This window comes from Neobacillus rhizosphaerae, from assembly GCF_937468385.1.
GTDB lineage: Bacteria > Bacillota > Bacilli > Bacillales > Cytobacillaceae > Neobacillus > Neobacillus rhizosphaerae.
In genome coordinates this window covers 230,687-346,029 of record NZ_CALBWS010000001.1, presented here as the reverse complement: position 1 = coordinate 346,029, position 115,343 = coordinate 230,687, and the positions used below count along the sequence as shown (strand labels likewise).

Genomic DNA, 115,343 nt, shown 5'->3' with positions numbered 1-115,343 from the left:
ATAGGACTGTTCCACTTTTGTCCAGAGATTTTAGTGTGGAAGTATTTGTGCTTTCAGAAAATGAAATTAAGCTATAGGGGTCATCCTCCACAACAGGGATTCCTAGTTCTTGGCTAATATCTAACACCCTTTTCCTATTCTCCAAAGATAGAATCGTTCCTGTTGGATTCTGAAAAATTGGGTTAAGAAAGACCATTTTTATTTTATGTTTTCTATACAAATACAAAATATCTTCTGGGTTTAAGCCATTCTTTCCGATTGGCAACTTGTATGTTTTTAAGCCGGCTGACCGAAAAGTCGGAAGTGAGTGTGCATACGATGGATCTTCATAGGCAATAGCATCACCATGGTTTAACAAACATTGAATAATTAGGTGGAGTGCCTGTTGGGCTCCGGATGTAATTAAGACAGACTGGCTGGAGCATTCGATGTTTCTATATTCCTTTAAATGGTTAACGATTTCATCACGAAGGCTTAGATTGCCTTGAGGGTGCTCATAACCAAGAGATTGTTGGAATTCATGTTTAGAAAGGATTTCTCGAAAAGCATCATAGGGCATCAAATCATGAGCAAGCTCACCGCTTGCAAAATTGATTATATTCTTTTCATGAACTTCACCACGTAAATGTTGAAATAGCGGAAGGTTAGGTAAAAAAGATCCTCGTTCGACATAAAGATCCCAGTTAGGAATTCTTGTACGTGATAACCCCCACACGTTTGTATTGACTTTCGTACCACTCCCCTTGATTCGCTCCACCATTCCATTTGAATATAACACATCGTAAGCTGAAATTACGGTTCCCCTATTTACTTCCAATTCTTTTGCTAGGCTTCTTTCAGAGGGAAGAATTGTGCCTGGAGGATATTCCCCGTAAGCAATTCTCTTTTGTATATAATTAGCGATTTGCTGATAAATAGGAATATCGCTTTGTTTATCTGGCTTCCATTCCACCAATTTCACTCCCATTAATTTTGACTACTATTTTATGATGTTGAATTTAAAACTGATATTTATAAATTAGTCATTCAATGAAAATTAAATCGTTATGCCTAACCATTGTCAAGTACTTGGTGTTTTTTGAAAGAAGGGTAATTCTAAAAACTTATGAACACCCTTTATTCACCCTATCAATTAAGTGGATGGTGAAAAAAATATCGGATTGGACGGTCTCAATCTTTTTCTATTTCTTTATTATATGAAGTGAAAGATTTCATTTTACTATTTGAACTTATATATCAGGGCGTGAAGGATTTTTCAGAAGAAGAGAGGAACTAGTGCCAATCCCAATCCTTATCATCAGCTGGTAGGAAAAGATAAATGGGAAACCTTACTTTCAAATAGATTTTACACTAACATAGAAAAGGAGTTGGATTGCAATGGAGCGTAATCAATTAGAAACTCCTTTATTTACGGCACTTGTTGAACATGCAAAAAAAGATCCGATTCAATTCCATATCCCAGGCCATAAAAAAGGAAAAGGAATGGATCCTGAATTTAGAGAATTTATTGGCGATAATGCTCTTTCTATCGATTTAATTAACATAGGTCCTCTAGATGATTTACATTTGCCTAAAGGAATTATTAAACGCGCACAGGATTTAGCTGCAGAAGCATTTGGAGCTGATTACACTTTTTTTTCAGTACAAGGTACAAGCGGTGCAATTATGGCTATGGTTATGTCTGTTTGTGGACCTGGAGATAAAATCCTCGTACCACGTAATGTACACAAATCAATTATGAGCGGAATCGTTTTATCAGGCGCAACGCCTATTTTTATCCATCCAGAAGTGGATCCTAATCTAGGTATATCACACGGAATTACCCCGGAATCAGTTGAAAGATCATTAGAACAGCATCCAGATTCCAAAGCTGTACTTGTCATTAATCCGACTTATTTTGGAATTTCGGGTGATTTGAAAAAAATTGTAGATATTGCTCATTCTCATGAAATCCCCGTACTAGTAGACGAAGCACATGGTGCACATATTCCATTTCATGATGAACTGCCGCTTTCTGCCATGCAGGCAGGTGCTGACATGGCTGCCACCAGTGTTCATAAACTAGGTGGTTCGCTTACTCAAAGTTCTATTTTAAATTTACGTGGGAATCTAATCTCACCTAATCGAGTTCAAGCTGTATTAAGTATGCTGACTACAACATCAACTTCTTACTTGTTACTGGCTTCATTAGATGTTGCAAGAAAATCGTTAGCGACTGAAGGACAGGCTTTATTAGAAGATACGATTCGATTGGCAGAGCTAACGCGCGCCAAAATTAATGAAATTGATCACATATATTGTGTTGGTCGTGAAGTATTGGGGACAAACGCTGCTGTCGCTATCGATCCAACTAAACTGCTGATTTCCGTAAAACAGTTGGGTATTACCGGATATGATGTAGAGAATTTACTCCGTGAGAAATTTAATATCGAGGTTGAACTGTCGGATTTGTATAACATTCTTTGTATTGTTACTACTGGAGATTCTGAAGAAGAATTGCTGAAACTTGTTCAAGCCTTACAAGAAATTTCAGCGGACTTTAAGCATCAGTCAGATCAAAATGTGGAAATTTCTGTATTATTGCCAGAAATACCTGTATTAGCACTAACTCCCCGTGATGCATTTTATGCGGAAAGTGAAGTGGTTCCGTTTGAACAAGCTGCCGGAAGAATTATTGCGGAATTTGTTATGGTCTACCCGCCTGGTATTCCAATTTTTATTCCAGGAGAAATTGTGACAGAAGAAAATCTAGTATACACACAAAAAAATATGGAAGCAGGTCTTCCTGTACAGGGTGCAGAAGATTGCGAAATGAAATCATTACGTGTAATAAAAGAACATCCGGCAATTGAATAAAAACTTTAAGAAAAAAATATTTATGTGTTTTATCTATGAAAGGGGACACCTCAGATGAACTATGCCAATTTAATTGATCACACGTTACTCAATCCCGAAACGAATAAAGAAGAAATTATTAAGTTATGTGAAGAAGCAAAACAATATGGGTTTGCTTCCGTATGTGTAAACCCAACTTGGGTTTACACCTCAGCAGAGAACTTAAAAGGTTCTAATGTAAATGTTTGTACCGTTATTGGTTTTCCATTAGGAGCCAATACTCCTGAATCTAAAGAGTTTGAAGCAAGTAATGCTATCGAAAATGGTGCAACGGAGGTTGACACGGTTATTAATATTGGAGCATTGAAAGATAAAAATGATGAACTTGTAGAACGAGATATTCGTGTCGTAGTGGATGTGGCAAAAGGAAAAGCCTTGGTTAAAGTAATTATAGAGGCCTGTTTATTAACAGAAGAAGAAAAAGTCCGCGCTTGTGAATTATCTGTAAAAGCTGGAGCTGACTACGTCAAAACATCAACTGGTTTTTCCATGTACGGGGCAACAGTTGAAGATGTAGCATTAATGAGGAAAACAGTAGGGTCAAATATAGGAGTAAAAGCTTCAGGAGGGGTAAAGGATTATGATGGCTTGAGAGCAATGGTAGAGGCAGGGGCATCAAGAATTGGTTCCAGTCGAGCTGTTTCATTATTCGAAGGGAAGGAAGAATTATCCGGCTATTAAAAAAGTAAGAGTCCGTAATTTTAAGATATTTATTCTTATCCTACATTCATGTAAAAATCAGTATTGATAAGGCCCCAATTGCTCCAACAAGGAATTGGGGCTAATAACTAGGAGTTTTAATTTCTTATCTTTTTGTTAGTATGTTAAACTAATTTGTACCGAACGGTAGGTACAAATTAGTTCAACATACTTTTTTCTCTTAGGTTAGAAAATGTATTTGATGTGGTTCGTAAACAATATAATCTTGTATAATAAGTTAACAAAGCAATTTTAGGAGGATAAATCATGAAACAAATTAATACAGAGCAAGAATATCGAGATCAAATAGCAGAGGATCAACTTTCAGTTGGAATTTTTACAACTACTTGGTGTCCAGACTGTAAACGTTTGAATATGTTTATCGATGAAATTACAGAAGAAAATCAAGACAAGAAATGGTTTAAAATCGACAAAGATGAGTTCCCTGAACTAGCTGAAGAACAAACAGTAATGGGGATTCCATCATTATTAGTATTCAAAAATGGCAAAAAGCTTGGTCATTTGCATAGTGCTAACGCCAAAACCGCAGACCAAGTAAGAGAATTCTTAAATACTTTATAAGTATCCAAAATATAATTTGGCTGGGGGAAAAGGAGGAAGTTAAATGGATGATCGACAATTTAGAAACGCTATGGGCAAATTTGCTACAGGTGTAACAGTGGTTGCAACAGAAGTGGATAGCAAGGTTCATGGCATGACTGCAAATGCCTTTATGTCTGTGTCCCTCAATCCGAAATTAGTGGTGGTCTCAATTGCCGAAAAAGCACAAATGCTTGAAAAAATATATCAAAGCGGGAAATTTTCTGTCAATATCCTTGCTGCCAATCAGCAAGAATTATCGATGATTTTTGCTGGCCAAGTGAAAAATCATCAAGACGTAGAATTTGACCAACTAGGCGGGGTTCCAGTATTGCCCGGCGCTGTGGTACAAATTACCTGTGAAGTAACAGCAAGCCATGTCGAGGGTGATCATACGCTGTTTATTGGCAAGGTAACAAATATTCAATTGGAAGATTCCGAGCCGCTCATTTATTATAGTGGAAATTATCGATTATTGGCAGAAGGCTAATAGAAGAATTCAGTCAGTTTAGTGAGTTTTTTACTATTTTAGTGCGGTTGGATTAACTATTTGGCTTTGATTTGGGCATTTAAAGTTAGTGCGCCAAAATGGGATATAGAAAGTCAAATCGTTAAAAAAATTTAATAAAAATAAAAAAATAAAGCTAAAATGATGAAGTCGAATTTCGTCATTTTAGCTTTTTTAGTTTCATTTTTCAAAGGAAACAGAGAGGAATACGTTATGGATAAAAGATTGAAGAGATTGAAAAATAAAATTCCCATTGTAATTGGTAGTTCTTAGGGTGAAGGGGACGCAACTGATTTTTTTGGTAGCAAAGAAGGAGCGTATATAATCCTTTCTTCTATTCTATTTTATATTCAAGAAATCGACTATGTGCTTTACATGATTTTCTTTTGCATAGGTTTTGTATAAATGGCTGGAAAGCCGAATGGGATCCCCAAAAAAGTATCTTTCATATTGGGTTTGTCGTGTACCAAATGAACTCATTGTTAGATCCCAAGCCAAACGAAATATTTTTACACGGTTCTCTGCAGACGTATTAGCACCTTTTAAATACTGGTCCAAATCAGTTCTTATGATAGAATCAAAGTCTTTTTCTGTCGGAATAGATATCATTCCACTGGCTCCAACGATTTGAATTATTTCGCAGAACCTTGGATAAATTTTAGGATAAATAATGCTGGCGACCTGAAGAGGTATAATGCTAGGTCTCATATATCCACATTCATCTAAATTTGCCTCTACTTCAGATTTAACTAAAAGTGCCTTCATTGTTTCAAGCCCAATGATGATTTCAGCAAGTTTTTCCTGGATATGCTGAAACTCACTGATTTGAATCGTCTCGACAAGAAGCTCTGCAACACCTAAAAGAAATTCAGTTTTTATTATCTGTCTAGTGATTACCTGATGAGTTGCAAAGTGATGAAAGGAGCTTTGGAGTAGGAAATGGTTAGCAACTTCAACATTATTGTAAAAAAATACACGATCCCATGGAACTAACACTTGATCAAAGACAAGGATTGTATCCATTTCTTCATATCGTGAACTTAAAGGATAATTAAAGGATGAGTCTCCGCCGGCAAAAGATTCCCGGCAAATAAATTTTAACCCTTTTGTATCAGATGGGATGGAAAAAGCGTACGCTTCAGACTCATTAAACACTCCCCCTGCTGAGTAAACCAGCACTTCATCCGTTAGACCGCCTTGAGTAGCTAACAGGCGGGCACCTTTAATGATGATTCCATTTTCATTTTCACCAATCACCTTTGCGGAAATCGGCTCCTTAGAAGATTCAAAATGGAGTTGTGAACGGTTCACCTGTGGCGTGATAAATGTATGGGTAAATGAAAGGTCCTCTTTTTTAGCCCTTTCATAAAGGGATTGAATATTTTCTGGGAAGCAATTTTCTTTTGCTACTAGAAGGTCAGTCGAAGAGGCAAAAGCCATGACGGCAGTGTTCATATAATCGGGACTTCTTCCCATCATTCCATTCGAGTGTTTTGCCCAAAGTTCAATCATCTTCCTTCGCATCCTTAAATCATGTTTGGTTTTGGGCTGCAAATAGGAAAGTCCGATGGTTTCTCCTGTTTCTGCTGAAAGGTAAGTCAACTTGGTCTTTAGGTTTTGATCGGCCTGCAAATCATATAGAGATGCTTTGCTCTGCATGATTCCCTTGAAGGCAGGATGTTCAGATAGGTTTCCTTCAATCTTCTTCCCGTCAAACCAAATATCTTTATTTAGCTGATTAATGCGGTCAATAAACTCTTTTCCAGTAATGATTCCCATATGACCACTCCTTAAAAACATGGGTCATTCCAAATGAATGATATTGATAAGCTAATTTTATTTTATTGGATAAGGTTCCGATTTGTTCTTTATTTTAGTGTCTAATTAATAATAGGGCTGATTTGTTCGTTGAAGACAGACTGGAAATTTTCTAGAGCGTATTTAAAACATTTCTCATTGATAGCATTTAAGGAAAATTACAGATAAGTGAAGTACTTCATAGTTTAAAAAAAGGCGGGGGCCTATAATAGATGGGACAGCTTAATCTTAATTCAAAAACTTATTGATAATATTACTGAGAGGTTGAGAGAAATGAATAGAATTGCTATCTTTATAATGAGTATTTTACTAGTGATAATTGCTGGGTGTGGTCATTCAACTAACTATAATGTGAAGCTATCTACACCCAAAACATTTACTCCAGGAAAAACAATGGCAATGCAATTAAAAATTGTAGACAAGCAGGGTAAGCCCGTAAAATTTGCTAAGTTAAAGGTTAATTTGAATATGAAAAATATGGACCACGGAACAATTCCTGTTACTGTGGAAGAAATTGGGGATGGCAAGTATATTGGAATTGTCAATTTGCCGATGCAAGGTGACTGGGTAGCAAATATAAACGTGGAGCACGATGGCGAAAAATTTGAGGTGGAAAAGGAGTTCACTGTCGAAGTAAAAACGGCTGTGAATGCCCATAAAGTAACAACTCAGACGGCATTACCGGATTTTAAGTTAATCGATGAAAATGGGAATACTGTGACAAAACAGGGGCTTTTGGGGAAAACAACAGTCATGACATTCACATATTTGAACTGCATGGATCCGAATGCATGCCCAATATTATTGGGGAATTTCAACAGCTTACAGCAGAAAATAAAAACGAAAGGGATTAATTCTGATCATCTTTTACTCGTCTCTGTTTCGCTTGATCCTGAAAATGATACTCCTGAAGTGATGAAGGAACATGCACAGAAAATGAATTTTGAAAGGTCCTACCTTAAAATGCTGACAGGGGATATGAGTGAGATTAAAAAATTGACTAATACCCTCGGTGTGCATTTTGAGAAAAAAGGTGAAGAAGTTTTGCATGATAACAAAACCTTTATTTTTGATTCGTCAGGAAATTTAACACATGAATTCACAGGCAGTTACATTGACCAGGAAGAATTATTTCAAGTTGTGACTGGAAAGGAATAAAAAAACTATAAGAATTCCATTATCAAAGGGGATTTCAGAGTGTTGACAAAAGGCATTCCGAATAAGCTTATTTGGGTGCCTTTTGTCATTTTTATGCTTAATAATTCTTTAAACAGTCCTCTCTGAGGTAGCATTATATGGCATTCCATAATAACTTTTCCACTAATAGGTAAAACCATTTACAACTAGCAACAAGAGTTTTTATTAGAAAGCATCCTAAGCGGTTGCTTTTTTTTTGACAAAAATAAATAAAGTAATCATAACGTTTCATTCGATATAAAAAGCCGCAGGTATTAATTTTGTACCACTATCATAAGGTGTAAAAAGAATAGGAAAGGTGGTAAATCGTATGAAAATACAGGTTACCGGGTTTGTTGTTCATTCAGCAGATTCAAATTTGGATTCTGAGCATTCTCATACTTTATTTCTAACTTCGTGGGACGGTAGACCAATTCATAGACATCATTTTTCAGGAGTTACCACTTTTAATGCTGGGCATGATCATCGATATGCAGGTACAACTGAACCTGCTCCCACTGGAGTGCCCCATAACCATCAATACTTTACGGTTACTTACCTTAATGATGGGCATAAACATGAAATTCGAGGCGTAACTGGTCCTGCAGTTCCAATGCCCAATGGTGGACACTATCATAATTTTCAAGGCGTAACGACAGTTAATGGCTCCCATCCTCATTCTCATAAATATAGTGGCAAAACTAGTCCTAGCGATTAGGAATACCCCTTGATAAGTCTCAGAATTATCTAAACAAGTCCATCCATTCAAATGTGTGAAAAAATAAATAAAATAACATCTCCCCGGATTGAAAAGATAGGCATAATTAGTTCAATAAATTCGTGTCAACGGGTAAAATTAGCTATGGATGTAATCTTATTAATTTAATTGGGATGTGGATATACATATCGTTAGCGAATATTCTAAGACCTGATGTCATCTAAAATGTCCATCTGTTTATTTTTAAAATTTCAGCACTTGTCCATTCCCTTTTTTTTCGATTGCATATGATATTACTACCACCGAACCAGCTCATATATTTACCTCTTAGGAAGCGTTTGCATGTATTGCAAATGCTTCTTTTCAATTTTAGAATTTTTTTCAAAAGTTTGCTGATTTTATTTTTACACTATGATGATTGTCCAATCAACCCTTGTCTTATGAAATATATATACATAGTAAAGTGTTTTCCCTCTAATATTTCAATGGGTGGTGAAAAGATATGTGTTGGGGATCATATGGTTGCGGCGGAGGTTATGGCTACGGTGGAGGCTATGGCGGAGGCAGTAGTTTTGTATTAATTGTTGTCTTGTTCATTTTGTTAATTATCGTACTTTCGAGTTTCTGTTAGTTTTTTGTGAAACCTAACGGTATGCATTTTTCCATTGAGAAAAGTATTAAATAATTTCTGGAGGTGTTATTCATGGGTGATGGAATGGGAAGTGGTTTTGCATTAATCGTTGTCTTGTTCATTTTACTGATCATTGTAGGAACTTCTTTCATGGGCTACTAAAATGAAAGGAACAAAGGGCAGGTTGAGTTAATCTGTCCTTTGTTTATATAGTAGGAACAATCCCAAATCATTTACTAAAATAAACCCAAAAATAGTGTTACCGAACGGAGCCCATCCATCCCGTTCCTGTAGCCTTGGTGTTATCTTAACTAAAAATGGATAGGGTACTTATGTGCTTTTATGTGAATTCCAGGAAAACCCAAATTACTTACATTTGTATGGAAACTTATCTAGATAAACTCGGATTCTTACAAATCAGTACATATAATGCCTAAGATACAATTTAGGGTAAAGCGTTGCCAGAATAAAGACTGGAAAATCATTTATTTCGAAAAGGCACGTAAGGTCCTAAATATGGAAAAGCACCTGGATGTCCAAAGAGGATCGGTGTCATGTGAATGATGCTATGTCCAATATGATAACTATAAGGATTATAGTGTATGATCTGACTCCAAGCTCCAAACGTGGGTGAAGGGAAACCTAAGTATATTGGTCCATCTGTCCCAGTAATAATGGTGTACATGCTATCACCAACTAATTTTTTATCATTATATGTTTTAATGAGAAAAAAAGCATGTTCTTTCTGTTTATACGCACAAGTATGTGGTTGTCTATGGATGAATTTCTAATACACATTAAGCAGTATGGATTGCGAAATGTGTACCTACGGTATATATGATTAACTATTTAGATTAAATGAAAAACCCCCGAATGGGGGCTTCTTGAAATTAATATCCGAATGGGCCTGAAGGACAACAAGGGTTATGAGGTACTCCGCACATTGTATGATGCTCACAACATTCATTTACACAGGATTCTGTGTGCGGGAAATAGTGTTGATGATTAATCATATGCTTATTGACTGTAGTGGTGTGAGAAGGGTGAATATGAGCCACGACTGTGTTGGACAAATTCGTTTTTACAAATTGTTGCGGTGGTGAAAATTGCGGTGGATCGTATTGAGTAGGCAACATTTGAGGTGGACAGTATTGAGGTGGACATGCACCATAATGTGGCAAACAACCACCACTTCCACCACCATATGGATAACCCCAATTTCTATGCATATATAAAGACCTCCTTATGAATTTGGTGTATTTCAACATTAGTCTATGTAATCAAAGGGTTTGTGGACTAGTTAAATACCTAATTATTACCAATAGTTCAGAGTTTAAAGATTTTTCGTATCTAAATATTCATTGTGTTCTTCTGAATCAAACTTCGACAGAGGGATCGAAAAATGAATGAAAACAATATAATAAAGTCTAAACGAGGCAGAATTGAAATTTGAACTAGCCGGTAATTTTTATTCTGCCATTTCGCTCCCAAAGTAGTAGCGAATTAAATTAATTGCTCAATTCTCAATATGGATTTTAATGACTCGCAGCCGACTGATCTGCCTCAGCTAGGAAGTATTCGTAGTGGCCTGGGTGCAGTCGATACGCCTGATGAAAATGGTTATGTAAAAGATGATTATCGTATAAAATATCTAAGTGAGCATATTAGTGCGATGCGAGATGCAGTAGACTACGATGGTGTGGATTTATTAGGCTATACAGTCTGGGGATCGATTGACATTGTAAGTGCTAGCACAGGAGAAATGAATAAACGGTATGGCTTTATATATGTGGATAGGGACAATGAAGGTTGTGTGACTTTAAAACGCACTAAGAAAAAATCTTTTGAATGGTTAAGAAGGTTATTACTAGTAATGGTAGGGATTTAGATTTTTAAATGATTAATAAAGGCGATTATCCGAGCATTTTCTTTAAATTGAAATACTATCTTTGACGGAAAAATTTAGTGTTAAATAGTGGCAATATGTTACGTTTGGTAAACTGGCTGTTTAATAGCTTTAACTAAAAATAGTAAAAACAGAAACCCTTGCTAGGCAAGGGTTTTTGTACGTCCCAGAGAGGATGTTTGGTGGTAAATTGGTGGCAACACTTCTAAGTAAGTCGAGTCCTAGTTATATTACAACGATACTTTGGAAACTGGTATTTGTGTATTTATTCAATAGAACTTGATGCAAGAAAAACTATTTTTTGCTTAGGTCTTGACATAATACCGCTGCTCTCTTGATTGTTTCGACATCAATGGTGATAACCATTGTCGTATTTCGTGTCATGTGGTATTGGTCCATCCAGGGAATCCAGAAATGAAACGGCTTGTTTGAAGTTCATCAAGAACAAGTGAGCCAAGTCCATGGAGAATCCATTTCGAACCACAACGCGCATAATCGTGACATCCTCCATGTCCGGGGGTAAAGGATAAGCCGGCACTTGCCAGCCAAATGTACGCAATTGGCGGGACAAGTCATAAAGATTCCAGTTTGATGTGTAACCTTCTTTCAGTCGCCATGATAATACTGGAATATCCGAGCCGTCAGTAAATAGTTCAAAAGGTCCCATGTCATGAATCGCTTTGCTGAGGAATTGCGCCACTGTCTGAGATGCCTTTTGCACCTCATAGTACCCGTCTTTGCCTAAACGCAGAAAGTTATAATATTGCAGGAGTACTTGTGCACCAGGCCGGGAGAAATTCAGGGCAAACGTCGGCATGTTGCCGCCTAAATAGGAAACCCGAAAGATGAGATCCTCTGGGAGATCCTCAGCCTCACGCCAAATGACCCATCCCAGACCAGGGTAAACTAATCCATATTTATGTCCGGAAACATTGATGGATTTCACCCTGGTCAACTGAAAATCCCAGACTAAGTCCGGCTGAAGGAACGGTGCTATAAATCCTCCTGAAGCAGCATCTACATGTATCGGAATATCAAGATCCGTTCTGGACTGAAACTCGTCCAAGGCTCTCGCAATAGCGGCGACCGGTTCGTAAAGGCCTGTGTAGGTTACCCCAAGAACCGGCACCACACCGATTGTATTTTCATCTACGACAGCGAGTACACCCTCTGGATCCAGATAAGGATGATCCGGGGTAATATTCACATAACGCGGCTCAACGTCCCAATAGTTCGCGAATTTTTCCCAAACGACCTGAACAGCGGAACTAAATACGATATTTGGCCGGTCAATCGGCTTCCCTTGTCTCTTACGCGCGTTTTGCCAGCGCCGCTTTAACGCAAGACCACCGAGCATACACGCTTCCGACGATCCCGTTGTCGAAACACCTATCGTATTTTGCGGGGAGGGCGAATGCCATAGATCGGCTAAAATTCGAACACACCGTTCCTCTATTGCCGCTGTCTGCGGGTATTCGTCCTTATCAATCATGTTCTTTTCGACTGATTTGGCATATAAGAGATCTGCACTGGGTTCCATCCAAGTGGTAACGAATGTTGCAAGGTTTAGACGTGCATTGCCATCCAGAGCAATTTCATCGTGGACAATTTGATACGCAGTTTCTGGCAACATGCCTTGTTCACGCATCCGAAAACGTGGAACGGCCTCTTCTCCTTTGCGGGAGAATAGAGGATTTACAGAAAATTCGGGAGGCAACATCCTTTGTGTGATCTGTGCGCGGCGCGGTTGCCATTGTGGCATACACAATCAACTCCTTCACGTAATTAGACTTCTTATGTTGTTTTGTGAATAAATGCCATAAAATATTCATAACGAGTGATATGTTTAAAGATGAAAGCTTAATAAAAGGGATCATAGTCCCAAACAGTCTGAAACATGTTTATACAAGTAGGGGGTGAACAGTTTGGCTAACGGGATCTATCCCGCGCGTGCGACGTTTTCCCCCGACTACCGATATGATAAGACCATATAAAAAAAGGTCAACCAGAAATCTGGCTAACCTTATATTACGAACGGGTTCTTTTTTGAAGAAAAGATAGAAAGGCTCCTTACGGGGAATTATTTTCAATGATCCCCATGTTTTTTGTCCGTCAATTCCTCCATGAAAAAAAGCAGCTAAACCTGAAGCTATGATTTGAAACCCTCGAAAACCACGAGTTGCACGATAAGGATTGGCGGTCTTGAAAATAACCGCTAATACTTTCATTAAAATAAATCCTACTATAAAGTCTAAAAATGGAGATATAATTAGAGCTTTTATAATGTCAGTGAAGCCTTCCCGGTTTATAGAATCGAAGCCAGAGCCAAAAATAACCGCTTAGCAATCAAGCATTGCATTAACATTATTAAAATGAGGATCCTGTGGTTTAAAGTTTGTTCCATTTTCGAAATCAGTAAAACCACGAAATATTTTCTATTATTTATACTATAAGTTAATAAAAATAGGCCTTTTGTTTGATTTTTCTAAATTTACATAAAATTTACGGAATATCCATAAAACCCTAATAAAACTAGATTAATATTTTAACTGTTAGAACAAGTTTATTAGGGGGAGAAGGAAAAATGAAAACTCGTTTTAAGAAGGCAATACCTTTAATCGCAACGACTGTTCTTGCAACAACTGCTCTTACCACCCAATCATTATTTAATGAGGGAGAGAATCAAAAAGCAGAAGCACAATTATTATCAAAAGAAGAAGTGAAAAAGAATAGTGCATCTTGGCTTGCAGGTGATCATCACGTACATAGTGAATGGAGTGTTGGTTGGGACAATTCTACAAATCCTCCAACTCCAATTAGGGGTGGAGATGCTATCTATCCAATCTCCAAAAATGCCGAAAATGCTAAAAAGTATGGACTTGATTGGATGATGACAACAGATCATGGAGGTCCTAACCATTCAAAGGTTAACTTAGAACAAGCATATCCTGAGTTATTAAAATCCCGTGCAGCTGTTCCTGAAGTTCTTCAATTCTACGGAATGGAGCTAGACACACCAGCAGCTGACCACAGCACTCTAATGATCCCAAAAGGTGAAAATGAATCACAGGTACTTTACGATCTTGAAAGCAAGTTTAATTCTCGTGATGCTTATCCAAGTGACCCAAGCCGTAACACTGAATCAAAAATGATTGAAGCTCTTAACTATATGAAACAAATGGATGAGCTTCCAATTTCTATCGCACATCATCCATCCCGCTCAGCTACTGGTGTTGGTGTATGGGGACTAGATACTCCGCAAGAGTTCCGTAATTGGAACGATACCGCACCTAACATTTCTATCGGTATGGAAGGTGCTCCAGGACACCAGGCGGCTTCTATTAACCCAGATGGCTCTCTTGATCCTAAAGGATCTCGTGGCTCGTATGGAAACGCAAACGCTCCAACAATGGGTGGATTTGACCAAATGACGGCTATCGTTGGTGGTTTATGGGATTCGATGTTAGGTGAAGGAAGACACTGGTGGGTTACTGCTACCTCTGACTCTCATGTTAACTGGCGTGATGGAGGAAGTGACTTCTGGCCTGGTGAATATTCTAAAACATATGTAAAAGCAGAGAAAAATTATAAAGATGTAATGGAAAACCTACGTAAAGGTAATGTATTTGTTACCACGGGTGCCCTTATCTCAGAACTTGATGTTAAACTGCAAGCAGGAGGCAAATCACCATTGCATGCTAAGGCAAAAGGAAATACAGCAACAATCGGTGAAACACTAACACTTTCAAGTAAAAAATCTGATGTAACGGTAACGATGCGCATCAAAGATCCTAACGCTGCGAACTCTCATGGAGATAAGCCAAATGTAAAACGTGTTGACTTAATCATGGGGGATGTTAAAGGAAAAGTGGAAGACCGCTCTTCTGCTTCTAATCCTACAACAAAAGTTGTGAAGCGTTTCACTGAAAACGATTGGAAACAAGACGGTGAATACATCACTATTACTTATACTTTAAAAGATGTGGATAAAGATAGCTACATTCGTTTCCGTGGTACTAACACAGACCAATTAGAACCAGTAGCAGATCCTAAAGGTGAGAACCCGTGGAATGATCTTTGGTTCTATTCAAACCCAATTTTCATGAAATCAGATAAATAATTGAGGGAAAACGGAAGTCTTGACGAGGGGCATTAAAAACTCCTCGTCTTTCCGTTATCTTTTGTCGACACATCTTTGAAAGTAAACAAAAGAAATGGACGTGGATTTTAATGAAAAAATTATGGTACTGTATCGTGCTCATCTTACTTCCATTTGGCTCTTTCCTTTCATCCCCAGCCTCTGCTCATACCAATAACAGTGAAGGTTTTTCTAACATTGAAGTCAATGAGAAAACATTAGATTATGAATTAAAGCTAGATTTAGAGGAACTGGGCCATGCTCTTAATAAGGAAACAAATCAAAAACAGTTAATTGAAAACAAAGTTGTACAAGGATATATCAATTCCCATATAAAACTTTATGCGGACAGCCAACTTATTGAAGGCCGAGTAGAAAAAAGCGAAATAGAGATGATTAAGGAAAGACCATTTGCGGTTATTAACTTAGCCTATAATATAGATCATAAACCAGAAAAATTAGTGGTCGAGTATAATATGTTTATGGATGATTCTGACCCAAGCCATGCGAATTATGCAACGGTTAAATTGAATGGGAAACAACAAGAAAAGATTTTAACATTCGAATCAAGGGAATTAGAAATTGGAGAAATAAGTTTTCTACAAAACGTAAAACAGTTTGTAGTTCTAGGATTAGAGCATATTTTTACTGGTTATGATCATATCTTGTTTGTAATTAGTTTGCTTTTTGGAGCTAGGACGATTCGTCACATTCTTTCTTTAGTGACAGCCTTTACGATTGCACATAGTATCACATTGGCTTTGGCGACTTTCAATATTGTTCAGCTGCCAAGTAGATTTGTAGAGTCAGCAATTGCATTAAGCATAATTTACGTTGCACTTATAAACATATTTAATAAGGACTCGAAACACCAACCGTGGCTTGCCTTTGGTTTTGGACTCATTCATGGATTCGGTTTTGCAGGAATCTTATCGGAAATGAGATTAGATACCAATCATATGGCTGTGTCTCTACTATCCTTTAATATAGGAATAGAAATTGGTCAGCTATTGATCGTATCCTTAGCTTTTCCATTAATTTTGTGGATAAGAAAATTAAGATATAAACCAATCAAATGGGTCATCCCTAGTACATCAGCTGCGATATTAGCTTTTGGGCTAGTATGGTTTATTCAAAGAGCTTTTTGAATGTGAATGCATTATGGATTGAACTTTGATAGCGTTAAGGATAAAGGTATAACGTTTAATAAAAACTCTACTTGGATTACAAAATTAATGGAAGAGTGCTTAGACTTGACTAATAGGTGCACTGAAAAAATTTGCTCGGCTAATTTTGGTGTTTAACAGAAAAGATTCTGAAGAAATGTACTAAAACTACTGTAAGAGTTCTACTTAAAGTAGGCAGGATAGTTTTAATAAGAAAAGGCAATTGTCTCTGTTTTTCCAGTTTCCAATTGACTTAATATCCTAAAGATACACCTAGCTGTTTAGTAAAAATATTTATTGTTATCCCTTTCTTTTCCGGAATTGTCGAATTCTTTGCCCTAAATTTTGCAGCATGCATTATTCCTCCAATCCCTTATTCTTGTGCTAAGACTTTGTTTGAAAAAATAAATAAGTATAATTGAAGGAAAAAGAGCAACAAAAAACGCTGAATATCAGCGTTTTTTTATGTTTCTGGCATTGGTGTAGGAGTGGATGGTGTTCCTGTTCCTTTATATTTTTCGTCGATCATATTTCGAATGTCTTTTAATGATGTTCCTTTTTCGTTTTCATGCTCTTCGCCATACCTCGGCTACGTTACTTATTAATCAAAACGTACACATGAAAACAATTAGTAGCCGTCTGGGCCATTCAAATATTCAAACGACAATGGATATCTATGGACATTCTTTAAAAAGTGCGGATCAGGATGCTGCTGAAAAATTGGACTTTCTATTTAAAAGTAATACAAAGAGACAGGGGAAAAGTTTCTGATCCCTGTCTTTTGAATATTTAGATAAAATGACAATTCTTTTATAGATTTAAGTGTAATTTGGATGAGTACGTAGCAAGACAAAAGGCATAATGTGCTTATTAATATTTGATAAATTCTTTTTAACTTAGAAGTCCATTGATATATCAGGCTTTCATTTGTAAGATAAACAAAAAATGCTGATCCAATTATGAAAAATAGGTAGGAATCAGCATTTTAAGTTCTTTAATTTGCTTTATTTAATTAATTTTCATTGCCAGCTTTTTAACCCAAAGTACGAGTTAAAAAGCTGGCAACCCTCAACCTATGAATTTGTATTAGAACCAGCTATTAAGCCATCTTTGTATTAGCATGAGCAAAACACCGGATAGAACACCAATGATAACACCAATTAATAGGCTACGTTTGGTGGCAAAATGGCGGCAAATCAGCTGTTTACTTTAAATAACTATAACAGATAAAACAGAAAAACCCTTGCTATGGCAAGGGTTTTTGTACGTCCCAGAGAGGATTCGAACCTCCGACCTACAGTTTAGGAAACTGTTGCTCTATCCTACTGAGCTACTGAGACACTAAAATAGGAACGTTACTTATTATAATGAGTTAATCGGAAAAGGTCAATAAAAAGTTGATTTTATTGAATCGGCAGATTTCTGGTTATTTCTGCTTTTTTCACAGCTTTTTCGCGGAAAATCAACCAAACGATTAAACTTAATGAAATTAATAAACCTTCTAACGATAAAATATACCAGGGGTAGGGGCCGAGAACATCCAATAAACTTGCGCTCCTTGGCTTGTGACTTAAGAACATATAATTTCCGCCCACCAGCTTATTAATAAACATAATAACCGGCATTAGAACATTCAAAAAGATAAACAATTTTAATACGGACCAGATGGATGGCCTGTATCCCTTTGCCCAAGTAAAATAGAGCGGCACCCAAATGATCATTAAATGAGTATAAAAGAAATGAAAGAACCGAAAATGAGGGAAGTCATAACGTAATAATGGGGTGAATAACGCCTGAGATGCGCCTAGTAATGCAGTAAATAATAGAATCTCATAAATTAATTTTTTCCTTGTCAGTAATAATATCACTGTTAAAATCAAGCTGATGCTGCACAATTCCAAAGGTATGGCATGACTAACATGCCAACTGCCATTTTGTAACATCCATAAATGATAAGTTGTTTCCATTATAATCAACGAAATTGCTACCCCGATTTCTGCATATCTCCATTCTTCTGCTTTCAGCTTACCTCTAAACAAAAATATCAAGATTGAAACAAAAATGAGGATGGAAATAATAACAAAGTGACTTAGGGAAAACATCTGAAAATCATAGTTTTTGTAACTGTGTCCAAACCACTCTACCATTTAACCACCCCATTTACGTTATTAATTCTTTTATTCAAACTTTTAGTAAAGTATATTCGATGAAATAGCTTTTACTCCTTTAATGAAATTTATTGTTAGTACAATATGAAGTAATTTTTAATAAGAAAAATTTTATTCTGTTAAGAAATAAAACGAATTGTCTATCATTAGACACTTCCTTTCAACAAAGTATGGCAAAAAAAGAAATTTACTAACAAGGATAATCGACATAATATTCCGGCAAATGAAATTATAATAATAATTGGTAGTGTATTAGCACTATTACTATTTATCCAAACTGTTAAAGGGGGAAATGTAATGAAAAAAATTTTTTCACTTGGACTTGTATTAGCAATGGTATTTTTCTCTATTGTTCCAGCATTTGCTAAATCAACTCCACTCACGAAAGAGGAATTTACACCCAAGCTTCCAGACTATCAAAAAGTTGATCCTAATCTCTCAAAAGATGTTTCAAAGAAAGGCGGCACGATTAAAGGAAAAGAACTACACGGCTATAATGGTAAATCGTATAGTAAGCCACAAGAAACTGAGAGGTTACAGCCCAAAAGAGTGGAGGATTTGAAGACAAAAGGGATTGCCATTGTGGTGGATTTTCCTTTAGCTGCAGATGGAAAAAGTGCTGTTCCAGGTGTTAAATATGACCCAATCCCAATTAATCAATTTGATGATCTTATAAATGGAGATACGTTTAATCCTTATAGATTGGATATGTTTAAACATTTAGCAACTTTCAATGGAAAGGAGGCTTCTACCAATCGCACAATGAAGAATTTCTATAAAGAAGTTAGCTATGGAAAATTCAGTATGGATATTGATGTTGCAGGATGGTATACCTTGCCGCATTCCTATGACTATTATTTAGGTCAGAACAAAGGGTACCATAATGAAAATGGAGATGCACATATTGGGGAGTTGGTAAAAGATGCTATTAATCTAGCATCAAAGGATGTAGACTTCTCCCAATATGCCGTTCCAGCACAACCAGGTGATTTCTGGCTGCATGGTGATGATGCCACATCATTTATTAAGGACGGGCAAACCATTGACAAAATTGTACCTAATCTACTAATCATCCATCGTGGAACGGGTGCAGAATTTAGCTTGGACCCAAGCCTAATATGGTCACATAAATGGGATATTACAAGTGCAAGCTATTTCGGACAATATTATCAAACTGGGGAAGAACCAGATGAGTCAACATTAGAGCACACAGTGGTTGACGGTGTAGCGGTGGATACGTATAATATCGTTCCAGAGGTGGGGCAGGATATTACAGGATATTTAAAAATATCAAATCCTGATATTGTGGGACCGGATTATAATGGAAGAGAACCATCTCCACCTAGCGTTGGGGTTTTTGCACATGAATTTGGTCATGTTCTAGGGCTGCCAGATTTATATGATTATGGTTATGATTCGGAAGGAGTGGGAATGTATAGTTTAATGGCTGGTGGTTCATACGGTCGTGACATGAATAACCGTTATTACTCAGGAAATTCACCAGTCCATCCGGATGCATGGTCAAAAACATATCTTGGCTTTGCTAAAGCGATTGAAGTGAATAAAAATCAACAACTAACTATTCATCCAGTAGAACAGCAGCCCGATATTTATAAGATTAATGTTCCTGGCTCGGACGGTCGTGAATACTTCTTATTAGAGAATCGCCAGCAAACTGGTTTTGATGCTGGATTAGAATACAACTTAGATGGTAACAAATTACATGGATTAGTCGTCTATCATGTGGTGGAGGATATTCTCTCACGTAATTTCTGGAGGCCAAATGAAGCGCAAAACTGGGATTTAAACCATCTTGGTTTAACACAGGTGCCAGTAAATCCTGCCAATGGAGAGCGGCATTATGCGGTAAGTGTTGTTCAAGCAGATGGTTCCTTTGATATGGAGCGCTATTTGAATGATGGAGATTCAGGCGATGTATTCCCTGGTAAATACAAAGTAACCTCTATAAGTCCTAAAGGTAATGTGGGTCCAAACACAACCTCATTATACAAATGGTCGAAAATGGGCACTGAAACAGGCATTCAAATAACTAATATTGTTGAAGAATCGAATGGTACTGTTACATTAAATGTAATTTTTAATAAATGATAAGATGTTGATTGTAAAGGTGCAGGAGAAGAATTCTTCTGCACCTTTATTTTTTTCATTGCTCAAACTGTAGATTTCCAATTCTTTATTTACACTGGGATATCCCTTTAATTTGGCGAATAATCGACGAGTGCCTGACACGCTCATTTTGTGTTATAATAGTTTGTCGAAGATACTCGAAATGAATATAACCGTGGAGGTCATTATGGCTGCTTATACGCCGATGATACAGCAATATTTAACCGTTAAGGCAGATTATCAAGATGCCTTTTTATTTTTTCGCCTAGGTGATTTTTATGAAATGTTTTTTGACGATGCGATTAAGGCATCACAGGAATTGGAGATAACATTAACAAGCCGAGAAGGTGGCAGTGAGGAACGAATTCCGATGTGTGGTGTACCATACCATGCAGCCGCAAACTATATTGAACAGCTAATTTCGAAAGGCTATAAAGTTGCGATTTGTGAGCAAATGGAAGACGCGAAACAAACAAAAGGAATGGTTAAACGGGAGGTAGTCCAGTTAATCACGCCAGGTACGGTGATGGATGGAAAAGGATTAACGGACAAAGAGAACAACTATATTGCCTCGATTACCGCCTTTGATGATCAAACCTATGGTATTGCCTACAACGATATTTCAACAGGTGAAAGCAGGGTTACCTTGCTCTCGAATAATTTTGATGACGTTTTGAATGAACTGGCGGTTTTGAGTGCCAAAGAGGTCGTTTTGCCCAGCAATTTTGATGGAGAGTTGCAAAAGAAAATGCGCGAACGAGATGTGCTAGCGATCTCGTTTGAGGATAATAGTTCAATAGATATGAACTTCTCTCATCTGCTTGAGAACCTTAATCAAGCTAAATTGAAGCAAACAGTAGCAAGGCTTTTTAACTATTTATTCCGTTCGCAAAAAAGAAGCCTTGACCATCTTCAGCCTGTTGCAACTTATCAAATTCACCAATACATGAAAATGGATTACTATTCTAAACGAAATCTAGAATTAACCGAGACGATTCGCTCGAAAGGAAAGAAAGGGTCCTTATTATGGCTACTAGATGAGACGATGACCGCAATGGGCGGTAGGATGTTAAAACAATGGATTGACCGGCCGTTGATTAATCAGGCAAAAATAGAGCACCGCCAAACCATTGTTGAAGTCCTGTTGAATCAATATTTTGAACGCCAAGAGCTTCGGGAAAAATTAAAGGAAGTTTATGATTTAGAGCGTTTAGCAGGGCGTGTTGCCTTTGGCAATGTTAATGCCCGTGATTTGGTGCAATTAAAACGATCCTTAATGCAGGTACCATTAGTAAAACAAATCCTGCAAAATATGCAGGATGAACAGGTGAATCAAATAGCTGAGCAGCTTGATCCATGTGAAGAGGTCACGGATTTATTAGAGCAGGCGATTGTTGAAAATCCACCGCTTTCCTTAAAAGAAGGAAATATGATTCGCGACGGTTATCATGCACAGTTGGATCAATATCGAGATGCAAGTCGAAACGGAAAAACCTGGATTGCCCAACTTGAACGGGAAGAGCGGGATAAAACCGGGATTAAGTCGTTGAAGGTTGGCTATAACCGCGTTTTTGGCTACTATATTGAAGTGACAAGAGCGAATTTGCATCTATTAGAAGAAGGGCAATATGAGCGTAAGCAAACGTTAACGAATGCGGAACGCTTTATTACCCCAGCATTAAAAGAAAAAGAAGCGTTAATTTTACAAGCGGAAGAAAAATGTGGTGAACTTGAATATGAGTTATTTACCGAAATCCGCGAGACAGTGAAGGAACAGATTCCACGCTTACAAGCATTAGCGAAAACGGTCAGTGAGCTTGATGTTCTGCAATGTTTTGCCCAGGTCAGTGAAGATAGGCGCTATGTAAAGCCGCAATTTTCTACAGATCGTCGGGTAGCAGTAAAAGATAGTCGGCACCCAGTTGTGGAAAAAGTGTTAAATGCTCAGGAATATGTGCCGAACGACTGTTATATGGACAGCGACCGTGAAGTCTTATTGATAACTGGTCCGAATATGTCTGGTAAGAGTACGTACATGCGCCAAATTGCCTTGACCGCCATTTTGGCACAGATCGGCTGCTATGTACCGGCATCTGAGGCAACGCTGCCAATTTTTGACCAGGTGTTTACACGGATTGGAGCTGCCGATGATTTGATCTCAGGTCAAAGTACCTTCATGGTCGAAATGCTAGAAGCAAAGAATGCGATTACCAATGCAACACAAAATAGCTTAATCTTGTTCGATGAAATCGGCCGTGGAACCTCAACCTACGACGGAATGGCCCTTGCCCAGGCGATGATTGAATATATTCATATGCGGATTGGTGCGAAAACATTATTTTCCACCCATTATCATGAACTGACCGTTTTAGATGAAGGACTTTCAAAATTAAAAAACATTCATGTCAGTGCAATTGAACATAATGGTAAGGTGGTTTTCCTTCATAAAATTAAAGAAGGACCAGCTGATAAGAGCTACGGCATACATGTCGCACAGCTAGCAGAACTACCTCAAGAATTAATTAACCGTGCCAATGAAATCTTAACAGCACTTGAGCAGACGGATGTCCAGCCGGAACCAAAGAGAACGAAAGCCGTTATCGAAGTGGAAAAACATCCTGAACAACAGCCGGCACAGTTGTCCTTTTTTGATGAGCCAAAAGAAACGAAAAAACACGAAACTACTTCTAAAGAAAAACGCGTGTTAGAAAAAATAAAAGAATTAGATTTATTAGATGTAACACCGCTTCAAGCGATTAATATGTTGTACGAACTCCAGAAAAAGTTAAAGTAAGGGGTGAAGGCGAATGGGGAAGATTATCCAATTAGATGATGCCCTATCCAACAAAATAGCGGCGGGAGAGGTTGTTGAACGCCCCGCCTCTGTAGTCAAAGAACTGGTTGAAAATGCGATTGATGCGGGCAGTACCGTGATTGAAATTGAGGTAGAGGAAGCCGGTCTTGCGAAAATTCGAATTACGGATAATGGATATGGTATTGACGAAGAGGACGTGTTAATCGCCTTTCAACGCCATGCCACCAGTAAAATCAAAGATGAAAATGATTTGTTCCGCATCAGAACCCTTGGGTTCCGTGGAGAAGCACTTCCTAGTATCGCTTCTGTTTCCAGACTTGAGATGAAAACGTCAACCGGAGAAGGAGCCGGAAACCGGGTTGTCATCGAGGGTGGGAAAATCGAAACGTTTGAAAAAGCTTCGAGTCGACGCGGCACCGATATTATTATAACAGATTTATTTTATAATACGCCTGCACGATTGAAGTATATGAAAACAATTCACACAGAACTTGGGAATATCACAGATGTTGTCAACAGGCTCGCCCTTTCACATCCAGAGGTGGCTTTTCGCTTAATTCATAATGAGCGGAAGTTGCTGCAAACGACTGGAAACGGTGATATGCGCCAAGTTCTCGCTGCTATCTACGGTATGACAATCACGAAGCAGCTTATTCCGATCACCGGTAAATCGCTTGATTATACCATTAGCGGATATGCATCCATGCCAGAGGTAACAAGAGCATCAAGAAACTATATCTCAACGATGATAAATGGTAGATTTATAAAAAACTATCCATTAGCCAAAGCGATTCAGGAAGGCTACCATACCCTGTTGCCAATTGGCAGATTTCCAATTGTTCTTCTGAATATCGAAATGGATCCGTTGCTAGTTGATGTCAATGTTCACCCATCGAAAATGGAAGTTCGTATAAGTAAGGAAGCAGAGTTGAATGAACTGGTTACAACGATCATAAAGGATGCTTTTAAATCGAAAATCCTGATTCCGACAGCCTATTCTCAGGTGAAAAAAGAAGAAACAAAATCGGAACAAACGACGTTAATTCTTGATGAAGGAACTGTAACCACAAAGACTACTAAAGAAAATAACAGAGATTGGCCAATACATGCGCAAGCGATAAAGGAAACCAGGCCAATTCCTGCTTCACCATATTCAAATATTCCTACCCGAGCGGTAAATGTTGATGAAACAGAAGGTTGGGAGTCTGCAAACCCATTTTTTCCTAGTGGTGAAATTGTCAAGGAAAAAAGGAATGAATCCATTGAGGATGACCGTGAAAATGATGAGCAGTTTTTAGCGGCTAGTAGTGTAAATGACCGAACTGAGAGCAGAGTACCGCGTCTATACCCGATCGGCCAAATGCATGGTACCTATATTTTTGCCCAAAATGAAAACGGCTTATATATTATCGATCAGCATGCGGCACAGGAACGGTTAAAGTATGAGTACTTCCGTGAAAAAGTGGGACAGGTTCAGTCTGAACTGCAGGAAATGCTTGTTCCGTTAACATTTGAGTATTCTACTGACGATTATATAAAAATTACTGAACACCAAAACGAGCTAGAAAAGGTTGGTATTTTTCTCGAGGAATTCGGAATGAATAGTTTTATTGTCCGTTCCCATCCGCAATGGCTTCCAAAAGGAGAAGAAAAACAAATCATCGAAGACATGATCGAACAACTTTTAGCGATGAAAAAGGTCGATATTAAAAGACTACGTGAGGAAGCAGCCATCATGATGAGCTGTAAAGCATCAATTAAAGCGAATCGACATTTACGAAATGATGAAATCCAAGCACTGCTTGATGATTTACGAAAAGCATCTGATCCGTTTACCTGTCCCCATGGAAGACCGATAATCGTCCACTATTCGATTTATGAAATGGAAAAAATGTTTAAACGGGTGATGTAATTTCAAGCACAGGAGAATCCTTGATATATAAGGATTCTCCTGTGCTTTTTTAAAGCTTCGACCACATTTTTCGCTCAGAGCTCGTTTTTTGGAACACTTTTGAAAAATTCTCTGCCGATGAATCTTGTACATAAGGTGTAACGTGACAATATTTATTTATGTGATTTAAAAGTTTGCGAAAAAGGTGAAGCCAGGTAGGATGAAAAAAATCTATGAAATGTTCTCTTATTATGGGGCATAAAAATAGCACTTCAATATGAAATGCTAATTAACTAAATAGTTTTCTAATTGCTGGACCGAGATCATTAAAATATGGCTTTACAATAAAGTCTTTTGCTCCAGATTTTATTGCATCAACTATTAACCCTTTTTGCCCCATTGCGGAACAAATAATTACTTTTGCACTTGGATCAAATTCAATTATTCTTCTTAAGGCATCTAGACCATTTAAAGTAGGCATAGTTAAGTCAAGTAATACAATGTCTGGAGACTTTTTTTTATACAAAGCGACGGCAATTGCACCATCTGAAGCTTCAAAAAAAACTTGGAAGCCTTCTCTATGTAAGATATTCATTATTAAATTTCTACTAAACCTTGAGTCGTCAGCAATTAATATGGTTTTACTCATTTAAAACACCTTTCCATTAATAATAAGGCAAATTAGGAAAGGGGTACTTTGCAGAGAGCTTATTTGCAGCTCGGCTACCATAACAAAAATTTTGCTTTAGGTCCGTGGCTTTGCGTCTTTTACTTTCGTAAAATTTGCCTTTTTCAAATTTTAGCACATTTTGTCGCAAAAAGTAATATTTTGTCGCATTTATAAGTCAAAGAAATATTTGAAATGCCAATTTGCAATTTAAATTATTTAAACAATTGTATTGTTTTGATTGATTTCTTTGAACGGTAATAATTATAAAACCCAATCAAAAGGAGAATTGCTCCTAAAAAGATGGTTATGTACGCTGTGATTTTGAACTTTATACTTTTATCAAAAAGCTCTATAAGGGCTGCAGCAGCCGCAAAGAATGTCAAGGACGTACGTATATAGGCTAATAGTGTTCTATCAATGGCCAATTTTGTTCTTTCCATTGCTAGTAGTGTACTTTCCATTGCGAACAAGTCACTAGGAGATAGAGAGTTCTCATTTGGTGCATTTTTATTTCTGCTCATATTACTCCTCCTTTTTTTCTAAATACTACATATAGTATGCCAAAAGAACGTAATTTTTAAGAGTAAATAAAGTTGGCTAAAGAATCGAACACTCATATTAAGTTTGTCACTATGAATAATAGTCACGTTCATTATTAATTAGCCACTTTCTAAATTATGAAAACAAGTATATAGAACGTTTACTCTGGATGAGTAATGTAATTTGCAGTGACAGAGATTCGAAAAAATGTTGTCGAACGGTGACCAACTAGTTAATTGTGACCTAGATTTTATTACAAGGCAAAAACCAAGAAAATATATAAAGGCTGAAGGGGGTTAGTCCTTCAGCCTTTTTGTTGAATGTTGTCACAAATAATAGAGTTGTCTTATTTCACTTCTGCTAGAATTTTACTCACATATGCAAGCGATTTTCCAGCTCCGATTGCCACCGATTCGAGCGGATTTGGAGCTAGCTGAACAGGAACAAAGATTTCTTTGCTAAGCCACTCCTCCATCCCATTCATTAGTGATCCGCCGCCAGTGAGGATGACACCACGGTCGACGATGTCACCACTGAGTTCGGCAGGGCAATCTTCTAGTGTGGCCCGGATTGCTTCTAAAATATGCTGAAGTGCTTCTTTCAGCGCATTACGAATTTCATAGGATGAAAGATTAATTGTTTTCGGCAAGCCAGACACAAGATCCCGACCACGTACGTCGAGGAAAAGTTCCTCATGATCAATAAGTGCATAACCAATTTCCATTTTTATTTTTTCTGCTGTTCTTTCGCCAATCAATAAATTGTATTCTTTACGAACAAACTGAATAATATCATCATCCAGGCGATCTCCGCCAATTTTTATCGAATGGCAAGCAACTACCCCACCGAAGGAGATAATCGCAACTTCTGTATTGCCGCCACCAATGTCGACAACCACGTTGGCAACAGGTTCATCTACAGGTAATCCTGCCCCAATTGCTGCTGCAACTGGTTCTTCAATCAACGAAATTTTTTTGGCACCAGCATTTTTCACTGCGTCATGAATCGCTCTTCGTTCAACACTTGTGGATCCGGATGGAATACAAACAATCACATTGGGTTTACGAACGGCAAAGCCTATTTTTTTTGTGGCCTTTCGCATAACGTGTTTCAGCATTTCTGTAGTGACATCAAAATCAGCAATGACTCCATCCTTTAAAGGGCGGATGGCAACGATTTTTTCAGGAGTTTTTCCAATCATTTCTTTTGCATCCAGTCCGACTGCAACCACATTATTTGTTCTTGTATCAATGGCAACCACAGAGGGCTCATTAAGGGTAATCCCTTTATTTTTATTATAAACCAATATATTTGCTGTTCCTAAATCAATTCCCATATCAAAAGTTGAAAGCATTTCTTCACCTAATTCCTAAATATTTTTTCAAAATAAGCTACGTTCAAGCCTATCATGAAAGTGGGGGTAGAAAGCAGTTTGTAAATGAACCGTTATCCTTTTGTAAATTTACATGAAAAACTTCCCTTCTTTGGAAGCAACATGGATAAAAAAAGTCTTTTACATAAGCATAGAAAAGATTTATATTGTATATACTGATTTGATGTTCAACTGCTTTTCAAATATATGATACGATGTAAGCGTGGAAGCGAACAAAAACGATTACTTCCACTGATAATGTAAATAAGGCAGTGTGAAAATTTTGGATTTAAAACAAAAATTATTAGTTATCATTGGACCAACAGCAGTAGGAAAAACAAAATTAAGTATCGAAATGGCCAAACGCTATAACGGTGAAATTATCAGCGGGGATTCGATGCAAATTTATCGTGGAATGGATATTGGGACTGCAAAAATAACGAAGGATGAAATGGAAGAAATTCCCCACCATTTGATTAACATTAAAGAGCCTTCTGAAAATTTTTCTGTTGCTGAATTTCAACACCTTGTACGGGCTAAAATAACGGAGATAGCTGAAAAAGGAAAGCTTCCCATCATTGTCGGTGGGACAGGGTTGTATATTCAGTCCATCATTTATGATTATCAATTTTCTGATGTTCCGGGTGATGAAACCTTTCGACTTAAGCTTGAGGAAAGAGAAAGAGAAATTGGAAGTAATGCGTTGTATCAGGAATTAGTGAAGATTGATCCAGATAGTGCATCGCATATCCATCCAAACAATGTGAGAAGGGTGATTCGCGCTCTTGAGATTTTTCATCTGACTGGTAAAACGATGCAAGAATTTCAAAGCAGACAACAGCCAGAGCTCCTGTACAATACGGCACTAATTGGTTTATCGATGGAACGGGAGCGCCTTTATGAGCGCATTAACCTCCGGGTTGATAACATGGTCAAGGAAGGACTTATTGCGGAAGTGAAAAGCTTATATGACCAGGATTTACGCGAGTATCAATCGATACAAGCGATTGGCTACAAAGAAATTTATCAATATTTAGATGGATATGTTACATTAGAAGAGGCGGTAGAGAATTTAAAACAAAATTCCCGACGCTATGCCAAAAGGCAGTTGACTTGGTTTCGGAACAAGATGGTGGTAGAATGGTTTGATATAACGGATGTGAACAATTTTGCAAAAAAAATAATGGAAATTTCACATTATGTTGAAGGAAAGCTTCAAGTAAAATCGAATACATATTAGTAGAGATAAAAGAGGAGGATATACAAATGAAAACGACGATTAATATTCAAGACCAATTTTTAAATCAATGCCGTAAAGACAATATTCACGTTACGGTCTTCCTTCTAAACGGATTTCAATTAAGAGGCCAAATTAAAGGTTTTGATAATTTCACCGTACTTTTTGAATCAGAGGGAAAGCAGCAGCTGGTATATAAGCATGCCATTTCAACCTTTGCTCCACAAAGGAATGTTCAACTAGAATTGGATAATCAATAAATATTTTAATCAAGTGAGCCCAGAAAGTGATGGGCTCTTTTTTATTTTTCAATCCTTGTTTTTGTTTGCGGAAATCTTTTTTAATGAAATTTATGGTTCGTGAATACATATAGAATGAAGGATTGTGCTTTCCTTTGTGCACTAAATGCAATCGGAATTTCTGAGTAGCCTAATCAAGCTACCTTACGTACACTGTTTGCAGATTGAGAGGTGAAAGCTTTGGATCAACCATTTCGAATGAAAAGTAATGGTCAAATAAGAGTTGTTCTCGATTCACAAAAAAGAAAAACAGTAACGAAAGAATTACCCGATTTTCAAGTTGTTCCAAAGGTCATTCCCCCTGAGCATGCAGCTTTAAAGGAAATCGAAGAGGAGCTCGGGGCATTGGTTGGCATGGAAGAAATGAAACGAATGATAAAAGAAATATATGCTTGGATTTATGTGAACAAAAAGCGTGAGGATATGGGTCTAAAAGCAAGAAAGCAAGCCCTTCATATGATGTTTAAAGGGAATCCAGGCACGGGAAAGACAACTGTTGCGAGGCTAATTGGTAAGCTGTTTCAAAAAATGAATGTGCTAACAAAAGGTCATTTAATCGAGGCTGAGCGTGCTGACCTGGTTGGTGAATATATCGGCCATACAGCCCAAAAAACGAGAGATTTAATTAAGAAGGCAAATGGCGGTATTCTGTTCATTGATGAAGCCTATTCACTGGGTCGAGGCGGGGAGAAGGATTTTGGCAAGGAAGCCATCGATACACTTGTAAAGCATATGGAGGATAAGCAGCATGAATTTATTCTTATACTTGCTGGATATTCCCGTGAAATGGAATACTTTTTAACCTTAAATCCCGGACTTCATTCCCGCTTTCCGTTAGTCATTGATTTTCCAGATTACAATATTGACCAGTTGATGGATATTGCCGGAAGAATGTTAATTGAGAGAGAGTACACTTTGAGCCACGAAGCCGAAAAGAAATTAAAAGATCATCTAATTTGGGTTAAGGCGGTGTTAAATCCTAATAGTTTTTCAAACGGAAGATATGTCCGTAATGTCATTGAGAAATCAGTCCGGGCCCAAGCAATGAGGCTGTTAATGCTAAATAGTTACGATAGGCATGAATTAATGACCCTCAGAAGCAATGATTTGGTGTTCGAAGAAGATTAACAGTTCCAATAAAAAAATCGACGGGAATCCGTCGATTTTTTTAGAGAGCTCTAATTCTTCGAATTGGAAGCTTCCAATCGAATGTATAGGAAAGGACGCGAAGGACAGTAATAAGACTAAACAAGGTATACAATTCCCAAGAATTCGCAGCAATCTTCAGTCCAATTATTAGACCTGCAAGAATCGCCCAAACCGCGTATATCTCTGACCGCAATACGATAGGTTTTCTTCCTGCTAATAAATCACGAATAATTCCGCCGCCAATTCCGGTTAAAACAGCCGCAACGATAACGGCACTGATTGGATGGTTCATTTTTACAGCATAGATAGCGCCTTGAATCGCAAATGCCGATAACCCAATCGCATCAAATAGGTTACCCCATCGTTGCCAGTGCCGTAGAAGATTTGCTGGAAATAAGAATACCGCTGTAATGGCTAATAAGGCAATTTGAAAAAAAAGACCTTGTTCCCATAATGCGGATATTGGGACTCCAATCAATAGGTTCCGAATCGCTCCTCCGCCAAAGGCGGTGACTATTCCTAATAAATAAACCCCTAAAATATCATATTCTTCTTCCATAGCAACAATGGCTCCACTGACAGCAAAGGCAATCGTGCCAATCATACTTAAAACTTCCCATGTCATAATGTCTGATTTCTCCTTGATGAATACTAACAATCTATGATTAAAATTTATTAAAAAAAATCAAAAATCTTCAATGCAAACAATATGATTGTAACATGGAAACATAATTTTTCAACAAATATTCTTCTGATAAATTAGAGTATTGAATCCTTTTTTGGTATGATGAGAAAAGAAAAATGAGGAAAGCAGGGTGCTAGCTTGGAACAAGAAGTAACCTTCGAAAAAGCAATCTTGGTTGGCTGTCAAACGCCACGGGTTGATGATATTCGATTTCAATATTCAATGGAAGAACTAAGTTCATTAACTGAGACGGCAAAGGGTTTAGTGGTAATGTCGGTCGTTCAAAAACGTGACCGGATCCACTCGGCTTTCTATATCGGGAAAGGAAAAGTCGAAGAATTAAAAGCGCTAGTTGATGAAGTCGAAGCAGATTTAGTCATTTTTAATGACGAGCTGTCGCCAAGTCAAAAACGGAATCTTTCTTCGGAATTGGATGCGCGTATCATTGATCGGACTCAATTAATATTAGATATTTTTGCGCAAAGGGCTCGCTCTAAAGAGGGCAAGCTGCAGGTTGAACTTGCACAGTTGCAATACATACTTCCCCGCTTAGCTGGTCAAGGTGTCGCCTTATCTCGTCTCGGTGCTGGGATTGGAACGAGAGGACCTGGGGAAACGAAGCTAGAATCAGATCGCCGTCACATTCGACGCAGAATCGATGATATTAAAGGTCAATTATCCATAATTGTTCAGCACCGCGAGAGATACCGGGAGAGACGAAAGAAAAATAAAGCCTTTCAGGTGGCTATTGTTGGTTATACGAATGCTGGAAAATCAACCCTTTTTAATCGTTTGTCGGAAGCGGAGTCGTTTGAGGAGAATCAACTGTTTGCCACGCTCGATCCGATGACACGGAAACTGATTTTGCCCAGTGGGTTTTTAGCCTTGATTACCGACACAGTTGGATTTATTCAGGACCTGCCGACAGCCCTTATTGCGGCATTCCGTTCGACTTTGGAAGAAGTTAAAGAAGCCGATATGCTTCTCCATGTTGTCGATATGTCAAATGCGGATTATTTCCATCACGAAAAAACGGTTCATAAATTGCTTGAGGATTTAGGTGTTAAAGATATCCCACAATTAACGGTTTATAATAAAAAGGATATACAGCATCCTGATTTCGTTCCAACTGCTAAAACACCAACTGCCTTTATTAGTGCCTTTGATAAAGAAGACCGTCATGCCTTAAAGGAAAAAATCGAAAAGGTTGTCATGGAAATGATGGTTCCGTATGACGTGCAGGTTCCTTCTACTGAAGGAAAGCTTCTTTCTCAATTAAAAAATGAGACAATCTTAAGAGAGTTGTCCTTTGTTGAGGAGGAGCAGTTTTATCGCTGCAAGGGTTATACACTCCAAGATCATCAAATAACAGGACAATTACAGAAATTTAAAATGTAGATAGGAGTCACAGCATGTTTCAACAGTTAAAAAACGGGGAAAAACTTCAGCCAATTGTAATTGAAGTCGAACAACAAATCGCTGGAGTTCATAAAGAAATCGACGAAAGAATTGAAACAAACCAATTTCGGGTTTTGAGAAGCTTTCAAAACAAAAGAGTGAGTGATTCGCATTTTATTCCATCAACCGGATATGGATACGATGATATTGGCAGAGATACGCTGGAATTAATATATGCAGATGTCTTTGGCGGTGAAGCAGGTTTAGTACGCCCGCAAATCATTTCCGGCACACATGCCATTTCAATTGCCTTATTCGGTGTCCTCCGCCCTGGGGATGAGCTCCTTTATATAACTGGCAAACCATATGATACACTTGAAGAAATTGTCGGAATTCGTGGTAATGGGGTTGGTTCATTAAAGGAATTCGGAATTTCCTATGATAGTGTGTCGCTGACACAAGAAGGAGGAATCGACTGGAAGACTTTAGCCAAGAGAATCCAACCAAATACAAAAATGATTGGAATTCAGCGCTCAAAGGGTTATGCTACAAGACCATCCTTTACGATAGCGGAAATTGGTAAAATGATTAAGTTTGTTAAAGAAATTAAACAGGATGTAGTCGTATTTGTCGATAACTGCTATGGTGAATTTGTCGAGGAACTGGAGCCGTGCCATGTAGGTGCTGATTTAATGGCTGGATCACTGATTAAAAATCCTGGCGGCGGCATTGCCAAGACTGGCGGATATATCGTTGGTAAAAAACAATGGGTCGAGGCATGTTCCTACCGCATGACATCTCCCGGTATCGGGGCAGAAGCTGGTGCTTCACTCTATAGTCTGCAAGAAATGTATCAAGGTTTCTTTCTAGCACCGCATGTGGTGGGCCAGGCGTTAAAAGGTGCTGTATTTACGGCAGCCTTTTTGGAGAAGTTAGGAATGAATTCTTCACCTAAGTGGGATGCCAAGCGGACGGACTTAATTCAATCCGTACAGTTCGATGATCGTGAGAAAATGATTGCTTTTTGCCAGGCCATTCAATTTGCCTCACCGATTAATTCCTACGTCACCCCACACCCTAGCTATATGCCCGGGTACGAGGATGATGTCATTATGGCAGCGGGAACCTTTATTCAGGGGGCGAGCATTGAACTTACTGCAGATGGGCCAATTAGGCCACCATATGTAGCCTATGTTCAAGGCGGCTTAACTTATGCCCATGTAAAAATGGCTGTGTGTCTTGCTCTTGATCATCTAGTTGAAAAAGGATTGGTTGAACTGAATTAAAAAAGGTTAAGGGATAGCTTTTAACAAGCTGTCCTTTTTAATTCAAAAACCATGTTAGAAAATCTAACATAAGATTGACATCTTTTCTAACACCAAATATAATAACAATATGATTTAATAAAAGGGAGGAGAAATTTGGTGAGTGGAAAGGAAATTCGCCGTTCCATGCCGCTGTTTCCCATCGGAACTGTCATGCAGCTAACAGAATTAACAGCAAGACAAATCCGCTATTACGAAGAACACCAATTGATTTCTCCAGCAAGAACCGAGGGGAACAGACGTCTATTTAGTTTAAACGATATTGATAGGCTTTTAGAAATTAAGGATTTAATTGATCAAGGAATAAATATGGCTGGCATAAAACAGTTATTCTTGGTCAAAGAACAGCAATCAAACATGATGGAGCAGCAAACGGAAAAAGCAAAGCCTGATTTAACAAATGAGCAGCTAAGAAAACTTCTTCGTAACGAATTAATGCATTCAGGAAGATTAAATCGTTCCTCATTGCGCCAGGGCGATATATCACGCTTTTTTCACTAAAGATGAGGTTATTTAAACATTGGAGGTTTTAAAATGGCAAAGTATTCAAGAGAAGACATTAAGCGGTTGGCATCAGAGGAAAATGTGAAATTTATCCGCCTGCAATTTACAGATATTCTTGGAACTATCAAAAACGTCGAAATTCCCATCAGCCAATTAGAAAAAGCACTTGATAATAAAATGATGTTCGATGGATCTTCGATTGAGGGTTTTGTCCGAATTGAAGAATCTGACATGTATTTGTTCCCAGATCTCGACACATGGGTAATCTTCCCATGGACAGCAGAAAAAGGAAAAGTAGCCCGCCTTGTTTGTGATATCCACAATTCTGATGGCACTCCTTTCGGCGGAGATCCACGTAACAACTTAAAGCGCGTACTAAATGAAATGCGTGAGATGGGCTTTACGGATTTCAACCTTGGACCAGAGCCAGAATTCTTCCTATTTAAACTAGATGAAAATGGGGAACCAACCTTAGAGTTAAATGATCGTGGTGGATATTTTGATTTAGCTCCAACAGATCTTGGAGAAAACTGCCGTCGTGATATTGTCCTCGAATTGGAAGAAATGGGCTTTGAAATCGAAGCATCACACCATGAGGTAGCACCAGGACAGCACGAAATTGACTTTAAATATGCAGATGCTTTAACTGCTTGTGACCAAATTCAAACATTCAAGTTAGTAGTAAAAACGATTGCTCGTAAACACGGTTTGCACGCAACGTTCATGCCAAAACCATTATTCGGTGTAAATGGATCAGGAATGCATATGAACCTTTCTTTATTTAAAAATGGCGAAAATACTTTTTACGAGCCAACGGGTGATCTTCAGATGAGTGATACAGCCCGCCAGTTCATTGCAGGAATCCTAAAACACGCACCAAGCTTTACAGCAGTAACTAATCCAACTGTAAATTCTTATAAACGTTTGGTTCCTGGCTATGAGGCTCCATGTTATGTCGCATGGTCTGCTCAAAACCGTTCACCATTAATCCGTATTCCAGCATCCCGTGGTTTAAGTACACGTGTTGAAGTGCGAAGTGTGGACCCTGCAGCTAACCCATATCTTGCAATGGCCGTACTTTTAAAAGCTGGTTTAGAGGGAATTAAAACTAAATTAACACCTCCTGCACCAGTTGATCGTAATATATATGTAATGAGCAAAGAAGAAAGAGTTGAGGAAGGAATCATAGATCTTCCAGCAACACTAGCTCAGGCATTAGAACAATTAAAAGCGGATGAAGTGATTGTTTCCGGGCTTGGAGAACACATTTTCGAGCATTTTGTGGAAGCGAAAGAAATTGAATGGGATATGTTCCGTACAGTCGTTCACCAATGGGAACGCGACCAATATATGAGCATGTATTAATAACGAATTAACCCTTGGTACCGGAATGGTGCTTCGGGTTAATACCATTTTTATAGCTGGATAAAAAATACCGAGTGGAGTTAATCCCCACTTGGTATTTTTCTTGCCTTCTTATTTCTCATTGTCTGAATTTAATAGTTTAAATCGATTAAGGACCGCATCACCACCAATTCCTGCAATGATTGAAAAAATAATAATCTCAACAAATGAATTTGGAGCTGTGTAAAGAACAAGTAGAAGTGAAGCAACTGCACCTAGAAGCAATTCTTCTAGAAAACCAAGATAAATGAATTTTTTGGTTTTTCGAGGCATAATAATTTTCCCATACTTTCGAACATGTCCAATAATTCCAACCGACCCACCAATCACTAAAGAGAAAATAATGTCCTTTAACACTGTTTCCCACACTCCTTAAGCCTATAATTTTGGGACCTAAGGTAAATCATGGTGTAGTTCTATTATATGAAAGATTTACAATATCAGCATGAGTAAATATATTGAATTTTCAATATATTTAACGGAGAAATGGTATTTTCAAAGATTTTTCCCAATAAAAAAAGAGCTGGCGGATGCCTGCTCTTATTGGTTTTAATGGATATGTCGATAAACCCCAATGACTTTTCCTAGTATCGAAACATTCCTTAGAATAATAGGATCCATAGTAGAATTCTCAGGCTGCAGGCGAATGTAGTCCTTTTCCTTAAAAAATCGCTTACATGTAGCTTCGTCTTCCTCGGTCATTGCAACAACAATATCGCCGTTATTAGCGGTTTGTTGCTGTTTAACAATAACATAATCACCGTCAAGGATCCCCGCCTCTATCATACTTTCACCCATGATTTCTAGCATAAATACCTGCTCATCTGCTGGTGCTAGACTTTCTGGTAGCGGGAAGTACTCTTCAACATTTTCGATTGCTGTAATTGGCAAACCTGCTGTAACTTTCCCAACTACGGGAACATTGACTACTTTGTTTCTAGGAATATGCGCTGCTTCATCGACTTCTAAGATTTCGATTGCTCTTGGTTTCGTAGGGTCCCGTCTAATAAGGCCTTTACTTTCCAGCCTTGCTAAATGACCGTGAACAGTAGAACTAGATGCTAATCCAACTGCTTCGCCAATTTCTCTTACAGAAGGCGGATATCCTTTACTCTTAACTTCGTCTTTAATGAAGTCCAGGATATCCTGCTGTCGCTTTGATATTTTTACCATGATAAAATGCACCTCGCCTGGTTAATGTTGTCTCTATTATAGCATGTTCGCATTTTATATACAAACATAAGTTCGAAAAGGTTGTTGACAACAAACAAATGTTCGTTTTATAATAAAATCAAATAAAGAGAACATATATTCCTAAAAGAGGTGTCATAATGAAAAATTTATGGAGCAAATATTCGTATGCAATTACTCTAATCCTTTTAAGCTGTTCCTTAGCTTTCATTTTATCAGTTCAAAAACAATCCATTAATCAAAATAAATACTTAAAGGTAAAGATTTCTGAAGGAGACTCACTTTGGGAAATTTCGAATCAATATTCCGATCTGCACTCACTTACGAATGAGGAATTCGTTAGCTGGGTAAAAAATCACAATAAAAATGTTAGTGATCAAATTTTTCCAGGTGAAGAAATCATCATTCCAGTCAATAAAAAATCTTCATCTTCAACCACTGAATTAGCTAGTGCCATTGGCGATTAGGAAGGAATTTTATATGAAAGCAATCATTTACTGCCGTGTAAGTACAAATAAGGAAACACAAGAGTCTTCCTTAAAACGCCAGGAAGAGGAATTAGTCCAGCTCGCGAATCAGCAACAATTTGAAATAGATTTAATTATAAAAGAAAAGGCAAGTGGCTATGATTTTGAAAGAGACGGTATACTTCAAGTATTAGAACGAATAAAAGATAAAAAGGTACAAGCGTTGTTAATCCAGGATGAAACACGTCTTGGAAGAGGGAACACCAAGATAGCTCTTTTACATTGCATAATGAAAGAAGGTACGAAACTTTATAGCATTTCTCATAATGGCGAATTGCAACTTTCAGAATCGGATTCTATGGTTTTGAAAATCGTTAGTATGGTAGAGGAGTATCAGCGAAAACTTCATAATGTTAAAATCAAACGAGGAATGAAACGTGCAGTTCAACAAGGTTATCATCCTGAAAAAAATCTAAAAAATCTAGGTGATGCATCTGGAAGGGACAAAATCGATGTCCCAGTTGAAGAAATTGTAAGGTTAAGAAAAAATGGATTGACCTTTGCAGAAATTGCCGCAATTCTAAGAGGTTTTAAATATAATATATCTAAAGCAACCGTACATAGAAGGTATCAAGAATATATGGAATCACAAGATGAATAGACCTTTTGCCTTGTCAAAAGGCTTTTTTTTTAGTAAAATCATTTCTCTGTACTGATTCTTTACCGAAAGGAAGGTTCTTGACAATGCTATCGAAAGAAAAAATGGCTAGAATCAATGAGCTTGCAAGAAAAGCAAAGGCAACCGGATTAACGGAAACAGAAGCGAGAGAGCAATCTCAATTAAGAAGTGAGTATTTGGCAACTTTTCGTTCTCAAATGCTTGATACATTAACAAATACAAAGTTCATTGATCCAGAAGGTAATGACGTAACACCGGAAAAAATAAAAGCCCGGAAAAAAAATACACTTCATTAATCAAATAGGAATACAATTTGTATTCCTTTTTTTACATATACCAGCCAGTTATGTGTCAAAATAAAAAACAAAGTGACTTTTGTTCCTTATTTTATTGCTATTTGTTGAATTATCAACAGTAGCAATATAATATTAATGTTGTATTTAGTATTCACGTAACAAAGAAAGGATGTATTTCATGTTTAATACTATTGACGATTTATCCGTTACTTCTATCCGTACGCTTTCCATTGATGCAATCGAGAAAGCAAACTCAGGACATCCTGGGATGCCTATGGGTGCTGCACCCATGACTTATACATTGTGGACCCGCTTCATGAATCAGAACCCAAAGAACCCTCATTGGTTTAACCGTGATCGTTTTGTATTATCAGCAGGTCATGGTTCTGCGTTGTTATACAGCATGCTTCATTTATCTGGTTATAATCTTTCGATGGATGATTTAAAACAATTCCGTCAATGGGGAAGTAAAACACCTGGACACCCTGAGTATGGTCACACAGAAGGCGTAGAAGCAACAACTGGTCCGCTTGGCCAGGGAATTGCAATGGCAGTTGGAATGGCAATGGCAGAACGCCATGTCGCAAGTGTTTATAATAAAGATAATTATGAACTTGTGAACCATTTTACATACAGCGTTTGTGGCGATGGTGACTTAATGGAAGGTGTATCTGCGGAGGCTGCTTCGCTTGCAGGACATTTAAAATTAGGACGTTTAGTTGTTCTATACGATTCCAATGATATTTCTCTTGATGGCGACTTAAATATGTCTTTCTCTGAGAGTGTTAAGGGCCGTTTCCAAGCATATGGATGGCAATATCTCCGGGTTGAAGATGGCAATAATCTTGAAGAAATTGCGAAAGCTCTTGAAGAAGCTCGAAATGATCTGGACAGACCAACTATGATTGAAGTGAGAACGACAATTGGTTATGGTTCACCAAACCGTGCCGGAACTTCAGGAGTTCACGGTTCACCACTTGGAGCAGAAGAGCTTAAGCTTACAAAAGAAGCCTATAAATGGACTTTCGAAGAAGACTTTCATGTACCCCAAGAAGTATATGACCATTTCCAAAAACTCATTGTTGAAAATGGTGAGAAAAAGGAAAGAGAATGGAATGACCTTTTTGCACAGTACAAAAAGGAATATCCTGAACTAGCAACTCAGTTGCAACAAGCATTAAACAATGAACTTCCTGCAGGATGGGACAAAGATATCCCAGTTTACAGTGAAGGTAAGAGCCTTGCAAGCCGTGCATCTTCTGGTGAAGTCTTAAATGGTATTGCTAAAAATCTTCCTATTTTTATTGGCGGATCAGCAGACCTTGCCGGTTCCAATAAAACAATGATTAAAGGTTCAAAAGACTATATGCCTGGTTCTTATGAAGGACGCAATTTCTGGTTTGGTGTCCGAGAATTTGCAATGGGTGCTGCAATGAATGGAATTGCGCTTCATGGTGGTGTAAAAGTATTTGGTGGAACATTCTTTGTATTCTCTGATTACTTGCGTCCAGCGATTCGACTAGCTGCATTAATGGGGTTACCTGTTACTTATGTATTTACTCATGATAGCATTGCCGTTGGAGAGGATGGACCAACACACGAGCCTGTCGAACAGCTGGCAGCATTACGCGCGATGTCTGGATTATCAATCATTCGTCCAGCGGATGGTAATGAAACAGCAGCAGCTTGGAAGCTAGCGGTTGAATCCACAAACAAGCCAACAGCGCTTATCTTGACTCGTCAAGATTTACCGACATTAAAAGGTACTGACACAAATGCATATGACGGAGTTTCAAAAGGAGCATATGTTATCTCTCCTGCTGAAAATGGAACTCCAGATGCCTTACTGCTGGCAACTGGTTCAGAAGTAAGCCTTGCTGTTGAGGCACAAAAAGCACTTGCTGGAGAAGGGGTTCATGTTTCTGTAGTAAGTATGCCTTCATGGGATCGCTTCGAGCGACAATCACAAGATTATAAAGAATCAGTTCTTCCAAAGAGTGTGAAAAAACGCCTTGGAATTGAAGTGGGTGCTTCCTTCGGCTGGCACAAATATACCGGTGACGAAGGTGATGTATTAGCAATCGACAAATTTGGAGCATCTGCACCAGGTGAGAAAATTATGGAAGAATACGGCTTTACAGTAAATAACGTCGTTACCCGAGTAAAAGAGCTTTTACAAAAATAAAAAAAAATGAGAGAGAACGGAATATCCGTTCTCTTTTTTTGTGTTCTATTGTTAAAATGTGGAAGAATATCCAATAATCCAAGAAATTGAGCCAAAAAGTTAAAAATTTTAGCCAAAACTTAATAAAAATGAGCCAAAAATCAAAATTTTTGAGCCAATGCCTCTCTAAAATGAGCCAATTAGCAAATGGCTCCCCATAAGAATCAATATAATTTCAGAAAATTACTAAAAAGTATATAAAATGGAAGCATTAACATTTATAATAGAAGCAAATTTTTACTATTTCGGGGTGACCATGGGTGAATAGTATGACTAAAGATCAAAGAGAATTATTTCAAGAGTGTCCAGATTGCCATGCGAATATTCCACTACATATGGGGTATATTTCTTGGTGTGAATGTGGGTATAATTTGCATCACAAAAAAGAAGAAAAAAAGAAAACGCGAATTGAACAACTTTATGAGCAATTAGGAGAAAAAAGTGGTCAAATTATTTTTAATAAAATGATCAATATCGAAAATTTGATGCCAGGAATTTCATTAGTCAATGGACTGGCATTATTAATAGCAACTTTTGTTCATACTTTGAGTTTAGCTTCATTTTTATTTGGAATGTATTTATTATTTATACATTACTTCTCATTTATGTCATTATTTTTGGGGCTTTTATTAGTTGGAATTGCTTGGTTTACTAGACCTAGGGTTGGTAAATTGGAAAAAGGGGAAAGGATTATCCCTCGTGAAGAAATACCTGCAACCTATGCAGTAATGGATGAGTTAGCTGACAAGATGGGGCTGAAAAAGGTTGATGGAATCATCATAAATGAAAAATATAATGCCTCTATTTTGAAAATAGGCTGGAGGAGAAGAACAATTGTTAAGATCGGTGTACCTCTTTTCGCTGCATTCACTCCTGAAGAACAATGCTCAATTATCGCTCACGAATTAGGACATTATCTTAATAAAGATTTAACCTATGGCTTTTATATTGGAACTGCCTTAAGCACATTATTTGATTGGTATTCTCTTTTGGACCCAGTCCCATCAAATCAAACCTTTGAGTATAGTCTGCTTGATATGGTGACAAATTTTTTTATGAAAATTCTTGCGCAAATTCCATTTTTATTCTTTTGGTTTTTACTCCATCTCGTTTGGAACAACTCGCAAAAGGAAGAATATTTAGCAGATTATCGAGCTGCTCAAACGTGCGGAAGTCAAGATACAGTGACAGCCTTAGAAAAACTGCATTATGATGATATTTTTTATCATTCCCTTTCAAATGTTTCTTTAAATGATGGCGCGGCAAATGTAATAGATGAATTTAGATCACGACTTGAAGACATGCCTGAACGGGAGAAAAAAAGGTATAAATTAAGGTGTGAGCGGGAGGGATTCCAATTAGATGCAACACACCCGCCGACTGCTTTTCGCATTCAATTCATTGAAAAGCAAAATCTCTCGGGCAGTTTTACCATCCATCCAGAGAAAGCGAAAATGATGGTAGCTGAGCTTGATGCAATGAAGGAACACATTCACGAGATTGCTGTTGAAGACTATCGATATTATTGGTTAAATTAGTTTCATTTTTGACATTAAAAGAACGGAATGCTTTTTTATAAGGATTGCTCGATAATCTACCTAATTCATTGAAGATTTGTTTAGAAACCTGTTAATCGACAAAAATAGTGAAAGTTTTTGCCATCAAGAGACAAATGTTTCGATTGTGATTTTTTATAATAGATAAAAGGGTTTCAATGAAGGAGAGAACAATGGTGAGAAAATATCAGCTTTATTTAATAGAAGATGAATTTGCTGCCCATTACTTCGGAAGAGAGCGCTTGTTTTATCAGCTTTTTCAGGAACATCAAAAGGCTGACGGTGATCTTAAATTTATTACTAAAAAACAAATTTCATATATAACCAAAAGGGTAGAAGCTTTAAAAATTCACCAGCTTATTCAAAAGCAGCTTGGAAGAATAAAGGGATTTAAGGCGGTTCATGGTGCATACTCTATTGAATTAAGTGGGAAGCTAAGTACGGCAAAATTGGAAGTGTTTCAGGAATTAATTACAGTAGAAGCTGGGGGTAGCTATGAGGCAGAGACAGCATTTTTTGAAGTTCTTCGAAAATGTGAAACCTCATTTTTAGCGTTAGACCTCGAACACCAGCGCTATGGTTGGTTAAAGCCAATTAAGGAAAGAAAATTTATCTAATTGAAAGCAGATATTGTCTAATTCTATTTTATTTAGTACACTGTATGGTAGACAACATGAAGGAGGAAGTTGAATGGGTTATTACATTCTAGTTGGTATACTAGCATTAGCAGCTGGTGTAGCGCTAGGATTTTTCATTGCTCGTAAATATATGATGAGCTATTTAAAGAAAAATCCGCCAATTAATGAACAAATGCTGAAAATGATGATGATGCAAATGGGGCAAAAACCATCGCAAAAGAAGATCAACCAAATGATGGCAGCCATGAACAAGCAGCAGTCAAAATAACAGACAAGCACTCATATATAGATATGGGTGCTTTTTTTTGTGCTTTAAAAGAAACGTATCTAAATCTTTATTATTTTATGAATATTTGATAAAATAGGAATCTCAGTGTGGAGAATTAATTTTGATCATGGATCAAATGAAACAAGGAATAATTTTTTCTGGTTTTGGGGGTGTTTTAATGAAAGTTTTTTTAGAGTTAGGCTGGTTTTTTAAACAGGAGAAAAAAGCGTACATATCGGGGATTTTCATTTTATTGTTAGTGGCAATGCTGCAGTTGGTACCGCCTAAGGTGATAGGAATTTTAGCCGATCATATTAATGACAGAACGATATCTAAAGGCATGCTTGCTCAGTGGATGATCGTACTTATCGCAGTTGGGCTTGCAATGTATGGTCTAAGATATTATTGGAGAATTATGATTTTTGGCTCATCAGTTAAACTTAGCAAAATTTTAAGAAATCGATTGTATCAGCATTTTACCAATATGTCCCCATCATTTTATCAGAAAAGTCGGGTCGGCGATTTAATGGCCCATGCAACCAACGACCTGTCAGCTATCCAGCAAACGGCGGGGGCAGGGGTCTTGACCCTCGTTGACTCACTTTCAACCGGTGGGTTTGTTATCATCGCGATGGCATTTACAATCAGCTGGAAGTTGACGTTAATTTGTTTAATTCCGATGCCCTTTATGGCTATGTTGACAAGCTGGTTTGGGACGATGTTACATCGGAGTTTTTATAAAGCTCAAGAAGCTTTCTCCTCATTAAATGATAAAACACAGGAAAGTATGACCGGAATAAAGGTAATCAAAACATTTGGCCAGGAAAAAGAAGATATTGAGGATTTCCGGAAACAATCGGAAGATGTTGTGCAAAAAAATATTGTGGTCGCAAAAATAGATTCCCTCTATGACCCAACTATTTCGATAATTGTCGGGATTTCCTTTTTCTTATCAATTGCATTTGGAGCGAAATATGTACTTAATGGTGAATTATCGATTGGCGAATTAATCTCGTTTACAGCCTACTTAGGTTTATTGATTTGGCCAATGCTGGCGTTTGGCTGGCTGTTTAACATCGTCGAACGCGGTCGTGCCTCCTACGACCGGGTTGCCGCACTTCTTATGGAAAAGGTAGAAATCACTGATACCGACAATTCTTTGGACGTGATGCCTTATGGGGATATCCAATTTACGATTGCTGAATTTACCTATCCAGGTGATTTACGGCCAATCTTAAACGATGTGTCGTTTACAATAAACGCAGGTGAGACACTCGGGATTGTTGGTAAGACTGGATCAGGAAAAACAACACTGTTAAAGCTGCTAATTCGCGAGTTCGAGGGTTACCAAGGGGAAATTCTTTTTGGTGGTCGGACACTTAAGGACTATAAGCTGAATAGATTACGGGAAGCGATTGGCTATGTCCCACAGGATCATTTCTTATTTTCGGCTTCAGTAGCTGAAAATATTGCCTTTACAGACCCGTCAGCATCGATGGAGGATATCGAAAAAGCAGCCAAATTAGCCAACATCCATAACGATATTCTCCAATTTACTGATGGCTATCAAACGGTTGTTGGTGAGCGAGGAGTCTCACTATCAGGCGGCCAGAAACAACGAATTTCGATTGCCCGTGCACTGTTAATGAGTCCTGAGGTATTAGTCCTTGATGATTCCTTATCAGCCGTGGATGCCAAAACAGAGGAAGCAATCCTTTCGTCATTAAGACAGAATCGTGAAGGAAAAACCACCATTATTACCTCACACCGGTTAAGTGCGATTCAACATGCCAATCTAGTTCTTGTACTTGAAGATGGAAAGGTCATTGAACGAGGTGCCCATGAGGACCTTATGGAATTGGACGGATGGTACAAGGAAATGTATTTACACCAGCAGCTAGAGGAACTGGTGGAGCATGGAGGACATTAATATGGAAGAGAAAATACAGCTATCAGAACGTGAGCAAAGAAAGATCTTATACCGTCTTCTTTCCTATACAAAGCCACATAAGAAAAAGATCAGTATCGCATTCGTCCTGCTGCTATTAACAACCATAGGAGACATCTTCCTGCCGTTTTTAGTCAAAATATTTATCGATGATTATTTGACACCCGGGAAGCTTGCGTTTCAGCCATTATTGATTCTTGGCTCGGTTTATATGGGAATTCAATTCGTTAAAGCTGTCCTGATGTTTTTCCAATTTGTTAAATTTCAAGAGATTGCCCTCTACATTATCCAGCAACTACGGATAGATGTTTTTTCAAAGGTGCAGTCGCTAGGTTTAAAATATTTCGATAAAACACCGGCGGGAAGTATCGTGTCCCGAGTGACGAATGATACGGAAGCAATTAAGGATATGTTTGTTACCGTCATTGCCACGTTTATTCAAAGTGGATTTTTGTTGACAGGTATTTTCATTGCCATGTTTATTTTGAATGTAAAGCTTGCCTTGATTTGCGTCATCATAATTCCAATTTTATTATATGTGATGAATCTTTACAGAAAATTAAGCTCGCGCTATTATCTTGATATGCGCGAAAGGTTGAGCCAATTGAACGCGAAGCTTGCCGAGTCACTCCAGGGAATGGCGATTATTCAAGTTTTTCGTCAGGAAAAACGCCTTCGTAACGAGTTCGGCACAATTAATGAGAAGCACTACCGGGCTGGGATGAAAAATATTAAAATTGATGGCTTGTTGTTAAGGCCAGCAATTGACCTAATTTATATTTTTGCTCTTATTATTGTCCTTAGCTATTTTGGAATATCGTCCTTCCAACACAGTATTGAAATTGGGGTTATCTATGCGTTTATCAATTATTTGGATCGTTTCTTTGAACCAGTTAACCAAATGATGATGAGACTATCATTATTCCAGCAAGCCATTGTCGCCGGTTCACGCGTATTTAAATTGTTGGATGAGGAAGAATTAGCTCCTGCACAAAAAGAAGAGGTTGGTATTGCCATTCAACAGGGGAAAATAGAGTTTAAAAACTTAAGTTTTTCCTATGATGGAAAACGAGACGTTTTAAAAAATATTTCCTTTACGGCTAATCCAGGGGAAACGGTTGCACTTGTCGGGCATACCGGCAGTGGAAAGAGCTCGATCATTAATCTAATGTTGCGGTTTTATGAATTTGAACGCGGGGAAATTTTGATTGATGGTGACTCGATTCGTAACTTTACTAAGGATGAGCTTAGAGAGAAAATGGGCCTCGTTTTGCAGGATCCGTTTTTGTTTTATGGGACGGTAAAGGATAATATTCGCCTTCACAATCAAGGAATGACTGATGACCAAGTGGAAGAGGCGGCGAGATTTGTTCAGGCCCATTTGTTTATTGAAAGGCTTGAAGGTGGCTTTGACCATCGAGTAGTCGAGCGAGGAGCAACATTCTCTAGTGGACAGCGGCAATTGATTGCCTTTGCAAGGACGATTGCAGCGAATCCCAAAATATTGGTGCTAGATGAAGCAACGGCCAATATTGATACGGAAACAGAAGAAGCAATTCAAACGGCACTAGCGAAAATGCGCAAAGGTCGGACTACGATTGCGATTGCCCATCGTCTATCAACTATTCAGGATGCTGATTTAATTCTTGTCCTGCATCAAGGGGAAATTGTCGAACGCGGAACCCATCAGGAACTGTTGTCCTATGGCGGTTTATACCATAAAATGTTCTTGCTGCAAAACGGGGCTGTTGAACATCTTGAAGATATTGTTAATTAATAGAAAAAGGCCTGGAGCAGTAAGCCAGGCTTTTTAGGATGTTTTATCTTTTTGTGTTTTGTGAAAATTCTAAAAGTACTAACAGACTGACGATGGAACTTTTTTAATATATTTTCTATTATATTCATTTAAAAGGTTATCAAGTTCCTGGCTGTAGCGAATTGCAACGGAGGAAGTCAAGCCGTTGGTTATGGCGACGTGGATTAATTCAGCTCGCTTATTTTCTATTAATGTAACTAAATCCTGTTTGATCACGGCCGATGTCCTTTCCGGAGTAACTCCTAATTTAAGGTGAATACTAAAATAAAAGACTACCAAAATGGCATTTGTTTTACTAGTATAACCTATAATGTAAATTACTTCAAAGAGATTTGTAAAATAATACCCAATAATAAAGGGTGTGAATTGGAAAAAATGAAATTTTTTTGAAGTGGAATGAGTGGAGACACAAAATATTCATGTTAATCATTATCTTTTGGATAAAAGTTTTGTTAGAATGAAAAGGTATCGACTATAGTAGGAGTGTTAATATGTCTGATGTAAATATTTTTATGGCGTTTGGTGCAGGGTTTTTAAGCTTTATTTCACCTTGTTGTTTACCTCTTTATCCTGCATTCCTTTCGTATATCACAGGAATGTCTGTTGGGGAATTAAAAAGTGAAAATGCCATGCTGAAAAAACGGAGTTTGTTACATACGTTATTTTTCTTAATTGGTTTTTCCCTCATTTTTGTAGCGCTCGGATTTGGAACCTCATTTCTTGGGAATTTTTTCAGTGAATACAAAGATTTAATTCGCCAGCTTGGAGCGATTTTTATTATTTTCTTTGGTTTGATGATTGTTGGTATCTTTAAACCCGAGTTTTTAATGAGGGATCGACGATTTGAATTCAAAAATCGACCATCGGGATATATTGGATCTATTTTAATCGGAATGGCTTTTGCTGCTGGCTGGACACCATGTACTGGTCCAATTCTTGGGTTCGTTATCACTCTTGCTGGACAGAATCCTAGTTCTGGTATGTTATACATGATTGCTTACTCCCTTGGCTTCGCGATTCCATTTTTCATTTTATCCTTCTTTGTAGGCCAAATGAAGTGGATTAAGACTCACAGTTTGAAGATTATGAAAATTGGCGGCTATATTATGCTTGTTATGGGGGTTATCCTCTTTTTTGACTGGATGACAAAAATTATAGGATTTTTCTCAATATTATTTGGGGACTTTATCGGATTTTAATTTCCATTGAATAATAAGATATTCCTGAAAAAATAAAATGTAATTATTTTAATCGTCTTTTTTATGTTTTTCAAAGGATGCTAGATGGTAGTTTTGTTGACGTGGATGGTTGTTCTAGGGGGAAGGTTGTTGGCAAAAATATTAATTGTTGATGATACCAAATTAATGAGAGAGAAATTAAATCAAATTATTAATAAAAATAACCATGAGGTCGCAGGGGAAGCAGATAATGGCAATAAGGCTATTCAACTTTACCGCGAATTAAAACCAGATCTTGTTACCATGGATATTACGATGCCTGAAATGAGTGGACTTGAAGCAACCAAGGTTATTCGTGGGGAGTTTCCTGATGCGCGGATTATTATGTGTTCAGCAATGGGACAGCATAAAATTATTGTTGAAGCGATTGAAGCTGGGGCAAAAGACTTTATTCTCAAGCCTTTTGATGATTGTCAAGTTATAGAAGCAATTAATAGAGCCTTGAAATCATAACCATTTAGGAATATCCTAATATGGTTTTTCCTTTTTTTGTATAGGTTATTTATGCACATTAATAATAGAATCAGAAATGCAGTTGAAAATTTTTAACACCATTGATTATTTGAGATATAATGAGTTAGTAAATAATTAGATAAGGGAAGAATGAATCCAATGAACTACGTTGTTGTTTCTTCAATCGGAGCGGTTTTTATGGGCTTATTTGTTTTGTTTGTTCGCATGAAAGCCGCAAAGCAACCTACAAGTATAAAAAAGATTATTTTACCGCCTGTTTTTATGTCAAGCGGGGCACTCATGTATGTGGTACCGGAATTTAGATTGACCTCGATGGAAATTCTTGAGGCTGTCGTGGTCGGTATGCTTTTTTCTATCCTGCTGATCAAAACCTCTAAATTTGAAATACGTGATAATGATATTTATTTAAAGCGGTCAAAGGCGTTTATTTTTATTTTAGTCGGTTTGTTATTGGTTCGCGTTGTGTTAAAAACTATTTTAAGTAGTACGATTGATATTGGACAGTTAAGTGGAATGTTCTTCCTGCTTGCCTTCAGCATGATTGTTCCATGGCGTTTGGCGATGTACCAATCTTACAAAAAACTCTACCATGAGCTTCATAAAATAAAAATGATATAAATTTACGGACACTGATTCTTTGGAGTCAGTGTTTTTATTTTGGGAAAAATAAAAAAAACCGTCTTGAATGACGGTTTAGAATAAATGTTCGTATGGTGCAACATCAATTCGATTTTCAAAAAGCTTTTTGCGCAAAAATTTATGATCTCTTTTTGGTGTTGCTTGGATGTAGCCGCGAATCACCAGGTCTTCAGTAATTTTAGGAGCATTTTCATTCAGAGCAAGCTCGCCGATTTTCCCGGCAATCTTATGTCTAGCTACATCGCGAAATAGCTCTGGAACAGGGCTGACTAAATCCTCAAGAAGATTTTTTTCATCATCCTTCCACAGATGACGAGACTCATTTACAAAGTGCTCTTCCCAATCCATTACCGACTTGCCATCTTCTTTAGGCATCTTTTTCAAAAACTTTCGGAACATAAAAAATCCGCCTATGGCCATTGAACCAACTAAAAAAACAACCCAAAAGAGGATAAACCATAAAAACCAACCATTGAGCATATTTTTCACCTACAAAAAAACAATTTATCTACCTATTATAGTCTGAATTCAGGGGAAATGACAAGAAAAGGTCATCATTTAATTAGGGACTCCAGAGAGGTAGATGGTGATATATTATTTGGGTCTAAAATATGTAATCATGAGCGGTGCGGAAATGGTTGTCGAAAAAGTGACAAATTGGCCAATTCTATTGATTATTACTATATTCCATTGTAATATGGTTACAAATGAAAGGTTAACGAAACTTTTTTTCATAAAATAGCTGTTAACTTTCGTCCAAACACCTTGAATAAAATAACAACCATGGGGCTGACTGGGGTACTGGTGTCCTCCACAGTCTTCAAAACTGCTTGAGACCACCGTGTGTGGTCTGGTGGGTTCGATTCCCACGCAGTCCCGCCAATGAAATACAGTATTATCAAGGGTTTAGACGGTTTTTAAGCAGTAACTAAAATCGTGATTTGAACCGTGATTTTCTTCTAAACATACACCTGTATTTATACTGAAAATTACATAATATACGGTACATTTTTTAATGTGAACTGGTGCATTAAATCCACTTTTTCAATTATGAAAGGTGGATTTTTTTATGCCTATTAATCGGATAACAAACAGAAAGGGTTCAAGAAGTATCAGCAATTTAAAATGTACAAAATCAGTCGAACAGAAATTTACTTTAAATGAAATGTTTGAACAGTATATGAATTACAAGCTTACTGAAGGCTTGGCTGAACCAACCATTCTTATATATTATGAAAATTTTCGTTACCTAACTGATTTTTTTGATGGTGATTTGTCCAATGAAGATTTATCAAAAAAACAACCTCTATAATGATAGAATCACTGAATAGACAGTATCTGACTAATCAGTGTCATCCTCATTATAGGGGGGAGTAGTTCTCATTCCGTGAAACTTGTTTAAAAACTCCATGACAATTGTTCAATTTGTCCGTGATATTGGTATAATTTGAGTGAAATATTCAACCTTAATCCTAAGTTCTCACCTCGACGTACTCCTGTGAAAATGGCAGTAACATAAATCGAACTCACAACTTGATCATTCACAACTTCTTAGGTTCAGTATGTCTACCGATTAGCCATTTTTGGCATATTTGATGAGAATTTTAAGTATTAACATCGGAATTGTTGCTTATTCCTTTTGTTTATAGTCTATAAAACTTTTCTAATTTACTCCCCCTAAGTCTTTTGATAGATTAATATTAAAGTTACAGATTTAGGGTGATTAAAATGGAATTTTCAACCGGATTGCTGCTTCTTTTCATTGGTATAATAGCTGGAGGATACGGAACCATTGTCGGTGCAGGTGGAGGGTTTATATTTGTACCAGCTCTTCTACTTATTTTTCATATGAATCCTGCAGTTGCAGCTGGAACTGGATTAGTTATTGTATTAATTAATTCACTATCAGGAGTAATTGGATATGCAAAACAAAAAAGGATTAGTTATCGGACAGGAATTACCTTAGGTATCGGTGCACTTCCAGGTTCTTTGCTTGGGGTTAGGCTGCTTCAAATTTATTCATCAAAATACTTCTATGTGGTTTTGGCGACCTTACTGGTTGTTCTGGGAGTTTTTTTGTTTGCTAGTAACTCACCTTTAGCTATTTTGAAAAGGAAAAGGTCTTCTGAAGTAAGTCGAGAAGGAAGGATTGTTGTAGAAAATTCAACTATGGAAGTGTCTGCCACAATTGAAAGACCTAGGATCTCGATTACTTGGTTGGTACCAATTGGATTTCTATTGGGAGTATTATCGAGTTATCTTGGCATTGGAGGGGGATGGCTGCTTGTTCCCATTTTAATTTATATTTTTAAAGTATCACCCCATTATGCAACAGCAACATCTATTTTTGCCCTTACCCTTTATACCTCAGTGGGAGTTATAGCCCAAATATTTTATAGCAGCATAGATTGGATGACAGTCCTATGGGGAGGGATTGGTGTGATAATTGGATCCCAGATTGGTGTATTACTGGCCCAAAGAATACCTGGAAAAGTAATTATCCAAATGCTTTCTGTCCTATTAATGGTCATTGGTTTCCGTATGTATTTTAATTAAGAGATAAAAAGTTTAATAATCTATTTTTCATTTTTTTATTCCTAAAGTCATAATGAACTGAAAAGTGATGTATCTCGTATACCTATGTTTGAGTGTCTTCTACCATTGAACTAAGCATCTTAAGGGAGTGAACATATATGGAAATCGTTAGGACTAATGTAAAACACATGATTTCGGGTGTTATGTGGAAAACAGTCTCAGAGGCATGTAATCTTGCATGTGACTATTGTTATTATAGTAGATGTAATGGAAGACCAGATAACATAAAAAGAATAGAAGATGATGTCCTAGAAAAATTTATCCGTGAGTATATGGCATTAAAAAAAAGAGTCGTGCCCTTTGCATGGCAAGGCGGAGAACCATTATTAGCGGGGATCGATTTTTTTAAGAAAGTGGTACAATTACAAGCAACATACGCACCTAATAATACAGTTATTAGTAACTCCATTCAAACAAATGGAACTTTAATTGATAAGGAATGGGCAACTTTTTTTAAAAAATATAACTTTTTAGTTGGTGTCAGTTTGGATGGTCCTGAAGAAATAAATGATGCTAAAAGGATAACTGGGTCTGGTAAAGGCAGCTTCAAGTCTATTATGAAGGGGATCCAATATTTAAGAGATGCAAATGTAGATTTTAATATATTAACAGTTTTACACGAAGGTAATATTTTAAAAGCGAAAGAATTAATGAACTTTTATAAAGATGAATCCTTCAGCTATGTTCAATTTATCCCATGTATGGATTTTCAGTCACAGGATCCAAGTCAACCTGGAAAATATTTAATTACGCCCCAACAATATGGCGATTTTCTATGTGAAGCGTTTGATATTTGGTATAACAATGGAGTACCTGAAATCTCTGTTCGTTTCTTTGATAATATGCTGGCTATATACCTTCATCAACAGGCGGAAGCTTGTATCCATCAAAAAACTTGTCCAAAAAATATTGTCTTTGAACAAAACGGTGACGCCTATCCGTGTGATTTTTTTATTGATGAACAATATAAATTAGGAAATATAAAACACGACTCCTTAGAAAGTATCATCAACAACGAACGAATGGATCAGTTTTTGGCTAGAAAGCCCTCCCTCCCGACACAATGTGAGTCCTGTGAATTTCTTCATTTATGTCATGGAGGGTGCCCAAGAAATCGTATAAGTGAAAATAACGAGATTGGTGTTGAATATTTTTGTGAGAGCTTCAAACGTGTATATCGTTATGCTCATGAAAGGATGCTTGAACTCGCTACTACTATCAAAAGATGTAAAGTTACTGAAGTAAAAGAGGCTGGTAATCAATTACCTGGACGGAATGAGAATTGCTTATGTGGAAGTGGGAAAAAATTCAAGAAATGCTGTGATCCATTACTAAGGTCAATTTAGTTTGTGAGTTTGTTGACTCTATAAAAATATGCACCAACCTTTGTTTTAAAAGGCTTTCTTAAATTTTTCTATTGGTCTAAACAAATAGGGTCGTTTTTATTTGTAGGCAGCAAACAAAAATAAAAAAAAGAGGCATACAACCTGCCTCTTCCTTACGTCATTACTCTTTTAAAATAGCTAATTATTAATAAGAATTGCGGATAAAATCAATAAAATATTTCAAACCTGTTTTTTTAAACCGATGAGTTTTTTGTACCATCCATAAATCTCGTGATATATGAAGACCAGAAACCTTTAATTCATGCAATGTGCCGTATTTTAACTCTCTTGCGACCGTTACCTTTGGTAGGATACTAACACCTAAATCCGCTTCCACGGCGCTTTTAATCGATTGATAACTTCCTAGCTCCATTGTACTTTTGATATTATCAAGAACTCCATGTGCATTTAATGCGTCCTCTACAATTTTACGTGTTCCCGAATCAGCCTCTCTCCAAATCATTTTTTTCTCCGGAAGTTCATGTATTTGTATTTGACTTTTGTCCATCCATTTGTGAGTTGCTGATGTTACTAAGATTAACTCATCATCAGCAAATTTCTCTCTAATAAAACTATCATTCTGTACAGCACTTTCAACAAAAGCAATATCAATCTCATTATTTTCTAACTTAGATAAAATATTAGGCGTATTACCAATTGATAAGCTGAATTTTAAATCTAGATAACTTTTGATAAAATTTCCAAGTAAATCCGGTAACAAATATTCTCCTATTGTTAAGCTAGCACCTATATTAAGTACGGTTTCTTGGTTAGCTGTTACCGCTTCAAAGGATCTTTTGGAGTATTCAACTATTTCTTTTGCATAAGGATAGAGTTTTTTACCTTCTTCTGAAATAGTTAACCTACCATTTTTTCTCTCAAATAGATTAGCACAATACAACTCTTCTAAATGTCGAATTTGTTTAGTAACAGCAGGCTGCGATACGAAACTCAGGCGTGCAGCTTTACTAATACTTCCCTCATCAACTACCAGGCAAAACATTTTTAAACTTTCTATGTTCATTTTTAATCTACCACCCAAATAGATAATCAAATTGAGGTTATCCATAAATGATTTAGAATAGCTTATGATACAGAAGAAAACAGTTTCATAATTTTTTACGAAACATTTCACTAGTGTTGTATAAATACTGTCATAATTTTCAGTTTAGTTAACTTTCCAATTTAGAGCAAAAAAAGTAATTACCCAATTAAAGGTGGCTCCAATCGTTTGGGGATTTTTTACAATTAGATCTGTGTTACAACGACAATTTTCCTATCAAGGAACCGCTTTTCCTTCAATTTTTCGAAGCCAGATATTTGCTGGCTTCCATAGTGAAGCGCTTAAATAACGGCTAATTTGAAAGGTTTTCCGCTTACTCTTCGTCTCGATTTGAATTTGGGGAAAGATTTAATTTCTATCAATTGATTTCACAGAATCACGCTCAATTATTTTTGAATCAACGATAACCTCTTTATTAAAATCTTGGTTTCCTTGTAAATATTCAAATAACATGGTTGTAGCTTCAAACGCCATTTGATAGGCTGGTACATAAACACTGGTAACAGCGGGCAAACATTGTTCTCCATCCTGAAATTTGTGTTCAATGGTTATAATTGAAACATCGTTCGGTGCATCTAAATTTAGATTGTTTAGAAAGTTAATTGTTTGCTGGACTTTAGATGTATCTTCTACCAATAAACCAGTCGGTTTATTTTTTTGAGTAAAGATAGTACCCAATAAATCTAGATAGGAATCTAAATTTAAAGGTGATAGAAAATGCTCAAGCTTCAGCTCTTCATCCTTTTTTTCTATTTCAAATTCACGAATAACCGAACCCATTATTTCCTTTTCCATACTCAGCACATTAATATATCGATGATTTTGATCATAAAAATAGTCCAATATATCCCTGCTATATTGTTTATATTGGGCGTAAACATTTAACCCGGTATGATTTAATATTTTTTCGCCAATGAAAACCATCGGCATTTTATGATCTAGTAACTCAAAGAAGGATGAACATAGAATAGGAGTAGTTCCAATGATAAGACCGTCTATTCTTTTTTGCTTAATAAAAGAATAATACTGAGGCTTGCACTGATTGGACATGATTTTTTTAATATCATTAATTTCGTTAATTAAGAGTAGGTGATAGCCCCATCGGATTAAAACTTCATTGACTCCTTTGATAAACTCCAAGATATATGTGTTTGATGAGGTTACATTTATATTGGGTAGTGAAGTAAAGTATAATCCAATTAATTTTGTTTCATTATTTGCCAAGTTTTGTGCAATCACGTTTGGTATAAAATTTAACTTTTCAACAGCATCGTATACTTTTTTTTCTGTTTTGCTGCTTACATATCCGCTTTTATTTAATACTCTAGAAACAGTAGAAATAGAAACTCCTGCTAAATTAGCTACGTCATAGATAGATACTTTCATAATAGATCACCACATTAAAATCGTTTTATTTGTACTACCTCACATTTCTGGGAATCGCTTTTATAGAAAATTATTTGTAAGCGTTTCTATATTTTCGATGTGGAAGCGCTTTTATAATTCCTTAATATTAATTTATCATAAAAATTACTACGGGTCAATCAGGTGTCACTGTAGATCGAACTTACGAAATAACCAGTATTTTGAATATAACAATTCGTTATACCCTATAAATTAATTGTTGTTGTTTAATAAGATATTTATTGATAAATTGAATTTATAAAAGCGCTTTTATAAAGAGATAGGAAACCTTTAAAGGATGTAAAAAATATCACTTATTGTGGGAATAAACAATAAAAAAGGAGACAAATTATCATGCGAGCAATCATGGTTATGTTTGATTCACTTAATAGGCATATGCTCCCAAACTATGGATGTGATTGGACTCATGCACCTAATTTTAAAAAGTTAGGAGAAAAAACGGTTGTTTTTGATCAGTGTTATGCAGGGAGTTTACCGTGTATGCCAGCAAGACGTGAACTTCATACCGGACGTTATAACTTCTTACACCGAAGCTGGGGTCCTATTGAACCGTTTGATAATTCAATGCCAGAAGTTCTAAAACAAAATGGTGTATATACTCATTTGGTAACTGACCATCAACATTATTGGGAAGATGGAGGTGCGACTTACCATCCAAGATATAGTTCCTTTGAACTTGTTAGAGGACAAGAAGGAGACCCGTGGAAAGGCCACTTGAAAAACCCAGACTATCCTGAAACGGAATCACCAGATTTTTTTGTGAAAAGTAATATGTTCAGACAAGACGTCATTAATCGGAGCTATTTCGAGTGTGAAGATAAACATCCACAGGCAGTTACCTTCTCTTTAGGGATGGAATTTATCAAAAAGAATAAGGATGAAGATAATTGGTTTTTACAGCTTGAAGCGTTCGATCCTCATGAACCGTTTTTTGCTTATCAACATTACAAAGATTTGTATCCTCATGAATACAAAGGAAAACATTTTGACTGGCCGCCGTATTACTTTGTTCAAGAGGGTGAAGAAGTAGTAGAACATGGAAAATATGAATATGCTGCACTTTTAAGTATGTGTGACCACTATTTAGGGCGTGTTATCGAATTAATGGACAAGCATGATATGTGGAAGGATACCATGTTGATTGTGAATACTGACCATGGATACTTGTTGGGAGAGCATGGATGGTGGTCAAAGAGTATCATGCCGGTTTATGAAGAAATAGCACATACTCCGTTATTCGTATGGGATCCTAGGGTAGGTAAAAAAGGAGAAAGAAGACAGTCAATTGTCCAAACAGTCGACTTGGCCCCCACTTTACTTGAATTTTTCGGAGTTCCATTACCGGAAAATATGGATGGGCGGCCATTGCGGGAAACCATTCAATCAGATCAGCCAATACGTGAAAGCGCTCTATTCGGTTTCCATGGAGGCCATGTCAATATAACAGATGGCAAGTATGTTTATATGAAAGCTCCTGTCTCTCCAAAGAACGAACCATTATATGAGTATACGCTAATACCAACACATATGAGAAAGCTATTTTCTCCCAGTGAGTTACAAAATATTCAAATTCAAGAACCATTTTCTTTCACAAAAGGGTGTCAAACCATGAAAATCCGTGCGGGAGAGGAATTTACTAACCCATTTCAATATGGATCAAAATTGTTCGATTTAACAACAGACCCTGAACAAAAAGAGGAAATTGAAGATCTAGAAATTGAATTGAAATTTATTGAAAAGATAGCTGAGAAAATGAGAGAAAATGATGCGCCAAAGGAGCAATTTGAAAGATTGGGTATTCCGGAGAACGGCATCATGACAGTAGAGGAATTAAGGCAGCAGAAAGAAGCGGTCCGGAAAGCAGAACAATTAAATATTTTGTTGGATAATCTATGGGATAAGGGAGCGCAAAATCAAATAAGAGCTTTACTAAATATTATTCCCGAGAATGTCCGTCAAGATATTTTAAATAAGTTTGAAGAATTTGTGGTTAGTTCAAGGTTCAATGAAATCACTACAGAGGTAGTTGAGAAATTTATCGATGTGAGTATTCCAAAGGAGGAAAAAGAAAAAGCACAGTATTTCATTAGACTAGCTGGTCGTACAAATTAATCGAGTAGAAGCTTACCTGCGGCAGATTTGCAAATTTCAATTCATTGTGGCTACTAAATAACCAAAAAAAATATGGGGGAATAGGCATGAGTTCAATAAATGCTAATGCAAAAAAGAGCGAAATAACGTTATATTCTTTTGGCGGATTTGGGTCAAACCTGTTATATGTTCTTACAACATCTTTCTTATTGTATTTTTATACTGATGTTTTTAAGATTTCTCCTATCGCTGTTGGTAGTGTATTTTTAATTGTTAGGTTAATTGATGCAATCTTGGATCCTATGATAGGAATGCTTGCTGATAGAACAAATAGTAAATGGGGAACATATAGACCTTGGCTAATTTTTGGCTCACCCCTTTTAGCTATGGTTACCCTTTTACTATTTACTGCGCCTCATTTAAGTCCGTCAGCGAAAATATATTATGCAATAGCAACCTATGTCGGTTATTCTTTTGTATCTTCAATCGTGAACATACCATATCACTCTTTAACTGCAATTTTAAGTCAAGATTCTAGTCAGAGGACGGTAATTGCTACAGCAAAACAATTTATGGGTACCTTTGGAGCCTTAGTAGCTTCCGCAGCTGTACTTCCTTTAATTGCTTTATTTGGAAGTGGGCAAAAAGGATGGTTTTTTACAACGCTCTTGTTTTCAATCTTATCCATTGCATCATTTTGGCTTTGTGCCCATGGTGCAAAACGACATGATATCAAAAAGGTAAATAGCAAAAATGATTCATCTTCAATTGATGGTCATCCTACATTGAAAGCACAAATTAATATAATTACAAAAAATAAACCTTTATTATTATTATTGATTGCTTTTTTAGCTAATATGGTTGCATTTGTCACAAGTATTTCTACATCAATTTACTATTGGCAATATAATATTGGCAGACTGGATTTGTTTTCAAAATTAAATTTATGGGGCACTTTGATTTCAATTCCTGTATTTATGTTAATTCCACCCTTGGTTAAAAAATTCGGTAAGAAACACGTATATATGTATGCATCTTTATTCTCTATCATTCCATTTGTTGTAATATTATTAATTCCTTATAAGAATGTAATGCCAATCTTTGTTCTATCTATTATTATCAGCCTTATTGGTCCACTTACTTCAGTTCTTCCATGGACCATGTTACCTGATTGTGTGGATTACGGAAAATGGAAAACAGGTATTAACGGTTCCGGTACAGTACATTCAATGGCGATTTTCACAAATAAAGTAGGGGGAGCCATTGGAGGTCTTATTTCTGGAGCTGTATTAGGAGCTGTAGGTTATGTTGCAGGGCAACACCAAACCCCTGAAGTATTAAAAACGATTGGTTATATGAATTTCCTTGTACCAATTCTCGGATATATAGTTATTGTGATAGTTATGAAGTTTTATCCAATTACAAATGAATTCAGTGCAAAAATGGTAGAGGAGATAAATAACAGAGAAAAAAAGAATGAAGCTGCTGTATAGTGGAAGATTAAGAAGTTACTATAACTGCTTATTTGGAGGCTAATGATGACTAGAGATATAAAAAAGTTGATTACACAAATGACTTTATAGGAAAAAGCAAGGTTATGTTCTGGATTAGATTTCTGGTATTTAAAAGGGATCGAACGATTAGGGATTCCATCAATTATGGTAACGGATGGTGTCCCCATGGTCTTCGAAAGCAGCGGGGAAGTGTGCGGATCATTTAGGGGTGTTTGACAGTTACCTGCTACTTGTTTTCCGTCTGCTGTTGGGTTAGCCAGCACTTGGAATCGGGATCTGATTCAAAAAGTAGGTATCGCTTTAGGTGAAGAATGTCAGGCTGAAGACGTGGCAGTTCTGCTTGGCCCAGGTGCCAATATCAAGCGTTCACCACTTTGTGGGAGAAACTTTGAATATTTCTCTGAGGATCCTTATCTTTCATCGGAAATGGCAGCGAGTCATATTAAGGGGGTACAAAGCCAAGGTGTTGGTACTTCTCTTAAACATTTTGCAGCTAACAACCATGAGCATCGCCGAATGTCTACGGATGCGATTGTAGATGAAAGAATATTGCGTGAAATTTATCTCGCTAGCTTTGAGGGTGCTGTCAAGAAATCTCAACCATGGACAGTGATGTGTTCTTACAACAAGGTGAATGGAGAATATGCATACCGAAAATAAATATTTGCTTAATGACATTTTGAAAGAGGAATGGCAAGTAACTGCGATTGTGCCTTCCGTTTTCAAAGGGAATATACCATTCTCATTTTTCAAAAGAACCATGCTCTCTCTTGCAACTTCACGTGCTAGCTGATGATGAACAGCTTGATTGGATTTTTGGCGAAGCAGATCCGAGCGGAAAATTAGCCGAAACATTTCCAAACCAATTAAGCGACAATCCTTCCTTCTTAAACTTCCCCGGTGAGGGAGACAAAGTGGAATATAAAGAAGGCATTTTTGTTGGCTATCGTTATTATGATAAGAAAAACATTAAACCGTTATTCCCCATTCGGGTACGGATTAAGCTATACAAACTTTTTGAATATAGTATTCTTTCTATTAGCAAGAAAGAAATTCAGGATGTGGAAACTGTTACCGTAAGTGTGAATGTGAAAAATACTGGTGTTGTTGCAGGGAAAGAGATTGCTTTTTATTATGCTAATAGCTGTCATAATGTTGATTAATATTTATGATACATTCCATTATCTTTAGTCTGCGATAGCACCACTTATGGTAGTTAGTCCAGTATGGATGTTAGAGAATGTTATAAAGTTTCATCAATTAATAAATTTTTTTAAAGCATGTATTTCGGAGGTAAGATATGTCAAAGAAAGCGATAATATTTGATCTTGATGGAGTAATTGTTACAACAGATCAATATCATTATAAGGCATGGAAAAAAATGGCTGATGAAAAAAAAATAAATTTTGATAAAACAATTAATGAACGGCTTAGAGGAGTAAGCAGGATGGAAAGCTTAGAGATTATCCTTGAGAAGTCTGAGAAGAAATATAGTAATTTAGAAAAAGTGGAACTTGCAGAGCGTAAGAACAATTATTATAAAGAATTTTTACAATGTGTAACACCAAAGGATATCCTGCCAGGAGTGTTAAAAATATTGCATGGACTTAAAGAAAAAGGTATTAAAATTGCCGTTGGTTCTTCAAGTAAGAACACACCCATTATTCTTGAAAGAATAGGCTTAGAAAGGTTCTTTGATGCTGTGGCAGACGGAAACAGTATAAAAAATAGCAAACCTGATCCAGAAGTATTTCTTCTGGCAGCAAAAATGCTAGGAACAAAGCCTGAAGACTGTGTTGTGGTAGAAGATGCAGAAGCTGGAGTTGAAGCTGCTCTATCTGGCGGTATGAAAGCTGTAGGTGTTGGTTCCGCCACTAATTGTTCAAAGGCAGACTATAAAGCAAGTAGTATGGAGTTTATTTCTATTGATGAATTGTTGATGTAATTATAATAATTTTTACGGAGGTACAAAATGATTAATTTAAAAGGAAAACCATTTTGTTTAAATGATGAGGATATACAGTGGGTAGAAGATACTCTTGCAGGTATGAGTGATGAGGAAAAACTTGGACAACTCTTTTGCCTAATAGCATATTCGGATGATGAGGAATATTTAAAGAAAATTCCGGTTAAATACAATCCGGGAGGATTAATGTGCAGACCTATGCCTGCAAAACAGGTTTTTAATACTGTACGTATTCTTCAAGAAAATTCGAAAATTCCAATGCTGATTTCAGCAAACTTGGAAAAGGGTGCTAACGGTATTGTTGAAGAAGGAACTTTTATTGGATCTCAGATGCAGGTTGCTGCTACAGATGATGATGAAATGGCATATAAACTCGGTGTTGTCTGTGGACGTGAGGGTTCTGCTGTAGGAGCTAACTGGGCTTTTGCACCAATAATAGACATTGATTATAATTTTAGAAACCCTATAACGAACACTCGAACATTTGGTTCTGATCCTGATAGGGTTCGCAGAATGGGGGCTCAGTATGTAAAAGGTGTACAAGAATATGGTGTTGCTGCTTCTATAAAACATTTTCCAGGTGATGGTATGGATGAGAGAGATCAGCATTTGGTTACATCTATAAACTCCATGTCTTGTGAAGATTGGGATAAAACCTATGGAGCCAACTATAGAGCTTGTATTGAAGCAGGCGCTATGACTGTTATGGTTGGTCATATAATGCAGCCTGCATATACTAAGAAATTCAATCCGCAGATAAAAGACGAGGATATTCTACCTGCTACACTTTCATATGAATTAGTAACAAAGTTATTAAAAGAACAATTAGGTTTTAACGGTCTTGTTGTTACAGATGCTTCAACAATGGCTGGAATGCAAATTCCAATGCATAGAGAAAAGGCAGTGCCACAAGCTATCGCTGCCGGCTGTGACATGTTCCTGTTTACTGAGAATATAGATGAAGACTACGAATATATGAGAAAAGGCATTAAAAACGGGATTGTTACTCAGGAACGTTTAAATGATGCAATAACAAAGATACTTGCACTTAAGGCTGCACTGAAGCTTCCTAAGAAACAGAAAGAGGGGAAATTAGTACCTACTCCTGATGAAGCATTAAAGAATATTGGAACTGAAGAACATAAAGCTTGGGCAGCTGAATGTGCTGATAAAGCTATTACCATAGTGAAAGAGGAAACAGGAGTTTTGCCTTTATCTCCAAAGAAATATAAAAAGGTTTTGTACTATGACATAGAAAGCCAACAGGGTTTTGCCTATTCAGTAAGAACCGGGGTTGCAGAAAAGGTTAAGAATCTACTTGAAAAAGAAGGCTTTGATATAGATGTATTTAAACCTAATCCAGACTATGAAGGTTTGGCTGATCGCTATGGAGAAATTACTGAAAAATATGATCTTATTATCTATCTTGCCAATATGGCAACAAAGAGTAATCAGACTACTGTGCGTATTGAATGGGCTCAGCCAATGGGAGCTAATGTGCCGGTTTTTACAAATGCAATTCCAACAGTATTTATATCTGTAGAAAATCCTTACCATCTTTTAGATGTGCCAAGAATTAAAACATATATTAATACTTACAGTTCAAATGACTTTGTATTGGAAGCATTAATTGATAAGCTAATGGGTAGGTCAGAATTTCAGGGCATAAGTCCTGTAGATCCATTCTGTGGAATGTGGGATACGAGACTATAATACTATACCTAGAAATATAAATAAAATGGAGAAATAGTTATGGCGAAATTTAACTGTAATGTTATTTCGTATACATTAAAGAGAGCAGTTGATATAACTGTTATTTTTCCATCACCAACTATACCTGACTCACTTGGCTTTGGAGGAGTTAAGCCTTCGCATACACCAAAAGAAAAGTATCCTGTATTGTACTTATTACATGGAATGGGAAATAACAACGCAACTTGGACTGGCTATAGATAGCAATGTTGAATTGTATGCTGAAGAAAGACAGATTTGTTGGCTATCGTTATTATGATAAGAAAAACATTAAACCGTTATTCCCATTCGGGTACGGATTAAGCTATACAAACTTTGAATATAGTAATCTTTCTATTAGCAAGAAAGAAATTCAGGATGTGGAAACCGTTACCGTAAGTGTGAATGTGAAAAATACCGGTGGTGTTGCAGGGAAAGAGACTGTTCAACTCTATATTAAAGATCTTGAAAGCTCTGTGATCAGACCGGAAAAAGAGCTAAAGGGCTTTGAAAAAGTCCAATTACAACCCGACGAAGAAAAAACGGTAACATTTACCTTAGATAAGCGGGCATTTGCTTACTATGACGTTGAGTTGAAAGATTGGCATGTAGAAACGGGAGAATTTGAAATCCTAATTGGAAAATCATAAAAGAAGTTGTTCTTACGGATACTATATATGTGGAATCAACTGTTGCAATTAAAAAGATAATCACAAGAAATACAACCGTAGGTGATCTATTAGCTAACCCAGAAATTGCTCCACTAGCTCAGCAATTTCTTGCTCAGTACAATCAAGACGATTCACTAACGAGTATTTCCGAAGGTGAAGATGGCAATGAAATAATGGAAGCGATGATGAAGTATTTGCCTTTACGTGCATTAGTTGCTTTTAATCCTACTAAGATAACTGATGATATGCTAAATGAAATGTTGGAAACTTTTAATACAACTTTAGTTAAGTAATTGCTTTGTAACGAGATGTGGCAACTAGTATAGGGTTATTAACTATGCTAGTAGCTACATTTTTCCATTATGTAATGAAAACAAATTAAATAAAAAGCATTTGCACGCATCAAAGATAAACGTGATTTTTATTTTGGTTCTTTTAAAGGAGATTTAGCTAACTATGGACTCTTTAAAAAAAATTAAAGAACAACCAGAAGAAAGTGTTAAATTTGCACAGCAGCATTTAGCAAATGAAAGAACCTATCTAGCATGGATCCGGACTGCTATATCTATTACAGGGGTTGGTTTTTTAACTACCTCATTACATTTTACTATTAAAATAAGCTCCTTTTCATATTTAAATACCTTAGCTATATTTCTCGGAATCTTTGCGTGTATTGTTGGATTTATAACTGGTCTATTGTCTACTATTCTATACACAAGGAAAAGAAGAGAAATTCAAGAGGGCGTTTTTATTCCGTCTAACCACTCTATTATATTTATTTCTACTTTATTCTCACTTTTAATTTTTATGATATTTATGTATCTTTCTATCTTATTATTGTCATAAAGTGGGTAATGAACTTAATTTTTTAAAAAAAATGTTATTCGTAAAAATGGGACTGTCATCAGGGCCTATAATTTAAATTGGAGTACATTGCAACTAGTAAAGGAACCAATTAAAGGAGGAACAAGTATACCATTTTATATCGATAATGATGCAAATGTAGAGGCATTAGGAGAGAGCTGGAAGGGTGCGGGTGAAGGTGGTGACAATGTTGTCTTTGTCACACTTGGGACAGGTGTTGGCGGTGGCGTGATTGCAGAAGGAAACTTAATACATGGCAAAATAGGAACAGCAGCAAGTGCAACAGGTGTTGTCTGATTAGCCCGCGATTTATCTGAAGAATTTGCAGGTGAATCAGAACTGAAGTGGTTAATTGATGATGGGCAAGAAGTGACTTCAAAGACCGTGTTTGATCAAGCAAAACGAGGAGATAGATTGGCTATCATTATAGTGGATAAATTTTATTTCTATTTAGGATTAGCTTGTGAAAATATTGCTAATTTTTAAAATCTTGAAGGAATTGTAATTGGTGGGGGAGTGTCAGCTGCAGGAGATATGCTGTTGAAAGTTGTAGAAAATTACTTTCATAAGTTTGCATATTCACAAGTAAGAACAAGTACGAAAATTAAACTGGCTCAGTTAGGAAATGATGCTGGAGTAATAGGTGCCGCATCGTTAGTTAAACACTATAAAAGATAAATTCTAGTTTAATTAAAAATTAATCTCAGAATCAACTATTTCCCCATGTTTTTTTTACACTGTAGGGGCAAGTTAGTGATAGAATATGGTAATAAAAATATATGATAATACATATTATTTCAGTTATCCTCTAAAAAAGCGTGGATTTAGGACAAAACCGATTCATTATGATAATAAATTCGTTGACTCTCCCCTTCGGGGATGCTATACATTATGTTCTATAGAGTTTTTTCTAAAGGAGTAAAGCAATATGCAAAAACAAAACTTAACCTTAGCTATCGTATTGACGAATCTATTCATTACCTTTTTAGGAATTAGCCTTGTTATTCCAGTTACACCTACAATCATGGATGAGTTAAATTTATCTGGATCAATTGTCGGCTATATGGTTGCTGCTTTCGCTGTCACACAGTTAATTGTGTCTCCAATTGCAGGCAGTTGGGTAGACCGATTTGGGCGAAAAAGGATGATCGTTACTGGTATGATCATTTTTAGTATTTCAGAGTTTTTATTCGGAATCGGAAAAACAGTTGAAGTTCTTTTTATTTCTCGTATGCTTGGTGGTGTCAGTGCAGCATTCATGATGCCAGCTGTAACAGCAGTGATTGCAGATGTTACAACGGTTGATACACGGGCAAAAGCACTTGGATATATGTCGGCAGCCATTTCAACAGGTTTTATTGTTGGGCCTGGTGTTGGAGGTTTCTTAGCAGAGTTTGGTTCTCGCTTACCGTTCTTCATTGCAACAGTCATTGCATTATTCGCAGCCATTATATCTGTTATCGCACTTCGTGAGCCAGAACGAAATCCTGAAAATGAAGAAGTAAAAGGGCAAAAAACAGGAATTAAACGTATTTTTGCACCGATGTATTTTATATCCTTTATGATTATTTTACTTTCACAGTTTGGTTTAGCAGCCTTTGAATCGTTATTTCCTTTATTTGTCGATCATAAATTTGGCTTTACATCGAAGGACATTGCCATCATTATATCAGGCGGAGGTATTGTAGGGGCGATTGTTCAAGTTGCATTATTCGATCGCCTGACTAAATGGATGGGTGAAATTCGTTTAATTCGTTATAGCCTTATTCTCTCGACGATCCTTGTACTTTTAATCACATTCGTGAACACATACTTTACGATTTTACTTGTTACAGTAACTGTATTTCTCGGATTTGATTTAATGCGACCTGCTGTGACATCGTATTTATCAAAAATTGCCGGAAATGAGCAAGGTTTTGTTGGCGGTATGAATTCGATGTTTACAAGTATCGGTAATGTAATTGGACCAATTATTGGCGGGATTTTATTCGATATCAATTTAAACTATCCTATTTATTTTGCAACAGTCTTATTATCAGTCGGAATTGGGTTAACCCTTGCTTGGAAAGAGTCAGCATATCGCACAGCTTAAGTAATCAAAAAGAGGCTGTTCCAAAAGGTGACAGGCACCACTACTATAAGTCAAAGTACATGATAATTTTTCAGCTATGTTGATTGGAGCGGAAGGCGCTCGACTCCTCGAAAATGCTATCGCATTTCCTTCGTGCGTGGGCGGATTCAAGGATGTAATTCAGTGTCCTGCGGGAGTACGGGTCCGGGGAGACCCCTCAGGCGCAGGTAGCGCCGAGGAGGCTCCCCGAACCTCCCGCGGAAAGCGAGCGCCTGGAGCGGAAATCAACACACAAATTTAACATGCTCATTACAAAAAGGGTGCCCCCTAAAAAGTTACTTGGGACACCCTCTTCTTTATTTACTAGAAATACATTTGCAATGTATATCAAAAAAATCATGATAATTATTTTCCAAAGTGACAATGCAATATAATTCTCAATTTAGAAACATTTGAGATTGAACAAAGATATGGATAATTTCATGAAAAATGATTTCACTAATTGAAGATAAGAAAAACGGAGATGAATGATATTGAAGTATTCAATAAAATTGACATAAAAGAGTGTGATTAAATGAAAAGTAAGAGATGGATATAAACATTAACACACTTTATAGTTGGAAAAAAAATATGGGTTAGAGTGTTTTCATAAAGCATTACCTAAAATGACAGAAAACCAACGATTTAGATTCTTCCAAAAACGGATACTTGAACTTGAGGAGGAGAATGCATTCCTAAAAGAGAAAATGAGTAACTGTACGAAATTACAAAGGGGGAGAGAACGTCTAGGTATGTGATGAGAAGAAAAATGACACAAATAAAGGGTGTGTGGAAAATCTTGTGTAAGTAAAATCTGACAATCTTCGCAAGGCAAGAACTAAAATTATATGTTTGATACATTTAAATCAATTCAATATAGATCTTTCTTTTGATCTTCAATGTCTTTAGTAGACATTCCTTTGGAATAAAGGCCAATAATTTGATCTTTCAATCCATTGGTGGTTTTTTCATATTTTTTAATAATTTGTGTTTCATTGTATTGCCAAACTTTGTCTTAACTGTTTATTGACTATATTCATTTCGACTATTTCCAGTATGGTCACCCACATTATCATGTTTTGAATTGCCGAGATGATCATCGAATTCATCCTAAAAAGACTTATGAATGGCATCCTTAAACAGGATCTTTAAATTTTTCCTATATGTCTACTTTTACAGCAAAATATTCACGAACCACTAATTAAGAAATAAATATTTAGCTTATTTACCTTTAAACGTACTAGCGAGGATTTAAATGAAAGTAGATCACCTGCTCACCTTCTTGCTAACACATTTGCTAACATACTTATTTTTCTTAAATGAATTGATTTAACTTGGTTGATTTTGACCCCAATAAAACCTTGATAAATCAATATTTATTTAACTTATTTAATTCAGTTGAACTAGCTTGATTTTGCTACATAAGATTGACAGGGTTGAGGTAGGAAATAGGTTAAGTAATGGTGTGATTTTAATCATTACCTAACAGATGGCTATAGGTGCCATGCTTGGTGCCCAAATTTTTAAAACTACAAATCACTAGCAAACACTAGGAAGTAAGAAAGCTTGATATATCAATATTTCCGAGTACATAAAGATACTAGAAAAAAAGATGCTAGCAAACTTCAAAACTGCTTGAGACCACCGTGTGTGGTCTGGTGGGTTCGATTCCCACGCAGTCCCGCCAATCTTGATATATAAGGGTTTATGGGGTTTTTTGAGAAGTTAGATTAGAGTAAAAGTTGTTGGCCAACAACTATAATAATTATCTTTGGTCACATTTTGGTAACATTAGATATTAAATCATTTTTCATAAGTTATTTAAATGCTCTAAAGTTCTAGGTGCAACGCTTATTGTGCATAATTTTCAATCCAGTAATCAAGATATCCACTCATGGTAATATCTTTTGGCTCAAAATAGGTTCCATTGTTAATTGAAATTAATTGTTCATTTAGATATTTCTCGGCCTCTTTTTTTGTCTAAAAACCCCTTTTTTCTTCTGCTTTCTTTTACCGGTTATAGGATCTATTCCAACATCAAATAAAATAAACCACGAAGATCCATCTTTCTTAATTGTTCCTCTCATAACTAAACTCTCACCTTCAAAAATTTTTTTGTAAAAGTTATAGTTACCGACTGTTAAATCATACCATGATCTTGTGCCTGTAACATAACTTGATTGAATTAGGTTTAATGAAAAAAACTAATATTTATTTACTTAAAGCACTCTCCACAAACAAAATGCAACTTTTAGAAATTAAATGTCCTTTCAACTCTTTATGAAACTCAAGTGTGGGATGGTCCTTTAAATTTTGTTTTTAACATCCAATTATGTTTTTTTGTTTTCAATGATGATTTCCTATATCCAATTTTAGCTTTTATTAATAAATAAATGTATTCTACCAATCGATTCATATCCTTGAAATGTAATTGTATTTTGAATGGATACCAGTATTATCTACAACAAAGCTAAGTTTCTTTTAACAATTGCTCTTATTTTCTTTGAATTCCTCAAAAATAGCTATATGGGTAAATTTTTTTTAAAAAAATTCCGGGGGCTAGGAGGTATTAGATGGGTCTTGTTATTACAGGGTTTTATGCCCCACCCCCTTTTAAATAAAAAGGGTCTGAGTGGAATAAAGGTTTAAGGCCCTGCACTCATCGCTGGCCTTCCACATTTGCAGGCACGATTGAGTTTGAACCAAAATAGACCTTTGGCACAACGAATAACGATGCGTTTTCATGTAGATGTTTTCGATAATGAGAAGTTTTCCGATATGTAGAACATCATTCTAAAATGTCGCGAGTGAGGGGAAGTAGATTGTCTACATTCCCTTATTTTAGGTTCGCTGAATTTAGGAATATTGCTATTGTACCTTGTAATAGACATATATTTGGCTTCTTTTCTGGCTATTAAGTAAATATGTCTGGCTTAACAGGGGAAACATTGGTCGTTTCTTATACAAACAGATACGTGAGCGCGTGACACAAAAGAACAATGGCGAGTCCAGTTAAATAGATATAAAAGAACAAGACATCATCACCTTTTCATTTGGTGATGATGTGCTATTGTTTTTGACTTTCATATAATAAACATTCCATTTTTCTTGCTACTGCATCATGTTTATTTGAAGTGTTTGAGAAAATACATTGTAAAGTAGAAAAGAGTCATTTAATGTGTTTTTTGCTTCATAAACATTTTTCTTTTCTACTTAACTGTTGTATTAACTCGTCTTCTTCAATTAAGTGGCCGATGCTAATCTCGATAAAATGAATAGCTTCCTTATTCAGAATGAGTTTCTTTTTTCACTACTTTTTATATTGAACGGCATAAACATATTTAGATGTTAAAATATATTGTTTATTGATATAGACTAATTCATGTTTTGAATTGTAAACATGTTGCGTTACTTCTAATATAGGCATCCCTACTGAACAATTTAACAACTCAGCAATTTCTTTCGTTGAAAAGATAATTTGAAAATAATCTTCGAAAATTTGTAATTTAGTGTGTAGTTCTCTTTCTAATTGATCTAAAAGAGAATCTTGTAAATTTGTTAAAAAAGTATAGTTGGTTGGTAAATAATCAATTTCTAAAATGCAAGGTGTTTCATCTACTTTTCGCACTCTTTTTATTAAAATTATTTCGTTCTTTCTATCTTTTAATTCAGCAAAAAGTTCATTATGCACCGCTTCATTGTGAAAAGCAATGATTTCTGTCGAAGGAATTCTACCCATTTTTTTACATGTTTCAGTAAAACTTCCACCGGTTAGGACATTTTCTGTGTGAACAACATTATTTACGAATGTCCCTTTTCCTCGTTTTTTAATCAAAGTATCTTGATCCACAAGTCTTTGTAGCACGCTCCTTACAGTTACACGACTAACATTATATGTTTTTTCTAGTTGTGCTTCAGAAGGAATCTTTTCTCCAGGTTTATATTCACCCTCTTGAATTTTTTTTTGAAGAATTGCATAAAGTTGCTCTTGTAAAGTGATAGCATTCAATTGATTTAAGTTTTCCATTCCAATTCCCACCTTGATATCATTGTTATTCAGAAGTGCATTTCATTATAGATGAAAAAGTTGATATTAAAGCATTGACAGCACTGCCAATGTTGTATTAACCTATATCTGTATAATACAACATAATACAAGTTTAGGGAAGGTGTTAAAGATGGAGCGCAAAATAGTGATTGCTTCACATGGAAATTATTCGCAGGGTTTAGCACATGCAGGCAATATGATATGTGGAGATCTTCCTTATGAATTGGAAGCGTATACTTTACTTCCGGGAATGTCTGCGGATGATTTTGTGGAGAAACTTGAAAAAGAAATATTATCAGATGTGAGTGCAGAAAAAGAATATGTTATTTTAACGGATTTGTTTGGTGCGAGTGTTTGTAGTGCGATGTGCCAATTATTGAAATATGAAAATGTAAAGGTTTTCGCTGGTACGAATTTAAATTTATTGTTGATGGTTTGTATCGAGTATACACAAAAAATTGGAGAGAACGAAGCACATGAAATTGTTGAAAAGGCACGAGAAGGTATACGATATGTTCAATTAAGTCCTATGATCGAAGAAGAGTTTTAACTAACTGGAGGCAATTATGAGAGATCGAAATTTTTTAGATATGTTCCAACAGAAAAAGGTTATCTTTGGAATGCTACATTTGAAAGGAACCTCAGAGAAAGATGTAATGGAAAGATTGAAGAGGGAACTAGACGTTTATGTAAATAATGGATTAGATGCTGTCATTATTGAAAACTATTTTGGTACTTATAAAAATTTAGAACAAGGATTGCAATATATTGAAAAATGCAAATTACCTATTCCTTATGGTGTAAATTGTTTAAATGTCGATCAAATGGGATTTGAATTAGCCAAAGGATATGAAGCAAATTTTGTACAGTTAGACTCTGTTGTAGGGCATGTACAACCTAGAGATGAAGAAACTTTAGACGCTTTCTTTACTAAATGGTATCAAGATTATCCAGGATATATTTTAGGAGGAGTACGTTTTAAATATCAACCGGTACTATCGAAAAATACGGTAGAACAAGATTTAATCATTGCACAAGACCGTTGTGATGCGATTTGTGTTACAGGAGAAGCAACTGGACAAGAAACTTCAACGGAGAAAATTATTCAATTCAGAAATACTTTGGGGAGCTTTCCACTCATTATTGGTGCAGGTGTTACTCCTGAAAACATGAAAGAGCAGTTTAAATATGCAGACGGCGCAATTATCGGCAGTTATTTTAAAGAAAAACATGTAGCAGAAGAAGAGGTATCAATTGAAAATGTCAAAGCAGTAGTAGAAACAGTAAGCAATATACGGAGGGGTTTTAATGATTAAGTTAGTGAGAGTAGATCATCGATTATTACATGGACAAGTCGCATTTTCATGGACAAAAGTATTAGGAACAGATTGTATTTTGATTGCCAATGACGCAGTTGCGAAAGATTCTTTACGCATGGCAGCTTTACGCATGGCAAAACCCGAGGGATTAAGATTGGTAATGAAGAGTATAGAGGATTCTATAACATCTTTAAATAGTGGGGTAACAGACAAATATAAATTATTGATTGTTGTAGAATCTGTAGAAGATGCGTATCGATTATCTGAAAAAGTAGATGTAATAAAAATGATTAATTTAGGAGGGGCAAAATTAATAGAAAATAGACGACAAATTTCTAAAGCTTTTTCAGTTTCTGATAAGGACTGTGAGTTACTACGTAAAATGAATGGTAAAGGAATCCGATTGGAAATTCAAATGGTGCCTGATGAGCCAGCTAAAGATGTGATGGATTTAATATAAAAAGGAGACGAGTGGCATGTTAACACAATCATTGCTTATCTTTCTATTGGCAATTTTAGGTTATTTAAATAGTTTTTTCGGTAGTAGTATGATTTCTCGACCAATTGTAATGGGAATGTTAGTGGGACTTGTTTTAGGAGATTTGACAACAGGTATTAAAGTAGGGGCTTCATTAGAGTTGGTTTGGTTAGGAGCGATGGCTATAGGAGCAAGTAACCCACCAGATATGGTTTCGGGATCTATTATCGGAACATCGTATGTGATTGTAACACACTCTAGTATAGCAACAGCAGTGGCATTAGCTGTTCCAATTTCTATGTTAATGCAAATGTTATGGAATTTATTAATGATTGTTTGGGTTCCGTTATTGGCTGCAAAAGCAGACAAATATGCCAATGAAGCGAATTATAGAGGAATTGATCGCATGCATTACATAGCTGTTTTTAGTCAGGCAATATTGTTAGCTGGTTTGACTTCTGCCGGATTCTTTTTAGGTTCAAAAGCTATTCAATCTTTTGTAAATATAATACCTAGTTTTGTTAATTCGGGTCTAAATTATGCAATGGGGATTATTCCGGCGATTGGGTTTGCATTATTAGTTAGGATGATTGTGAACAAAAAGACGGCTTGTTTCTTATTTTTAGGATTTTTATTAGTAGCATATTTAAAATTAAGTGTCCTTGGCATTACAGCATTTGCTTGTGTATTAACCGCTATTTTGCTGTTCAATACAGGACATTCATCTTCAAATAATCAAGTTCAGGAGGTTATTGATGATAATGAATTCTAATTCAGAAAAGTTAACGAAAAAAGAAATACGTCAAGTCTTTTGGCGTTCTTGTCAATTAGATTCTTCTTGGAATTTTGAACGCCAACAGAATTTAGGATATTCTTATGCAATGGTGCCAGTTATTAAACGTTTGTTTAAGAATGATTCGAGAAAAGCAAAAGCTGCATTAAAAAGAAGTCTTGATTTTATGGCGATTACTCCGCAATTATCATCATTATTAATGGGGATTAATGCAGCGATGGAAGAAGAAAACGCAAATAATCCAGAATTTGATGATTCCGCCATTACAGCAGTGAAAACATCGCTAATGGGACCACTAGCAGGAATTGGCGATTCATTAATTGTCGGAACGTTACGGATTATTGCAACTGGAGTAGCTATTGGGTTTGCATCAAAAGGAAATATAATCGGTCCGATTTTATTCTTGTTATTATACAACGTGCCAGGTTTTTTACTTCGTTATTATGGTTTAAATTTTGGTTATAAATATGGGGCTTATTTTATTACAAATGCCGAAAAAACAGGCATTATGGATAAAGTCACATATGCGGCGAGTGTTGTTGGTTTGACAGCAATAGGAGGTATGATTGCAAGTTATGTTCAATTAGATTTATCCGGAATTAAGATAGGTAGTGGGAAATTTGCGGAACCATTGACGAAATACTTGGATATGATTATGCCGGGACTCGTCCCTTTAGCTGTATTTGGAATAATGTATTGGTTGATTGGTAAGAAAATAAAAACGTCAAATTTGTTGTTAGGCAGTGTCTTTGTATGTATTTTTATTAGTTTTTTGGTTAGTTTATTTTAAACAAAAACCCTAGAGTAGTATTATCCTCTTTAAGTAGATAGTATAAAAACCCATCAATTCATGATGAAATACAGATACGCACTGACCTAAAAAAATGAGACAAATAAAAACACCTTATGTTGAAAAATGGGTATGAAACCCATAATTACAACATGGAGGTGTTTTTTCTATGTCTAGAGCGAATAAACAATACCCAAATGATTTGAAATTAAAAGCTGTCCAAGTATACTTAGCTAGAGAAGGTAGTTATCAAAAGATTGCGGAGGAATACAACATTCGTAATGCATCCCAAGTGAAAGATTGGGTACAGAAATACAAATAAGCTGAGGGTGTCGAGTCCTTATGTGACTTCCTTCTACTGATTTAGGCGCAAAAGGTGTTGCCAATCCCTTAAAAGGGAGAAGAAATCATTTTAAATCAGTAAAAACAGTATTGGGAAAGCACATTGTTATAAAGCTCCCTAACTATAGGAATAAGGAGACCGATCTCTTTACAAGCAAGCATCATATTAATTTCTTCAATTATTTATTCCTAAATCAAATCTGGAACCGTTTTACAAAGAAGATACTTTATCGAAAAACGATTTAGAAGGAAGCAATGACACTTTCGTCTAATTAATTTTTGACGATTAAGAATTACAAAAATAAATATATTCTTCGACTGTTTATATCAGCTCTTCCTGGTCCCGCTTTTAAGGAAGGACTGCAGGCGTTGTCGGTAACATAACAATGGGGTGGCTAAATTAAATAAATGAATTGGTCACATTTTGGGAACATACTATAGATAATTAATGAAAATTAGAAGCCACAAAAGAAATTAAAAAGTTGAATCTTATATGAAAATTCAGGACATAAAAAAACAAAAGATAATTTAAAATATCAAGAAATAAAACTTTCCATCTAACTTCAAAACTCCTTGAGACCTGCGTGTGTGGTCTGGTGGGTTCGATTCCCACGCAGTCCCGCCAAAATTTGTACTGTTCTTTAAAGTTAATTAAATGATTAATATTCAAACATACAAGAGGTTCTCGTCCAAAAGGGTGAGGACCTCTTATTGATCCTTAATGTTTTCGTATAACTACATTATACTCTGTATAATTAGGTTGAAGTGGTAAACAAAGCCCGTGAATTGTGCTTCTTTTACGGGATGTCCATTAATCACGTATTTCGTTAAACTAGGTCTCACCAATTTCAAAAAAGGATTTTTTCACTTTAGATTTCCTTTTCTTTTTCAACCTAAGAGCCTTCCGAATCAAAGATGCTATTTGCTAAGAAGCGATAGCTGTAGTGTGTGTGTGCTCTAAAGGCAAGGTCATTGGCAAAAAGGGTAATTGTAGTATCCTTAAATGTATGGGTAAAGGCAAGAATTTGTCCCTTCGCATTTTCATGTCTAGGCCACCATCCAGCTACAAAGAAATCATCACGATTACTGAAGGAAGCTAATACTTCAGCGCCTTCAGGTACAGAAGTAATCCATGCCCCTGAAGTTGTATAAAGAAGCTCATCGGTCTTATAACCAGAAGTTAGCACATGGTCCTTGATTTTTGCCTTCACTAAGCCCTCATGGCCATTTCTTGTGTAAACAAAATTATACCCTGAGAGCAATCCTCTATTTTTCACAGCAGTTAATGCGGATAATCCAATTCCCACATATGATTTTCCAGACAAATTACTTACAATCAAGCTACTGCTATCGCTAACAATCACATCGGCATTCTCTTGATTGACAAGGTCAAATCCAAGCTCTTTTACCGTATATTTCAATTGAGATGACCCAGTTACAGCAACTTTCGGCAGCTGTAATTGCTCGGTTTTTATCGGATTAGAAGTATCTAAAGATCTAGCTTCGAAATAATAGTTCTTACCAAAAGCTTGTAATTCGTTTGTTCTTACAATAAAGTCGCCTTTAGTTACTCCACCTCTTGTTTCCATCGCTTTCTCTACAATTGCTCCATTCCTAAGAAGCATATTTACTAGTTTGATTGTGTCATTATTGGTATTAGACAACACTTGTTTAGGTGCATTTGCGATTATTTTTCCTGTTGGAGTCGTTACACTATTTATTTCATTAAGGTATTGATCAAAAACACCTGCATTACGAATTTCATGTATAGTAAATCCTCTCAGATCAGGGAAATTTACTACAATTGGGTCGTACATAGCTCCCCATTCAGAAACATTGTCACCCATATAGAGCATTGCATTGGCTACACCGCGTTTTGCCTGATTCATAGGAATAACAAAAGTTCCTTTAGGATACATTCTCCCGTTTATTTTCATATATTTCGTTGTTTGTTTGACCTTCACTCCATTACGAAGTAAATATTGTATCATTCTATGTGCTTCTAGATTATTTTTTTGTTGGTTTTTATGAAATGGTATTAAATAGTAGTCGGGAAAGAAATTTTTATTTTCTCCTCTTATCCGTCCAATCGATTCTCCTGAAGCATTTACAAAATACTCGTCAACTGCACGGTTATCTTCGCCGTTCACGCTGCGTTTAAAGATTTCAAGTTGATTTTTATATAATTCATCCTTATTTTCTGTTACAAAAAGGACAGCCCCCAACCCAGTGCCCACCATCGCACGAAAACCTTTTTGACTTAATGCTGGAATTTCTATTGTATGACCTAACGAACCGTGCAGCATTGCATACATGGGTGTATAGCCAGGAGACATATCGTCCCAACCAGCCTTGTAATCTAGTGCTGGAATTAAGTAAGAATGAAAAGAAGAGTTGCCTAATCCTGCTTGTCCCATTGAATGGGCCTGTTCAATCATATTGTTGTAAAGTAAATCATATTCATAGTTTGGATTGTGAGGAGGAGTGGTCGGTTCGATTAAAAATCCACCAACATAACCATGCATATCTAGGAAAGAGAGAGGTGTCCATTTTGCAATTTCCTGGGTCACAAGACGTGTTTCAACTTGTGTTTGAAAATGGTTGTCACGATTTAAGTCAAAGCCATTTGTATTTCTTCTAGTATTTGCAACTCTTCCATCAGGATTATTTGTAAACATGAATAGGAAGATGACCTCATCAAGAACCTCATCCACATTCAGAGATACGGTTCGTTCATTATCATTTTTAACCGTATTAAATGTTATCTCATCCCCAAGTGCAAATGTCTTCAATAATTCAACTTGAGCATCTGTACCTTCAACTTCATCAGGATGGATATTGTTAAACCAAATTGGAACTTGATAATTACCCATCGTGCCGTTCTTCAGTTTCTCTAATAATCTCTCCGGATTTTCTAACGCTGTCGGCAGCGTTTCGTTTAAATATTTGTCAACAGTCTCTTTATCTCTTGCTAAAATAACAAAGTGAAGGTCTCTCCCTTGTACGGACTTGCCAAGACTTTGGTATTTTAGGTAACGATCATTTTTTTTGTTTGCTTGTTCAAATATTTGGTCGATTTCTGTCTTTAGTTGATGATAAAATAGGAATTCGTCATATACATTTAGTTTGACAGTTGTTACAGCCTTAATCTTTTTTTGCGGATCGATCATAGCCAATTCATAATATCCGATAAACTTTTGATATTGAGTTCGAATTGTTCTCGTCGCCAGACTTGATCTATTAAAAAGAAGACCAAACTCTAATGTAGCCTTTACAATCGTTGTTCCTTCAACAAATTGAGGTTCCTCTATTAACGTAATAAAGGGATCTCCGTTAAAATTTGTTCCACTTGTCCATTTTTTCCATTCAGAAAGACTCTTCCCTCCAAATTGAAATAGTAGTTGACTTAAATCAACGTTCTCTCCCATATCAGCTTGAACTTCAACTGTTCTTGCTTCACTAAGGGAAAATAAATACCGGTTTACCTTAAGATTCACCATATTGTACTCATCCGCTCTTCATTCGCTAAAACAGGGAATAAAGTTTGTGCTAATAGGGATAACACTGTCTGAAATGCAATCCACAAAGCAGAGTGTTTATTCATAAAATTTTCCTTTCTATATTAAATAAAATTTTTTGAGTATAATAACATAATATTCGGAAATTTTGATGAAGTGACCCGAAAAATCAATATTTCTTTCGACATATTCCTGCAGACTGAAGAAAACCGATGAAATAGACAGTCGGTAAACTATAAACCATTTCCTTTAACAAGTGTGGAGCGATGTTTAAAATACCACATGGGACAGAAAATGCACTCTATCTGCCATATGAACTTATTTTAATTGGCATAAGAAGGATTTATTAAGAGGTTAAGTAAAAAAATTCAATATGTAACAATCATTTTAAGAGAATCAAAATTAATATTTATTAAAATTCCTTGATAATACTGTATATTATTCCAAGACTTTGATATACTTTTATCAAAATATCTGAGTTAAGAGGTACAGATCGTGTCGAAATCTAAAATACAATTCTGGCTGATTCAAATTTTGCTTATTTTTACGATTATTTTCGTTTCAACAAAAATTTCATTTATGTTTAGGCCAATAGGAGTCTTTTTCTCAACGCTTTTCTTTCCAATCCTGATAACAGGGTTCCTCTATTTCCTTTTAAATCCGTTAGTGAATTTTCTCGAACGAAAAAAGCTTCCTAGGATAGCAGCCATACTTGTCATATATATTGGGTTTGCTGGTCTTCTTGTGTTGGCAATGAGCAGCATCGTTCCAGCTGTGTCAAAACAGGCAATTGATCTTGCCAATAATTTGCCGATCTTTGCCCATGAGACTACTGATTATTTAAATAATCTGGTTAAGTCATCAGAGTTTAAAAGCTTTATAAATGAGCAGAGTGAAATTATTGGTACGGTGCAACAACGGTTAATGGAGTTTGCAAATACACTGCCAAACAAACTGACGAATGGATTTATGGTTTTTTTTGGAATGGTCACTAATATAGCAGTTATTCTTGTCACTGTACCATTTTTATTATTTTACATGCTTAAGGATGGTCATAAATTTCCAAAATCCGTTTCAAATTTTATTCCGACCGGTTACAGAGATGAGGGTCTAAAAATTTTGAAAGAAACAGGGGAGACATTATCTGCCTACATTCAGGGGCAGGTTATGGTCGCACTGGCAGTCGGAACCCTGTCTTTTATTGGATATTTAATTGTTGATCTACCCTATGCGTTAATTTTGGCGCTCATTGTAGCCTTCACCAACATTATCCCTTATGTTGGACCAATCATAGGCGGTACACCCGCTGTGATTGTCGCTTTCTTTGATTCACCAACGAAAGCTTTACTGGTAATAGTCGTCATTCTGGTTGCCCAGCAAATTGAAGGGAACTTCCTGTCACCGATGATATTAGGTAAAACATTGGATACGCACCCAGCAACCATCATCATTATTCTATTGGCTGCAGGAAACCTGGCAGGCGTACTTGGAATGGTCTTGGCAGTTCCGACCTATGCTGTTTCAAAAGTAATTGTACTGAACTTAGTCCGATTTTTGAGAGCTAGAAAAGCGGCAGAAAATATAGTAGAAGGAACTTGAGTCATAGACCAGGTTCCATTTTTACTTATCAAGACTTAAGAGTTCATCAAGATACTAGAAAAACAGATGCCAGCAAACTTCAAAACTGCTTGAGACCACCGTGTGTGGTCTGGTGGGATCGATTCCCACGCAGTCCCGCCAAAAAATCAATCGTATCAAGGGTTATCGCAGATTTCTTTTGAATAATGTTTTTACATATTCCTTTACTGTCTCACTCCTATCTACTAACAAGACTATAGAGGGATGTAGCCGAGACTGTAGAGAACGTTTCCTTCAACCTCCAAATAATTATTTATTGGAGGTTATTTTTATGCAAACGGAATTTATCAAGAAAAAGAAAATTAAGCCGAAGCTTATGCGGTAAAAGTCGCATGTATGGTGTGAACGGAGGAAAAGGGAGAGATAACTTCAAACCCTTACCTATCTGAATGAATAAGCACATTTTTTTCGTTACGGGTATCATTAATCATATGGTTTATTTCTACGTAGCTGTATTTATCTTTATTTACACGAATATTAATTTACTGGGAGAGGTTTCATGAAAACTGACGGTTAGGAGGGATTTACTTGGATGTAATTGGAAAAGGTGTCATTCGTAAAGACGCTTGGGATAAAGTGACAGGAGACGCGAAATACACAGATGATTACCAATCAGTCGGGATGCTTTCTTGTACAAAGGTCATAAGTCCATATGGACACGCTAGGATCACTGCGATTGACAAGACAGAAGCACTAAAAATACCAGGAGTTAGGGCGATTATCGCAGGAGAACATTTTCCACTTACAGGTGAGGCCATTCGCGACCGCCCGCCAATTGCTATTGATAAGGTCCGTTACCATGGAGAACCAGTTGCATTAGTTGTTGCTGATACTCCTTCACAAGCTAAGAAAGCAGCTAACTTGGTAAAGGTCTATTATGAATTATTACCTGTAGTAAATTCACCTACACAGGCGTTCCAAAAGAATGCTCCCCTCGTCCATGAGGAGTTAGGCGAATATAAAAAGGAGGAAGATTCACACTCGATTCCGGGAACAAACATTGCATCACTTACTAAAATTCGCAAAGGCAATATGGAAAAAGGATGGTCTGAGAGTGAGGTAACAGTAGAAGCAAGCTATTCCTTTTCCCCTTCAGATCATGCCGCAATGGAAACAAGATGTTCAACTTGTGAGATTTCACGAGATGGAACAATCAATATTATGACCTCATCTCAGGCACCTTATATGGTCAAAACACTGATATCTGAATACTTTGGTGAAGATATAGGGAAAATTGTTGTTCACACTCCGTTTGTTGGAGGAGGCTACGGTGGAAAAGCACCCGTACAGCTTGAAATACTTGCCTACTTAGCATCGAAGGCTGTTGGTGGCCGACCCGTAAAGGTTTTTAATACGCGTGAAGAGGATATCATTACATCTCCATGTCACATTGGTTTGGATGGAACAGTTAAAATTGGGGCTGACCGTAACGGGAAAATTAAAGTTATGGAAATCCTTTATTTGTGGGATGGGGGTGCTTATTCGGATAAAGCAATTGATGTAACGAGATCTGGGGCAGTCGATTGCACAGGACCCTATAATGTGGAGAATTTATGGTGTGATTCATACTGTATGTATACCAATCATCCGTATGCCTCCCCATACAGAGGATTTTCTCATTCCGAACTTTCCTTTGTGATTGAAAGAACACTGGACTTACTCTCACAAAAACTGCAGATGGATCCGCTAGAACTTCGTTATATAAATGCCATTAGGCCAGGAAATACAACACCGACAAGGGTTCCTTTAAATAAAAGCAATTTAGGAGACTTACCACATTGTATTGAGAAAGTTAAACATTTAATTAAATGGGAAGAAGGGCCGATTAAAGAGATAAATGAACGTTTTGTTAGAGTAAAGGGCGTAAGCTGCAGTTGGAAAACGTCAACGATTGATGCCAACGCTCCCTCCGGTGTTACTTTAACTTTTAATCGAGATGGTAGTATCAATTTAATGTCAGGCCTTATCGAAATTGGAACTGGAACTAAGACTGTGCTTGCTCAAATTCTCGCCGAGAGACTAAAAATGGATGTCGATAAAATTCATGTCAGAATGGAAGTTGATACCCAGACCATGCCAGAACATTGGAAGACCGTTGCAAGCAGGGGAACATTTATGGCAGGTAGGGCCACCTTAAATGCCGCAGAAGATGTGATTAACCAATTAAAAGAAGTGGCCTCATGTGTGCTAAGAGCACCGAAAGAAGATTTGGAAGTGGCAAATAGTCGGGTGTTTTTGAGGGATGATCCATCCATTGGTCTCCATTTTAAAGATATTGGTTATGGGTATAAGTATCCAAATGGTAACGCAATTGGTGGTCAAATCATTGGCAGAGGGAAATATATTTTACGCCATATAACGAAGTTGGATCCCGAAACTGGAGCCGGGAAGCCTGGTCCGGAGTGGTCTGTTGCAGCTTATGGAGTAGAGATAGAATTCGATCGTAAAGATTATACTTATCGACTGGTTAATGCTGCTGCGGTGGTGGATGCTGGCAGGGTGATGAATGAAAAAACAGCATTAGGTCAGGTTATGGGGGCAATGAGCATGGGGCTAGCATTCGCTGGGAGAGAAACTTTTTATTTTGATGATTTAGGGAGGGTTTTGAATCCGCAGCTTCGGACGTATCGTCCACTTCGCTATGGAGAGAATCCTAATTACTTGGTTGATTTTGTTGAAAATCCACAGATTGATGGACCATACGGAGCTCGTGGAATAGGAGAGCTAGGTTTAATGGGAATGCCTGGGGCACTCGGGAATGCATTGTCCATAGCAGCTGGTGTTTCGCTTCATAATCTTCCCTTAATTCCAGAATTGATCTGGAAAGCAAAAGAGAAGCAATAAAGTATATCCGATGGGAAGGAGTAATTACACTTAAAGTAAAGGGGGCTTTTGTAGAATAAATCTTAAAAATGGGATTGGATAATATTTTTAATTGTAAGAAGTAAATATTTATTCTAGAATGGAGACTGTTGAGGTTAAGGAAAACGGTCTAAAAAACTATCAAGAGACTGCCGAGACCCCTTGATATTACTGGGAAAATTGAAGCAGATTTGACCTCTGGTGTCCTCCACAGTCTCCAAAACCATGAAGTACCTTATGTTGTGATACTCTGTTTATTCATCCTTATGTATTTCTTTGCAAAACTGCTTATCAATGTCTTTGATGACTTAGCTCAAAAATTTGGAAAGTTTAAAACAATATCTCAGGAATAGCTGCAACCATGAAATATTTTAAGCTTTTATTGAAAAATGTTGACAACCTATTAGCTGGTTTTGATTAAAAACGGAGTATTTCTTAGAAGTACGTATAAAAAATGTCGAGACTTAAAGTTAATTGATACAAAAAAACCAAGGGACGATCCCTTGGCTTTGTTTAGTATAGTCTATTAAGTTACTGTTTCGTTGAATCAGCCTGTAAATCAAGATTATTCAAGGCATGTACACTCCTATATTTTTCCGGTATCGCATCATTATACGGCATATCACTATGTCCGTAGCTACGATGAATCATCATATACAGTAAGCCAGTAACAACAACTATGACACCTGAAACAAGCACGATATAGTTATCATACCAAGCTGCATCTGGCGTTCTTGGCCAACACATGTTGATCATTGCGATTATTCCGTAAACAAGCGCACAAATATTGACAGGCAGTCCCCACTTGCCCAATTGATACTTACCACTTGGCTTCCATCCTTTTAGTCTAGCTCGAAGTGCAGCAAGGACAACCATTTGGAATGCAAGATAAATGCCAAATGCCGCAAAACTGATTACCTTTGTGAGTGCATCTGTAGACACTTTTGAACCAAGCACAATGATGGCTGGAGCAATAGCTGCAAGAAGCAACGCATAAGGTGGAATGTGACGAGCAGCCGAAAACTTCTTTAACAATCGGCTTCCTACAATCATGTCATCACGTCCATACGCATAGGCAAGTCTGCTTGCTGCCGCCTGTAAACTCATTGCACATGAAAGGAAAGATATCAACACAATACCCAGTACAATCTTCGCGCCAACAGTACCAAATGCATCGTTTAGTAATGTATCAACAGGAGTTATGTCCTTACCAGCGATAACTGCTGGAATATCAGCAACTGAAAGTACTAAAGCAAGGCAAACAAAAGTTGCTGCAGCACCGCCAATGTAAATCGTCCGACGCATTGCCTTTGGGATAAGAACACCTGGATTCGGTACTTCTTCAGCAACATCACCACAAGCTTCAAACCCATAATATTGATAAATTCCAATTAATCCAGCTGCTGCAAATGCATACAAGTAGCTATGACTACCCTGAGCACCAAAAGAATCAAAGAGCACACCAAGACCGTGATACCTGTGTGTGATAAGCAACCAAAAACCAACTACAAGCGCACCGATAATCTCAGCAGCAAAGCCAATAACTGCTGCAGTTGCGAGAACCTTTGTGCCAAGAAAATTGATGATAGTCGAAAGTGCAAGAATGACTACTGAAAAAATAATCGTGGAGTTAACCGACACTTCAAAACCCAAAACTTGTGCTAGATAAGGTCCAGCTCCGTACACAACACTGGCAATCGTCACAAGCAAAGCTATTAAGTAAACCCAGCCAGTCATCCACGCATACTTGCGTCCCCATAATCTTCGTGCCCAAGGATAAACTCCACCTGCAACAGGGTATTGCGCAACAATTTCACTGAAGACAAGTGCGACTAGTAATTGTCCGAGTCCAACGATGACAAAACTCCAAATCATTGGCGGGCCAGCTTGGGCAAGTGCGTATGCAAATAGTGAGTACACACCTACTACAGGAGAAAGATAAGTGAACCCAAGCGAAAAGTTTGCCCACGGACTCATGTCGCGGCGAAATTCAGATTCATATCCAAGCGATGCCAGGTGTGCAGCATCACTATCATGATGTTCTGACGCAGATCCACCAATTATTTTGTTCGGATTTTCTTGCATGTTTTTGAGCCTCCTTAAAATAGTAGTTATATTCTTATGTGCAATCACTGAGCCAATATAAATTATTGGCAATATTCAGTCAATTTCACTTAGATAGAAATATTTTTCCCAATTAAACATTACTTACTTATTGTTTGAAAACCAGCCTGTTGGTCCTACAGGAAGATTAATGTTAATTTGTTTAACTTCTAGATCAGACAGCACATTTAAAGGTTTCTATTGTAGCTTTAATATACATCTTTAATTCTAATACTTGAGTGGTTGTTGCCATAAGCATTGCCTCCTATTTTAATGGTTTTTAATATTGCGCGCTTGAAGCGTAGTTACAGAACAAAGAGCACTAATTTATGAATCTATTACAGAATAATGGCTCAATTATAGGTATAAAACGAGCTCTTTTTCATGTTCTTTTGCTCTTGAGGAACAAGTTAAAATCACTTTCTTTGTACGTTTTTCTTCATCTTTGTAGTAGTGATCCCGGTGATCTACTTCTCCTTCAACCACCTGTACTTCGCAGCTTCCACATCCGCCTACTTTACAAGAATATGGAGCTTCTACCCCAGCTTTTAATAGTGCCTCTAATAACGTTTCTTCTTCAGAAACTTCCACCTTCTTACCGCTGTTCGCTAATTTTACAATAAAAGGATTTTTTGGACCTTCATCGGCCGCAGCAAATAATTCAAAATGAATGGAATGGCTTGGGTAACCGTATGAGTCAGCTGCTTCCCTAAATTCTTTCACCATTGAAACTGGTCCACAGAAATACACATGTGAGCCAATCCGATGTTCCGCCATTGTTACAGGTATCATTTTATTAGGATTTTCCGTTCTGGAGAAATAGAAGTGACATTTTCCAGGATATTTTGCATTCAAAAAATCATAAAAAGCACAATCTTCTTTTGTTTTTGCAGCATAATGTAATTCAAATGATTTACCTTCAGCTGTTAAATCTTCCATCATTGTCATAAATGGAGTAATACCGATTCCTGCTGCATAAAATACATGATGTTTCGGAGCTTTGAAAGCCAGTGGAAAATGATTTTTAGGCCAACTGATTTCTAAACGATCTCCCACTTTGATCTTTTCATGCCAATAAACAGATCCTCCTCTTGAATGGTCATCCTTACGAATGGCAATAGCATATTGAGTACGGTCGGTTGGATGACTAACTAGTGAGTAATTTCTTTCAATCATCTCGTCGCCATTTTTTACATAAGTTGCGATATGTGAACCACCAGTAAATGCAGGCAGTAATTCTAGATCAACCGGATACAAGTAGAAGCGCTTTACCCATTTTGTCTCCTGTACTATTTTTCCTACATATACTTTAATCTTTCCGAATGACCTCATAAAAATCACTCCCATCGTCATGTCTGCAATTTTATTTATTCTTTCTCACATAACATTTAAGTTGATGTTACGAAAGCAGGATTATAAGGATATCCAATATAACCTTTTCGCTCTCTTGAGAAGAAGGGTCCTATTTCCAAGCTGATTTGACAATGATAACAAATCGTATCCGTTTCTTCAGCCTCAACTTCCTGTAGATGATAGCATTTGATACAATAAACATACCGTCTCTTCTCGCCAGAAATAAGCGTTTGAATCTCATCTTCCGAAAAACCAGCCTCAATTGCCGCCATGAAAATCGTTACTGCATCATCCCATTTAGCTGAAATATAAAGCTGTGTTCCCATTTTTTGACGATCTAATACTTCGCTAATATTCTTTAATTGTAATTCATCTTTCATTTCAATAAGTTCATATTCTTTTAGACCATTTATATGATTTATAAATTGCTCGATTATGTCTGCTTCTTTTGGTTCAGCAGAAATAATCATTAATTTTCTTCGATCCCGTCTTACTGTGAATTTTTCTACAATTGTTTCAGATTTATCGAATAAAACTGGGCTGTTGTATACCATTTTACATACCTCCAATCGTTCAACCCTAGTTAGTTTGTAATTTTACTTTTTCAACTAAGTTTTTCAAATATTCTACTGTAGGTTCAATAAATGGGGTAAATCCTTTATAATCAGCCATTGGCTTAGGAATACCTGATAGAATAGAGTATGTTTGTTCAAGCCATACTGGTCTTAATTCCAAATCTTCCATTGGCAGGAATTGCGTATTTAAAACGAACAAAATCGCATTACTCCTTGGCATACGATAGAAAAATTGTTCTTCTACACGAAGTCTTACTAGTTTACCAGCATTTTCTGGAGTGACTAAAAAGCGTGTTGGACCCCATGTATCAAATGTTTCATAGTTAACATCCCAACGATTTGCCATTAAATTCCAGTTAATTCTAGTCCAAGGCTCACCTGGTAAAACATTGCTTAATAAGAAGTTACGAACTCTTTCTGCTAGAGGTACATCTGTGCGTGATACAAAAGGTACAGGTGCGTGAATTTCGTCAAATGACATCCCTTTATTCCAGTGAGGTGAGAATAAAGCTGCATAAGATTCTTGAGCAACTTCCAAATAAAGATTGTCATCTCTATGAACCATTAATACAAAGTCAGTGGTGAAATGGCGGCCAATTAAATCAAGTGGCTCAAACTCGATGCTAGATGTATCACCAAATATGAAAGATTCAGTTTCATTTAAGGTTAAATTATGGAAAGTCCAATGATTACCGTTCTTTTCTACTTGGAAGTGCTCCGGGTAGGATTCAACCGCCATATTTATTAGCATTTCTGCTACTTCCCATTGCATTTCCATTGTATGTGGATAGGATTGGAACCTTACTTCAGGTTGTTCATTAAGTAATTCTCTTTTTCTTTTAATTTGTTTTTCATATTCTGGTGTTATATGAATACAACTCGTTTGATCCTTTTCAAGTTTTCTTAAATCGTTTGAATACCGGTAGTTGGAACCTTCTTTAATATTATGAAATGGATATGGAAATAAATCGAGATTTGTAGATTTGTACATGATAAATTCCTCCTTTAATTTTTGAACAATAATATCATTTTCGGATTGAATATTTGGAAAATGATATTATTTTACTTTATATTCATGCAATAAAGTGTGCCAGTTCTATCGACCTCCTTCTTTCTTAGCCTTTGTTATAAACAGTAGCAATTTTTATGCCAAATTGAAAAAGTTCACAAAATAGCCACAATTCAATATTTGTTAATATTCGTTAATTTCAAATTTGAAATCTCTATTCAAATATGAAATAATTTATTTTGAATAATCTAAAAATTTTAATTCTGTTGAAGGAAGGGTTATATGTGTGGTGTCCATGATTTTGGCTAATGATCAACTACTTCAAGCTTATCAATCTAGTTTTCTATCTATTTACGATGAAATTATTGTAACGAATTTAAAGGGAAATATTTTATTTCGAAGTGGAAAACTGAAAAATTTTTGGTCAACAAACTCTGCCTCACTTAAAGGAAGAACATTTACTGAATTAGAGGAAATTTCATTCTTTGGCGATCCCATTTTACAATTATTAAATAGAGAGTTACACTCTCTTCAATTAAAGGCTTGGAATGGCAGTACTATTCTAATAACCGTGTTCATATCAAATGGTAATAGTGAAGATTTAATGTTATGGGGATTAAAAAGTATTTCCGATAATTTAATGGATTCAATTGAAATAACCGATGAGTCGGATACAAAACACTCTCCTTCAATGGTCGTCCATAGTCAAAAAATGAAAGATGTACTTAACACAATAGAAATGGTTTCAAAAGTTTCAACAACAGTTCTTTTATTAGGGGAATCTGGTGTAGGAAAAGAAATGATTGCTAAAACGATTAATCAATTAGGAAATAGAAGGTCTAAACCTTTTATTGCAGTTAACTGTGGTGCAATTCCGGTAAATTTATTAGAAAGTGAATTATTTGGTTATGTCGGTGGAGCATTTAGTGGTGCAAACAAAAATGGTGCTCCCGGAAAATTTGAACTAGCAAATGAAGGGATTATTTTCCTCGATGAAATTGCAGAATTGCCACTGAACTTGCAGGTAAAGTTACTTCGATTTTTACAGGAAAAAGAAGTCACCCCTTTAGGTAGTTCAAAACGGATTCAAATTGACGTCCAAATTATAGCTGCAACGAATCAATCATTAGAAAAAATGGTCATAGATGGACGATTCAGAGAAGACTTATATTATCGTTTAAATGTAGTACCAATTGAAATCCCTTCGTTACGAGAAAGAGTAGAAGAAATCCCGTACTTAATCTATCACTTCATAGCAAAGTATAATACTTTATATAATAGAAACATCAATATTTTACCAGATGCTATTGATTTATTGTGTATTTACGATTGGCCGGGAAATGTTCGGCAATTAGAGAATACGATTGAAAGAATAGTTGTGACTAGTAGAGAATTGAACGTAGACTCAAGCTTAGTTTACAATTACATTCCGTGGAAAAAGGCTGTTATCAAGGAACCTCCTATTATTGATCACATTATGCCACTGCAAGAAGCTGTTGATATGATTGAAGAACAGCTAATTAAAATGGCCATGGATAAATATAAATCGGTTAAACTTGCAGCAAAAGTACTTGATATTAGTCAACCTACAATGAGTAGAAAATATAAAAAAATTCGTGAGAAAATTCAACACGAAACTCTCTCTCCTTCAAATAAAAGAAACATACTGGAGCAACATCTAAATAAACAATTACGATCAATGGCTATTGTTACATCCTCTGTCATTCTTCCAGAAGAAATCTCTGAATTAGTGAATCATCCTGTTTTACCATCCAACCCAACTTTTAAAATGGTTGAGAAAAAATTAACGAAAATACGAGAACAAGAAGGAATCATTGAGTGGGTCTACATTTTTAAAGCTTTAGATAATAACAAAATGCTGACTATTGTAGCCGATGAAGATTTCGTGATTCCACCTGGACATTTATATGAAGGTCCGCCTGAAATGATGGAAGTAGCATTTGAGGCTATGAATGGAAAAGCAGGAGTAACCCCTTTATATAAAGATATTTACGGAGAATGGAAAACGAGTTTTGCTCCCTTAATGGATAATAACGGAAAAGTTTTGGCCATTATTGGGTTTGACCATAGTAGATCTTATATCGAAACAGAGTTAAAGAAAATAGAGAATATGTTAAAAGTGTAGAAGCAATTAATGCTAGTGTTGAATAGAGAAAAGAAAAGGCTTGGAAAACAAGAGCCTTTTCTGACAAACAAGATTAAATTTTTGTTGGATATTGGTGCTATTCTTGGTGCCCAAATTTTAAAAATTACAAATCACAAGTACACACTTGGATACAAAAGAACTTGATTTATCAGTATTTGAAGATACTTGAAGATACTAGAAAAACAGGTGCCGGCAAACTTCAAAACTGCTTGATACCTGCGTGCCAGGTCTGGTGGGTTCGATTTCAACGCAGTCCCGCTAACCTTGATATATAAGAGTTTCTGAGTAATTTTAATGAAGCTGATTGAATGGGTTTTTGTTTAAGAATAATCAAAATTGCACCTTTATAAAGTATTTTTCAAAATCAGGTGAATTCAAAAGGTAAATCAACAATATATTATAATAATACCAATTACATAATCATAATTAAGCTTTTACTATTTCTAAAAACACAATTGTACCTGTAGGGTCCTTGTAAGTCTTCACGTTGTCTATCTTTTCCTTTGGTAACTGTTCAACTAAGCGAAGAAGTTGTCTTTCATCTCTATAAAGTGGCCACCAATCGCAGCATACCTCCAAGTATCCACATAAAAGATGAGTGGGGTGAAAACCTGTTAGAATAAACTCTCCGCCTGGTTTTAAATAATCGAAAAGATTTTGGATAAGCTCCTCGGCTGTAGTATCCTTTACATTGTTAAGTAGACCGTTTGACCAAATAAAGTCGAATGGTTGAATTATTTTTAGAATTTTAGTAAAATTCAGAAAAGTGAAGTGATGTGTTTTTATGCCACTATGTCCTAATTCTTTATTGATACGAAACAGGGCCTCTTCATCCGAATCCAAAGCATGTAAAGAACTTAAAAATAACTGAGAGTCAGACTTTGTATTCGGAAATTCACGTAGATTGCCGGAGGGAATAGATAAGAAATGGGAATTCTTCTTATGGCATAATACGTAATCTATTTTTCTCTCGATCATATTACGAGCATTACGGATTCCTGTGCAGCTAGAGAGGGACATGAGGCTATAAAATAGACTCTTACCACGTGCGGTCTCATATCCTGTGAACGGAGCTTGAACCAATCCATCAACTGCATAAATAAAATCCATTAGAACGGAGTCACCGTTGTATTTCGATTTGTAAAGAGCGTGTTGTGTAAAAGGTTCTTGAATAATAAAATCTCGTAGGGGATGATTGAGATACATATCTTTAATAAATTGAACCCAATCGTTGTGGGAGGTTCTTTTTCGCAGAAGGTTTAATCCCTGACAAAATTGTATAAAGGTTAAGACATCATCTTGTTCGGAATAAAATTGATTTAAAGTATGATCAAGAATAAAAGAGGGATTGTAGGTTGTCATAAGTCTCAACTCCTTTTTGGAAATGAATGATATCACTATATAGGAAAAAATAGGATATGGGTAGGTCCTTAAGTATACTTGAAGTATATATTATCAATTCATTACTTGCTGGAGGTTATGATGAGTAGCTTTGGTGAAGAGATTCGAAGATTAGAAGAAAGTTTTTTTGTCGGGCGAAAAATGGAATTGATCATCTTCCGTAATTTCGTATGCAACAAAGAAAATAATGAACGTATCCTAAATATCAGTGGTACAGGAGGAATTGGTAAAAGCTCTTTGCTCGACCAGTTTCGGCGAATTTGTGACCAAGAAGGAATTCCTTTTTTTCTCTTGGATTGCTTAGATTTTACCAAGACTCCGCAAGGATTTGCCTTACGATTGCTCGCTATGTTGAATACAGAAGTCCTAGAGGAATGGAGTGAGGGCAAGTTATTAGAGGAAGCGACGAGACAACTTAATAATCGAGCTCAAACTGGTCGTTTAGTTTTTGTTATAGATACCTATGAAGAGATGAACGAGCTTGATGATTGGTTACGACATTCCTTTTTAGTTGAATTATCCATTGATATTATGATTGTTTTATCTGGCCGCTTTCCCTTAAAAGGGGGCTGGGTGTTGTCACCGGCTTGGAGAAGATTCATTAAATTTATGCCATTGTCACCATTTGACTATGAAACATGCAAGCAGTATACATCTATATTTGGGGACTATAATGATAGCTTTGTAAGAAAGTCATATTTTATTACCAAGGGGCATCCTCTTACGTTATCTCTTTTCATGGGCTTGAATGAATTGGAAGGATTGAAGGGGGAACAAGAACCTGAATTTCTAATGTGGAGTGAAACCTTTAAAGAAATTGCTGGACAGTGGCTGCGTGAAATCCCTGATTCCACATTAATGGAGTTGTTGGAAGCTGTAACAATGGTCCGTGTATTTAACCATGAAATCCTCGAGAATATACTTGGAAAAGAGATAAGCAACGAGGAGTTTGAAAATCTCATCCATCTCTCCTTTGTTCGAAAAAGTGAGCGTGGGTGGTATTTACATCAGGTTCTCCGAAAAGCTCTCTATCAGGATTTCAGACTTAAAAAGCCTCATATTTATAATCAGCTCTGGCATCGAAGCGTTAAATACCACTACGGTCTTTTTTCCTCTCGACATCATTCTATAGAAGAGAGAAATCTTTTTCTATTAGATTTTATTTATATTGTAGGGGATCCTGGTTTTCGGGCCATGTTTTATGATGATGCGATTGATCAAACCTATTATATTGAAACGGTTAACCAGGAAAATTTACATGAAGCAGAACAATATTTTAAGGATATCCTTTCAAATCATCAAGATTATATCCAAGAGATGTACGATCCAGTAACAAATGAAAGACATATATATAATATTCCGAAAGCTGTAAATGAAAAATGGTTTACTTCGGTTAAGCTTTCGGAAGTAATTCGACTGGGAAGTGAAGTAGTCAGGTTACTTAAAAATGAAAAGCACGAAGCGGTGGGTATTTTTGTATACATTCCTATTCATAGAGGTTCTCTTCAATTTCTGCAACAAAACCCGATTACCCAGTCTTATTTCCGCACCCTTTCTAAACAGGAGAGGGATAAGTTGAATGTACCACCAGAGTCACCGGCAGGGTGGTTTCAATATATGATCGATTTTTCAAAGGATGGCAGTTCAGCAGCCCGATTCATGTTCTTTCAAACATATCTTTCCTACTATTTGAAAGGCGGAATTATGGTGTACACTGCTCCGATGAAATATAACCAGGAAGCAGTCAAAGGGGTAGGTTATGTTGAAATACCTGGAACTACCCATTTTGGTTTTGGTCTTCAATTTCCTGCACCGGTATTTGTGCTCGATTTTAGAGAGGATAAAGAGATGAAGAAGTTTGTAGAGAATCTTTATCAGTCAACGGAAGATAATAATGAAACTTCATCTCTTGATGCTATTTTATCAGGACTAACTCCCCGTGAACGCGAAATAGCTCTTTTAACAAGAACTTGTTCATCCAATCTAGAAATAGCCCAGAAGATTTACTTATCAGAAATCACTGTAAAAAAGAATCTTAGTCGTATTTATGAGAAACTTGAAGTAAAAGGTAAAACAGAACTGGTCAAAAAATTAATGAGCTAATTAATCCATTATTGACACTGAAAACAAAAGGTTTTCAGTGTTTTTGTTTTGTATACCATTTTGATACCTAAATATACGCTTGAATATACCTTTGTATAATTACTGATTTCCTTTATCGTCTCTATAATGAAACCATACCAAGAAAAAGGAGTGAAGTAAGATGCAAAATCAGAGTGTGATTAATAGTAACAGGACTAAAGGGGGTAAAATCGCGAACAGGTTCCTAGTCGGTATTTTTTTGATTTTTGTATTACTATTCACATTTTCCGCTACCTATGCCAAGCAGGAGGCCCCAAAAGTTGAAATCAATGGCGTAGGGGTCTATTCTTCTATCTCATATGCAGAGAAAGTAAAAACTTGGGTGGACGTTGATGCTTTTTTTCACGTGTTAAAAGAGTCCTATGAACTCGATAAGCAAGGCAAAAACTTAATTTTTAAAAATGAAACGATTCCTGTTAAAAATCACGAAAATGGAATCGTTGCTGAGGTGAAGGATTTAGCGGAAGTAATAGATGCTACACAGATGACAAAGGATAAAAATGGCTCGATATATTTTTTAGTTCTGCCAGAAGGAACCGTTAAGATTACACCAGTGATTCCGCAAATGGGAGAACATTGGACGAATCCGCAAGAGGATATCTTAATTATGGAAAATGACGATCCGGTTTATAAAACAATTTACGGGGTTTATGAAGGAAAGTTGGTTTTCATTGAACAAATGATCTCACAAAAATATTTTGTAGAAGGAAAGAGTTTTGTCAATTTTGCAGGCATGAAGGGGCTCCCATCACCAGCAATCGACCATACGAACATCGAATTTGTCCCAACTGGTCATGAAGGTTATACAATGCCGCATTACGACATCCACCATTACTTCATCACTCCGGAAGAACAAGAACAGATCGGGTTAGGTGGAGAAAACTCTCATCATTAATTGCAGATTCCTTTGAATTTCGCTTGGCTTAGCAAGGACAATATTTAGATGTGAACGAAAGCTTCTTAAATTAGACAAAACCAAAGGAGAGTTGAACATGTTTAATCGTTTTGATCTGTATGCTCCAGTCCACAAGGGGATTCGCTTGGCATTAAGTGGTTTATGCTATCAGGCAGGTTCGGTTGATAGTTCTGATGACGAAAGAGTGAAATCATTTGTCGAGGAATTTAGGCAGGTAGCAATTATTCTTGAAGCCCATTCGAGAGATGAGGATGCGAATATTAATGAATCATATGAAAAATTTGCTCCTGAGATATTGGCTCAATTGGAAGACGAACACGGTGCATTGGAACAAGGATTTGAGCACCTTATTGAACTTGTGAATCAGTTAGAATTAAATAAAAAAAATCCAATCGAACATCAGAAGATCTGGTACCAAATTGGTAAAGATTTGAACCGTTTTACAGCTGATTACCTTAACCACCTTCAAAGTGAAGAAGGACCTGGCATGAAGGTATTATGGGAGAATCTGACGGATGACGAATTAAAAGTGATATCAATTAATATCCGTTCCTCTATTCCACCACAAACGATGGCGATTTTTATGCACTATATGATTCCAACAATCAGCCATCTGGAGCGAGTAGAGATGTTTGGTGATATGAAAAGATTCGCACCTAAAGAAGCGTATGCAGGGATGTTAAGTTTAGCGGAGTCTCGGTTAGACCAAAAAAGCTGGGTTCAGCTGCAAACAGCACTAGATGAAATCAAACCTGAAGGAGCTAAGTGATTAGGTATGAATATTCTTGTTATCGGAGGTACAGGTACTGTAGGCAGTCAGGTTGTTTTAGAACTATTAAGTCGTAAAGCATCCGTCCGTATTCTTACACGAAATCCAAGTAAAAATCAGCATAAGTATATGAATTCAGAATGGATCAAAGGTGATTTGGAGGTACCTGAAAGCCTAGAGGGGAATTTTGATCAATTGGATGCAGTATTTCTCTTAACAGGTATGTCTCAGACGGAAACGATCCAAGGAGTTACAGCTGTTAAGGCTGCTAGAAAAGCGGGTGTTCCCAAAATCGTATATTTATCTGCTCCAATGAATGAAAGTATGTTACACATTCCTCATATAAAAAGTAAAATCGGAATCGAAGAGGAGATTAAGAGATCTGGCATGGATTATACGATTTTACGACCGAATAATTTCTTCCAAAATGATTACGTATTTCGTGATGCCATACTTAAGGATGGGATATATCCTCAACCGCTTGGTTCAGTTGGATTGAATCGAATTGATGTAGTCGATATCGCATATGCAGCTGCAAACGCACTCCTTCTTAACGGCTATGAAGAAAAGGAATATCCTATCTATGGATCCGAAGTATTAACAGGGGATGGAATCGCTGAAACCTATAGTCGTCATACTGGCACTCCTGTTCGGTATATTGGAGATGATCTGGATGCATGGTATCAATTGGCTATCACAATGATGCCACAATGGCTTGCTCAAGATTTTTGTGTCATGTATAAATCTTTCCAAAGTTTTGGTTGTCTGGGAACAGACCAAGACTTCATACTCCAGAAGGAATTGCTGCTTCGTGAGCCCAAATCATTTGAAGCTTTCGTAGCAGAAACCGTTACCCGTTGGAAAAATGAATGAATTTCTTGATTTTTTGACAGATACTTATGAAGAATTTTGCCGACCTTATTTCTACAAAACTAAATAAAAAATAAGGTTACTATCTGGGTGCTTTACTAAATAGTGTTGCCATGTTGTCTTATAGCTAGGTTTAGACCGTATTTAAGATAAGGGATACACCTTTCAAAAAGCGTGAGCGTTTAGAAGGTGAGGTTCATATGAAAGTATTAAGAAATTCATATATATGGTCATAATCGAATACTCTGGATAGGTTCCAGAGTATTTTTCTGTGTGCTTTTGAAGATAAAATTTTAAGAAGAATCATTTTACGCGTTATGTATGTTATTATTTAGAAAAAAGAAAGCGAGAGGACTATGTCAAAACATGATAGCAAGGTTCAAAAAGCAACAGATCAAACAGATTCAACTAAAGAGCGTTTGTTGATGGTGGCTGAAGAATTATTTGCAAAAAAAGGACTCTCAGGGACTTCTGTTAGAGAAATTGGTAGTGCTGTCGGGGTTGCAAACTCAACTATTCTTTATTACTTTCCCTCTAAAGAAGCCTTATACAAGGAAGTGCTGAAGCGTATTGCTAAAAGTATTCAAACCATTACAGAAGACATAACAGAAGATCTCGGAAACGATGAAAAACAAGTAGAAATCATGGTTGAACGATTAATTGACTGGACACACGGGAACCCTGAATATAATCAAATACTTATTAGAGAGATAATGGAGAATTCGGAACGAATGAGCGGAGAACGACCTATGTACTTATCCGAAGTAATCGAAATGATGAAGAAGCCGTTAGAACGATTAAATGAAAAAAATAAAATGCAGTTCATTGACCCTACTTTATTTTTATTCCAGATTATTGGCTCGGTATCTTATATGTTGATTGCTCTTCCAACCATTAGACAGATCATCGGAAAGCAAGATTTTGATTCTTGGCAAGGGAGGCAACGCTGATATCGTCATTGATGCTGCTGGTACTCCACACACCCTGCATCAGGCCTTACAATTTGTAAAGAGTAAAGGGACAGTAGGAGTAGTAGCAATTCCAGAAAAAACATCCCAAATAGATTCGAGTTTACTAGTATATAAAGATATACGACTTATAGGAATATTAGGTTCTGTCCTTCCAAAAGGAATTGAATATTTAGAAAAGAAATTAATAAGAACGGATTACTTGATTTCGCATACGTTCCCACTGGATCAGGTACAACAAGCTTTTCAAACAGCAATTCACAACCCAAAAGCAATGAAAGTCCTATTAATACCATAGATATTAGAGTGAATACAGATGATACTTACCGTTCAAAAAAGAATAATGGAGCTTCTAAAAAGGTTTCAATTAATAATAAATAATGAATAATTTGAAGGCTGCCTGTGGGGATTTTTTATGTGCAGCCTTTTTCGTATTTTTTCAAATCCAAAAAACTAACGTGTCACCCACACCAAGATGATTCTTTTACATAAGATATTCAGAAACAACTAGGAGGTGGATTAAATGGATGGTGCAGCAGGCTACGGTGGCGGCGGCGGCTTTGCCTTAGTTGTAGTTTTATTCATCCTGCTTATAATCATCGGTGCAAGTTTTATCGGTGGTTACGGTTTTCACTAAGATGTAAATGTCAACCGAATGGGGATTGCATAAAGCAATCCTTATTTATTTTTTCATTAAAAGAAAAAGAAGCCGTGATTCCACCAGCTTCATCTATGATGATTGATTGATTTGATTTTGTCGTCATTTCTCTGCTGTGGAACCAAATCCTCATCCCCAGGCATTAGCCGCCATCCTTTGCTTACAACAATCCGGAGCCAGGTTCCAGGAATCCAAGAGGTAACAAGTGCGAGCATAACAAGGATAGCGAATAACTCTTGGTTAATAATTCCCGTGGAATAGGCTACTGAAGAAAGCACAATACCGGGACCTCCACGGTCATTTATGGCTACCCCTAAGTTAAAGCTTGTAAATGGGTCTTGCTTGATGAAACGAGAAGTGATATAAACGGCTATGGTCTGAGTTAGTGTGGCAAATAAGAAATAAGAAAGGAAGAAAAGGGGATTAAAGTGTTTTACGAGGTCTAATTGTAAGCCCACAGTTGCAAAATAGATTGGGATAAACCAGGAAAAGGAAATATTCGAAACATTTTGCTCTAGTCGTTCAGAAACCATTTTAGGTAAGGCCATTTTTGCGACAATCCCCGCAAGCAATGCACCAAATATCGCTTCCACGTGAAGGTTGCCTGCAAGTGAGGCAAGCATGAACATGATAAATAAAAAGTATCCTAGGTTGGACGACCTAAACAATAGGTTCTGTTTAATAATTGTCAAGCGTTTGAAGAGAAGGTAGCCCAACGTAAAAGTACCAATAATAAAAGCAAAGGATATACCTACACTCTTTACTGCGGTACCAGCAGTAAAGACAGCTCCCTGGCTGGCAATGGCCGTGGCAAATCCTAAAGCTACCCAAAGGAGGATATCATGGATTCCAGCACAGGCAATAACAATTTTCGAAAAGCGAGTATGCATAATTCCAAGGTCATTGAAAATTTTGGATATGACAGGTATAGAGGTAATGGCAATTGATATCGCAATAACAATTTTGATGGCCAATGGATTGTTAGCCGTTCCTAGATATGGTGTGATGTTGAAAATATCTGCGGCAAACCAGCCAACGATAAAAGCAGGTATGGTTGAACCAATTACTAAAGCGGTGGTGATTTTGGCATCCTCTTTATTAAACCGTGTCTGGAATTTTAGTCCTGAACAAAACATCAGCAATAGTAAACCTAATTGGTAAAGGAGCCCAAATAACTTCCCTTCATAAGGAAACCCCAAAAACATCCACCTAAATGCATCTGGGAAAAAATGTCCTAATATTGTTGGACCGAGCACTAAGCCTGCCGCAACTTCCCCTATTACGCGTGGAATGAATATACGCTCCGCAAGGAACCCTAATAAATGGGCCATTGCTAATAAACATCCCATAGCTAACAGAAAATGGCTAATTTCATCACCTGTTAAACTAAACATTGCGATAATTCCTCCTTTATTTGTGATTCTCTTTTTAAGGTATGCGGAAGTTGTCCTACAGACATGGGCAATTTAATTATTATCGTTAAATAGGGCAATTTATGATACATGACTAGGAAGGAGATTGATTTCTATCTTGAGTAATCTGAATCTTCCCAGTTGAATGATATTTGAAATGATTAAAAACCTCTAACTGATAATCTGTACCGCTTGGGATATTAAAAGTGTGAATGAATTCTCCCTTTGAATAATTTCCATAAAAAATAACGCTATCACAGTATTTAATAGAAGTCCCAAGTTTGCTCTTTTTAACAATTGAATACTCAATTGGCCATGAATGATCGTGCGTGATTTGTGTTCCAGTTATAGTAATTGATTTATTTTTGATTGCAAATTTTGAACTAAAATAAAATGGCCTATCAATCCCAAGTCCCCAAGTTATATATCTATCTTCCTTTGAATGGGACTTTTTAAATCTCCATGGCTGGCCATTTTTAAAAATCTTTTGGAAATATTGGTTCATAAAACCGAACAATCCTTTTATCCCAATGCACTCTCACCCTCACTAATCATTAAGTTACTGTATTATTTGCTAAGTATAAAAGAATGGGAACGGCATTATCCCAGTTTGTCAGCTTTTTTTGGACAAATTGTCTTTCCCTATAAAAAATAATTGAAATGAATAAGTTATTATCTCCTGCGCAAGATAATAAAAAATGAAGGAGTGTGAGAGATTGAAAAAGATAATTTTGTTATTTGCCTTTTTAATACCTATCAGCTATGGTGCTAATTATCAGGTAGGTCATGCAAACGCTGTTCAGTTATTAGAAGCAGCAAAAAATCGCATCTCAGAAAAAGATGCAGAAGTAATTGCATTGAAAAAGGTCAAAGGTAAAGTCTTGGGTATCAAATTAGAAATGGACGATGGTAGAGAACACTATGAAGTGAAAATAAAAAGCTCTGGGACCATTTACGAAGTAGAAATTGATGCAAAGTCTGGCCAAGTTTTAGAAGTCGAAAAAGAAGGTTCTCACCATGGTGGGGACGACGATGGTCGTGATGGGGACGATGATGACCATGATGGGGACGATGACCACTTAGACGATTAAGGAAATACATTAAAGTTGCATGTCGTTGTTGATATGCAACTTTACCTATATGGAAAAGGGGTGGAGCTCTGCAAAAACGGATTAGGATATCCAACCTATGCGTAAAATATACATTTTTTACTTTGAATGGTTAATGCGTGCTTTGCTCACACCACCTTTATTAAGTTGCTGGGTCTTTGAAAGAATTGTAGTTCCATAAATAGATGGTGGCGTGGAACGCCATTAACGATTATAGGAAGGAGAAATTAGATGGTAAAAAAATATGTGCTAATCCTATTTTTTTTAATCAGCTATTTGACAATGGAATTACCTTCTTTTGCAGAAACTCATTATTTAGAAAAGAATAATGAAGAGGAAAGGATAGATGAAAATAAAAAATCTAATCCTCGAGAAAAACAGGTGGAAAAAAATGATATTGATGAGGAATCAGATCCTTTAAAAATGCATAACGGAAACATTGATTCGGATTTAACTTGTACAAAGGATATTCCATTTACTGTAGCGCAAAAAAAACGGCTAGATCAAATTTATCATCGTATTTACATGGATTATATTGACTTGATAGAAACGTACGCCTGGTCCGGGGCATTAACTCAAGATCAAAAACTAATTCGGTACAAAATGTTGAAAAATTATGTGCTTACTTTTCAGAAAAGAAATTATAAATGGTGCAGCGAATTTGAAGAGGATGAATGGGAAGAAGAGTGGTTTAATAGTGACAATGATTAACCTATGATTCGAAAACATTTTTTTACTACCATTAAGCATTTCTTTGAATGTCGAGAATATATTAGTTTAAAAAGAAGTGATGAAAATGGTATATTTCGCAGTTGGATGCGGGGGAGTGCTTGGTTCGATTTTGCGTTTTCTTTTTGATCAATTGTTTTCTCGAACCTTTCTTCCTCTTTCCTCAGGGATATTAATAGTTAATCTACTGGGGTGTTTTACCATTGGATTATTTTTATCCTTAAATTCGAAACGATTCTCCTCATTATTTAAGATTGCATTTTCTACAGGATTCTTAGGTTCATTCACTACTTTTTCCTCATTCAGTATGAAGGCGCTAGATCTTTTTATGGAATGGGGCCTTAGAACAAGCGCTATATATATCTCAATTACGATAATAGGTGGTTTTTGTTCTGTCCAATTAGGACAATCCATTGCCATGAAAATAGAGAAGAGTAGTCTCTAATATGGTTAAAGAACTTCTGATAATCGGAGCAGGAGGGTTTATTGGTGCCATTTTTCGATATTTTCTTAGTACTTTATTCTCTAAATGGACGATCTTGTCCATTCCAACTGGCACATATATCATAAATGTGTTGGGGTCTTTTGCCATAGGATTCATTTATGGGGCAAACTTTTTTTCAGAGAATCAAATGATTTTCATAACCATTGGTTTCCTCGGAGCCTTTACCACTTTTTCAACATTTAATTATGAATTACTTCAGCTAAAGGATGAAAACAAAGCCATTCAGTTTTGGGCTTATGGGACATCCATGTATGCATCAAATATAATTGTTTGTTTTTGGGGTTATTGGTGGGGAAATAACTAGTTGAAAAAATGCATAGCAAGAATGGAAGGATTCCTTGAGCATATAGGAATCCTTTTTCTGTGAAAATAATCAACTCTATCTGAAAAACTATCCATGAACAACTATTCAAATATCCTTTGTTTAAATAAAAAAAAATCTGCATATTTTATTTTTCATGAGCATTACCTTAATCAGGGGGTGTTTATAATGAAAGGGCGTGGAGATAATAGTCATTACTGCCTAAAAAACCAATCGATGACCAAAAAATATTCAAATACAACCAAATTAGTGCTGGGATCCATTTTTGCCGCGATTGCAGCCATTCTGCAGTCGGCAGGAGTTTTAGTCGGTTTTGGTTATGCGCTTAGCATCTTTGCTACCTTACCGATTCTTCTTTCAACTAGGATGTCGCTTAGAATTGGGGTAATGTCCTATTTCTTAACTATTTTGCTTTTATCCATTTTGCAACCTAGTGAGCTGCTGATATTTCCTTTTACAACCGGATTATTAGGTGTAAGCTTAGGGACTGCTTTTCAATGGTGGAGAAATTGGATGTTAATCACCTTATTTGGTGGCCTTGCCTTAACGATGGGTATTCTATTCTTATTATATGTCCTTCGATTTCCTATTTTGGGTCCCACCGTCCCACCTACATTTAATATCGGGACAGCTTTTTTCATTTTGATATTGACTTTACTTTATAGTTGGATATGGATAGGTTTGAGTCAAAAGGTGTCACGTCTTTTATATTGGTTCCGCTACAAAAAAGACTAATAGGAACTACTTGCTGCTAAAAAATAAATGACAATAAAATAGTTCAAAATTTTACTAGTTAGGAGAAAATAATAGTTTTGAAGCGAACAGTAAGAAGAACAGTTCGTTCGGAGCATAAAAAGTGAACATGAACTCTAGTTCATATAGTGAAATTTTGATATAATTAGTTAAAAGAAAATCTTGTATAACTTCCATAAAAGAAGAAAACTTAGAAATAATAAATACAATCTTATATAAAGGCGTGATTATTTGACTGAACTCAAAAAAGAAAGAACCCAACATAGAAAACTCCCCCTTGGAAAGGTCATTATTCGGGCGATCGCCATAACCATTGGTGCAATTCTAATGGCCACTGGGCTAGAAATATTTTTAGTTCCAAACCATGTAATTGATGGTGGGATAACAGGAATATCCATTATGCTCTCCCATTTAACTGGACTGAAGCTGGGGATTTTCCTATTTATATTAAATTTACCATTTGTCTATTTGGGCTTTAAACAGTTGGGAAAAACGTTTGCCATATCGACTGTTTATGGAATCATTGTCTTATCTGTTTTCACCTCATTTTTTCATCCCATTCCTCCATTTACAGATGATATTCTTCTTGCCACCTTATTTGGAGGTATGATTCTCGGAATAGGTGTAGGGATCGTTATTCGCAATGGTGGAGCTTTAGATGGGACAGAAATACTTGCTTTAGTAATAAATAAAAAAGTTCCTTTTTCTGTTGGCCAAATCATTATGTTTATGAACATTTTTATATTAGGTGCTGCCGGATTTGTATTTAGCTGGGACAGGGCAATGTATTCATTATTGGCCTATGTGATTGCAGCTAAAGCGATTGATGTGGTAGTCGCAGGATTAGAAGATTCAAAATCTGTTTGGATTATCAGTGACGAGGCAGAGGAAATAGGAGACGCTGTAAACGCCAGGTTAGGCAGAGGTGTTACCTATCTTCAAGGTGAAGGTGCCTATACCGGAGACAATAAAAAGGTGATATTCAGTATTATTACAAGACTTGAAGAATCGAAATTGACAACCATCGTCGAGGAAATCGATCCATCCGCATTTTTGGCTATTGCCGATATTACTGAAGTCCGGGGAGGCCGTTTTAAGAAAAGAGATATTCATTGAGCATTCGCATCGACTCCTAAGTTAAAAAAACAAAAGGATCTGCCTTCTGACAAATCCCTTAAGGTAAACTTAATGAGCTGACTCCGCTTCATCAACATGATTGATATGCTCGTAATTGAACCAAATAAATAGCACTGATACTAGAACAAAACCCGCTCCAACAATGAAAGGAACAGAGGGGTTGAAAATTTCTGCGAGCTTTCCGGCCATAAATGGTGCAATTGCACCACCAATAAAACGCAGAAAGCTGTAGGCGGCAGATGCCGTTGATCGTTCAACCGTGGTGGCATTCATCACGGCTGTGGTAATTAGGGTATTATTATTTCCCAATAAGGCACCGGCCAAAATAACGGCAGCGATGATTACCCATTGCGTTGATGTCCAGATTCCCATTGCAAGTAGAAGCAAAGCAAACAAGATTAACATGGAACACATTGATTTTACGGTTCCAAACCGTTGCTGGAGTTTGGGAGCCATAAAGACAGAGGTGATTGCTAGCAATAATCCCCAGCCAAGGAATACAAAGCCTAATCCATGCTCATCTAAACCCATAACGAAAGGTGCATAAGCCAGTAAGGTAAAGAACCCAAAGTTATAAAGTGCAGCCGATATACCTAAAACCAATAGGGACCGGTGCTTTAAAGCGCGAAACGGATCCAATAAAGAGATTTTTGGTTGGAGAGTGCTTTGAATATTGGATTTTGGCATTAAAAAAAGGAGTCCAATAAATGCAATAACCATCAATGTTGCCACACCAAGAAAAGGGCCTCTCCAAGACATAGCTCCTAACCAGCCACCAAGTAGTGGGCCAACAGATATTCCAAGTCCGACAGCTGCTTCATATAAAATGATTGCTTTCCCGATTCCACTGTTAGAAAGAGACACAATTGCAGCTAAAGCTGTAGCAACAAACAATGCATTACCTAAACCCCAGCCACCTCGCAGTCCCACAAGTGTCCAGATACCATTTGATAATCCTCCTAAAGCTGAAAAGATTGCGATAATGATGATACCAGTGAGCAATGTCCATTTAACTCCGAGCCTTGAAGAAATCGCACTGGTAACAAGCATAGCAACAGCCATAACGGCATTATAGCTAGTGAAAAGCAATGTTACTTCACTATGAGAGGCATTTAGATTTTTGGCGATTGCAGGCAGAATTGGATCTACAAGACCGATTCCCATAAAAGCGATAATACTTGCAAAAAAAACGGCCCACACTGCCTTGGATTGACTAAAAAGGCTAGCCCTTTCAGTCAATCCACCCGAATTTTGCAGCGTGGACGTAACAGAGTTAGATGTTGATGGCATTCCCATTTCCCCTTTTGTTTTATTTCTCCTTTAGTTCCGTGTCCCTTTAAAAACTGGTTTTTACAATAACGCTTTAAAGGAATTCCTAATTACATCACCACGGCTAATGATTCCAACCAATACACCATACCGTTCAACCGGAACTTTTTTGATTTGTTTTTTTCCTAAAATAGCCGCAATGTTCTCTATTTCTTCATCCCAGGAAATTTTGAAGATCTTCTTTTTAGCAATCTCCATAACATTTAAATTCAACAAACGCTGTTCTCGTTCCTCAAACTCTTCCTGATCCCCTTTAATGACGAAGGTATAGTAGAAACTATCTACGATTCGATCTTCATGCTTGCCAATATAGCGCATGATATCTCCATCACTTACAAAAGCAACAATTTCGTTTCTGTCGTTAACTACGGGAAGACCGCTGATTCGATATTCAATAAATTTTTCAATAACGGATCTTACGTTATCACTCTCCATTACTTTGTGAACGTGGCTTATCATAATCTCATGTGCTTGCATCATTCGTCTCCTTTTGTGTTTTAATAAAAATGGTTGTATAATGAAAGTATATGATTGTATTATACAACTATTTTTTTCTTAGTCAATAGGCTTATCATTTCAAGTGTTTGTAAAAGTTGGTAATTGTGATATCATAGGCACTAGAAAATAGATATTACTGTGAGGTAGTTAAGACATGTTTGAAGAGTCTCTGGAAATGATTGAACTCGAATTATCCATTCTCATTCGCCGCTCAACCTCGATTTCATCAAATCGAAAAATTGGTAATCTTGATCGCGCTGCTTATCTTTTACTACGTCGCATTGCCTCTAAAGGTGCTGCGGGTGTAAAAGTTTTAGCAGGGGAATTCAAGTTGGATGTTTCCACCATCAGTAGGCAAGCAGCTGCTTTGGAGCAAAAGGGTTATTTGTACAGAATTCCCGATCCGCTGGATGGAAGGGCCTACACCTTACAAATAACTGAACTTGGAACAATGGAATTAAACGAGTTTAAACAGGCACGATTGGTAAAAATAAAAGAAATGCTTAAGGATTGGCCCGATGAAGAACGGAAAGTATTTGGACAACTTTTGAAAAAATTCAATCAAACCTTCATTTGACCTTATTTTCTCATTTAGTCTAATTCCGCCATTAATAATATGGCTTTATATTGTGCAGTTAATCTATACAGTCTTTTTTTATTATTTTATTGTTGTTGTATAATGTAATTTAACAGCTTTGGGACTTGCGTTTTATAGCAATAAAAGAGTGAAAATCTAGTTTTCGAAAAAAGGTGTCACAATTAATCGTTTTAACGATTTTATTGCGACACCTTTTATTTCTATTATGAAGTTATCCTATAGTTCTTATCTTGACTCGACTAATGCAGCAAATTGATTAATTGTAGTGGAGTTAGATATCCGCACACGGTGCATAAGTAGCAATTCATCTGACTCGCCTTTTTCGATAAACTGCCCTGGCTTGGTGGTGGTTGCAAATTTATAGTATTTTTTCGTTTCCTCGACGACCTTGTCATTGAAATGACCAAAAGGATAGGCAATGGCAATAACTGGCTTACCGGTAATTTGCTCAATTTTTTCCTTTGAAGCATTTAGTTCTTCTTCATAATTCGTTATTTTGGGCAAATCTGCATGCGACATTGTATGGGATTGTATAGAAAAAATCCCGGAATTGACCATTTCTTTTATATCCTCAGTTGACAGCCGGTAGGAACCACTGTCAATATAGCCAGCAATGACATATTCTGTTGCAGCTGGTTGAAACCGTTCATCTTTCAATTCCTGAAGAATTCGAAATGCATTTAGGTTGTTTTTCATACCATCATCGAAAGTGACAAGTATAGGTTTATTCACTTTATTCACTTCATCCCAACGTTCAAATGTAAGAAGTGTATAACCCTTATCCTTTAAATACCTCATTTGTACCTCGAAATTGGCAGGCGTAACAAATAGGTCCTTTAAGCCCTCACCTTTATATTCATCAATGGCATGATACATAAGGATTGGTACATGCTGTTGGAATGTTACAGCAGATTTAGCCAGCAGTTCTTCTCTGCCATCTTCAAGTTTTCCATATGCCTCCACCTGAAATTCTCCACACTTGTCCAAAAACTCCTTCGTATCGAACATAAATGAATAATTATTTTCTTTTTGATTTGACATGAAAATCTTCATACTTTCTTGTCCATCAGCTGTGCGCCATATATGGTAATTTATTGCTGACACATTTTCCGTTCTATCGATGGTAGTAATGGTTATCTTCGTGGATTGATAAGTGAGTGGGCTAAATGAAATGGTTCCTTTGGGATCGAATATAGTGTTATCGTTAACTTCCGGCGATTCACCTTGATCAGGTTCCTTAGCGACTACTACATGTTTGATTGTCGTTACGTCCTTGTTCGTCTTGGCGTTTGCTTCCAATAAACTACAACCAGAAAGTAAAAAAGTAGAAATGAGAACTAAATTAATGAGCTTTTTCATTTTATCCATCCTTGTACAATAGTAATCTCGGACAATATCATATCATTTACTCAATGGGAAGAAAAGACAATTGACGGTGTCTGACACCTATGTTTTTATCCTAGTTTGCATTACTTTTTTATATTTGATTAAGTGTAAATCCTGGGTTTATTGAAAATAATTTCTATTTATCAAAATGGTCATCACTGGTTTGGAATAATTTTTTATTTTTAATGAAATAACAGTGTAAATGGGAGACAGGATATAAATAAGCTGTTATTATTTTTGTGGGGAAGAAAATCATTATTAATAGAAGATTGAAATAATCTTTGCTACTAAGGATGGGAGACAGATGGTAATGGAAGCAAAAAGAGTTGAACAAGATTTTTTAGGTAAAAAAGAGATTCCAGCTGAAGCCTATTATGGAATACAAACCTTAAGGGCAGTTGAAAATTTCCCGATTACAGGTTATCGCATTCATGAAGAGTTAATTAAAGCACTGGCAATGGTTAAAAAAGCCGCTGCTATCGCCAATATGAATACGAAGAGTTTGTATAGCGGTCTTGGAAATGTTGTGAGTCAAGCAGCAGATGAAATTATCGAAGGTAAGTGGCATGATCAATTCATCGTTGATCCCATCCAAGGCGGGGCAGGGACATCAATGAATATGAATGCAAATGAAGTCATTGCTAATCGTGCCCTTGAATTGCTTGGACATGACAAAGGAGCATATATGCATTTAAGTCCTAATAGTCATGTGAATATGTCACAATCGACAAATGATGTATTTCCTACAGCGATACATATTGCCACACTTAGGCTCCTTGAAAAATTGCTTGAGACCATGGAATCAATGCATAAGGTTTTTAAAGGGAAGGCAAAGCAGTTTGAGAATGTCATTAAAATGGGGCGTACCCATCTGCAGGATGCTGTCCCGATTCGCCTTGGCCAAGAATTTGAGGCATATAGCCGTGTTGTTGAACGGGATATGATGAGAATTCAGCATTCTAAAGGTCATTTATTCGAAGTAAATATGGGCGCAACTGCGGTTGGAACCGGATTAAATGCGGATCCCAAATATATTAAAGATGTCGTTAAACACTTGGCGGAAATTAGTAGGCTTCCATTGGTGAATGCTGAACATCTTGTGGATGCAACTCAAAACACCGATGCTTATACCGAGGTTTCCGCTGCTTTAAAAGTTTGTATGATGAACATGTCGAAAATAGCAAATGACCTACGGTTGATGGCATCGGGCCCTCGTGCTGGGCTTGCTGAGATTACTCTTCCGGCTCGTCAGCCTGGTTCGTCCATTATGCCGGGGAAAGTAAACCCAGTCATGCCGGAACTTATTAATCAAATTGCCTTCCAGGTAATTGGGAACGATCATACCATTTGCCTTGCTTCTGAAGCAGGACAATTGGAATTAAACGTCATGGAGCCCGTGTTAGTTTTTAACTTGCTGCAGTCCATTAGCATTATGAACAATGGATTCCGTTCTTTTACTGATTACTGTCTTTCTGGTATTGAAGCAAATGAAGATCGACTAAAAGAATATGTAGAAAAAAGTGTTGGCATTATTACTGCCGTCAATCCTCATTTAGGCTATGAAGTGGCGGCACGCATTGCAAGAGAGGCAACTTTAACTGGAAAGTCCGTTCGTGAATTATGCTTGAAGTATGATGTACTAAGTGAGGATGAGTTAGATCTTATTTTGAATATTTATGAAATGACTAAACCAGGTATTGCCGGTGCGGCTCTCTTGGATAGAGATTAAACGCAACTTTTAAAAAAAGAATATCTCAATAGGAAAAGGGCCGCTAGTAGGCGGCTCATTAAAACTAACAATCAGTGGGGGATGAGAAAAACCCCGCTGATTGAAGTTTTACTTTATTCGAAGATTTTTATTTAATAATCTAAAAATTTTTAAGGCTAATTGTATTTGTAACAATTCCTCAGAGTTTTTTAAATCGCTGTTTAAGATCTCCTTGATCTTCTCGATCCTGTAAATGAGTGTATTTCTATGTAAAAACATTGCCTTTGCTGTTTCACTAATATTAAGGTTGTTTAGAAAATAGTTCTCTAACGTAATGATATAACCCGTCCCATGTAATTGATCATGCTCATAAATTTTTCCAAGACGTTTCATGAAAAAGTCTTCTAATTCCATGTCCTTAATATTACTATCCAAAAAGTGATAAATGGAATGATCCTCAAAATGAGATACTCCACCGCGATCATTAAACTTTTGCATGAGTCGGATCGATTCATTTGCCTCAGAAAAACTCTTGTGAAGGGAATTAATGGTTTCGTACTGCCTGCCAATTCCAATTAAATAGGTAGTGTTTTTTATTTGTTTTACCAGAATATCGTAAATTTTATTTGCATATTGTTTTATCTCACTTATTGTTAAAGACGGCTTATTTTCACTTTGACCAATCATAATGATGATTCGATTGCTTCGATGGAAGCAGGTAACCTCTCCATTTGCTAAATTCGTATGATTATAAACTAAATCGACACATTTCCTAGATATATTCTCCAATTGAACCTTCCTAGCCACTATATCCTCATAATATTCAAGCTCTTCCGCTTCAAAATTAATTACCATACAATAATACTTATATTTTGAATTTAAGCCATGCAATTCACTAAGTGTTTGGATTGTTTCACTAGATGTTATTTTTCCAGTTAGTAAATCATCAAAAAAATCTTGCCTAATTTTTAACTTTACTTCTTCAATTTCCCTTGCCTTTATCCTCTCAAGTGCCATGATCGTTGAAGCTTGTTCTAGGATAATATAGTCAAACTCTGTCAGTTCCCGTACTGTTTGCCAAACAACTATATATCCATAAAGATCATTTGCAACAGCGATGGGTAAGATGCGGCATTTAATTTCCATACCTTCCAAATAATAAATTCTTTTTATAGACTTTTTCATCTCACTTATATTTTGCGGGATGGAATTAATGAACTCATGATTGAATACAGGTCTAGTTTTTAATTCAAGGCAGTACTCGAGCGGAATTTTATTGTCCATGTGCTCTGTGTAATGCAATAACTTCCAATCCTTATCTACAAAAATAATCGGATTATTTATTGTTCCAGATAACATCGATGAAATTCTTTCGATGCCACCTCCTTCAAGCGTAATTCTAAAAAATAAATTATGCATGTCTAGGGTTTTTCTATTCAATAGATCGTATCTTCCTGAAGCCTTCTCATTAATAATTGAAATAACCTTAGACAAAGTATATTCAAAAGGCAACTCAATTAGTGGAAAATGATATTTATTCGCTTGGGCAATCATATTCTGCGGGAGTTTATCATAGTATCGTTTCATTTTCACCACAAGTCCAGCACAGTTAATTTCTGAAAGCTCCTTGATGATTCTATTTTGCAAATCTTCGTTATCCTTAAAAATATAACCTGTCGATAAAAGAAGTTCATTTGGTGATAGCCAGTCAAAGGCATCGGGATTTTCAATAATATTTACAATCGATATTTCATTATTAATTCCCTTTTCTCCGGCAACAATCTTTAGCCCATCAATGGCTTTAATATCAAAAAGTTCTTTAACCTTCATCAATCACACTCACTCCTTTGTCATAATTTCATCACAATGCATTGTACAACATGCACAAATGAAATCGAAGCTTTTTGGTTTTAATAAACGATGATGTTTTTTTGTAATCCATCTAAAATAATCCATGTAAGAGCATATCTTGTTAATTATATTAAACGTTATCGATATGATTCTTTCCACAAAAAAGAATCAAAGCCGTTTGAATATCATTATGCCTTACAAAAACATAAATCTGAAAGGAGCTGCATGAACAGACGTTCCAGGTCAATGAGGAGTCAAAGCTGAGAAATGCAATGTCTGGTGATCTAGGATTTATTGAGAGGATTAATATTTCGAGCCTAACCGGTTTTGTTCATAGCACATTTAGAAGGACAATTAATATTCAATGTAAGGAAAATGGCGAATTATTTACAATCGCAAGTAGCCAAGTTGATAATGGGCCTAACTCACTGGTGATTAATGCTGCTAGTCTCGATGAATTCAATATCGATGTAAATGAGGCAGTATTTGTAAAAAATAAAATGCTATTCATTTCAAATAAACTTGCCATCGTTATTGATAAGGCTGATAAGTGGGAAAGTATATTACCGGAATACCCATCTAATACTCAGAACGTAATTCGAAATATAAAAAAAATGAAGGAATACATCGATAACCACGGTAAAGCTGGAGGAATGAAAAAAAAATTATCTTCCCAAAGTCCTTATGAAACGGAATTGTCTAGATTGCTAGAAGAACGAACTATTTTACTAGAAAAGGAATTGTTAAACAATCGATTAGCCCATGCATTGCAGCATGCAGTTTCGTTAATAGGTCTTGGCCCCGGGCTAACTCCATCGGGGGATGACTTTTTAGTTGGATTATTTACGACCATTAATTTGAGGAATAGTCCTCTCTATTCGCAACAATCATTTTGTGAAGAAGTGGTGCAGAGAGCAAAACCCTTAACGAATGAAATAAGCTATATGGCGTTAAAAAAAGCATCTATTGGTAAAGTGAGAGAGTCAATTATTCATTTAGTTCATTCCATACTTTATGGAAAAGAATCTGACTTATATCTCTCTTTAAATAAAGTATTAAACATCGGCTCTTCATCTGGAACAGATATTGCCTTAGGACTGATCTGTGGGTTGGAAGCCAATCTTAGAGTAGGAGGTCAATTATGACTGTACAAGCTATTGTAAAGCCAAACACCTATTTCGATTCTGTTTCTTTAATGTCTCTGTCAACAAAAGCAAACCAGATTGATGGCGTTGAACAAGCGATTATCGCAATGGGTACTGAAATGAATAAAGAAGTAATGAAAAACGTTGGTTTGATGACACCAGAAGTGGAAGTGGCAAAATCAAGTGATTTGATTATTGTTGTAAAAGCTGAGACGGATGATCTTTGTGAAAGCGCATTCATGAGTATCGATGAATTATTTACAAAAAAGGATACATCCAAGGGTAAAAGCGAAATCAAATATTCAACCATTGCTTCAGCAGCCCAAGGAATTCCAGAAGCAAATTTAGCAGTGATTGCGGTAAACGGAGCTTATGCACCTAGAGAAGCTAGAAAAGCTCTGGAAAATAATCTCCATGTCATGTTATTTAGCGACAATGTCAGCATTGAAGACGAAATCGAATTAAAGAAATTGGCACATGAAAAAGGTTTACTAATGATGGGTCCAGATTGCGGAACAGCAATTATTGGCAATGTGGCTTTATGCTTTGCCAATGCTGTAAGAAAAGGCAGCATCGGTATTGTTGGTGCATCAGGAACTGGCAGTCAAGAAGTTAGTGTCCGGATACATGAATTCGGTTGCGGAATCACACAGATGATTGGAACCGGTGGTAGAGATCTTAGAGAGGAAATTGGCGGAATCATGATGCTTGATGGTATAAAGGCACTTGAAGAGGATGAAGCAACTAAAGTCATTGTCCTTATTTCCAAGCCACCGGCACCAAGTGTCGAAGAGAAAGTACTAGCGCAAATAAAACAATGTAAAAAGCCAGTTGTTGTATGGTTTGTTGGTGGAAATGAAGAGAAAGTCAAACAAGCAGGCGGTCATTTTGCAAAAATGTCAAAAGAAGCTGCGCTTAAAGCGGTCCTATTGGCTGGTGCTGAAGAAAACAAGCTAAACAAACGTGCCTTAAATATTCCACTAATTGAAGAGGTTCGTGCAAAGTTAACACCAGAACAAAAATATATTCGCGGACTCTTCAGTGGAGGAACTCTTTGTGATGAAGCGATGCATACCGCGATGGAGAAGTTCGATAATGTCTATAGTAATATTCAAAGAGATCCTAATTATCGTTTGAAAGATAAAAATATCAGCCAAGACCATACATTTATTGATTTTGGTGATGATGAGTTCACACAAGGTAAACCACATCCAATGATTGATCCATCTACTAGAATTTCAAGGTTTATTCAAGAAGCGAAGGATCCATCCGTTGGTGTAATCGTCATGGATTTTGTATTAGGCTATGGTGCCCACGAGGATCCTGTCGGAGCAATGCTCCCAGCGATCATGGAAGTAAAGCAATTGGCAGAACAAGAGGGAAGACACCTAGAAATTATCGGCTATGTTCTTGGAACAGAATTAGATCCGCAAAACCTTGAAGAACAAGTAGAGAAACTCCTCGCTGCAGGTGTAACACGTGCTAGCAGCAACCAGAATGCAGGTCTTTTGGCTAGAGAATTTGTTGTGAAGGGAGAATAAGCCATGAGTAAAATTAACGAGCTTTTTAATCAAAAACTTAATGTAATTAACGTGGGTATTGAATCCTTTAAAGATGATTTATTGATGCAAAATACAGAAGTAACTCATCTAGAATGGACACCACCTGGCAGAGGAAACCCTGACCTAATTGCAGCTCTGGATTTGCTTGATGATCCAGCAATTATTGAAAAAATTGAAGCTGCAAATAAGTTGGCTGTCGAAAGAATTATTAATTCACAACCAGTATTAATTGGTTTTGAAAAAGCAATTGACTGTGTACCAGGTATGACGAAAACGACAATTCTACATGCAGGCCCACCAATTACATGGGATAAGATGAATGGTCCTATGAGAGGTGCTGTAACTGGAGCAATCGTATTTGAAGGACTAGCAAAGGATTTAGAGGAAGCCGCACATCTTGCCGCGTCCGGTGAAATTACCTTCTCCCCTTGTCATGAGCACAACTGTGTCGGCTCCATGGCTGGAGTAACATCCGCTTCGATGTATATGCACATTGTGGAAAACAAAACCTATGGAAACCTTGCCTATACAAACCTAAGTGAGCAATTATCAAAAATCCTTCGAATGGGCGCAAATGATCAAAGTGTAATTGATCGATTAATTTGGATGCGTGATGTGTTTGGTCCTATCTTAAGTGAAGCGATGAAGTTAAATCCAGATGGTATTGACCTGCGGTTAATGCTCGCCCAAGCCCTTCATATGGGTGATGAGTGTCATAATCGTAACGTTGCGGGGACAACACTATTAATCCAAGCATTAACGCCTAATATTTTAAAAACAGATTTCTCTATGGACCAAAAGATCGATGTTTTTGAGTTTGTAGCAAGCAGTGATTATTTCTCTGGTCCAACATGGATGGCACTTGCCAAATGTGCTCTTGATGCAGCACACGGTATTGAAAACAGTACCATCGTCACAACAATGGCACGCAATGGTACTGAATTTGGTATCCGTGTAAGTGGAATGGCTGGTAACACATGGTTTACGGGGCCAGCACAAAAAGTAATTGGTCCAATGTTTGCCGGTTACAAACCCGAAGACTCAGGACTAGATATCGGGGATAGTGCAATTACAGAAACGTATGGTATCGGTGGATTTGCGATGGCTACAGCTCCGGCAATTGTCGCCCTTGTAGGTGGGACAATCGAAGACGCAATCGGCTATTCTACAAATATGAAAGAAATTACAACATCAGAAAATCCAAACGTTACCATTCCATTGCTTAATTTCATGGGTATTCCAACTGGAATTGATGTTCGCAAGGTCGTTCAAACAGGAATTTTGCCAATCATCAATACGGCAATAGCCCATAAGGAAGCGGGAATTGGAATGATTGGAGCGGGTATTACCCATCCTCCGGTTGAAGCTTATGAAAAGGCGTTACTTGCTTTAAGTGAAAATATTAAGTAAAAGTTTCTGGTCCTAACTCGTTTAGGGCCAGAACAGATATGATTGATTACTAGCGTTAAATTATATTATCAAAATGACTTCCTGTTAGGAATATAGCTAAAGGAGAGAATAATCTTGGAAAATCATTCCTTGAACACAAAACTTATTCATGCTAGTGAACAGGGAGATCTAGCAGTTGTAGAACGGCTTTTAAATGAGGGGACTAGCGTTGATTATAAAGATGCTGGCGGCAGAACAGCCTTAATGGCAGCAACACAAAAAAATCAAATTGCGGTAGTAAAATTGTTATTAGAAGCTGGCAGCAATGTGAATTCCAGAGATATTACGCAACTAACCCCATTTATCTGTTCGGGAGCAAATGGATTTCATGAAATATTAAGTTTAATGCTCCGGTATGGGGCAGATTTAAACAGTGTTAATCGGTTTGGTGGAACAGCACTGTTACCTTCAAGTGAGAAAGGCTACTTGAAGACGGTCCAAGT

The 115,343-nt window shown here is 36.7% G+C and carries 103 protein-coding genes, 2 tRNA genes, 6 pseudogenes and 1 riboswitch (2 of these 112 running past the window's edge); of the genes and pseudogenes, 77 read left to right on the top strand and 34 right to left on the bottom strand.

Annotated features, from left to right (window positions below):
* Positions 1 to 952, bottom strand: partial view of an aminotransferase-like domain-containing protein gene (locus tag M5A78_RS01665; protein WP_248733535.1) — the 5' portion only. It extends 500 nt beyond the left edge of the window; 952 of the gene's 1,452 nt are visible here — the first part of the coding sequence; it begins with the start codon at positions 950 to 952; its stop codon lies beyond the left edge, outside the window.
* A 425-nt stretch (positions 953 to 1,377) separates the two neighbouring features.
* On the opposite strand from M5A78_RS01665, the gene M5A78_RS01660 reads away from it, so the two are divergent.
* The 4 genes from M5A78_RS01660 (at position 1,378) to M5A78_RS01645 (ending at position 4,684) form a co-directional block, all read left to right on the top strand.
* Positions 1,378 to 2,856 (top strand): aminotransferase class I/II-fold pyridoxal phosphate-dependent enzyme, encoded by a 1,479-nt coding sequence (locus M5A78_RS01660; RefSeq protein WP_248733534.1) that lies wholly within the window; start codon positions 1,378 to 1,380, stop codon positions 2,854 to 2,856.
* Positions 2,857 to 2,910: 54 nt separating this feature from the next.
* The gene (deoC, locus tag M5A78_RS01655) at positions 2,911 to 3,576 is read left to right on the top strand and encodes a deoxyribose-phosphate aldolase (protein WP_248733533.1); all 666 of its coding nucleotides are present in this window, start codon (positions 2,911 to 2,913) and stop codon (positions 3,574 to 3,576) included.
* A 285-nt stretch (positions 3,577 to 3,861) separates the two neighbouring features.
* A complete protein-coding gene (locus M5A78_RS01650) occupies positions 3,862 to 4,176 on the top strand; it encodes a thioredoxin family protein (RefSeq protein WP_248733532.1) in 315 nt (104 codons plus the stop codon).
* Between the two features lie 43 nt (positions 4,177 to 4,219).
* Positions 4,220 to 4,684: a flavin reductase family protein gene (locus M5A78_RS01645; protein ID WP_248733531.1), complete on the top strand. Its 465-nt coding sequence runs from the start codon at positions 4,220 to 4,222 to the stop codon at positions 4,682 to 4,684.
* A gap of 357 nt (positions 4,685 to 5,041) precedes the next feature.
* Here the strand turns inward: M5A78_RS01645 and hpaB are convergent, their stop codons facing one another.
* Complete coding sequence (hpaB, locus tag M5A78_RS01640) at positions 5,042 to 6,481, bottom strand: 4-hydroxyphenylacetate 3-monooxygenase, oxygenase component (RefSeq protein ID WP_248733530.1); 1,440 nt, start codon at positions 6,479 to 6,481, stop codon at positions 5,042 to 5,044.
* A gap of 312 nt (positions 6,482 to 6,793) precedes the next feature.
* Between hpaB and M5A78_RS01635 the strand changes: the two genes are divergently transcribed.
* From M5A78_RS01635 to M5A78_RS01620, 4 genes are all read left to right on the top strand, one after another.
* Complete coding sequence (locus M5A78_RS01635) at positions 6,794 to 7,678, top strand: FixH family protein (protein WP_248733529.1); 885 nt, start codon at positions 6,794 to 6,796, stop codon at positions 7,676 to 7,678.
* A 349-nt stretch (positions 7,679 to 8,027) separates the two neighbouring features.
* On the top strand, positions 8,028 to 8,414 hold the full coding sequence (locus tag M5A78_RS01630) for a YmaF family protein (RefSeq protein ID WP_248733528.1): 387 nt from the start codon (positions 8,028 to 8,030) through the stop codon (positions 8,412 to 8,414).
* Between the two features lie 502 nt (positions 8,415 to 8,916).
* The gene (locus M5A78_RS01625) at positions 8,917 to 9,045 is read left to right on the top strand and encodes a YjcZ family sporulation protein (RefSeq protein WP_248733527.1); all 129 of its coding nucleotides are present in this window, start codon (positions 8,917 to 8,919) and stop codon (positions 9,043 to 9,045) included.
* 72 nt (positions 9,046 to 9,117) lie between these two features.
* The gene (locus M5A78_RS01620; RefSeq protein ID WP_406603655.1) at positions 9,118 to 9,207 is read left to right on the top strand and encodes a YjcZ family sporulation protein; all 90 of its coding nucleotides are present in this window, start codon (positions 9,118 to 9,120) and stop codon (positions 9,205 to 9,207) included.
* A gap of 728 nt (positions 9,208 to 9,935) precedes the next feature.
* On the opposite strand, the gene M5A78_RS01615 is transcribed toward M5A78_RS01620, so the two are convergent.
* The gene (locus M5A78_RS01615; RefSeq protein WP_248733741.1) at positions 9,936 to 10,181 is read right to left on the bottom strand and encodes a CotD family spore coat protein; all 246 of its coding nucleotides are present in this window, start codon (positions 10,179 to 10,181) and stop codon (positions 9,936 to 9,938) included.
* A gap of 440 nt (positions 10,182 to 10,621) precedes the next feature.
* Here M5A78_RS01615 and M5A78_RS01610 point away from each other — a divergent pair.
* A pseudogene (locus M5A78_RS01610) lies at positions 10,622 to 10,941 on the top strand (family 1 glycosylhydrolase); the annotation flags it as partial.
* Between the two features lie 359 nt (positions 10,942 to 11,300).
* On the opposite strand, the gene M5A78_RS01605 reads toward M5A78_RS01610, so the two are convergent.
* Both M5A78_RS01605 and M5A78_RS01600 read right to left on the bottom strand, forming a co-directional pair.
* The gene (locus M5A78_RS01605; RefSeq protein ID WP_248733526.1) at positions 11,301 to 12,713 is read right to left on the bottom strand and encodes a glutamate decarboxylase; all 1,413 of its coding nucleotides are present in this window, start codon (positions 12,711 to 12,713) and stop codon (positions 11,301 to 11,303) included.
* A gap of 139 nt (positions 12,714 to 12,852) precedes the next feature.
* Positions 12,853 to 13,179, bottom strand: coding sequence for an inorganic phosphate transporter (locus M5A78_RS01600; protein WP_248733525.1), 327 nt, complete (start codon positions 13,177 to 13,179; stop codon positions 12,853 to 12,855).
* 356 nt (positions 13,180 to 13,535) lie between these two features.
* Here M5A78_RS01600 and M5A78_RS01595 point away from each other — a divergent pair, with 356 nt between their 5' ends.
* Entirely contained in the window at positions 13,536 to 15,071 is a 1,536-nt protein-coding gene (locus M5A78_RS01595) for a CehA/McbA family metallohydrolase domain-containing protein (protein WP_248733524.1), read from the top strand.
* A 110-nt stretch (positions 15,072 to 15,181) separates the two neighbouring features.
* Complete coding sequence (locus tag M5A78_RS01590; RefSeq protein ID WP_248733523.1) at positions 15,182 to 16,237, top strand: HupE/UreJ family protein; 1,056 nt, start codon at positions 15,182 to 15,184, stop codon at positions 16,235 to 16,237.
* Positions 16,238 to 16,718: 481 nt separating this feature from the next.
* On the opposite strand, the pseudogene M5A78_RS24860 reads toward M5A78_RS01590, so the two are convergent.
* Positions 16,719 to 16,823 (bottom strand): annotated as a pseudogene (locus M5A78_RS24860) (PCYCGC motif-containing (lipo)protein); the annotation flags it as partial.
* Here M5A78_RS24860 and M5A78_RS24780 point away from each other — a divergent pair.
* On the top strand, positions 16,802 to 17,026 hold the full coding sequence (locus M5A78_RS24780) for a tyrosine-type recombinase/integrase (RefSeq protein ID WP_406603654.1): 225 nt from the start codon (positions 16,802 to 16,804) through the stop codon (positions 17,024 to 17,026). The pseudogene M5A78_RS24860 and the gene M5A78_RS24780 sit on opposite strands and share 22 nt — an antisense overlap.
* A 495-nt stretch (positions 17,027 to 17,521) precedes the next feature.
* Here M5A78_RS24780 and M5A78_RS01575 read toward each other — a convergent pair.
* Positions 17,522 to 17,595, bottom strand: a tRNA-Arg gene (locus M5A78_RS01575).
* Positions 17,596 to 17,658: 63 nt separating this feature from the next.
* Positions 17,659 to 18,402 carry a YwaF family protein gene (locus M5A78_RS01570; RefSeq protein ID WP_248733522.1) on the bottom strand — a complete coding sequence of 248 codons (744 nt, stop codon included), beginning with the start codon at positions 18,400 to 18,402 and terminating at the stop codon, positions 17,659 to 17,661.
* A 318-nt stretch (positions 18,403 to 18,720) separates the two neighbouring features.
* Here M5A78_RS01570 and M5A78_RS01565 point away from each other — a divergent pair, with 318 nt between their 5' ends.
* From M5A78_RS01565 to mutL, 3 genes are all read left to right on the top strand, one after another.
* Positions 18,721 to 20,532 carry a M6 family metalloprotease domain-containing protein gene (locus tag M5A78_RS01565; protein ID WP_248733521.1) on the top strand — a complete coding sequence of 604 codons (1,812 nt, stop codon included), beginning with the start codon at positions 18,721 to 18,723 and terminating at the stop codon, positions 20,530 to 20,532.
* A gap of 205 nt (positions 20,533 to 20,737) precedes the next feature.
* Positions 20,738 to 23,344, top strand: coding sequence for a DNA mismatch repair protein MutS (mutS, locus tag M5A78_RS01560; RefSeq protein WP_248733520.1), 2,607 nt, complete (start codon positions 20,738 to 20,740; stop codon positions 23,342 to 23,344).
* A 13-nt stretch (positions 23,345 to 23,357) separates the two neighbouring features.
* Positions 23,358 to 25,277 (top strand): DNA mismatch repair endonuclease MutL, encoded by a 1,920-nt coding sequence (mutL, locus tag M5A78_RS01555; protein WP_248733519.1) that lies wholly within the window; start codon positions 23,358 to 23,360, stop codon positions 25,275 to 25,277.
* A 268-nt stretch (positions 25,278 to 25,545) separates the two neighbouring features.
* Here the strand turns inward: mutL and M5A78_RS01550 are convergent, their stop codons facing one another.
* From M5A78_RS01550 to mreBH, 3 genes are all read right to left on the bottom strand, one after another.
* Positions 25,546 to 25,905 (bottom strand): response regulator, encoded by a 360-nt coding sequence (locus M5A78_RS01550; RefSeq protein WP_248733518.1) that lies wholly within the window; start codon positions 25,903 to 25,905, stop codon positions 25,546 to 25,548.
* A gap of 61 nt (positions 25,906 to 25,966) precedes the next feature.
* Positions 25,967 to 26,054: riboswitch (cyclic di-GMP riboswitch) on the bottom strand.
* A gap of 84 nt (positions 26,055 to 26,138) precedes the next feature.
* The gene (locus M5A78_RS01545) at positions 26,139 to 26,447 is read right to left on the bottom strand and encodes a DUF202 domain-containing protein (RefSeq protein WP_248733517.1); all 309 of its coding nucleotides are present in this window, start codon (positions 26,445 to 26,447) and stop codon (positions 26,139 to 26,141) included.
* 365 nt (positions 26,448 to 26,812) lie between these two features.
* Positions 26,813 to 27,820 (bottom strand): rod-share determining protein MreBH, encoded by a 1,008-nt coding sequence (gene mreBH, locus M5A78_RS01540; RefSeq protein WP_248733516.1) that lies wholly within the window; start codon positions 27,818 to 27,820, stop codon positions 26,813 to 26,815.
* Between the two features lie 301 nt (positions 27,821 to 28,121).
* On the opposite strand from mreBH, the gene miaA reads away from it, so the two are divergent.
* The 3 genes from miaA to spoVK all read left to right on the top strand — a co-directional run bounded on the left by miaA (position 28,122) and on the right by spoVK (position 30,502).
* Positions 28,122 to 29,078, top strand: a complete 957-nt coding sequence (gene miaA, locus M5A78_RS01535) for a tRNA (adenosine(37)-N6)-dimethylallyltransferase MiaA (RefSeq protein WP_248733515.1) — start codon at positions 28,122 to 28,124, stop codon at positions 29,076 to 29,078.
* 26 nt (positions 29,079 to 29,104) lie between these two features.
* Positions 29,105 to 29,335, top strand: coding sequence for an RNA chaperone Hfq (gene hfq / locus M5A78_RS01530; protein WP_088086525.1), 231 nt, complete (start codon positions 29,105 to 29,107; stop codon positions 29,333 to 29,335).
* Positions 29,336 to 29,554: 219 nt separating this feature from the next.
* A complete protein-coding gene (gene spoVK / locus M5A78_RS01525) occupies positions 29,555 to 30,502 on the top strand; it encodes a stage V sporulation protein K (protein ID WP_248733514.1) in 948 nt (315 codons plus the stop codon).
* Positions 30,503 to 30,542: 40 nt separating this feature from the next.
* Here spoVK and M5A78_RS01520 read toward each other — a convergent pair whose 3' ends face one another.
* On the bottom strand, positions 30,543 to 31,148 hold the full coding sequence (locus M5A78_RS01520) for a trimeric intracellular cation channel family protein (protein WP_248733513.1): 606 nt from the start codon (positions 31,146 to 31,148) through the stop codon (positions 30,543 to 30,545).
* Between the two features lie 198 nt (positions 31,149 to 31,346).
* Between M5A78_RS01520 and hflX the strand changes: the two genes are divergently transcribed.
* From hflX to glnA, 4 genes are all read left to right on the top strand, one after another.
* On the top strand, positions 31,347 to 32,606 hold the full coding sequence (gene hflX / locus M5A78_RS01515; RefSeq protein WP_248733512.1) for a GTPase HflX: 1,260 nt from the start codon (positions 31,347 to 31,349) through the stop codon (positions 32,604 to 32,606).
* 14 nt (positions 32,607 to 32,620) lie between these two features.
* The gene (locus M5A78_RS01510; protein WP_248733511.1) at positions 32,621 to 33,892 is read left to right on the top strand and encodes a methionine gamma-lyase family protein; all 1,272 of its coding nucleotides are present in this window, start codon (positions 32,621 to 32,623) and stop codon (positions 33,890 to 33,892) included.
* A gap of 138 nt (positions 33,893 to 34,030) precedes the next feature.
* Positions 34,031 to 34,432, top strand: coding sequence for a MerR family transcriptional regulator (locus M5A78_RS01505; RefSeq protein ID WP_319942248.1), 402 nt, complete (start codon positions 34,031 to 34,033; stop codon positions 34,430 to 34,432).
* Between the two features lie 33 nt (positions 34,433 to 34,465).
* Positions 34,466 to 35,800: a type I glutamate--ammonia ligase gene (gene glnA, locus M5A78_RS01500; RefSeq protein WP_248733510.1), complete on the top strand. Its 1,335-nt coding sequence runs from the start codon at positions 34,466 to 34,468 to the stop codon at positions 35,798 to 35,800.
* Between the two features lie 111 nt (positions 35,801 to 35,911).
* Here glnA and M5A78_RS01495 read toward each other — a convergent pair whose 3' ends face one another.
* Both M5A78_RS01495 and lexA read right to left on the bottom strand, forming a co-directional pair.
* The gene (locus M5A78_RS01495) at positions 35,912 to 36,196 is read right to left on the bottom strand and encodes a DUF4257 domain-containing protein (RefSeq protein WP_248733509.1); all 285 of its coding nucleotides are present in this window, start codon (positions 36,194 to 36,196) and stop codon (positions 35,912 to 35,914) included.
* A 192-nt stretch (positions 36,197 to 36,388) separates the two neighbouring features.
* Positions 36,389 to 37,012 carry a transcriptional repressor LexA gene (gene lexA, locus M5A78_RS01490; RefSeq protein WP_248733508.1) on the bottom strand — a complete coding sequence of 208 codons (624 nt, stop codon included), beginning with the start codon at positions 37,010 to 37,012 and terminating at the stop codon, positions 36,389 to 36,391.
* Positions 37,013 to 37,170: 158 nt separating this feature from the next.
* Here lexA and yneA point away from each other — a divergent pair, with 158 nt between their 5' ends.
* The 9 genes from yneA to M5A78_RS01445 all read left to right on the top strand — a co-directional run bounded on the left by yneA (position 37,171) and on the right by M5A78_RS01445 (position 46,883).
* On the top strand, positions 37,171 to 37,497 hold the full coding sequence (yneA, locus tag M5A78_RS01485; RefSeq protein WP_248733507.1) for a cell division suppressor protein YneA: 327 nt from the start codon (positions 37,171 to 37,173) through the stop codon (positions 37,495 to 37,497).
* A 13-nt stretch (positions 37,498 to 37,510) separates the two neighbouring features.
* A complete protein-coding gene (locus tag M5A78_RS01480; RefSeq protein WP_248733506.1) occupies positions 37,511 to 38,158 on the top strand; it encodes a YneB family resolvase-like protein in 648 nt (215 codons plus the stop codon).
* Positions 38,159 to 38,241: 83 nt separating this feature from the next.
* Positions 38,242 to 38,472: a DUF896 domain-containing protein gene (locus M5A78_RS01475; RefSeq protein ID WP_248733505.1), complete on the top strand. Its 231-nt coding sequence runs from the start codon at positions 38,242 to 38,244 to the stop codon at positions 38,470 to 38,472.
* A gap of 178 nt (positions 38,473 to 38,650) precedes the next feature.
* Positions 38,651 to 40,657 carry a transketolase gene (gene tkt, locus M5A78_RS01470; RefSeq protein ID WP_248733504.1) on the top strand — a complete coding sequence of 669 codons (2,007 nt, stop codon included), beginning with the start codon at positions 38,651 to 38,653 and terminating at the stop codon, positions 40,655 to 40,657.
* A gap of 308 nt (positions 40,658 to 40,965) precedes the next feature.
* Entirely contained in the window at positions 40,966 to 42,234 is a 1,269-nt protein-coding gene (locus tag M5A78_RS01465; RefSeq protein ID WP_248733503.1) for a M48 family metallopeptidase, read from the top strand.
* Between the two features lie 191 nt (positions 42,235 to 42,425).
* The gene (gene sirA, locus M5A78_RS01460) at positions 42,426 to 42,869 is read left to right on the top strand and encodes a sporulation inhibitor of replication protein SirA (RefSeq protein WP_319942247.1); all 444 of its coding nucleotides are present in this window, start codon (positions 42,426 to 42,428) and stop codon (positions 42,867 to 42,869) included.
* A 73-nt stretch (positions 42,870 to 42,942) separates the two neighbouring features.
* A complete protein-coding gene (locus tag M5A78_RS01455) occupies positions 42,943 to 43,158 on the top strand; it encodes a YneF family protein (RefSeq protein ID WP_088086539.1) in 216 nt (71 codons plus the stop codon).
* Between the two features lie 178 nt (positions 43,159 to 43,336).
* Positions 43,337 to 45,088, top strand: a complete 1,752-nt coding sequence (locus M5A78_RS01450) for an ABC transporter transmembrane domain-containing protein (RefSeq protein ID WP_248733502.1) — start codon at positions 43,337 to 43,339, stop codon at positions 45,086 to 45,088.
* Position 45,089: 1 nt separating this feature from the next.
* Positions 45,090 to 46,883, top strand: a complete 1,794-nt coding sequence (locus M5A78_RS01445; RefSeq protein ID WP_248733501.1) for an ABC transporter ATP-binding protein — start codon at positions 45,090 to 45,092, stop codon at positions 46,881 to 46,883.
* Between the two features lie 78 nt (positions 46,884 to 46,961).
* Here the strand turns inward: M5A78_RS01445 and M5A78_RS01440 are convergent, their stop codons facing one another.
* Positions 46,962 to 47,138: an aspartyl-phosphate phosphatase Spo0E family protein gene (locus M5A78_RS01440; protein WP_248733500.1), complete on the bottom strand. Its 177-nt coding sequence runs from the start codon at positions 47,136 to 47,138 to the stop codon at positions 46,962 to 46,964.
* 275 nt (positions 47,139 to 47,413) lie between these two features.
* Here M5A78_RS01440 and M5A78_RS01435 point away from each other — a divergent pair, with 275 nt between their 5' ends.
* From M5A78_RS01435 to M5A78_RS01425, 3 genes are all read left to right on the top strand, one after another.
* A complete protein-coding gene (locus M5A78_RS01435; protein ID WP_248733499.1) occupies positions 47,414 to 48,121 on the top strand; it encodes a cytochrome c biogenesis CcdA family protein in 708 nt (235 codons plus the stop codon).
* Positions 48,122 to 48,250: 129 nt separating this feature from the next.
* A complete protein-coding gene (locus tag M5A78_RS01430; RefSeq protein WP_319942246.1) occupies positions 48,251 to 48,613 on the top strand; it encodes a response regulator in 363 nt (120 codons plus the stop codon).
* Positions 48,614 to 48,772: 159 nt separating this feature from the next.
* The gene (locus M5A78_RS01425; protein WP_248733497.1) at positions 48,773 to 49,252 is read left to right on the top strand and encodes a CcdC family protein; all 480 of its coding nucleotides are present in this window, start codon (positions 48,773 to 48,775) and stop codon (positions 49,250 to 49,252) included.
* Between the two features lie 75 nt (positions 49,253 to 49,327).
* Here the strand turns inward: M5A78_RS01425 and M5A78_RS01420 are convergent, their stop codons facing one another.
* Entirely contained in the window at positions 49,328 to 49,753 is a 426-nt protein-coding gene (locus M5A78_RS01420; RefSeq protein WP_248733496.1) for a DUF2621 domain-containing protein, read from the bottom strand.
* 305 nt (positions 49,754 to 50,058) lie between these two features.
* Between M5A78_RS01420 and M5A78_RS01415 the strand changes: the two genes are divergently transcribed.
* From M5A78_RS01415 to M5A78_RS01400, 4 genes are all read left to right on the top strand, one after another.
* Positions 50,059 to 50,155, top strand: a tRNA-Sec gene (locus M5A78_RS01415).
* Positions 50,156 to 50,342: 187 nt separating this feature from the next.
* Positions 50,343 to 50,585, top strand: a complete 243-nt coding sequence (locus M5A78_RS01410; RefSeq protein ID WP_248733495.1) for a hypothetical protein — start codon at positions 50,343 to 50,345, stop codon at positions 50,583 to 50,585.
* Positions 50,586 to 51,001: 416 nt separating this feature from the next.
* Entirely contained in the window at positions 51,002 to 51,829 is an 828-nt protein-coding gene (locus M5A78_RS01405) for a sulfite exporter TauE/SafE family protein (protein WP_248733494.1), read from the top strand.
* Positions 51,830 to 51,966: 137 nt separating this feature from the next.
* On the top strand, positions 51,967 to 53,214 hold the full coding sequence (locus M5A78_RS01400; protein WP_248733493.1) for an anaerobic sulfatase maturase: 1,248 nt from the start codon (positions 51,967 to 51,969) through the stop codon (positions 53,212 to 53,214).
* Positions 53,215 to 53,398: 184 nt separating this feature from the next.
* Here M5A78_RS01400 and M5A78_RS01395 read toward each other — a convergent pair whose 3' ends face one another.
* The 3 genes and pseudogenes from M5A78_RS01395 to M5A78_RS01385 all read right to left on the bottom strand — a co-directional run bounded on the left by M5A78_RS01395 (position 53,399) and on the right by M5A78_RS01385 (position 55,702).
* The gene (locus M5A78_RS01395; protein WP_248733492.1) at positions 53,399 to 54,277 is read right to left on the bottom strand and encodes a LysR family transcriptional regulator; all 879 of its coding nucleotides are present in this window, start codon (positions 54,275 to 54,277) and stop codon (positions 53,399 to 53,401) included.
* A 255-nt stretch (positions 54,278 to 54,532) separates the two neighbouring features.
* Positions 54,533 to 54,652 (bottom strand): annotated as a pseudogene (locus M5A78_RS01390) (IS4 family transposase); the annotation flags it as partial.
* Positions 54,653 to 54,664: 12 nt separating this feature from the next.
* Complete coding sequence (locus M5A78_RS01385) at positions 54,665 to 55,702, bottom strand: LacI family DNA-binding transcriptional regulator (RefSeq protein WP_248733491.1); 1,038 nt, start codon at positions 55,700 to 55,702, stop codon at positions 54,665 to 54,667.
* A 372-nt stretch (positions 55,703 to 56,074) separates the two neighbouring features.
* Here M5A78_RS01385 and M5A78_RS01380 point away from each other — a divergent pair, with 372 nt between their 5' ends.
* The 11 genes and pseudogenes from M5A78_RS01380 (at position 56,075) to M5A78_RS01325 (ending at position 66,670) form a co-directional block, all read left to right on the top strand.
* A complete protein-coding gene (locus tag M5A78_RS01380) occupies positions 56,075 to 57,853 on the top strand; it encodes a sulfatase (RefSeq protein WP_248733490.1) in 1,779 nt (592 codons plus the stop codon).
* A gap of 86 nt (positions 57,854 to 57,939) precedes the next feature.
* Complete coding sequence (locus M5A78_RS01375; RefSeq protein ID WP_248733489.1) at positions 57,940 to 59,325, top strand: MFS transporter; 1,386 nt, start codon at positions 57,940 to 57,942, stop codon at positions 59,323 to 59,325.
* Between the two features lie 45 nt (positions 59,326 to 59,370).
* Positions 59,371 to 60,449: pseudogene (locus M5A78_RS24855) on the top strand (glycoside hydrolase family 3 N-terminal domain-containing protein); the annotation flags it as partial.
* A gap of 197 nt (positions 60,450 to 60,646) precedes the next feature.
* A complete protein-coding gene (pgmB, locus tag M5A78_RS01360; protein WP_248733488.1) occupies positions 60,647 to 61,291 on the top strand; it encodes a beta-phosphoglucomutase in 645 nt (214 codons plus the stop codon).
* A 27-nt stretch (positions 61,292 to 61,318) separates the two neighbouring features.
* Positions 61,319 to 63,025 carry a glycoside hydrolase family 3 protein gene (locus tag M5A78_RS01355; protein WP_248733487.1) on the top strand — a complete coding sequence of 569 codons (1,707 nt, stop codon included), beginning with the start codon at positions 61,319 to 61,321 and terminating at the stop codon, positions 63,023 to 63,025.
* A gap of 39 nt (positions 63,026 to 63,064) precedes the next feature.
* Complete coding sequence (locus tag M5A78_RS01350; RefSeq protein WP_248733486.1) at positions 63,065 to 63,268, top strand: hypothetical protein; 204 nt, start codon at positions 63,065 to 63,067, stop codon at positions 63,266 to 63,268.
* A gap of 20 nt (positions 63,269 to 63,288) precedes the next feature.
* Positions 63,289 to 64,007 (top strand): annotated as a pseudogene (locus M5A78_RS01345) (fibronectin type III-like domain-contianing protein); the annotation flags it as partial.
* Positions 64,008 to 64,170: 163 nt separating this feature from the next.
* A complete protein-coding gene (locus M5A78_RS01340) occupies positions 64,171 to 64,560 on the top strand; it encodes a YidH family protein (RefSeq protein ID WP_248733485.1) in 390 nt (129 codons plus the stop codon).
* Positions 64,561 to 64,596: 36 nt separating this feature from the next.
* The gene (locus M5A78_RS01335) at positions 64,597 to 64,875 is read left to right on the top strand and encodes an ROK family protein (protein WP_264760428.1); all 279 of its coding nucleotides are present in this window, start codon (positions 64,597 to 64,599) and stop codon (positions 64,873 to 64,875) included.
* Between the two features lie 201 nt (positions 64,876 to 65,076).
* The gene (locus M5A78_RS01330; protein WP_319942251.1) at positions 65,077 to 65,256 is read left to right on the top strand and encodes an ROK family protein; all 180 of its coding nucleotides are present in this window, start codon (positions 65,077 to 65,079) and stop codon (positions 65,254 to 65,256) included.
* Positions 65,257 to 65,506: 250 nt separating this feature from the next.
* Positions 65,507 to 66,670 (top strand): MFS transporter, encoded by a 1,164-nt coding sequence (locus M5A78_RS01325; protein ID WP_248733482.1) that lies wholly within the window; start codon positions 65,507 to 65,509, stop codon positions 66,668 to 66,670.
* An 892-nt stretch (positions 66,671 to 67,562) separates the two neighbouring features.
* Here M5A78_RS01325 and M5A78_RS25095 read toward each other — a convergent pair.
* The 3 genes and pseudogenes from M5A78_RS25095 to M5A78_RS01315 all read right to left on the bottom strand — a co-directional run.
* Positions 67,563 to 67,840 (bottom strand): annotated as a pseudogene (locus M5A78_RS25095) (transposase); the annotation flags it as partial.
* Between the two features lie 800 nt (positions 67,841 to 68,640).
* A complete protein-coding gene (locus tag M5A78_RS01320; RefSeq protein WP_248733481.1) occupies positions 68,641 to 68,775 on the bottom strand; it encodes an Arm DNA-binding domain-containing protein in 135 nt (44 codons plus the stop codon).
* A 1,223-nt stretch (positions 68,776 to 69,998) separates the two neighbouring features.
* Positions 69,999 to 70,715 carry a GntR family transcriptional regulator gene (locus M5A78_RS01315; protein ID WP_248733480.1) on the bottom strand — a complete coding sequence of 239 codons (717 nt, stop codon included), beginning with the start codon at positions 70,713 to 70,715 and terminating at the stop codon, positions 69,999 to 70,001.
* A gap of 151 nt (positions 70,716 to 70,866) precedes the next feature.
* On the opposite strand from M5A78_RS01315, the gene M5A78_RS01310 reads away from it, so the two are divergent.
* The 6 genes from M5A78_RS01310 (at position 70,867) to M5A78_RS01285 (ending at position 74,438) form a co-directional block, all read left to right on the top strand.
* Positions 70,867 to 71,286 carry a PTS sugar transporter subunit IIA gene (locus M5A78_RS01310; protein WP_248733479.1) on the top strand — a complete coding sequence of 140 codons (420 nt, stop codon included), beginning with the start codon at positions 70,867 to 70,869 and terminating at the stop codon, positions 71,284 to 71,286.
* 16 nt (positions 71,287 to 71,302) lie between these two features.
* Positions 71,303 to 72,052 (top strand): BtpA/SgcQ family protein, encoded by a 750-nt coding sequence (locus M5A78_RS01305; protein ID WP_248733478.1) that lies wholly within the window; start codon positions 71,303 to 71,305, stop codon positions 72,050 to 72,052.
* On the top strand, positions 72,045 to 72,515 hold the full coding sequence (locus tag M5A78_RS01300; protein WP_248733477.1) for a PTS sugar transporter subunit IIB: 471 nt from the start codon (positions 72,045 to 72,047) through the stop codon (positions 72,513 to 72,515). The genes M5A78_RS01305 and M5A78_RS01300 overlap by 8 nt, the downstream gene beginning before the upstream one ends.
* 16 nt (positions 72,516 to 72,531) lie before the next feature.
* Positions 72,532 to 73,305, top strand: coding sequence for a PTS mannose/fructose/sorbose/N-acetylgalactosamine transporter subunit IIC (locus M5A78_RS01295; protein ID WP_248733476.1), 774 nt, complete (start codon positions 72,532 to 72,534; stop codon positions 73,303 to 73,305).
* Positions 73,289 to 74,116, top strand: a complete 828-nt coding sequence (locus M5A78_RS01290) for a PTS system mannose/fructose/sorbose family transporter subunit IID (RefSeq protein ID WP_248733475.1) — start codon at positions 73,289 to 73,291, stop codon at positions 74,114 to 74,116. The genes M5A78_RS01295 and M5A78_RS01290 overlap by 17 nt, the downstream gene beginning before the upstream one ends.
* Before the next feature lie 169 nt (positions 74,117 to 74,285).
* Positions 74,286 to 74,438, top strand: coding sequence for a transposase (locus M5A78_RS01285; protein ID WP_248733474.1), 153 nt, complete (start codon positions 74,286 to 74,288; stop codon positions 74,436 to 74,438).
* Between the two features lie 913 nt (positions 74,439 to 75,351).
* Here the strand turns inward: M5A78_RS01285 and M5A78_RS01280 are convergent.
* Positions 75,352 to 77,958 carry a M14 family metallopeptidase gene (locus tag M5A78_RS01280; protein ID WP_248733473.1) on the bottom strand — a complete coding sequence of 869 codons (2,607 nt, stop codon included), beginning with the start codon at positions 77,956 to 77,958 and terminating at the stop codon, positions 75,352 to 75,354.
* Positions 77,959 to 78,471: 513 nt separating this feature from the next.
* Here M5A78_RS01280 and M5A78_RS01275 point away from each other — a divergent pair.
* Both M5A78_RS01275 and M5A78_RS01270 read left to right on the top strand, forming a co-directional pair.
* Complete coding sequence (locus M5A78_RS01275) at positions 78,472 to 79,575, top strand: AI-2E family transporter (RefSeq protein ID WP_248733472.1); 1,104 nt, start codon at positions 78,472 to 78,474, stop codon at positions 79,573 to 79,575.
* A gap of 567 nt (positions 79,576 to 80,142) precedes the next feature.
* Positions 80,143 to 82,458 (top strand): xanthine dehydrogenase family protein molybdopterin-binding subunit, encoded by a 2,316-nt coding sequence (locus M5A78_RS01270; protein ID WP_248733471.1) that lies wholly within the window; start codon positions 80,143 to 80,145, stop codon positions 82,456 to 82,458.
* A gap of 549 nt (positions 82,459 to 83,007) precedes the next feature.
* Here M5A78_RS01270 and M5A78_RS01265 read toward each other — a convergent pair.
* From M5A78_RS01265 to M5A78_RS01250, 4 genes are all read right to left on the bottom strand, one after another.
* Positions 83,008 to 84,561 (bottom strand): APC family permease, encoded by a 1,554-nt coding sequence (locus M5A78_RS01265; RefSeq protein ID WP_248733470.1) that lies wholly within the window; start codon positions 84,559 to 84,561, stop codon positions 83,008 to 83,010.
* 375 nt (positions 84,562 to 84,936) lie between these two features.
* On the bottom strand, positions 84,937 to 85,911 hold the full coding sequence (locus M5A78_RS01260) for a PDR/VanB family oxidoreductase (protein WP_248733469.1): 975 nt from the start codon (positions 85,909 to 85,911) through the stop codon (positions 84,937 to 84,939).
* A 56-nt stretch (positions 85,912 to 85,967) separates the two neighbouring features.
* A complete protein-coding gene (locus tag M5A78_RS01255) occupies positions 85,968 to 86,486 on the bottom strand; it encodes a dimethylamine monooxygenase subunit DmmA family protein (protein ID WP_248733468.1) in 519 nt (172 codons plus the stop codon).
* A 25-nt stretch (positions 86,487 to 86,511) separates the two neighbouring features.
* Positions 86,512 to 87,498, bottom strand: a complete 987-nt coding sequence (locus M5A78_RS01250; protein ID WP_248733467.1) for a heme-dependent oxidative N-demethylase family protein — start codon at positions 87,496 to 87,498, stop codon at positions 86,512 to 86,514.
* A 313-nt stretch (positions 87,499 to 87,811) separates the two neighbouring features.
* Between M5A78_RS01250 and M5A78_RS01245 the strand changes: the two genes are divergently transcribed.
* Entirely contained in the window at positions 87,812 to 89,662 is a 1,851-nt protein-coding gene (locus M5A78_RS01245; RefSeq protein ID WP_248733736.1) for a sigma-54 interaction domain-containing protein, read from the top strand.
* Positions 89,663 to 90,109: 447 nt separating this feature from the next.
* Here M5A78_RS01245 and M5A78_RS01240 read toward each other — a convergent pair whose 3' ends face one another.
* Positions 90,110 to 91,045: a class I SAM-dependent methyltransferase gene (locus M5A78_RS01240; RefSeq protein ID WP_248733466.1), complete on the bottom strand. Its 936-nt coding sequence runs from the start codon at positions 91,043 to 91,045 to the stop codon at positions 90,110 to 90,112.
* A 117-nt stretch (positions 91,046 to 91,162) separates the two neighbouring features.
* Between M5A78_RS01240 and M5A78_RS01235 the strand changes: the two genes are divergently transcribed.
* The 7 genes from M5A78_RS01235 (at position 91,163) to M5A78_RS01205 (ending at position 97,386) form a co-directional block, all read left to right on the top strand.
* Positions 91,163 to 93,187 (top strand): LuxR family transcriptional regulator, encoded by a 2,025-nt coding sequence (locus tag M5A78_RS01235; RefSeq protein ID WP_248733465.1) that lies wholly within the window; start codon positions 91,163 to 91,165, stop codon positions 93,185 to 93,187.
* Positions 93,188 to 93,347: 160 nt separating this feature from the next.
* Positions 93,348 to 94,121, top strand: a complete 774-nt coding sequence (locus tag M5A78_RS01230; protein ID WP_248733464.1) for a hypothetical protein — start codon at positions 93,348 to 93,350, stop codon at positions 94,119 to 94,121.
* A gap of 97 nt (positions 94,122 to 94,218) precedes the next feature.
* On the top strand, positions 94,219 to 94,911 hold the full coding sequence (locus M5A78_RS01225; protein WP_248733463.1) for a hemerythrin domain-containing protein: 693 nt from the start codon (positions 94,219 to 94,221) through the stop codon (positions 94,909 to 94,911).
* Between the two features lie 6 nt (positions 94,912 to 94,917).
* Positions 94,918 to 95,784, top strand: coding sequence for an SDR family oxidoreductase (locus M5A78_RS01220; protein WP_248733462.1), 867 nt, complete (start codon positions 94,918 to 94,920; stop codon positions 95,782 to 95,784).
* Positions 95,785 to 96,137: 353 nt separating this feature from the next.
* The gene (locus tag M5A78_RS01215; RefSeq protein WP_248733461.1) at positions 96,138 to 96,731 is read left to right on the top strand and encodes a TetR/AcrR family transcriptional regulator; all 594 of its coding nucleotides are present in this window, start codon (positions 96,138 to 96,140) and stop codon (positions 96,729 to 96,731) included.
* Entirely contained in the window at positions 96,703 to 97,047 is a 345-nt protein-coding gene (locus tag M5A78_RS01210; RefSeq protein WP_248733460.1) for a zinc-binding dehydrogenase, read from the top strand. The genes M5A78_RS01215 and M5A78_RS01210 overlap by 29 nt, the downstream gene beginning before the upstream one ends.
* A gap of 225 nt (positions 97,048 to 97,272) precedes the next feature.
* A complete protein-coding gene (locus M5A78_RS01205; RefSeq protein ID WP_248733459.1) occupies positions 97,273 to 97,386 on the top strand; it encodes a YjcZ family sporulation protein in 114 nt (37 codons plus the stop codon).
* An 89-nt stretch (positions 97,387 to 97,475) separates the two neighbouring features.
* On the opposite strand, the gene M5A78_RS01200 is transcribed toward M5A78_RS01205, so the two are convergent.
* Both M5A78_RS01200 and M5A78_RS01195 read right to left on the bottom strand, forming a co-directional pair.
* On the bottom strand, positions 97,476 to 98,801 hold the full coding sequence (locus M5A78_RS01200) for a cation:proton antiporter (RefSeq protein ID WP_248733458.1): 1,326 nt from the start codon (positions 98,799 to 98,801) through the stop codon (positions 97,476 to 97,478).
* Between the two features lie 112 nt (positions 98,802 to 98,913).
* A complete protein-coding gene (locus M5A78_RS01195; RefSeq protein ID WP_248733457.1) occupies positions 98,914 to 99,324 on the bottom strand; it encodes a hypothetical protein in 411 nt (136 codons plus the stop codon).
* Between the two features lie 211 nt (positions 99,325 to 99,535).
* Here M5A78_RS01195 and M5A78_RS01190 point away from each other — a divergent pair, with 211 nt between their 5' ends.
* From M5A78_RS01190 to M5A78_RS01165, 6 genes are all read left to right on the top strand, one after another.
* Positions 99,536 to 99,910 (top strand): PepSY domain-containing protein, encoded by a 375-nt coding sequence (locus tag M5A78_RS01190; protein ID WP_248733456.1) that lies wholly within the window; start codon positions 99,536 to 99,538, stop codon positions 99,908 to 99,910.
* Between the two features lie 249 nt (positions 99,911 to 100,159).
* The gene (locus M5A78_RS01185; RefSeq protein WP_248733455.1) at positions 100,160 to 100,639 is read left to right on the top strand and encodes a DUF2680 domain-containing protein; all 480 of its coding nucleotides are present in this window, start codon (positions 100,160 to 100,162) and stop codon (positions 100,637 to 100,639) included.
* Positions 100,640 to 100,718: 79 nt separating this feature from the next.
* Positions 100,719 to 101,102 (top strand): fluoride efflux transporter FluC, encoded by a 384-nt coding sequence (locus tag M5A78_RS24850; protein ID WP_406603653.1) that lies wholly within the window; start codon positions 100,719 to 100,721, stop codon positions 101,100 to 101,102.
* Between the two features lies 1 nt (position 101,103).
* Positions 101,104 to 101,466 (top strand): fluoride efflux transporter CrcB, encoded by a 363-nt coding sequence (gene crcB / locus M5A78_RS01175; RefSeq protein ID WP_248733453.1) that lies wholly within the window; start codon positions 101,104 to 101,106, stop codon positions 101,464 to 101,466.
* A 186-nt stretch (positions 101,467 to 101,652) separates the two neighbouring features.
* A complete protein-coding gene (locus M5A78_RS01170) occupies positions 101,653 to 102,219 on the top strand; it encodes a hypothetical protein (protein WP_248733452.1) in 567 nt (188 codons plus the stop codon).
* Positions 102,220 to 102,468: 249 nt separating this feature from the next.
* Positions 102,469 to 103,353 (top strand): YitT family protein, encoded by an 885-nt coding sequence (locus M5A78_RS01165; RefSeq protein ID WP_248733451.1) that lies wholly within the window; start codon positions 102,469 to 102,471, stop codon positions 103,351 to 103,353.
* 69 nt (positions 103,354 to 103,422) lie between these two features.
* On the opposite strand, the gene M5A78_RS01160 is transcribed toward M5A78_RS01165, so the two are convergent.
* Together M5A78_RS01160 and M5A78_RS01155 are read right to left on the bottom strand one after the other, a co-directional pair.
* Positions 103,423 to 104,664 (bottom strand): MFS transporter, encoded by a 1,242-nt coding sequence (locus M5A78_RS01160; protein WP_248733450.1) that lies wholly within the window; start codon positions 104,662 to 104,664, stop codon positions 103,423 to 103,425.
* A 60-nt stretch (positions 104,665 to 104,724) separates the two neighbouring features.
* Positions 104,725 to 105,180, bottom strand: coding sequence for a CBS domain-containing protein (locus M5A78_RS01155; RefSeq protein ID WP_248733735.1), 456 nt, complete (start codon positions 105,178 to 105,180; stop codon positions 104,725 to 104,727).
* Between the two features lie 175 nt (positions 105,181 to 105,355).
* On the opposite strand from M5A78_RS01155, the gene M5A78_RS01150 reads away from it, so the two are divergent.
* Positions 105,356 to 105,778, top strand: a complete 423-nt coding sequence (locus M5A78_RS01150; protein WP_248733449.1) for a MarR family winged helix-turn-helix transcriptional regulator — start codon at positions 105,356 to 105,358, stop codon at positions 105,776 to 105,778.
* A gap of 246 nt (positions 105,779 to 106,024) precedes the next feature.
* Here M5A78_RS01150 and M5A78_RS01145 read toward each other — a convergent pair whose 3' ends face one another.
* The gene (locus M5A78_RS01145; RefSeq protein ID WP_248733448.1) at positions 106,025 to 107,158 is read right to left on the bottom strand and encodes a polysaccharide deacetylase family protein; all 1,134 of its coding nucleotides are present in this window, start codon (positions 107,156 to 107,158) and stop codon (positions 106,025 to 106,027) included.
* 337 nt (positions 107,159 to 107,495) lie between these two features.
* On the opposite strand from M5A78_RS01145, the gene aspA reads away from it, so the two are divergent.
* Positions 107,496 to 108,914: an aspartate ammonia-lyase gene (aspA, locus tag M5A78_RS01140; protein WP_248733447.1), complete on the top strand. Its 1,419-nt coding sequence runs from the start codon at positions 107,496 to 107,498 to the stop codon at positions 108,912 to 108,914.
* A 108-nt stretch (positions 108,915 to 109,022) separates the two neighbouring features.
* Here aspA and M5A78_RS01135 read toward each other — a convergent pair whose 3' ends face one another.
* Positions 109,023 to 110,723 carry a PucR family transcriptional regulator gene (locus M5A78_RS01135; protein ID WP_406603658.1) on the bottom strand — a complete coding sequence of 567 codons (1,701 nt, stop codon included), beginning with the start codon at positions 110,721 to 110,723 and terminating at the stop codon, positions 109,023 to 109,025.
* A gap of 293 nt (positions 110,724 to 111,016) precedes the next feature.
* On the opposite strand from M5A78_RS01135, the gene M5A78_RS01130 reads away from it, so the two are divergent.
* The 4 genes from M5A78_RS01130 to M5A78_RS01115 all read left to right on the top strand — a co-directional run.
* Positions 111,017 to 111,889, top strand: a complete 873-nt coding sequence (locus M5A78_RS01130; protein WP_248733445.1) for a DUF2877 domain-containing protein — start codon at positions 111,017 to 111,019, stop codon at positions 111,887 to 111,889.
* Entirely contained in the window at positions 111,886 to 113,430 is a 1,545-nt protein-coding gene (gene fdrA / locus M5A78_RS01125) for an acyl-CoA synthetase FdrA (protein WP_248733444.1), read from the top strand. The genes M5A78_RS01130 and fdrA overlap by 4 nt, the downstream gene beginning before the upstream one ends.
* Positions 113,431 to 113,433: 3 nt before the next feature.
* Positions 113,434 to 114,861, top strand: a complete 1,428-nt coding sequence (locus tag M5A78_RS01120) for a YlbE family protein (RefSeq protein ID WP_248733443.1) — start codon at positions 113,434 to 113,436, stop codon at positions 114,859 to 114,861.
* Between the two features lie 114 nt (positions 114,862 to 114,975).
* Positions 114,976 to 115,343: the 5' portion of an ankyrin repeat domain-containing protein gene (locus M5A78_RS01115; protein ID WP_248733442.1), read on the top strand. It continues 802 nt past the right edge of the window; the window shows 368 of its 1,170 coding nt (coding positions 1-368); its start codon is at positions 114,976 to 114,978; its stop codon lies off the right edge, out of view.

Excerpts from the sequence above, each read along its gene's own strand:
- M5A78_RS01250 (WP_248733467.1), bottom strand. The coding sequence starts at position 87,498 with ATGTACAAATCTACAAATCTCGATTTATTTCCATATCCATTTCATAAT.
- M5A78_RS01615 (WP_248733741.1), bottom strand. The coding sequence starts at position 10,181 with ATGTTGCCTACTCAATACGATCCACCGCAATTTTCACCACCGCAACAA.
- M5A78_RS01340 (WP_248733485.1), top strand. The coding sequence starts at position 64,171 with ATGGACTCTTTAAAAAAAATTAAAGAACAACCAGAAGAAAGTGTTAAA.
- M5A78_RS01405 (WP_248733494.1), top strand. The coding sequence starts at position 51,002 with ATGGAATTTTCAACCGGATTGCTGCTTCTTTTCATTGGTATAATAGCT.
- M5A78_RS01510 (WP_248733511.1), top strand. The coding sequence starts at position 32,621 with ATGTTTCAACAGTTAAAAAACGGGGAAAAACTTCAGCCAATTGTAATT.
- mutL (WP_248733519.1), top strand. The coding sequence starts at position 23,358 with ATGGGGAAGATTATCCAATTAGATGATGCCCTATCCAACAAAATAGCG.
- crcB (WP_248733453.1), top strand. The coding sequence starts at position 101,104 with ATGGTTAAAGAACTTCTGATAATCGGAGCAGGAGGGTTTATTGGTGCC.
- M5A78_RS01630 (WP_248733528.1), top strand. The coding sequence starts at position 8,028 with ATGAAAATACAGGTTACCGGGTTTGTTGTTCATTCAGCAGATTCAAAT.
- M5A78_RS01465 (WP_248733503.1), top strand. The coding sequence starts at position 40,966 with ATGACTAAAGATCAAAGAGAATTATTTCAAGAGTGTCCAGATTGCCAT.
- M5A78_RS01425 (WP_248733497.1), top strand. The coding sequence starts at position 48,773 with ATGAACTACGTTGTTGTTTCTTCAATCGGAGCGGTTTTTATGGGCTTA.
- M5A78_RS24850 (WP_406603653.1), top strand. The coding sequence starts at position 100,719 with ATGAAAATGGTATATTTCGCAGTTGGATGCGGGGGAGTGCTTGGTTCG.
- M5A78_RS01235 (WP_248733465.1), top strand. The coding sequence starts at position 91,163 with ATGATGAGTAGCTTTGGTGAAGAGATTCGAAGATTAGAAGAAAGTTTT.
- deoC (WP_248733533.1), top strand. The coding sequence starts at position 2,911 with ATGAACTATGCCAATTTAATTGATCACACGTTACTCAATCCCGAAACG.
- M5A78_RS01195 (WP_248733457.1), bottom strand. The coding sequence starts at position 99,324 with ATGAACCAATATTTCCAAAAGATTTTTAAAAATGGCCAGCCATGGAGA.
- fdrA (WP_248733444.1), top strand. The coding sequence starts at position 111,886 with ATGACTGTACAAGCTATTGTAAAGCCAAACACCTATTTCGATTCTGTT.
- M5A78_RS01160 (WP_248733450.1), bottom strand. The coding sequence starts at position 104,664 with ATGCCATCAACATCTAACTCTGTTACGTCCACGCTGCAAAATTCGGGT.
- M5A78_RS01290 (WP_248733475.1), top strand. The coding sequence starts at position 73,289 with ATGATAATGAATTCTAATTCAGAAAAGTTAACGAAAAAAGAAATACGT.
- M5A78_RS01605 (WP_248733526.1), bottom strand. The coding sequence starts at position 12,713 with ATGCCACAATGGCAACCGCGCCGCGCACAGATCACACAAAGGATGTTG.
- aspA (WP_248733447.1), top strand. The coding sequence starts at position 107,496 with ATGGAAGCAAAAAGAGTTGAACAAGATTTTTTAGGTAAAAAAGAGATT.
- M5A78_RS01220 (WP_248733462.1), top strand. The coding sequence starts at position 94,918 with ATGAATATTCTTGTTATCGGAGGTACAGGTACTGTAGGCAGTCAGGTT.
- M5A78_RS01205 (WP_248733459.1), top strand. The coding sequence starts at position 97,273 with ATGGATGGTGCAGCAGGCTACGGTGGCGGCGGCGGCTTTGCCTTAGTT.
- sirA (WP_319942247.1), top strand. The coding sequence starts at position 42,426 with ATGGTGAGAAAATATCAGCTTTATTTAATAGAAGATGAATTTGCTGCC.
- M5A78_RS01595 (WP_248733524.1), top strand. The coding sequence starts at position 13,536 with ATGAAAACTCGTTTTAAGAAGGCAATACCTTTAATCGCAACGACTGTT.
- M5A78_RS01550 (WP_248733518.1), bottom strand. The coding sequence starts at position 25,905 with ATGAGTAAAACCATATTAATTGCTGACGACTCAAGGTTTAGTAGAAAT.
- mreBH (WP_248733516.1), bottom strand. The coding sequence starts at position 27,820 with ATGCTTTCAACTTTTGATATGGGAATTGATTTAGGAACAGCAAATATA.
- M5A78_RS01225 (WP_248733463.1), top strand. The coding sequence starts at position 94,219 with ATGTTTAATCGTTTTGATCTGTATGCTCCAGTCCACAAGGGGATTCGC.
- M5A78_RS01305 (WP_248733478.1), top strand. The coding sequence starts at position 71,303 with ATGAGAGATCGAAATTTTTTAGATATGTTCCAACAGAAAAAGGTTATC.
- M5A78_RS01570 (WP_248733522.1), bottom strand. The coding sequence starts at position 18,402 with ATGGTAGAGTGGTTTGGACACAGTTACAAAAACTATGATTTTCAGATG.
- M5A78_RS01565 (WP_248733521.1), top strand. The coding sequence starts at position 18,721 with ATGAAAAAAATTTTTTCACTTGGACTTGTATTAGCAATGGTATTTTTC.
- M5A78_RS01455 (WP_088086539.1), top strand. The coding sequence starts at position 42,943 with ATGGGTTATTACATTCTAGTTGGTATACTAGCATTAGCAGCTGGTGTA.
- M5A78_RS01380 (WP_248733490.1), top strand. The coding sequence starts at position 56,075 with ATGCGAGCAATCATGGTTATGTTTGATTCACTTAATAGGCATATGCTC.
- M5A78_RS01445 (WP_248733501.1), top strand. The coding sequence starts at position 45,090 with ATGGAAGAGAAAATACAGCTATCAGAACGTGAGCAAAGAAAGATCTTA.
- hfq (WP_088086525.1), top strand. The coding sequence starts at position 29,105 with ATGAAAACGACGATTAATATTCAAGACCAATTTTTAAATCAATGCCGT.
- M5A78_RS01135 (WP_406603658.1), bottom strand. The coding sequence starts at position 110,723 with ATGAAGGTTAAAGAACTTTTTGATATTAAAGCCATTGATGGGCTAAAG.
- M5A78_RS01325 (WP_248733482.1), top strand. The coding sequence starts at position 65,507 with ATGCAAAAACAAAACTTAACCTTAGCTATCGTATTGACGAATCTATTC.
- M5A78_RS01130 (WP_248733445.1), top strand. The coding sequence starts at position 111,017 with ATGTCTGGTGATCTAGGATTTATTGAGAGGATTAATATTTCGAGCCTA.
- M5A78_RS01185 (WP_248733455.1), top strand. The coding sequence starts at position 100,160 with ATGGTAAAAAAATATGTGCTAATCCTATTTTTTTTAATCAGCTATTTG.
- M5A78_RS01155 (WP_248733735.1), bottom strand. The coding sequence starts at position 105,180 with ATGCAAGCACATGAGATTATGATAAGCCACGTTCACAAAGTAATGGAG.
- lexA (WP_248733508.1), bottom strand. The coding sequence starts at position 37,012 with ATGGTAAAAATATCAAAGCGACAGCAGGATATCCTGGACTTCATTAAA.
- M5A78_RS01590 (WP_248733523.1), top strand. The coding sequence starts at position 15,182 with ATGAAAAAATTATGGTACTGTATCGTGCTCATCTTACTTCCATTTGGC.
- M5A78_RS01150 (WP_248733449.1), top strand. The coding sequence starts at position 105,356 with ATGTTTGAAGAGTCTCTGGAAATGATTGAACTCGAATTATCCATTCTC.
- M5A78_RS01215 (WP_248733461.1), top strand. The coding sequence starts at position 96,138 with ATGTCAAAACATGATAGCAAGGTTCAAAAAGCAACAGATCAAACAGAT.
- M5A78_RS01420 (WP_248733496.1), bottom strand. The coding sequence starts at position 49,753 with ATGCTCAATGGTTGGTTTTTATGGTTTATCCTCTTTTGGGTTGTTTTT.
- M5A78_RS01660 (WP_248733534.1), top strand. The coding sequence starts at position 1,378 with ATGGAGCGTAATCAATTAGAAACTCCTTTATTTACGGCACTTGTTGAA.
- M5A78_RS01450 (WP_248733502.1), top strand. The coding sequence starts at position 43,337 with ATGAAAGTTTTTTTAGAGTTAGGCTGGTTTTTTAAACAGGAGAAAAAA.
- M5A78_RS01245 (WP_248733736.1), top strand. The coding sequence starts at position 87,812 with ATGATTTTGGCTAATGATCAACTACTTCAAGCTTATCAATCTAGTTTT.
- M5A78_RS01315 (WP_248733480.1), bottom strand. The coding sequence starts at position 70,715 with ATGGAAAACTTAAATCAATTGAATGCTATCACTTTACAAGAGCAACTT.
- glnA (WP_248733510.1), top strand. The coding sequence starts at position 34,466 with ATGGCAAAGTATTCAAGAGAAGACATTAAGCGGTTGGCATCAGAGGAA.
- M5A78_RS01480 (WP_248733506.1), top strand. The coding sequence starts at position 37,511 with ATGAAAGCAATCATTTACTGCCGTGTAAGTACAAATAAGGAAACACAA.
- M5A78_RS01300 (WP_248733477.1), top strand. The coding sequence starts at position 72,045 with ATGATTAAGTTAGTGAGAGTAGATCATCGATTATTACATGGACAAGTC.
- M5A78_RS01375 (WP_248733489.1), top strand. The coding sequence starts at position 57,940 with ATGAGTTCAATAAATGCTAATGCAAAAAAGAGCGAAATAACGTTATAT.
- M5A78_RS01635 (WP_248733529.1), top strand. The coding sequence starts at position 6,794 with ATGAATAGAATTGCTATCTTTATAATGAGTATTTTACTAGTGATAATT.
- M5A78_RS01265 (WP_248733470.1), bottom strand. The coding sequence starts at position 84,561 with ATGCAAGAAAATCCGAACAAAATAATTGGTGGATCTGCGTCAGAACAT.
- M5A78_RS01260 (WP_248733469.1), bottom strand. The coding sequence starts at position 85,911 with ATGAGGTCATTCGGAAAGATTAAAGTATATGTAGGAAAAATAGTACAG.
- M5A78_RS01310 (WP_248733479.1), top strand. The coding sequence starts at position 70,867 with ATGGAGCGCAAAATAGTGATTGCTTCACATGGAAATTATTCGCAGGGT.
- M5A78_RS01625 (WP_248733527.1), top strand. The coding sequence starts at position 8,917 with ATGTGTTGGGGATCATATGGTTGCGGCGGAGGTTATGGCTACGGTGGA.
- M5A78_RS01120 (WP_248733443.1), top strand. The coding sequence starts at position 113,434 with ATGAGTAAAATTAACGAGCTTTTTAATCAAAAACTTAATGTAATTAAC.
- M5A78_RS01170 (WP_248733452.1), top strand. The coding sequence starts at position 101,653 with ATGAAAGGGCGTGGAGATAATAGTCATTACTGCCTAAAAAACCAATCG.
- M5A78_RS01280 (WP_248733473.1), bottom strand. The coding sequence starts at position 77,958 with ATGGTGAATCTTAAGGTAAACCGGTATTTATTTTCCCTTAGTGAAGCA.
- M5A78_RS01385 (WP_248733491.1), bottom strand. The coding sequence starts at position 55,702 with ATGAAAGTATCTATCTATGACGTAGCTAATTTAGCAGGAGTTTCTATT.
- M5A78_RS01520 (WP_248733513.1), bottom strand. The coding sequence starts at position 31,148 with ATGACATGGGAAGTTTTAAGTATGATTGGCACGATTGCCTTTGCTGTC.
- pgmB (WP_248733488.1), top strand. The coding sequence starts at position 60,647 with ATGTCAAAGAAAGCGATAATATTTGATCTTGATGGAGTAATTGTTACA.
- mutS (WP_248733520.1), top strand. The coding sequence starts at position 20,738 with ATGGCTGCTTATACGCCGATGATACAGCAATATTTAACCGTTAAGGCA.
- yneA (WP_248733507.1), top strand. The coding sequence starts at position 37,171 with ATGAAAAATTTATGGAGCAAATATTCGTATGCAATTACTCTAATCCTT.
- M5A78_RS01400 (WP_248733493.1), top strand. The coding sequence starts at position 51,967 with ATGGAAATCGTTAGGACTAATGTAAAACACATGATTTCGGGTGTTATG.
- M5A78_RS01475 (WP_248733505.1), top strand. The coding sequence starts at position 38,242 with ATGCTATCGAAAGAAAAAATGGCTAGAATCAATGAGCTTGCAAGAAAA.
- M5A78_RS01410 (WP_248733495.1), top strand. The coding sequence starts at position 50,343 with ATGCCTATTAATCGGATAACAAACAGAAAGGGTTCAAGAAGTATCAGC.
- M5A78_RS01395 (WP_248733492.1), bottom strand. The coding sequence starts at position 54,277 with ATGAACATAGAAAGTTTAAAAATGTTTTGCCTGGTAGTTGATGAGGGA.
- M5A78_RS01645 (WP_248733531.1), top strand. The coding sequence starts at position 4,220 with ATGGATGATCGACAATTTAGAAACGCTATGGGCAAATTTGCTACAGGT.
- M5A78_RS01295 (WP_248733476.1), top strand. The coding sequence starts at position 72,532 with ATGTTAACACAATCATTGCTTATCTTTCTATTGGCAATTTTAGGTTAT.
- hpaB (WP_248733530.1), bottom strand. The coding sequence starts at position 6,481 with ATGGGAATCATTACTGGAAAAGAGTTTATTGACCGCATTAATCAGCTA.
- M5A78_RS01650 (WP_248733532.1), top strand. The coding sequence starts at position 3,862 with ATGAAACAAATTAATACAGAGCAAGAATATCGAGATCAAATAGCAGAG.
- M5A78_RS01240 (WP_248733466.1), bottom strand. The coding sequence starts at position 91,045 with ATGACAACCTACAATCCCTCTTTTATTCTTGATCATACTTTAAATCAA.
- tkt (WP_248733504.1), top strand. The coding sequence starts at position 38,651 with ATGTTTAATACTATTGACGATTTATCCGTTACTTCTATCCGTACGCTT.
- M5A78_RS01255 (WP_248733468.1), bottom strand. The coding sequence starts at position 86,486 with ATGGTATACAACAGCCCAGTTTTATTCGATAAATCTGAAACAATTGTA.
- M5A78_RS01320 (WP_248733481.1), bottom strand. The coding sequence starts at position 68,775 with ATGAGAGGAACAATTAAGAAAGATGGATCTTCGTGGTTTATTTTATTT.
- M5A78_RS01145 (WP_248733448.1), bottom strand. The coding sequence starts at position 107,158 with ATGAAAAAGCTCATTAATTTAGTTCTCATTTCTACTTTTTTACTTTCT.
- M5A78_RS01285 (WP_248733474.1), top strand. The coding sequence starts at position 74,286 with ATGTCTAGAGCGAATAAACAATACCCAAATGATTTGAAATTAAAAGCT.
- M5A78_RS01230 (WP_248733464.1), top strand. The coding sequence starts at position 93,348 with ATGCAAAATCAGAGTGTGATTAATAGTAACAGGACTAAAGGGGGTAAA.
- M5A78_RS01355 (WP_248733487.1), top strand. The coding sequence starts at position 61,319 with ATGATTAATTTAAAAGGAAAACCATTTTGTTTAAATGATGAGGATATA.
- M5A78_RS01620 (WP_406603655.1), top strand. The coding sequence starts at position 9,118 with ATGGGTGATGGAATGGGAAGTGGTTTTGCATTAATCGTTGTCTTGTTC.
- M5A78_RS01600 (WP_248733525.1), bottom strand. The coding sequence starts at position 13,179 with ATGAAAGTATTAGCGGTTATTTTCAAGACCGCCAATCCTTATCGTGCA.
- M5A78_RS01350 (WP_248733486.1), top strand. The coding sequence starts at position 63,065 with ATGGCGAAATTTAACTGTAATGTTATTTCGTATACATTAAAGAGAGCA.
- M5A78_RS01435 (WP_248733499.1), top strand. The coding sequence starts at position 47,414 with ATGTCTGATGTAAATATTTTTATGGCGTTTGGTGCAGGGTTTTTAAGC.
- M5A78_RS01200 (WP_248733458.1), bottom strand. The coding sequence starts at position 98,801 with ATGTTTAGTTTAACAGGTGATGAAATTAGCCATTTTCTGTTAGCTATG.
- M5A78_RS24780 (WP_406603654.1), top strand. The coding sequence starts at position 16,802 with ATGATGTTCCTTTTTCGTTTTCATGCTCTTCGCCATACCTCGGCTACG.
- M5A78_RS01545 (WP_248733517.1), bottom strand. The coding sequence starts at position 26,447 with ATGAGCAGAAATAAAAATGCACCAAATGAGAACTCTCTATCTCCTAGT.